123 protein-coding genes, 3 pseudogenes and 5 riboswitches (1 of these 131 running past the window's edge) are annotated in these 112,883 nt (G+C 40.9%); of the genes and pseudogenes, 45 read left to right on the forward strand and 81 right to left on the reverse strand.

The genetic code is table 11. The annotated features are described in order from the left end of the window. Positions 1-212: hypothetical protein (locus tag B1A98_RS20685; RefSeq protein ID WP_206602710.1), on the forward strand; the 212-nt coding region annotated here is incomplete at its 5' end. A 257-nt stretch (positions 213-469) separates the two neighbouring features. On the opposite strand, the gene B1A98_RS02955 is transcribed toward B1A98_RS20685, so the two are convergent. The 7 genes from B1A98_RS02955 to B1A98_RS02985 all read right to left on the reverse strand — a co-directional run bounded on the left by B1A98_RS02955 (position 470) and on the right by B1A98_RS02985 (position 4,428). Beyond that, positions 470-814, reverse strand: coding sequence for a hypothetical protein (locus B1A98_RS02955; RefSeq protein WP_063385834.1), 345 nt, complete (start codon positions 812-814; stop codon positions 470-472). A gap of 259 nt (positions 815-1,073) precedes the next feature. Then, entirely contained in the window at positions 1,074-1,577 is a 504-nt protein-coding gene (locus tag B1A98_RS02960) for a HEAT repeat domain-containing protein (RefSeq protein ID WP_063385833.1), read from the reverse strand. A gap of 233 nt (positions 1,578-1,810) precedes the next feature. Next, positions 1,811-2,197, reverse strand: coding sequence for an SET domain-containing protein (locus B1A98_RS02965; RefSeq protein ID WP_063385832.1), 387 nt, complete (start codon positions 2,195-2,197; stop codon positions 1,811-1,813). 140 nt (positions 2,198-2,337) lie between these two features. Then, positions 2,338-2,547: a hypothetical protein gene (locus B1A98_RS02970; RefSeq protein WP_063385831.1), complete on the reverse strand. Its 210-nt coding sequence runs from the start codon at positions 2,545-2,547 to the stop codon at positions 2,338-2,340. Between the two features lie 335 nt (positions 2,548-2,882). Then, the gene (locus B1A98_RS02975; protein ID WP_063385830.1) at positions 2,883-3,104 is read right to left on the reverse strand and encodes a hypothetical protein; all 222 of its coding nucleotides are present in this window, start codon (positions 3,102-3,104) and stop codon (positions 2,883-2,885) included. Positions 3,105-3,275: 171 nt separating this feature from the next. Further along, positions 3,276-3,782 (reverse strand): hypothetical protein, encoded by a 507-nt coding sequence (locus tag B1A98_RS02980; protein ID WP_063385829.1) that lies wholly within the window; start codon positions 3,780-3,782, stop codon positions 3,276-3,278. Positions 3,783-4,023: 241 nt separating this feature from the next. Then, complete coding sequence (locus tag B1A98_RS02985) at positions 4,024-4,428, reverse strand: hypothetical protein (protein WP_063385828.1); 405 nt, start codon at positions 4,426-4,428, stop codon at positions 4,024-4,026. Between the two features lie 204 nt (positions 4,429-4,632). Here B1A98_RS02985 and B1A98_RS02990 point away from each other — a divergent pair, with 204 nt between their 5' ends. Continuing rightward, a complete protein-coding gene (locus B1A98_RS02990; RefSeq protein ID WP_063385827.1) occupies positions 4,633-5,205 on the forward strand; it encodes a hypothetical protein in 573 nt (190 codons plus the stop codon). Positions 5,206-5,288: 83 nt separating this feature from the next. Here B1A98_RS02990 and B1A98_RS02995 read toward each other — a convergent pair whose 3' ends face one another. The 4 genes from B1A98_RS02995 to B1A98_RS03005 all read right to left on the reverse strand — a co-directional run bounded on the left by B1A98_RS02995 (position 5,289) and on the right by B1A98_RS03005 (position 7,905). Continuing rightward, positions 5,289-5,552 carry a hypothetical protein gene (locus B1A98_RS02995; RefSeq protein ID WP_063385826.1) on the reverse strand — a complete coding sequence of 88 codons (264 nt, stop codon included), beginning with the start codon at positions 5,550-5,552 and terminating at the stop codon, positions 5,289-5,291. Positions 5,553-5,665: 113 nt separating this feature from the next. Beyond that, positions 5,666-6,934, reverse strand: coding sequence for a hypothetical protein (locus B1A98_RS03000; protein ID WP_063385825.1), 1,269 nt, complete (start codon positions 6,932-6,934; stop codon positions 5,666-5,668). Between the two features lie 428 nt (positions 6,935-7,362). Next, the gene (locus B1A98_RS20170) at positions 7,363-7,533 is read right to left on the reverse strand and encodes a YfhD family protein (protein ID WP_240492509.1); all 171 of its coding nucleotides are present in this window, start codon (positions 7,531-7,533) and stop codon (positions 7,363-7,365) included. A gap of 126 nt (positions 7,534-7,659) precedes the next feature. After that, positions 7,660-7,905, reverse strand: coding sequence for a hypothetical protein (locus B1A98_RS03005; protein WP_063385824.1), 246 nt, complete (start codon positions 7,903-7,905; stop codon positions 7,660-7,662). Positions 7,906-8,288: 383 nt separating this feature from the next. Between B1A98_RS03005 and B1A98_RS03010 the strand changes: the two genes are divergently transcribed. Both B1A98_RS03010 and B1A98_RS03015 read left to right on the forward strand, forming a co-directional pair. Further along, a complete protein-coding gene (locus tag B1A98_RS03010) occupies positions 8,289-8,693 on the forward strand; it encodes a hypothetical protein (RefSeq protein WP_063385823.1) in 405 nt (134 codons plus the stop codon). A gap of 250 nt (positions 8,694-8,943) precedes the next feature. Then, on the forward strand, positions 8,944-9,336 hold the full coding sequence (locus tag B1A98_RS03015; protein ID WP_063385822.1) for a hypothetical protein: 393 nt from the start codon (positions 8,944-8,946) through the stop codon (positions 9,334-9,336). 608 nt (positions 9,337-9,944) lie between these two features. Here B1A98_RS03015 and B1A98_RS03025 read toward each other — a convergent pair. Next, complete coding sequence (locus B1A98_RS03025; RefSeq protein WP_063385821.1) at positions 9,945-10,424, reverse strand: hypothetical protein; 480 nt, start codon at positions 10,422-10,424, stop codon at positions 9,945-9,947. Positions 10,425-10,700: 276 nt separating this feature from the next. On the opposite strand from B1A98_RS03025, the gene B1A98_RS03030 reads away from it, so the two are divergent. Beyond that, positions 10,701-12,122 carry a S8 family serine peptidase gene (locus B1A98_RS03030; protein ID WP_063385820.1) on the forward strand — a complete coding sequence of 474 codons (1,422 nt, stop codon included), beginning with the start codon at positions 10,701-10,703 and terminating at the stop codon, positions 12,120-12,122. A 105-nt stretch (positions 12,123-12,227) separates the two neighbouring features. Beyond that, positions 12,228-12,689, forward strand: coding sequence for a YrvL family regulatory protein (locus B1A98_RS03035; RefSeq protein ID WP_082821817.1), 462 nt, complete (start codon positions 12,228-12,230; stop codon positions 12,687-12,689). 251 nt (positions 12,690-12,940) lie between these two features. On the opposite strand, the gene B1A98_RS03040 is transcribed toward B1A98_RS03035, so the two are convergent. After that, a complete protein-coding gene (locus B1A98_RS03040; protein WP_041096588.1) occupies positions 12,941-13,249 on the reverse strand; it encodes a hypothetical protein in 309 nt (102 codons plus the stop codon). 690 nt (positions 13,250-13,939) lie between these two features. On the opposite strand from B1A98_RS03040, the gene B1A98_RS03045 reads away from it, so the two are divergent. Beyond that, positions 13,940-14,473, forward strand: a complete 534-nt coding sequence (locus B1A98_RS03045) for an SMI1/KNR4 family protein (RefSeq protein ID WP_063385870.1) — start codon at positions 13,940-13,942, stop codon at positions 14,471-14,473. 138 nt (positions 14,474-14,611) lie between these two features. On the opposite strand, the gene B1A98_RS03050 is transcribed toward B1A98_RS03045, so the two are convergent. Beyond that, positions 14,612-15,802: an RtcB family protein gene (locus tag B1A98_RS03050; RefSeq protein WP_063385869.1), complete on the reverse strand. Its 1,191-nt coding sequence runs from the start codon at positions 15,800-15,802 to the stop codon at positions 14,612-14,614. 114 nt (positions 15,803-15,916) lie between these two features. On the opposite strand from B1A98_RS03050, the gene B1A98_RS20175 reads away from it, so the two are divergent. Together B1A98_RS20175 and B1A98_RS03055 are read left to right on the forward strand one after the other, a co-directional pair. Further along, entirely contained in the window at positions 15,917-16,099 is a 183-nt protein-coding gene (locus tag B1A98_RS20175; protein WP_063385819.1) for a hypothetical protein, read from the forward strand. Between the two features lie 123 nt (positions 16,100-16,222). Further along, the gene (locus B1A98_RS03055) at positions 16,223-16,780 is read left to right on the forward strand and encodes a DUF4256 domain-containing protein (protein ID WP_063385818.1); all 558 of its coding nucleotides are present in this window, start codon (positions 16,223-16,225) and stop codon (positions 16,778-16,780) included. A 231-nt stretch (positions 16,781-17,011) separates the two neighbouring features. Here B1A98_RS03055 and B1A98_RS03060 read toward each other — a convergent pair whose 3' ends face one another. Together B1A98_RS03060 and B1A98_RS03065 are read right to left on the reverse strand one after the other, a co-directional pair. Continuing rightward, a complete protein-coding gene (locus tag B1A98_RS03060; RefSeq protein ID WP_063385817.1) occupies positions 17,012-18,010 on the reverse strand; it encodes a TauD/TfdA family dioxygenase in 999 nt (332 codons plus the stop codon). Between the two features lie 515 nt (positions 18,011-18,525). After that, complete coding sequence (locus B1A98_RS03065) at positions 18,526-19,185, reverse strand: GntR family transcriptional regulator (protein WP_063385816.1); 660 nt, start codon at positions 19,183-19,185, stop codon at positions 18,526-18,528. Positions 19,186-19,860: 675 nt separating this feature from the next. On the opposite strand from B1A98_RS03065, the gene B1A98_RS03070 reads away from it, so the two are divergent. Beyond that, positions 19,861-21,345, forward strand: coding sequence for a flavin monoamine oxidase family protein (locus B1A98_RS03070; protein WP_063385815.1), 1,485 nt, complete (start codon positions 19,861-19,863; stop codon positions 21,343-21,345). A gap of 153 nt (positions 21,346-21,498) precedes the next feature. Here B1A98_RS03070 and B1A98_RS03075 read toward each other — a convergent pair whose 3' ends face one another. The 7 genes and pseudogenes from B1A98_RS03075 to B1A98_RS03105 all read right to left on the reverse strand — a co-directional run bounded on the left by B1A98_RS03075 (position 21,499) and on the right by B1A98_RS03105 (position 30,569). Then, on the reverse strand, positions 21,499-22,614 hold the full coding sequence (locus B1A98_RS03075) for a mandelate racemase/muconate lactonizing enzyme family protein (protein WP_063385814.1): 1,116 nt from the start codon (positions 22,612-22,614) through the stop codon (positions 21,499-21,501). Beyond that, a pseudogene (locus B1A98_RS03080) lies at positions 22,595-23,777 on the reverse strand (M20 metallopeptidase family protein). Before B1A98_RS03080 ends, B1A98_RS03075 begins: the two are co-directional and overlap by 20 nt. Positions 23,778-23,798: 21 nt before the next feature. Further along, complete coding sequence (locus B1A98_RS03085) at positions 23,799-25,208, reverse strand: YfcC family protein (RefSeq protein ID WP_063385813.1); 1,410 nt, start codon at positions 25,206-25,208, stop codon at positions 23,799-23,801. Positions 25,209-25,338: 130 nt separating this feature from the next. Beyond that, a complete protein-coding gene (locus tag B1A98_RS03090) occupies positions 25,339-26,643 on the reverse strand; it encodes a hypothetical protein (protein ID WP_063385812.1) in 1,305 nt (434 codons plus the stop codon). Between the two features lie 267 nt (positions 26,644-26,910). Continuing rightward, on the reverse strand, positions 26,911-27,414 hold the full coding sequence (locus tag B1A98_RS03095) for a PadR family transcriptional regulator (RefSeq protein ID WP_063385811.1): 504 nt from the start codon (positions 27,412-27,414) through the stop codon (positions 26,911-26,913). Between the two features lie 4 nt (positions 27,415-27,418). Next, complete coding sequence (locus B1A98_RS03100; RefSeq protein ID WP_063385810.1) at positions 27,419-29,881, reverse strand: ABC transporter permease; 2,463 nt, start codon at positions 29,879-29,881, stop codon at positions 27,419-27,421. Further along, positions 29,850-30,569 (reverse strand): ABC transporter ATP-binding protein, encoded by a 720-nt coding sequence (locus tag B1A98_RS03105; protein ID WP_063385809.1) that lies wholly within the window; start codon positions 30,567-30,569, stop codon positions 29,850-29,852. The genes B1A98_RS03100 and B1A98_RS03105 overlap by 32 nt, the downstream gene beginning before the upstream one ends. A gap of 622 nt (positions 30,570-31,191) precedes the next feature. Here B1A98_RS03105 and B1A98_RS03110 point away from each other — a divergent pair. Next, the gene (locus tag B1A98_RS03110) at positions 31,192-32,043 is read left to right on the forward strand and encodes an alpha/beta hydrolase family protein (protein ID WP_063385808.1); all 852 of its coding nucleotides are present in this window, start codon (positions 31,192-31,194) and stop codon (positions 32,041-32,043) included. A gap of 177 nt (positions 32,044-32,220) precedes the next feature. Here B1A98_RS03110 and B1A98_RS03115 read toward each other — a convergent pair whose 3' ends face one another. Both B1A98_RS03115 and B1A98_RS03120 read right to left on the reverse strand, forming a co-directional pair. Beyond that, positions 32,221-33,024, reverse strand: a complete 804-nt coding sequence (locus B1A98_RS03115) for a dihydrodipicolinate synthase family protein (protein WP_063385807.1) — start codon at positions 33,022-33,024, stop codon at positions 32,221-32,223. A 124-nt stretch (positions 33,025-33,148) separates the two neighbouring features. Then, positions 33,149-33,679: a cupin domain-containing protein gene (locus B1A98_RS03120; protein WP_063385806.1), complete on the reverse strand. Its 531-nt coding sequence runs from the start codon at positions 33,677-33,679 to the stop codon at positions 33,149-33,151. 259 nt (positions 33,680-33,938) lie between these two features. On the opposite strand from B1A98_RS03120, the gene B1A98_RS03125 reads away from it, so the two are divergent. Next, the gene (locus B1A98_RS03125) at positions 33,939-34,853 is read left to right on the forward strand and encodes a LysR family transcriptional regulator (protein WP_063385805.1); all 915 of its coding nucleotides are present in this window, start codon (positions 33,939-33,941) and stop codon (positions 34,851-34,853) included. A 122-nt stretch (positions 34,854-34,975) separates the two neighbouring features. Here the strand turns inward: B1A98_RS03125 and B1A98_RS03130 are convergent, their stop codons facing one another. From B1A98_RS03130 to B1A98_RS03150, 5 genes are all read right to left on the reverse strand, one after another. Further along, complete coding sequence (locus B1A98_RS03130) at positions 34,976-35,608, reverse strand: type 1 glutamine amidotransferase family protein (protein WP_063385804.1); 633 nt, start codon at positions 35,606-35,608, stop codon at positions 34,976-34,978. A 75-nt stretch (positions 35,609-35,683) separates the two neighbouring features. Beyond that, positions 35,684-36,646 carry a helix-turn-helix transcriptional regulator gene (locus B1A98_RS03135; RefSeq protein ID WP_063385868.1) on the reverse strand — a complete coding sequence of 321 codons (963 nt, stop codon included), beginning with the start codon at positions 36,644-36,646 and terminating at the stop codon, positions 35,684-35,686. Positions 36,647-36,925: 279 nt separating this feature from the next. After that, positions 36,926-37,531: an ABC-2 transporter permease gene (locus B1A98_RS03140; RefSeq protein ID WP_063385803.1), complete on the reverse strand. Its 606-nt coding sequence runs from the start codon at positions 37,529-37,531 to the stop codon at positions 36,926-36,928. Continuing rightward, positions 37,524-38,390, reverse strand: a complete 867-nt coding sequence (locus B1A98_RS03145; RefSeq protein ID WP_063385802.1) for an ABC transporter ATP-binding protein — start codon at positions 38,388-38,390, stop codon at positions 37,524-37,526. Before B1A98_RS03145 ends, B1A98_RS03140 begins: the two co-directional genes overlap by 8 nt. Positions 38,391-38,394: 4 nt before the next feature. Further along, entirely contained in the window at positions 38,395-38,766 is a 372-nt protein-coding gene (locus B1A98_RS03150) for a GntR family transcriptional regulator (protein WP_041096633.1), read from the reverse strand. Positions 38,767-39,211: 445 nt separating this feature from the next. Between B1A98_RS03150 and B1A98_RS03155 the strand changes: the two genes are divergently transcribed. Then, the gene (locus B1A98_RS03155; RefSeq protein ID WP_063385801.1) at positions 39,212-39,898 is read left to right on the forward strand and encodes a hypothetical protein; all 687 of its coding nucleotides are present in this window, start codon (positions 39,212-39,214) and stop codon (positions 39,896-39,898) included. Positions 39,899-40,218: 320 nt separating this feature from the next. Further along, on the forward strand, positions 40,219-40,671 hold the full coding sequence (locus B1A98_RS03160) for a hypothetical protein (protein ID WP_063385800.1): 453 nt from the start codon (positions 40,219-40,221) through the stop codon (positions 40,669-40,671). Between the two features lie 192 nt (positions 40,672-40,863). Here B1A98_RS03160 and B1A98_RS03165 read toward each other — a convergent pair whose 3' ends face one another. Continuing rightward, complete coding sequence (locus B1A98_RS03165; protein WP_063385799.1) at positions 40,864-41,292, reverse strand: cytidine deaminase; 429 nt, start codon at positions 41,290-41,292, stop codon at positions 40,864-40,866. A gap of 417 nt (positions 41,293-41,709) precedes the next feature. Next, the gene (locus tag B1A98_RS03170) at positions 41,710-42,207 is read right to left on the reverse strand and encodes a hypothetical protein (protein WP_063385798.1); all 498 of its coding nucleotides are present in this window, start codon (positions 42,205-42,207) and stop codon (positions 41,710-41,712) included. A gap of 278 nt (positions 42,208-42,485) precedes the next feature. Here B1A98_RS03170 and B1A98_RS03175 point away from each other — a divergent pair, with 278 nt between their 5' ends. Beyond that, positions 42,486-42,884: a DUF1259 domain-containing protein gene (locus B1A98_RS03175; protein WP_063385797.1), complete on the forward strand. Its 399-nt coding sequence runs from the start codon at positions 42,486-42,488 to the stop codon at positions 42,882-42,884. A gap of 142 nt (positions 42,885-43,026) precedes the next feature. Beyond that, positions 43,027-43,725, forward strand: a pseudogene (locus B1A98_RS03180) (DUF421 domain-containing protein). 99 nt (positions 43,726-43,824) lie between these two features. On the opposite strand, the gene B1A98_RS03185 reads toward B1A98_RS03180, so the two are convergent. Continuing rightward, the gene (locus B1A98_RS03185; protein ID WP_063385796.1) at positions 43,825-44,325 is read right to left on the reverse strand and encodes a DinB family protein; all 501 of its coding nucleotides are present in this window, start codon (positions 44,323-44,325) and stop codon (positions 43,825-43,827) included. 216 nt (positions 44,326-44,541) lie between these two features. Next, the gene (locus tag B1A98_RS03190) at positions 44,542-44,925 is read right to left on the reverse strand and encodes a VOC family protein (RefSeq protein WP_063385795.1); all 384 of its coding nucleotides are present in this window, start codon (positions 44,923-44,925) and stop codon (positions 44,542-44,544) included. 530 nt (positions 44,926-45,455) lie between these two features. Here B1A98_RS03190 and B1A98_RS03195 point away from each other — a divergent pair. Both B1A98_RS03195 and B1A98_RS03200 read left to right on the forward strand, forming a co-directional pair. Beyond that, positions 45,456-46,802 (forward strand): TrkH family potassium uptake protein, encoded by a 1,347-nt coding sequence (locus tag B1A98_RS03195; RefSeq protein ID WP_063385794.1) that lies wholly within the window; start codon positions 45,456-45,458, stop codon positions 46,800-46,802. Between the two features lie 447 nt (positions 46,803-47,249). After that, entirely contained in the window at positions 47,250-47,690 is a 441-nt protein-coding gene (locus tag B1A98_RS03200; protein ID WP_158286010.1) for a restriction endonuclease, read from the forward strand. A 56-nt stretch (positions 47,691-47,746) separates the two neighbouring features. Here the strand turns inward: B1A98_RS03200 and B1A98_RS03205 are convergent, their stop codons facing one another. From B1A98_RS03205 to B1A98_RS03250, 10 genes are all read right to left on the reverse strand, one after another. Further along, positions 47,747-48,088: a hypothetical protein gene (locus tag B1A98_RS03205; protein ID WP_063385792.1), complete on the reverse strand. Its 342-nt coding sequence runs from the start codon at positions 48,086-48,088 to the stop codon at positions 47,747-47,749. A 312-nt stretch (positions 48,089-48,400) separates the two neighbouring features. Then, a complete protein-coding gene (locus B1A98_RS03210) occupies positions 48,401-49,021 on the reverse strand; it encodes a peroxiredoxin family protein (protein WP_063385791.1) in 621 nt (206 codons plus the stop codon). A 616-nt stretch (positions 49,022-49,637) separates the two neighbouring features. Further along, positions 49,638-49,937: a spore coat protein gene (locus tag B1A98_RS03215; protein WP_063385790.1), complete on the reverse strand. Its 300-nt coding sequence runs from the start codon at positions 49,935-49,937 to the stop codon at positions 49,638-49,640. Positions 49,938-49,939: 2 nt separating this feature from the next. After that, the gene (locus tag B1A98_RS03220; RefSeq protein WP_063385789.1) at positions 49,940-50,149 is read right to left on the reverse strand and encodes a hypothetical protein; all 210 of its coding nucleotides are present in this window, start codon (positions 50,147-50,149) and stop codon (positions 49,940-49,942) included. A 17-nt stretch (positions 50,150-50,166) separates the two neighbouring features. Beyond that, the gene (locus B1A98_RS03225; protein WP_063385788.1) at positions 50,167-51,303 is read right to left on the reverse strand and encodes a zinc-dependent alcohol dehydrogenase; all 1,137 of its coding nucleotides are present in this window, start codon (positions 51,301-51,303) and stop codon (positions 50,167-50,169) included. An 18-nt stretch (positions 51,304-51,321) separates the two neighbouring features. Continuing rightward, positions 51,322-51,690, reverse strand: coding sequence for a spore coat protein (locus tag B1A98_RS03230; protein WP_063385787.1), 369 nt, complete (start codon positions 51,688-51,690; stop codon positions 51,322-51,324). Continuing rightward, entirely contained in the window at positions 51,687-51,953 is a 267-nt protein-coding gene (locus B1A98_RS03235) for a hypothetical protein (protein ID WP_063385786.1), read from the reverse strand. The genes B1A98_RS03230 and B1A98_RS03235 overlap by 4 nt, the downstream gene beginning before the upstream one ends. Positions 51,954-52,287: 334 nt before the next feature. After that, positions 52,288-53,079: a DUF817 domain-containing protein gene (locus B1A98_RS03240; RefSeq protein ID WP_063385785.1), complete on the reverse strand. Its 792-nt coding sequence runs from the start codon at positions 53,077-53,079 to the stop codon at positions 52,288-52,290. Positions 53,080-53,156: 77 nt separating this feature from the next. Next, complete coding sequence (locus B1A98_RS03245) at positions 53,157-53,372, reverse strand: helix-turn-helix domain-containing protein (protein ID WP_063385784.1); 216 nt, start codon at positions 53,370-53,372, stop codon at positions 53,157-53,159. A 10-nt stretch (positions 53,373-53,382) separates the two neighbouring features. Beyond that, positions 53,383-53,865, reverse strand: coding sequence for a DUF2975 domain-containing protein (locus B1A98_RS03250; protein ID WP_063385783.1), 483 nt, complete (start codon positions 53,863-53,865; stop codon positions 53,383-53,385). A 215-nt stretch (positions 53,866-54,080) separates the two neighbouring features. Beyond that, a riboswitch (Lysine riboswitch) is annotated at positions 54,081-54,260 on the forward strand. A 128-nt stretch (positions 54,261-54,388) separates the two neighbouring features. Here B1A98_RS03250 and dapA point away from each other — a divergent pair. Continuing rightward, on the forward strand, positions 54,389-55,282 hold the full coding sequence (gene dapA, locus B1A98_RS03255; RefSeq protein ID WP_063385782.1) for a 4-hydroxy-tetrahydrodipicolinate synthase: 894 nt from the start codon (positions 54,389-54,391) through the stop codon (positions 55,280-55,282). A 324-nt stretch (positions 55,283-55,606) separates the two neighbouring features. Here dapA and B1A98_RS03260 read toward each other — a convergent pair whose 3' ends face one another. Both B1A98_RS03260 and B1A98_RS03265 read right to left on the reverse strand, forming a co-directional pair. Further along, the gene (locus tag B1A98_RS03260; RefSeq protein ID WP_041098113.1) at positions 55,607-56,125 is read right to left on the reverse strand and encodes a hypothetical protein; all 519 of its coding nucleotides are present in this window, start codon (positions 56,123-56,125) and stop codon (positions 55,607-55,609) included. Between the two features lie 427 nt (positions 56,126-56,552). Then, the gene (locus B1A98_RS03265) at positions 56,553-57,911 is read right to left on the reverse strand and encodes an amino acid permease (protein ID WP_063385781.1); all 1,359 of its coding nucleotides are present in this window, start codon (positions 57,909-57,911) and stop codon (positions 56,553-56,555) included. Positions 57,912-58,075: 164 nt separating this feature from the next. Continuing rightward, positions 58,076-58,156: riboswitch (glycine riboswitch) on the reverse strand. Between the two features lie 387 nt (positions 58,157-58,543). Between B1A98_RS03265 and B1A98_RS03270 the strand changes: the two genes are divergently transcribed. After that, entirely contained in the window at positions 58,544-58,807 is a 264-nt protein-coding gene (locus B1A98_RS03270; protein ID WP_063385780.1) for an excalibur calcium-binding domain-containing protein, read from the forward strand. 149 nt (positions 58,808-58,956) lie between these two features. Here the strand turns inward: B1A98_RS03270 and B1A98_RS03275 are convergent, their stop codons facing one another. Next, the gene (locus B1A98_RS03275) at positions 58,957-59,874 is read right to left on the reverse strand and encodes a DMT family transporter (protein ID WP_063385779.1); all 918 of its coding nucleotides are present in this window, start codon (positions 59,872-59,874) and stop codon (positions 58,957-58,959) included. 211 nt (positions 59,875-60,085) lie between these two features. Between B1A98_RS03275 and B1A98_RS03280 the strand changes: the two genes are divergently transcribed. Beyond that, a complete protein-coding gene (locus tag B1A98_RS03280; RefSeq protein WP_063385778.1) occupies positions 60,086-60,592 on the forward strand; it encodes an Lrp/AsnC family transcriptional regulator in 507 nt (168 codons plus the stop codon). An 81-nt stretch (positions 60,593-60,673) separates the two neighbouring features. Then, a complete protein-coding gene (locus B1A98_RS20325; protein WP_063385777.1) occupies positions 60,674-60,979 on the forward strand; it encodes a hypothetical protein in 306 nt (101 codons plus the stop codon). Positions 60,980-61,118: 139 nt separating this feature from the next. Here B1A98_RS20325 and B1A98_RS03285 read toward each other — a convergent pair whose 3' ends face one another. Further along, on the reverse strand, positions 61,119-62,786 hold the full coding sequence (locus B1A98_RS03285) for an MFS transporter (RefSeq protein WP_063385776.1): 1,668 nt from the start codon (positions 62,784-62,786) through the stop codon (positions 61,119-61,121). Positions 62,787-63,035: 249 nt separating this feature from the next. Here B1A98_RS03285 and B1A98_RS03290 point away from each other — a divergent pair, with 249 nt between their 5' ends. From B1A98_RS03290 to B1A98_RS20700, 3 genes are all read left to right on the forward strand, one after another. After that, positions 63,036-64,304 carry a D-alanyl-D-alanine carboxypeptidase family protein gene (locus B1A98_RS03290; protein WP_063385775.1) on the forward strand — a complete coding sequence of 423 codons (1,269 nt, stop codon included), beginning with the start codon at positions 63,036-63,038 and terminating at the stop codon, positions 64,302-64,304. Between the two features lie 251 nt (positions 64,305-64,555). After that, positions 64,556-64,780: a hypothetical protein gene (locus tag B1A98_RS03295; protein WP_041096675.1), complete on the forward strand. Its 225-nt coding sequence runs from the start codon at positions 64,556-64,558 to the stop codon at positions 64,778-64,780. A 34-nt stretch (positions 64,781-64,814) separates the two neighbouring features. Further along, on the forward strand, positions 64,815-65,102 hold the full coding sequence (locus B1A98_RS20700; RefSeq protein ID WP_063385774.1) for a DUF4083 family protein: 288 nt from the start codon (positions 64,815-64,817) through the stop codon (positions 65,100-65,102). A gap of 198 nt (positions 65,103-65,300) precedes the next feature. On the opposite strand, the gene B1A98_RS20330 is transcribed toward B1A98_RS20700, so the two are convergent. Further along, the gene (locus B1A98_RS20330; RefSeq protein ID WP_169713103.1) at positions 65,301-65,438 is read right to left on the reverse strand and encodes a hypothetical protein; all 138 of its coding nucleotides are present in this window, start codon (positions 65,436-65,438) and stop codon (positions 65,301-65,303) included. Positions 65,439-65,718: 280 nt separating this feature from the next. On the opposite strand from B1A98_RS20330, the gene B1A98_RS03305 reads away from it, so the two are divergent. After that, complete coding sequence (locus B1A98_RS03305; protein ID WP_063385773.1) at positions 65,719-65,934, forward strand: DUF6366 family protein; 216 nt, start codon at positions 65,719-65,721, stop codon at positions 65,932-65,934. 125 nt (positions 65,935-66,059) lie between these two features. Here the strand turns inward: B1A98_RS03305 and B1A98_RS03310 are convergent, their stop codons facing one another. Both B1A98_RS03310 and B1A98_RS03315 read right to left on the reverse strand, forming a co-directional pair. Next, positions 66,060-66,932, reverse strand: coding sequence for a YitT family protein (locus tag B1A98_RS03310; protein ID WP_063385772.1), 873 nt, complete (start codon positions 66,930-66,932; stop codon positions 66,060-66,062). A 111-nt stretch (positions 66,933-67,043) separates the two neighbouring features. Continuing rightward, positions 67,044-67,640, reverse strand: a complete 597-nt coding sequence (locus B1A98_RS03315) for a TetR/AcrR family transcriptional regulator (protein ID WP_063385771.1) — start codon at positions 67,638-67,640, stop codon at positions 67,044-67,046. Positions 67,641-67,966: 326 nt separating this feature from the next. Here B1A98_RS03315 and B1A98_RS20335 point away from each other — a divergent pair, with 326 nt between their 5' ends. Further along, positions 67,967-68,137, forward strand: coding sequence for a DUF8096 family protein (locus B1A98_RS20335; protein WP_087903722.1), 171 nt, complete (start codon positions 67,967-67,969; stop codon positions 68,135-68,137). Positions 68,138-68,535: 398 nt separating this feature from the next. On the opposite strand, the gene B1A98_RS03325 is transcribed toward B1A98_RS20335, so the two are convergent. The 6 genes from B1A98_RS03325 to B1A98_RS03350 all read right to left on the reverse strand — a co-directional run bounded on the left by B1A98_RS03325 (position 68,536) and on the right by B1A98_RS03350 (position 72,458). After that, positions 68,536-69,159 carry a hypothetical protein gene (locus B1A98_RS03325; protein WP_063385769.1) on the reverse strand — a complete coding sequence of 208 codons (624 nt, stop codon included), beginning with the start codon at positions 69,157-69,159 and terminating at the stop codon, positions 68,536-68,538. 89 nt (positions 69,160-69,248) lie between these two features. Next, complete coding sequence (locus B1A98_RS03330) at positions 69,249-69,626, reverse strand: immunity 22 family protein (RefSeq protein WP_063385768.1); 378 nt, start codon at positions 69,624-69,626, stop codon at positions 69,249-69,251. 355 nt (positions 69,627-69,981) lie between these two features. Continuing rightward, a complete protein-coding gene (locus tag B1A98_RS20950) occupies positions 69,982-70,416 on the reverse strand; it encodes a hypothetical protein (protein ID WP_063385767.1) in 435 nt (144 codons plus the stop codon). Positions 70,417-70,559: 143 nt separating this feature from the next. Continuing rightward, complete coding sequence (locus B1A98_RS03340) at positions 70,560-70,778, reverse strand: hypothetical protein (protein WP_063385766.1); 219 nt, start codon at positions 70,776-70,778, stop codon at positions 70,560-70,562. 261 nt (positions 70,779-71,039) lie between these two features. After that, entirely contained in the window at positions 71,040-71,351 is a 312-nt protein-coding gene (locus tag B1A98_RS03345) for a hypothetical protein (protein WP_063385765.1), read from the reverse strand. Positions 71,352-71,395: 44 nt separating this feature from the next. Then, a riboswitch (cyclic di-GMP riboswitch) is annotated at positions 71,396-71,481 on the reverse strand. 167 nt (positions 71,482-71,648) lie between these two features. Beyond that, on the reverse strand, positions 71,649-72,458 hold the full coding sequence (locus B1A98_RS03350) for a methyl-accepting chemotaxis protein (protein WP_063385764.1): 810 nt from the start codon (positions 72,456-72,458) through the stop codon (positions 71,649-71,651). 20 nt (positions 72,459-72,478) lie between these two features. After that, positions 72,479-72,565: riboswitch (cyclic di-GMP riboswitch) on the reverse strand. A 286-nt stretch (positions 72,566-72,851) separates the two neighbouring features. Here B1A98_RS03350 and B1A98_RS03355 point away from each other — a divergent pair. After that, positions 72,852-73,382 carry a GNAT family N-acetyltransferase gene (locus B1A98_RS03355; RefSeq protein WP_041096703.1) on the forward strand — a complete coding sequence of 177 codons (531 nt, stop codon included), beginning with the start codon at positions 72,852-72,854 and terminating at the stop codon, positions 73,380-73,382. Between the two features lie 156 nt (positions 73,383-73,538). Here the strand turns inward: B1A98_RS03355 and B1A98_RS03360 are convergent, their stop codons facing one another. After that, positions 73,539-73,979: an Lrp/AsnC family transcriptional regulator gene (locus B1A98_RS03360; RefSeq protein WP_063385763.1), complete on the reverse strand. Its 441-nt coding sequence runs from the start codon at positions 73,977-73,979 to the stop codon at positions 73,539-73,541. A gap of 133 nt (positions 73,980-74,112) precedes the next feature. Here B1A98_RS03360 and B1A98_RS03365 point away from each other — a divergent pair, with 133 nt between their 5' ends. Further along, on the forward strand, positions 74,113-74,517 hold the full coding sequence (locus B1A98_RS03365; protein WP_063385762.1) for a carboxymuconolactone decarboxylase family protein: 405 nt from the start codon (positions 74,113-74,115) through the stop codon (positions 74,515-74,517). Positions 74,518-74,778: 261 nt separating this feature from the next. On the opposite strand, the gene B1A98_RS03370 is transcribed toward B1A98_RS03365, so the two are convergent. Next, positions 74,779-75,147 carry a hypothetical protein gene (locus tag B1A98_RS03370; protein ID WP_063385761.1) on the reverse strand — a complete coding sequence of 123 codons (369 nt, stop codon included), beginning with the start codon at positions 75,145-75,147 and terminating at the stop codon, positions 74,779-74,781. 232 nt (positions 75,148-75,379) lie between these two features. Here B1A98_RS03370 and B1A98_RS03380 point away from each other — a divergent pair, with 232 nt between their 5' ends. Continuing rightward, on the forward strand, positions 75,380-75,562 hold the full coding sequence (locus tag B1A98_RS03380; protein WP_063385759.1) for an aspartyl-phosphate phosphatase Spo0E family protein: 183 nt from the start codon (positions 75,380-75,382) through the stop codon (positions 75,560-75,562). A gap of 61 nt (positions 75,563-75,623) precedes the next feature. Next, the gene (locus tag B1A98_RS03385; RefSeq protein ID WP_082821814.1) at positions 75,624-75,842 is read left to right on the forward strand and encodes a hypothetical protein; all 219 of its coding nucleotides are present in this window, start codon (positions 75,624-75,626) and stop codon (positions 75,840-75,842) included. 316 nt (positions 75,843-76,158) lie between these two features. On the opposite strand, the gene B1A98_RS03390 is transcribed toward B1A98_RS03385, so the two are convergent. Together B1A98_RS03390 and B1A98_RS03395 are read right to left on the reverse strand one after the other, a co-directional pair. Then, a complete protein-coding gene (locus B1A98_RS03390) occupies positions 76,159-76,917 on the reverse strand; it encodes a class I SAM-dependent methyltransferase (protein ID WP_063385757.1) in 759 nt (252 codons plus the stop codon). Positions 76,918-76,986: 69 nt separating this feature from the next. Beyond that, the gene (locus B1A98_RS03395; protein ID WP_063385756.1) at positions 76,987-77,259 is read right to left on the reverse strand and encodes an NAD-dependent epimerase/dehydratase family protein; all 273 of its coding nucleotides are present in this window, start codon (positions 77,257-77,259) and stop codon (positions 76,987-76,989) included. Between the two features lie 134 nt (positions 77,260-77,393). Between B1A98_RS03395 and B1A98_RS03400 the strand changes: the two genes are divergently transcribed. Continuing rightward, positions 77,394-77,975, forward strand: a complete 582-nt coding sequence (locus tag B1A98_RS03400) for a cytochrome c biogenesis CcdA family protein (RefSeq protein ID WP_063385755.1) — start codon at positions 77,394-77,396, stop codon at positions 77,973-77,975. A gap of 121 nt (positions 77,976-78,096) precedes the next feature. On the opposite strand, the gene B1A98_RS03405 is transcribed toward B1A98_RS03400, so the two are convergent. From B1A98_RS03405 to yeiL, 5 genes are all read right to left on the reverse strand, one after another. Next, positions 78,097-80,688, reverse strand: a complete 2,592-nt coding sequence (locus B1A98_RS03405) for a polynucleotide kinase-phosphatase (RefSeq protein WP_063385754.1) — start codon at positions 80,686-80,688, stop codon at positions 78,097-78,099. Between the two features lie 2 nt (positions 80,689-80,690). Beyond that, entirely contained in the window at positions 80,691-82,067 is a 1,377-nt protein-coding gene (locus B1A98_RS03410; protein WP_063385753.1) for a 3' terminal RNA ribose 2'-O-methyltransferase Hen1, read from the reverse strand. 270 nt (positions 82,068-82,337) lie between these two features. After that, the gene (locus tag B1A98_RS03415) at positions 82,338-82,631 is read right to left on the reverse strand and encodes a hypothetical protein (RefSeq protein WP_041098123.1); all 294 of its coding nucleotides are present in this window, start codon (positions 82,629-82,631) and stop codon (positions 82,338-82,340) included. A gap of 110 nt (positions 82,632-82,741) precedes the next feature. Continuing rightward, the gene (locus B1A98_RS03420; protein WP_063385752.1) at positions 82,742-83,065 is read right to left on the reverse strand and encodes a hypothetical protein; all 324 of its coding nucleotides are present in this window, start codon (positions 83,063-83,065) and stop codon (positions 82,742-82,744) included. Between the two features lie 255 nt (positions 83,066-83,320). Further along, complete coding sequence (yeiL, locus tag B1A98_RS03425; protein WP_063385751.1) at positions 83,321-83,992, reverse strand: transcriptional regulator YeiL; 672 nt, start codon at positions 83,990-83,992, stop codon at positions 83,321-83,323. A gap of 80 nt (positions 83,993-84,072) precedes the next feature. Between yeiL and B1A98_RS03430 the strand changes: the two genes are divergently transcribed. Next, complete coding sequence (locus B1A98_RS03430; RefSeq protein ID WP_063385750.1) at positions 84,073-85,254, forward strand: MFS transporter; 1,182 nt, start codon at positions 84,073-84,075, stop codon at positions 85,252-85,254. 137 nt (positions 85,255-85,391) lie between these two features. On the opposite strand, the gene B1A98_RS03435 is transcribed toward B1A98_RS03430, so the two are convergent. The 4 genes from B1A98_RS03435 to B1A98_RS03450 form a co-directional block, all read right to left on the reverse strand. Continuing rightward, complete coding sequence (locus B1A98_RS03435) at positions 85,392-90,179, reverse strand: endonuclease (RefSeq protein WP_063385749.1); 4,788 nt, start codon at positions 90,177-90,179, stop codon at positions 85,392-85,394. Positions 90,180-90,253: 74 nt separating this feature from the next. Beyond that, positions 90,254-92,980: a 5'-nucleotidase C-terminal domain-containing protein gene (locus tag B1A98_RS03440; protein WP_082821812.1), complete on the reverse strand. Its 2,727-nt coding sequence runs from the start codon at positions 92,978-92,980 to the stop codon at positions 90,254-90,256. A 547-nt stretch (positions 92,981-93,527) separates the two neighbouring features. After that, a complete protein-coding gene (locus tag B1A98_RS03445) occupies positions 93,528-95,240 on the reverse strand; it encodes a methyl-accepting chemotaxis protein (protein ID WP_063385748.1) in 1,713 nt (570 codons plus the stop codon). Positions 95,241-95,468: 228 nt separating this feature from the next. Then, entirely contained in the window at positions 95,469-95,714 is a 246-nt protein-coding gene (locus tag B1A98_RS03450; RefSeq protein WP_125474391.1) for a hypothetical protein, read from the reverse strand. A gap of 307 nt (positions 95,715-96,021) precedes the next feature. Here B1A98_RS03450 and B1A98_RS03455 point away from each other — a divergent pair, with 307 nt between their 5' ends. Then, positions 96,022-96,345 carry a CotD family spore coat protein gene (locus B1A98_RS03455; RefSeq protein WP_082028118.1) on the forward strand — a complete coding sequence of 108 codons (324 nt, stop codon included), beginning with the start codon at positions 96,022-96,024 and terminating at the stop codon, positions 96,343-96,345. A 175-nt stretch (positions 96,346-96,520) separates the two neighbouring features. Here the strand turns inward: B1A98_RS03455 and B1A98_RS03460 are convergent, their stop codons facing one another. From B1A98_RS03460 to B1A98_RS03475, 4 genes are all read right to left on the reverse strand, one after another. Continuing rightward, positions 96,521-97,330 carry a GH25 family lysozyme gene (locus B1A98_RS03460; protein ID WP_063385746.1) on the reverse strand — a complete coding sequence of 270 codons (810 nt, stop codon included), beginning with the start codon at positions 97,328-97,330 and terminating at the stop codon, positions 96,521-96,523. 227 nt (positions 97,331-97,557) lie between these two features. Beyond that, the gene (locus tag B1A98_RS03465; protein WP_170808531.1) at positions 97,558-98,064 is read right to left on the reverse strand and encodes a hypothetical protein; all 507 of its coding nucleotides are present in this window, start codon (positions 98,062-98,064) and stop codon (positions 97,558-97,560) included. Positions 98,065-98,119: 55 nt separating this feature from the next. Then, positions 98,120-98,659 (reverse strand): DUF1572 family protein, encoded by a 540-nt coding sequence (locus B1A98_RS03470; protein ID WP_063385744.1) that lies wholly within the window; start codon positions 98,657-98,659, stop codon positions 98,120-98,122. Positions 98,660-98,711: 52 nt separating this feature from the next. Further along, entirely contained in the window at positions 98,712-99,038 is a 327-nt protein-coding gene (locus tag B1A98_RS03475) for a hypothetical protein (protein ID WP_125474390.1), read from the reverse strand. A gap of 254 nt (positions 99,039-99,292) precedes the next feature. Between B1A98_RS03475 and B1A98_RS03480 the strand changes: the two genes are divergently transcribed. After that, positions 99,293-99,583 (forward strand): hypothetical protein, encoded by a 291-nt coding sequence (locus B1A98_RS03480; RefSeq protein WP_041096735.1) that lies wholly within the window; start codon positions 99,293-99,295, stop codon positions 99,581-99,583. 446 nt (positions 99,584-100,029) lie between these two features. Here the strand turns inward: B1A98_RS03480 and mscL are convergent, their stop codons facing one another. Then, the gene (gene mscL, locus B1A98_RS03485; RefSeq protein WP_041098132.1) at positions 100,030-100,419 is read right to left on the reverse strand and encodes a large conductance mechanosensitive channel protein MscL; all 390 of its coding nucleotides are present in this window, start codon (positions 100,417-100,419) and stop codon (positions 100,030-100,032) included. Positions 100,420-100,730: 311 nt separating this feature from the next. Between mscL and B1A98_RS03490 the strand changes: the two genes are divergently transcribed. Continuing rightward, entirely contained in the window at positions 100,731-101,342 is a 612-nt protein-coding gene (locus tag B1A98_RS03490) for an MOSC domain-containing protein (protein WP_063385865.1), read from the forward strand. Positions 101,343-101,424: 82 nt separating this feature from the next. Here B1A98_RS03490 and B1A98_RS03495 read toward each other — a convergent pair whose 3' ends face one another. Next, on the reverse strand, positions 101,425-101,817 hold the full coding sequence (locus B1A98_RS03495; RefSeq protein WP_041096739.1) for a DUF2500 domain-containing protein: 393 nt from the start codon (positions 101,815-101,817) through the stop codon (positions 101,425-101,427). A gap of 146 nt (positions 101,818-101,963) precedes the next feature. Here B1A98_RS03495 and B1A98_RS03500 point away from each other — a divergent pair, with 146 nt between their 5' ends. Then, a complete protein-coding gene (locus tag B1A98_RS03500) occupies positions 101,964-102,155 on the forward strand; it encodes a hypothetical protein (RefSeq protein ID WP_063385742.1) in 192 nt (63 codons plus the stop codon). A 151-nt stretch (positions 102,156-102,306) separates the two neighbouring features. Here the strand turns inward: B1A98_RS03500 and B1A98_RS03505 are convergent, their stop codons facing one another. After that, the gene (locus B1A98_RS03505; protein WP_041096743.1) at positions 102,307-102,594 is read right to left on the reverse strand and encodes a DUF1292 domain-containing protein; all 288 of its coding nucleotides are present in this window, start codon (positions 102,592-102,594) and stop codon (positions 102,307-102,309) included. Between the two features lie 392 nt (positions 102,595-102,986). Here B1A98_RS03505 and B1A98_RS03510 point away from each other — a divergent pair, with 392 nt between their 5' ends. Continuing rightward, positions 102,987-104,567: a Vga family ABC-F type ribosomal protection protein gene (locus B1A98_RS03510; protein ID WP_063385741.1), complete on the forward strand. Its 1,581-nt coding sequence runs from the start codon at positions 102,987-102,989 to the stop codon at positions 104,565-104,567. Between the two features lie 107 nt (positions 104,568-104,674). On the opposite strand, the gene B1A98_RS03515 is transcribed toward B1A98_RS03510, so the two are convergent. After that, a complete protein-coding gene (locus B1A98_RS03515; RefSeq protein WP_063385740.1) occupies positions 104,675-105,064 on the reverse strand; it encodes a hypothetical protein in 390 nt (129 codons plus the stop codon). Between the two features lie 570 nt (positions 105,065-105,634). Between B1A98_RS03515 and B1A98_RS20955 the strand changes: the two are divergent. After that, a pseudogene (locus B1A98_RS20955) lies at positions 105,635-105,685 on the forward strand (excalibur calcium-binding domain-containing protein); the annotation flags it as partial. Positions 105,686-106,071: 386 nt separating this feature from the next. On the opposite strand, the gene B1A98_RS03525 reads toward B1A98_RS20955, so the two are convergent. Then, on the reverse strand, positions 106,072-106,377 hold the full coding sequence (locus B1A98_RS03525) for a hypothetical protein (protein WP_125474389.1): 306 nt from the start codon (positions 106,375-106,377) through the stop codon (positions 106,072-106,074). A 55-nt stretch (positions 106,378-106,432) separates the two neighbouring features. Next, a riboswitch (cyclic di-GMP riboswitch) is annotated at positions 106,433-106,524 on the reverse strand. Positions 106,525-106,953: 429 nt separating this feature from the next. On the opposite strand from B1A98_RS03525, the gene B1A98_RS03530 reads away from it, so the two are divergent. The 4 genes from B1A98_RS03530 (at position 106,954) to B1A98_RS03545 (ending at position 110,816) form a co-directional block, all read left to right on the forward strand. Continuing rightward, positions 106,954-107,988 (forward strand): ABC transporter permease, encoded by a 1,035-nt coding sequence (locus B1A98_RS03530; protein WP_063385738.1) that lies wholly within the window; start codon positions 106,954-106,956, stop codon positions 107,986-107,988. 1 nt (position 107,989) lies between these two features. Further along, a complete protein-coding gene (locus B1A98_RS03535) occupies positions 107,990-108,664 on the forward strand; it encodes an ABC transporter ATP-binding protein (RefSeq protein ID WP_063385737.1) in 675 nt (224 codons plus the stop codon). Between the two features lie 95 nt (positions 108,665-108,759). Next, positions 108,760-109,440: a response regulator transcription factor gene (locus tag B1A98_RS03540; RefSeq protein ID WP_063385736.1), complete on the forward strand. Its 681-nt coding sequence runs from the start codon at positions 108,760-108,762 to the stop codon at positions 109,438-109,440. After that, positions 109,437-110,816, forward strand: coding sequence for a sensor histidine kinase (locus B1A98_RS03545; protein WP_063385735.1), 1,380 nt, complete (start codon positions 109,437-109,439; stop codon positions 110,814-110,816). Before B1A98_RS03540 ends, B1A98_RS03545 begins: the two co-directional genes overlap by 4 nt. A 60-nt stretch (positions 110,817-110,876) precedes the next feature. Here the strand turns inward: B1A98_RS03545 and B1A98_RS03550 are convergent, their stop codons facing one another. After that, on the reverse strand, positions 110,877-111,329 hold the full coding sequence (locus B1A98_RS03550; RefSeq protein WP_063385734.1) for a GNAT family N-acetyltransferase: 453 nt from the start codon (positions 111,327-111,329) through the stop codon (positions 110,877-110,879). A 213-nt stretch (positions 111,330-111,542) separates the two neighbouring features. Here B1A98_RS03550 and B1A98_RS03555 point away from each other — a divergent pair, with 213 nt between their 5' ends. After that, positions 111,543-112,202: a Crp/Fnr family transcriptional regulator gene (locus B1A98_RS03555; protein ID WP_063385733.1), complete on the forward strand. Its 660-nt coding sequence runs from the start codon at positions 111,543-111,545 to the stop codon at positions 112,200-112,202. Between the two features lie 82 nt (positions 112,203-112,284). After that, the gene (locus B1A98_RS03560; protein ID WP_063385732.1) at positions 112,285-112,776 is read left to right on the forward strand and encodes an OsmC family protein; all 492 of its coding nucleotides are present in this window, start codon (positions 112,285-112,287) and stop codon (positions 112,774-112,776) included. Positions 112,777-112,873: 97 nt separating this feature from the next. Here B1A98_RS03560 and B1A98_RS03565 read toward each other — a convergent pair whose 3' ends face one another. Further along, positions 112,874-112,883: the 3' portion of an SAM-dependent methyltransferase gene (locus tag B1A98_RS03565; RefSeq protein WP_063385731.1), read on the reverse strand. It continues 593 nt past the right edge of the window; only the last 10 of its 603 coding nucleotides appear in the window; the start codon falls outside the window, past its right edge — the gene reads right to left on this strand; the stop codon is at positions 112,874-112,876.

Raw genomic sequence — 112,883 nt, forward strand, 5'->3', positions numbered from 1 at the left:
CGAATTTTAGAAACAAAAGAATGGCTAGAAAACAGCCAATCTTAGTGGCTCAATTTTTAATTAATAAATGGCTCACTTTTCAGTTGCGAAATACATTCTTTCGACTAACTTATTTAAGTAATCCTCTTGTCGAAACTTATGACAGTATTGAATCTGTACTTTCAGCTATTGAGAAAGTGATGGAGAATAATTTACAAGAAACCTCTAATTAATTAGGGGTTTTTCCTTTGCCGTCTCTTTTTATTGGTATCCGCTTCTGCCCAATCATTCCGCTTTGCTTCTACCGCTGTCCAACTGTTTCTTTCCTTTCATTAGAGTTCATAGGTATCGCTCCTGAAAATTTTTAAAAAGCATACAAAAACCCCCTCCCAAGTACGGGATGGGGTTGATCGCGATACCACCCTAATTTTATTGATCCAATCAGCATTGCCATCACTAGGTGCAGCTATGCCCCTCACCTTTGGAAGGCTCATATAATCATGACGAATAATACAATAATTGCCACTAGAAGCAAACACCCTTGAACTGCAAACTTTATTAACTCTTTTTTAGTATAAAACAAACCTTCCCACCATTCGATTTCTTGGATAATCAGGTCATCATTACATCGTATCCACATAGTTCTAGGCTGATTGTCTGTCTTATTATTTAAGATAACAGGTTGTCTAGCATGAATTCTGATTAATCGATCATCTGGCCTTGCAAACTTTATGTTTATGAACCCATAAGATTCTAAAAATTGGGTGAAATCCTCTTCTGTGAATTTCTTTCCTTTCTTTCTCATAAGAAGACTTTCATTAAATTCTTCTGTCATTTACTAATCTCTCCATTAGCCAATAAATTTTCCTAATCATTTCTTAGTGTGGGGTACATTGGGATTACCTATTACGTGTCAATTGTATATTATTTCCTCGCCCGGCGTAAAGAAGCAAATTTCACTAAAGTGTTAACGGTTAGCTGATCAGTAATCGTCTGTCACCATCCAACTCATGTTATACGAACTGCCAGCCTTGCTGGTGTTCCGCATACCCCTCATTTTAATAGGCTCTATTGTAGTAAAGCACCCACTGGATTTATTTATACTTCTTGAAAGAAAACAACGTGTCCAACGTCTCTGAGAGTATCTCCTGCTGCCGTTCTATTTCATTTAATTCTTCTTTTATTTTTAGAATACAGTTAAATAAGGTGTCAGCTGGTATTCTGCCGTTAATTGCTTCTATTAACTGATATGCTTGGGCTTGCACTTCAAAGTTTCCATTTATCAAATGGTCAACTAGTGTTTCTACATGTGCCGAACAATCAAACGGTTCCAGTGCATATAACAGGGTCCCTCTATGCCCTAAAGTTTTTGCGTCATTGATTACTTCTATCAGCGGTTGTACTGCCTCTTCGCTTCCTATATCACTTAATGTCAAAGCAATAGAATTTCTCAATAAAACATTTTCCGTACTCTTTAAATATTCAACAAGTAAAGGAACAGCCTCTATGTTTTTGCTTTTGCCAATTTCCTCTAGAATGATTTCAGCTTCATCAAGCTTCTCATTTTCTAATACCGCTCTTAACGAATTGATATCCATCTGCTTTATCCTAACTCCTCGTCACTGACCGTCATTAACTTAATTATAGCATGGTTCTTCTTTAACCATTCTGTCTCTGTAAGTGAACAGTACAGGTATCGAGGCGTTGTTGATGTGATAGTCAGGAGGTTAAGGCGAATGAGGAGCAGGTGGATAAATAGAAACCCCCACTGAATCTTTGCGCCTTCAGTGGGGGTTCGCTTTAATTGCCTGGTTCTATAGAGAATGTTTTGCTATTCTTTTTGTTCCTGATTAAACCATAGTTCATCTTTGTTATCAACATCGCCGTTATAATTAATTAAAATCTCATCTCCTGCTTTTATATCGGTGAAAGCATAAAAGTCAAATGTATGATTTTTAAAGTTAATCTCATAAGTTGCATTAGGTTCATAAGAATGGTTAAACAACATTCCATAACCAAGAAGGATCGCAGAGTGATTTATCCCATACTCAAAAGCATAATCAGCAAGTAAAGTTTGCTCAATGTATTGATGCTGATCGTTTGGATAAGAAATGACAGGTGCTTCATGTAAAAGCTCCCCTTTTTTGATATCACGTGTAGCAAATACTCCTCTATTAAATTCTCCCTCACTTATTGTAGATAGTTTTACCTCAATCATCTCGTTCGCCTACTCACTTTTTAAATATTATTTTTAACTGTAAAATTAATTTGGAAAAGTCTTTCCACTCTATCAGAAACATCATTTATGATTCATCTAACTGTTGCATACCCTATGTAGTTGATTCCCCGCAACGTGCGTTAGCGTGACACTTTGGGCGGTTGGCATACGGCACATTTACGTTGGTGATTATTTTTAAATTTCGTAAGTGTTTTTTCAAAATGGGTGCCGCATGCACATTCAAATAGTAACTTTTGAGAAAAACCATGGTATTCCGTTGTTAGCAGCTTACTGTCTGAATTGTTCTCAACAAATTCTTTAATTTTATCAATTGTCCATCGTTTATTCATTCTCTTACACCTCCACATTAGATCGCTAGGCGGAGGCTTTTTCAGCATCCGTTCAATTATGAGCAAAAGTCGTAATTATCCTAAGTGTCTCATTATAACATGGGCGGGCACACAATTAAATAGCTAGCACAAGATGACTCTATATAATACGAGGGGATTCCCGCTTTTTTACATGGTTTATGATAAAGACGCTCTCCTTACTCAACCAACCTATCTCTTCACTTAAAGAAAAGACCTTGAAACACAGGGTTTTCAATCAAATTGACCTTAATGACAAGTTATCAATAAGTATTAGTTACCACTTCTTTGTATAAAAAAATCTGCAACCGCAAGCCTTAAACTCTTCTCATCGTCATTTTCATAATTACCCAAGCAATTCCCATGACCATGGACAGCAAGGTAAAAAACACTCCCAAATTAATGCCTAATTGAATGAAAAAATCTGCCTGATACTTATGGCCTGTGTATTCTGCCGTTCCAGCGATTACACTGCAGATTAAAATCTCTACTATTAGACAGATAAGCGAAATCCAAAATGCTCTTGCAACAAATTTCATGTGCTCCTCCTATTAACAGCTATTGCTAATCGTTTATCTTATCATTATCTATTTGGCAAATGGTTACAACGGATTGGTTACTCATTGGATACTAATAACTATAATACGTACAATGTACTGTTTTTGAATTCAAAAACACACCTTATATGTTAAATGTTCAGTGTCAGTTTATTAATTTGCCTTTATTGGAATAACTTCAAGTAAGGAAAATGGGGCTTCATGAATAGAGAAAAATAAACGGGACGTATCAAATATGCGTAAGTCTCTTTCTAGTCCATCTTCTTTTAGTTGTATTTTTTCAATTGATATATCTGAGGCTTTACCTGCTAGTATAGGAACATTTAATCCAGTTTCAGTTTCAAACTCAAAACCTACGGTTGAATAAGGGCTATCCCCTTCAAATCCGCTGTAGGCTCTATTTCTATACCAGCTAAAACCTTCTTCACTTTCGGTTATGCTAGCAACACCTAATGCTCGCTCAAACTCATAAAAGACAATAGTCTCTCCTTTAAAATCCTCAATGGATAAAATCGCTGTTTCGTTCGTCCCCTCTTGCTTTAACCCATAGTGAATGGCTTTTTCCTTTGTATCGTACCACTGGGTAGCATCCTCCTCTTGACTGCAGCCTGTTAAAGCAATCAAGCATGAAACAACGATGAAACAAACTATTTTTCTCAACCGCGCACCTCCGTTAAGCATCCTAACAAAAAGCACTTCATATTTATACTTCTTTGATTGTTGGGCGGCATTCTTCTGTACAATCAAAACCTTGAAAAGCTAGGGTTGCTGCTATTTCTTATCTGTTTGATATTTGTTTTTACTACTAGTCTGTGGCGATCAATATCTGTTTTTGTCAAATCGATGAAAGCTCCTTTTCAGCCCTCTATCGGCGGCAAGAAGAAAAACTGAATACACCTCATCATCTTCTTTTTTCGTATACCTCATCTATAAATTCTTTGATATCCATCAGGTCATGAACCCACTCTAATCTAATGAAAACTTCATGGGGCTTTTCCCTGATCTGCATCTCACTTCTTTCATAAACTTTCCCGAGCCGCTTGTCTACTTTCCCTTGCATTTCGAGACCTTGTCCATCAGCTTTTTCGCCAATATGCAAGACTAAAGTCGGACCCCCAATATTCATCAACGTAGCAAATTTATCAGTCGGGATGCCATCACTTCTCTTTTTCTTATAACCATATACGAAGCCCTTATCGGCCAATGTTCTTTCAGCCAATTTCTCGCTTACAAAATAAGCATCTAATGCTAACCCTTTTAACTCTTTTTTCTTAAAATTTCTTTTGATGTTTTCAAGCAACGGCATTGTCAGTTCTCCTAACATATACATATTAAATGATAAGAATGATTGTATTTAATAAGCTCTATAGACGTATTATGCTGAAATGATTTCAAGCACCTTGTTGCTGCCTGTCGACTACTGGATATAGAATCTCCAATCGTTTGATAGAATAAATAGAAGAGGAGAGGAACTTTTTCACATTTCCACACTTAGAAAGGGTGAAGGCAAATGGAGAATTTATTAAAAAGTTGTCTAGGCTGTTTGGGTCTCTTCATTTTATTATCACTCGTCATTGGTGGGTGTACTTCCTATTTCAGCATAAAAGAATATGATAAAACAAACGTATCCGTTAGTGAGAAGGCTGGAGAAGAAACGTCCAATCATGAGGCTGACGAGGCAGTAAGCAAAGAAAAAGGAAATTGGCAATCAAAAATCCAAGAGGTAGCCGCTTCCAGTAAAACAAAAACAGAAAAATTGAATGAAGTCAGCTTTTATGCTCAAGGTTATAAGGCTAGTGGCAGCGAGCGCACAGAGTTTGAGAATCACATCGTGAATGAATATAAAACCGGTAAGTATCTGGCAGATATAGAAAATGATGAGTATATGTTGACGAATCTTTTTAAGGCTAGGGTTGTCGATACTCACTACAATCACCAAGGACAAAAAAATACGCCGATTGCTCTCTTCGCTTTGGATTTTTGGCAAAACACAAAGTATACGTATCAACGCATTCTTGATGCAGATAGTCATGAAGTTCAAGCGAATGAAGAACAGATGGATAGGGCTTTGGCGAAGAGGTAATCACTAACTAAAGAACTTCCGCTGAAGAAATTGGTTTCAGCGGGAGTTTCGCTGTTTGATCATTTTAATCTAAAAAAACAAGACTATTTTTTTAACGCCTCCACAAATTGTTTAGCATCTATCATTGACATTCCTTTTTCTTTTCTTAGATACTTGATGGTTTGGATGTCACCTAGGGTTCTTAATTTCTCACTGACCAAGACCACCAGCTCCTCATTGTTTTCAATAGGAGTTAACTGCCTGTTCTCTTCCCTCAACACATTGATTTTCTTAGATTGTCCAAAAATTATAATTAAAAAGACCACATTTAAAATCAGGGATGCCAGTAAACCCAAATGAATATCCACTAGTAAACCTCCATTCTTGATGCATGATCATGATTTTTGGATGGTGATAGAGGTGCCCTTATTCATTAGCCTCATGATATAACTTAGAAGTATAAATAAACCATCGTTTGATATTACAGGTCACTTAATTCAAGAACTTCCCCACTATCAGCTTTGACTGCATAGTGACAATCTAACTTTCCACATAAAACATAGCCGCCTTGCTCAAAATCATATACATAGCATGGTGTCAGTTCAATTAAGTCTTTTAGTTTCTCAAATGCTTCCTCTTTGGCGACCTTTATTTGATCCGACTCTTTAAAATCTTGATAGATTTCTAAAAACGGCCTATTATCCATGTAATTCAACACTTCATAAGTCTCAGAATCAATGAACAGCCTTATTTTCCGCTTAAATACACGTTCTTCTTGTTCCTTTATCTGGAATGTTGCTTGGATGTATCCCTTCTCCCGATGCAGCGACTTTAATAACCATTTTCCTGAGTCATTAGGATATTCTTGACTGAAAAACTGTTGTATGGCACTGGTGCATTGGTTTATGTCTTCTCCTATGATAGGCTGCAAATCTGGATGTGCTTCACAACGAAAGGCTTGCTCAGGTGTGATATGTTCAACAAAAGTTAATTCTTTTCTATGAAAAGGCTGTTGAATTTGAAGGCCCCATTCAATCACTTGATCTATTTGCAAGCGAGATTTCTCATATACAAACTGCTCAAAAGGCAGCGTGGAAAAACAATCGTTTTTTATATAAATCTCCTCGATTGCAAAAGCATGAACGAGTCTCTCTTCTTCCATAACGGGAAATTCAATCAGCTTCAATTGTTCCTTTGCCAACCCCTCTATTGGTTCAAATGACAGTTCATATGTTTCTTCCATAATGAATGCGGGAGAAGGAAATTGTCCGATAACAGAAAATAAAATCAGCTTTCCATCCTGATCAAGCTTCAATTCAATAGAACCAGAAGGAGCTACAGCCATGCCATCGATACACGCCTTGAAATAGATCTCTCTTTCTTCTTCCTTCCAGAACTCAAACTCCTTTTCATAAGTCAATCCCGTTTCCTGTTCGATCCACTTGATGATTTTCTCCTTGTTACTTAAGTCAAACATCATTTCACCAGCATAAGATCTTCCTCCAACAAAAATCACACTGCTGGCCCTTCTTGAATGGATGTCTATCTCGATAGAAGCTGTTCCTTCTGGATTAAGATCTTGATCCTCCCAGTTTTTCATGGAATTTGGAAACCATTCCATACTCAGCGTGTACACCGTATCATTAAAAACCGTAGTATGGCGATGAAGGTTCCATGTATGTAGATAGTATTCTATTAATCCATACTTTTCTCTTGTAAAATCAATTAAATCTTTAATCCTCTTATCCATCTCAATCTCCTTAGCTTTCTGCTATTGCCCCCGCTTAGACTTAACTTCTCGCGGTACCATCCAGGTTCATCATAATAAGCATCGTTTTTCTTCATTTAGATAGGTGCCCAAGTAATCACTCAAAAATTGCAGTCCCCAGAACCCCCTCATTCTGCGCCACCTGTTTCCTTTAAAGGCAAGATGATAAGCTAGTCTTCTCTATCTTTGTTTTAAACATATAAAGCGGTTCCTTATACCCAATTATATACATTTTAACCACAAAAAAACAACAGGATAAACCGTTCCTATCGTAAGGATCTTTGCTATCAACATCATTTTCTAAATAAAATGGTCCATATTTTTAAACAGCCTGTTTCTTATTTTTATGAAATGAAAAACACCGCATACTAGTCGGTGTTTTTCATAATCAAAGGAATCGCTCTTTGATTTTAACGTTCCTGATTCTTTTGCTCCCGTTCAGCTTTAGCATCATCCCATTCATTTAACTCACGGGAAAATTCTTCATCCACTTTGCCTGGAGGTATTTTTAAGTTTTTTGGTGTCTGCGATAAAGAACTTGAGTTGTTGCCGCTTGTTTGATGATCGTCTCTTCCCATCATAAAGCCTCCTTTTAAATATTTTCGTTCTTTAAAAGTATGGCTGAGTCACTTCATTTTAATGTAAGAATTCTTTAAATGAAAAACTCTTTACTTGCGGCTGCCCTTCCTCCTCCCGGCCTGTAACCGCTATTCCTCTTGAATAAATTTTACTGCATCATACCCGCAATGACTGCAGTACATTAAATGTGGACAGATCTGCTTTTTCGCTGTATCGGAATAACCATCGCCCATTTTTACCGTTTCTTCATCATTGTAGTGACCATATGGGTCCAAAAAATCAGACACCTTTCCCTTGTCTTCTAATGAGGAATTGCATTCTGGACAGGATAATTCAATTTCCTTAAATGCATTACATACAGGACACAGTTTCATTCGAATCACCTCTTTGTTCTTTCTCATTCAGTATCTATTCTTTTAACCAATAATATGTAAGGCATAAAAGGATAGCTGATATCAGACACAAACCAGACCAATTATCTCATTTAATGCGGGGCTGAAAACTTCAGCTCACCGTTCATCATTCCACGCTGTATATTAGAGTAGCTTCGTACAAGAACCAATGGTCTTTCTCATGCTTTTCAAATTGATAAGATTTCTCCAATGTAGTGAGAACCATCTATTTTATGGCTTTTTTTAAGCCTTCTCTCTCATCATCAACCGTATTGGAATTTAATTCAAAATACAACCGTAAGCTAACTTCCTTTAAATAAATTATATTAAAGTTGTAATAATAACCCAAAAGGAAGGAGCCTGCCATGAGAAAGCTATGGATTGCCCTGCTTATGGTATCCATTCTTATCGGTCTTTATTTTGTTATAAACAATGGAAGGTCTACTTCCCTTCAAGAGTTGTTTAAAGATGAGGGGATAACTAGTGCTAATATTACTTCAATTGAGGTGGATAAACCTTGGACTTCTGAAGAGACGACGGTTACAGATCCTAATAAAATCAATCAAATAACAAACAACTTACTTAATACTCCATTAAAGAAAAACAGATACAATAAGGTAAAAGATTTTTCTCAATCCTATTGGATAACCATCTTTGCTACTGGTGAAAGGCGACTCGGAATCACTTATTACGATTCTGGTTTTGTATCCGTTTTTACCTTTAAAAACAGCAAGCATTATGATTATAAAATCGCTGATCATTCTGATTAATTAGCCGAAGTAGCCACACATCCGGTTTTAAGAAAATATAACATAACAAAAAAGCACATGAGCGAAATAGCTTAGCCATCCCGATACATGCACTCCCTCTCTATACTTAAAATTTTTTAGCCGCTTGAATGAAAAAGAGCGTTCAGCAGCTTTAACATATGGAAGAAGAGAATCATACACCTTGAGTTTCAAGTCATATTAAATTTGCTGCAATTTTAGTATGATTAGAAGTAAAAAGGAGCAATCAAAAATGAGAATAAATATGTACGGTGTATCGGCTCTGCTAGGCGGTATTTTAAGTGCTGTGTTTCTTAAAAAGGCAGAAAGAAATGTCTATAAATTTGCATTACAACATCCAAGCCTATCCCCAGCAGAAGCTTCAAGCCTGCACATTAACATCGGATTATCCTACGCTAAGCAACAAAAATATAAGCAAGCGACTGAATACTTTGACCGGGTTTTTCATGAACAGATACAACAGGGTTTCGTCTACGATTCTAGTTTCACCAAAGTTATTCAAGCTTATTTAAAGAGTAACCAAAAGGAAAGAGCAAAGCAGGTTTTATCAATAATGTTGTGCAATAGAGGGAAAGATACACGATATAAAAAGCTGGAAAAGAAATTCTCTTTCTTGCTGAATTAAAATTCAAGCCACATATAGATGTTAGACTATAGGCAAATTTAAAGTTAAAAATGCACTTCACCCAATTGTTAGACACTTTTAACAATTGGGATGCTTTTCTTATCGAGAAATGTACAATATAAGAAAAAATAAAAGTTATAGCACATTGTTTTAGCTTTTAACCACAAGCTCTTTTTCTGTTTTCGATCGTTCCAGAAAATAAAATGCCACTTGTACCACAATAGCGATCCCTAAAAGGACAGCGATAATCATACACAAATGCTTTAAATCCGAACTAAGGTTACCGCCGCCATAGATTAAACTGAAATACTATTCACACTATAAGTTGCTGGCAACAAATCTCCAAGTTTCTGATAAAAGTTTGGCAATAATTCTCGGGGAACAATGGCTCCTGAACTAACTAATTGTGTAGCTGTTAAAGCAACGTTAAAAATCATTCCCCGATTACCAAATAACATAACAAAAACTTGTGATATCGCTAAAAAGCGAAAGAGCTTGGTCATTATAGCTCGGAAAATAAGGAAAGCCTGGGCTTTGATAAATGCCCAGGCCATTTTATATTCATAAAACGATAGATGTTATCAATCTATTATGCTGTGACTCTGTTTTTATAAAATGTATTTGACAATAAAATCGGCGATCATATCCGCATATTTGTCTGGAACCCCTGCTTTAGTTAAGGCGTTCGCTATCCCCCACCATGAATAGGTTTCAAGAGTATCCATTGCGTTATTGATCTTAGGACCATATTTTTTTACAGCATCACGAACTGCTTTAATAGGAATAGTATCTGCATGATCAACCATAAATTTAACCGCCTTTTTGACAGCTGCGAGTTTCCACTCAGGAGTCACTTCTCCTGTTTCTTTTACTTGGGTTTTTACATAAATGCTATATCGAGTGAGCTCTTTCTGCGAAACTTTTTCTGCTTTTATCGCTTTGTCTAACTCATTATTTGACGTTGTTAATGTATGTTGTGTTTGATCTGGCTGATAGGTTTCAGCTTGTGAAGCAGCAGCAGGTGAAACAAAAACACCAAACAAAAGTGACGAGCTTAATGCCAATGTCAGAGCTTTTTTAGCTTTCATCAATGATCCCTCTTTCTTCTAATTTTTTGACCATTCGTGAATCTTGTTCACGGTTTATACGGTATCATATCATTTGGATAAATTGGGTAATTAAACAAAAAATTTACATAAGATCAAAAAATTTTAACAAAACATCAAACACCTCACTTTTCAATTTGGTTTTTATTCTGCCGGAGAAATCTTTATCCAATTTTTACAATTTGTCTCATTTCTTTATATATTTGCATGCTATAATCATTGCTGTTTGGAAAATTAATCTTGTATGGGAGGAAGAAAATGCATTTACGTAAAAAATATCTGATCATCTTTCTGAGTATTGGTTTTACATTGGCCCTATTTCCAATTTACAGTTCTGCTGACTCAAACAATACGGATACAGCAGAAAGAAATAATGTTCAAGAAAACCATACATATTTATTAAAAAATCCGGAACAAACTACAGAAGTTTTAGAGATAATTAAAAAACACTATCCATCCCTCACCGCAACAGCCATTGAAGAGATTGGATTAGTGTCTGTCGAGAACCCTAAACATATTGATGTAAGCAAAGTCCAACATAAAATCACATCCTATGTAGAGAGCCAAGGAGAGCTGCCTACTTTAATTCCACCTTACGAAGGGACTGTTTCATCCAATAAAATTCTAAATGCAGCACACAAATCCACACTCAACGACTCTCAAAATTCTAACAAGGTTCATGCTGAAAACAAATATCCGCCCCTAAGTTCCAGAAACTTCATATCTTTTAATTGGTATTTAAAGGACGTAACAAGTAATTACAGGAGTTTATCCATTGATAAAGGGGAACACTCGACCATTGCTTTAATAGATAGTGGAATAGATATAAAACACCCTTTAATAAAAGAAAATATTGATCTGACATTAGCTAAAAATTATAGTACAGGTCATATGGACGTGACTGATGAGTTAGGCCATGGCACAAGTATTGCCGGGATTTTATCAAGTATTGCGCCGCAGACAAAAATCATTCCTTATAAAGTGGTTGGAAGTACAGAAGGAAAATCCTTATGGGTGATTAATGCTATTATCGATGCAGCTAATGATGGCAATGATGTAATTAACTTAAGTGTCGGTACTTATTTGATTAAATCAGAAAAAGAAGATAAGTTACTCATCAAAGCCTATAAAAAAGCTGTAAAATACGCAAAAAGAAAAGGCTCTGTTGTGATAGCCTCTGCCGGGAATGATGGATTTGATCTGGATGAATTAAAAGAATTTAAATTTAAGCATTTACCTGGCGGATTACATGATGCCGTAACAGTTTCCAGTAATACAAAGGATAATAATCTAGCCTATTATTCAAACTTTGGTAAGGAAGTGGATTTCTCCGCGCCTGGCGGCTCCCTTCTTGACCATGATGGATCTGAGCGTGCAAATGAAATGATCATCACAACTTTTCCCATTCATCAAATGAATACACCTTTAGATCAATCCCTTGGAATTCCTCAAGGCTACACATTAACTGAAGGCACAAGTTATGCAGTACCACAAGTCAGCGCTGCGGCAGCCCTTATGATTTCAGAGCATACAGAGCGAACAGGCAAGAATCCTTCTGTGAGCAAAGTGCTTAAATATCTAGAAAAAGGAAGTTCTGATATTGGCAAGCCTGGCAGAGACAACTATTTTGGAGCGGGAAAAGTGAATGCCTATCGTTCCTTGATAATGATGAATAAATAAAATTAAGCAGAGAAGTTGTTTAGGTTCTGTATATATAAATTATTGTTAAATAAAAAATCCGTAAGGCCCATTCCCTGTTCTTATTTAACCATATGGAAAAAGCGTTTGAAGGAGGCAATTTGTATCAATAAATTTAAAACTGCAGGTATTTCTATTTCTATCGTTCTGGTCATATTACTCTTTATTGCTTTTTTTGAATATATCTTTTTAAGAATAATAGGCTTCCAATATCATTCATTATGGGATGTAGTATTGTTCTTTGCTTTATATTTATTCCTTGAAATCCCCCTGGCCTTTATTACAGATGCTATTCCAAAAGCTTTAAAGTCTGTTGGCATACTCCAAACGAGTAAAGGGTGGGCATTATTTATTTTGAATACCACTCTGACCTTCTTACTCATTGAGGTAATCGATCATTTCATGATAAATATTGAAATCGAGTGGCAAGGAACGCTCATATTTGCATTGGTTACTGGGTTTATTGGTTGGAGATTGAAAAAAGACGAGGATGAGCCGCCAGACATTGACAGTGAGGAGTTTAAAAAAATAAATAATAGATTCAAATAAATGATCTAGTTAACATGATGACTCTATTAGACAGCTCCTGCTTCAATCCCCCTTTATTGAATAAGGGGGATTTCCATAAATGTCACAGTTGTTTTAAAAACACCGCAGCCTTATTTTAAACCTGCAGCTCACGTTGATTTCAATCAACATTTCACCGATCTTTACATGTTTGAATAGCAAATTTTACTTTCAGTTTATTTTTTGATGAACAATTAAACATTTAACAAACGGGACGACAGTTGCACAACTCTCTAAAAAAGAACTTCATTGTCTGACTTCTGTATGTACCTTGCTAAATAATTTAATACAGCCGCAACTCTCTCTATGTCTATAGACGTTAAAGGGGAAGCGCCCTCCATTACCTTTTGTAGACTTGTCCAATCATCATATAAAGACCCCACTACTAATTCTGGAACTTCTTTATCCAAATTTTCAATATCATCATCTGAAACTGCCCAATAGTAATCTGAATCTAAAGGCACCTGTTCTAAACCGCTTTTTTGAATGCTCTCCATTAGCAATTGGCAAAGCTTTATTAGGTGTTCGGCATTTATATCCATATATACTAGTCACCTTTCCTATATACTTGAGCTGACCACAGTTGTTTTAGCTATTTGTAAAAGCAAAATCAGAGTTGAACTAAAACTCCAACCGCCGTAATGCCTCATTGGCTAATTTCTTTGTCATAGCCTCTACTCGTTAGCGTACTGGCTGCTGTTTCCGAGCGGAAATGTAAGCTGTTCAAGGAAAAAATCTATAACTTAACTGACCTCTTACAGAAGAGAAATAAAAATAAGAAACTTAAAGACAATATCATTAGACGATTCAGGTAATAATATTCCGGCGACACTGAGTAGAAAAAGTTATTTGTGTTTGAACCGATAGAAAACAGTTTAAACATCCTGCCATCAGATAGAACATCAATGATAAAGTACACTAAGGTTACAAATAATCCAGTGTAGCTGCTTTTCGCATATACGGTTACACACAGCAATAAAGAGGATAAGAAAAGAATATTTGGAGTAAACCTCACACTCAACCATAGACTATCTAAATCAAGGAAAGACACGTTTCTAAAATAGATTATACCAATAAATGATGAATTTTCCGTTGTCTATCTTGATATGTGGACTTCCCTGCCGCAATATAATGGGTTGTTATGGTAAAATACATTCACAGAAGAAAGGAAAGCCTGATTCCTGTTGTTATTGGCAGTATTATATTTGAGGGGTGAGGAGAAGATGGAAAGTATGATAAACCAAGCAGAATGGTTATGGGAGCGTATGATTGAAAGAGGAGAAAATTTTGAGAGTGGCTTTAAGGAATCATTAAATCTTCAGCCAGGCGCAAGTGATGAAGATTTTCAACTTATTGAGAAGACATTGGGGATGACACTTCCTGAAGAAGTAAAGAGTCTTTACAGGGTGTATAACGGACAAGTTTGGGAGCTTGGAACGAATCCGTTTGTAAGAAATCTGACTTTGTCACCCACTTCTGAAGTTATTGATAATTGGTGTTTTCTACAAGAAGAATTCGATCCAGATGATGGGTTAGAGTTAGAAATTGAAAAAGAGCTTAAGCCATTTCTTTGGAATTCCAAGTGGATTCCTATTGCGGCCAATGGCGGCGGTGATTACCTTTGCATTGATACAGATCCATCTGACGCTGGCACAGCAGGACAAGTATTATACTTTTGGCATGACTGGGGAAATCGTTCTGTGGAAGCAAGAAATATTTTTGAATTCATCGAGATTTGCTTAAAAGAAGATTGCGAACAATATTAATCACAGCATGGGATATACATTTTATTTAACAGCTGCGAACAAATGCTGAAGCGAACAGATGCATTAGTGCAAGAAGGCCGAGGTGCCCTCATGTTTTCTTTTAGACTATTTATCTGTTACGGCTTCAGCTAAATTATATTAATGGGCTTTAAAGTTGTACAAAGGCTTAATTACCCGTTCAATCGTTAAAGACTCTTTAACGTTATTGATAATTTCATCTATAGACTTATAAACCATTGGTGATTCATCAAGTGTGCTTTCTCCAACGGATGTGGTCCATATGCCATTCATAGAATCCTCGAAGTCGTGCAGGGATAACGTTTGCTTAGCTTTAGATCGCGACATGATGCGCCCCGCTCCATGCGGTCCTGAGAAATTCCAATCGGGATTTCCTTTTCCCATGGCAATGATCGAACCCTCTCTCATATTAATCGGAACAATGACGCGCTCATCTTGTTGAGCAGAAATAGCGCCTTTACGCAAAATCATATTCTCCATATCGATATAGTTATGAATAGTAGTAAAATGATCAACAATAGCCCACTCCATACGTGTCACAATTTCATCTACCATTGCTTTACGGTTTAACCTAGCATACTCCTGAGCTATTTTCATATCATTCATGTAATCATCAAAGCCTTGGCCTTTCAGATAGGCTAGGTCCTTTGAAACTTTCGGCTTGCTGATTGCTTGTAGAGCTTCAGGAATTTCTGCTTGCCGGCCCTCTTTTTTCAGCCGCTCAATAATTGCTTTCCTTTGCGCAGTAATGTCCGTCAACTCATCATAAGCGCGCTTCTGATAATACTCAGCTACCTGCTTACCAAGATTTCTTGATCCAGAATGAATCACCAATACTACTTGGTCATCCATCTCATTTAGCTCGATAAAGTGATTGCCGCCTCCGAGTGTACCAATAGAATCCTTTGCCCGGTTCAAATTAAATGGAGCTCGGACGTCTCTGAAATTGACACGCTTAGAAAGCGGATGGCGCTGGCTGCTGGAACGGACATTAAAGCCGCTCGGTACAAATTTGCGTATAGTATCATCAAGCTGATCGAAATTGACTTCCGTTTTATGTTTATCAATTACAGCCACTTCCATCCCGCATCCGATATCGACTCCCACTAAGTTGGGAACAATTTTATCTTGAATCGTCATGGTTGTGCCAATTGTGCAGCCGGCTCCGGCATGAGTATCCGGCATAATTCGAATCTTCGAATGTTGAACAAACTCTTGGTCACATAGGTCAATAATTTGAGACATAGCCGTTTGTTCTACACTGTCAGTAAATACTTTTGCTGTATTGTATTTCCCTTTCAATTGCAACATATGGTCATCTTCTCCCCCTTTTGATTTAACAAACATTTTACTAAAATTTGTATTTTCATTCTTCCCTATTATACATGATGTTTCAAATAATGTTCTCACTTCATCAGCCGCAAAATGATAAGAAGCCATTCGCAAGAGGAAACCATCATCAAAAAGTGGAGCTGGATTATATTGATTGCCGCTATTTTAATGGGAGCATTCTTTCTTTTCTTCCAGCACTTACAGGAAGAAAAGAAAGCCGCCGAAGAACAGGCCGTGAAAAACGCTGTGGAAGATTATTTATTTAAAGAAAGATGAGGTGAAGGCTTCTTATTCCACCATCCAGCAGAGTGTAAAGAAGCAGATTTATTTAAGGTAAAAAAACAAACAGTTATATATACTTAAATCAAGATAGACACAAACAATAAGGGGGATACAACTATGGCAATGGAGCTGCCGCTAGAAAAACGCGAAGAATTATTTAGAGTGTTGAAAGATCGTTTTGAGAACAACATGAGCCGCCATAAAGGGCTTGAATGGAGCAAAGTCCAAGTAAAGCTGGAAGCTAATCCTGAAAAAATGTGGTCGCTCCATGAAATGGAAAGAACCGGCGGAGAACCGGATGTTATTGGCCATGATAAACAGCAGGACGAATATCTTTTTTATGATTGCTCAGCGGAAAGTCCAAAAGGGCGCAGAAGTGTTTGTTATGATCGTGAAGGTCTGGAGTCAAGAAAAAAACATAAGCCAGAAAACAATGCTATTGATATGGCGGATGCCATGGGCATTGAACTTTTGACAGAAGAGCAATATCGAGCGCTGCAGAAAATTGAAGATTTCGATATGAAAACCTCAAGCTGGATTCAAACACCCTCTGATATTAGAAAACTCGGCGGTGCCCTTTTTTACGATCGGCGTTTCGGCAAGGTCTTCGTCTACCACAATGGAGCGGAAGCCTACTATGCTGCCAGGGGCTTTCGCGGCTCACTCAGAATTTAAACCTTGCTTAGACGGCGACATCAGTATTAAAAAGCAGATCACGCGAGAAAAGGCTTTTAATTTTATTCGGGAATACAAGAAATTCCTTGTTCCCTTCCCCCATTCAAAAAAATAAAGCCGATGAATTCCTTCATGCAGGAAAATCGGCTTTTTATGTCCATGTTTGTACAGTTCATATGTTCCGCAATGTATTGGCGGTCTCCCTCATTAGGCTTTCTTCATTTCATCTCTTTAAGCATTTACGCTATCAGCTATTTTTTCACGTTTTGGAATCCCGTTCCGTCCTGGGAAATCTGGCGCCAGCTTTCGAGAATTAGGCATCTTGAGCCATAACCTCAATAAATGGCGTCTGCGTTCCACCTCATCATAGTCTTCAAATAGTGTACGGGAATGCCAAACCATATAATTATTAGCAAATTGAATATCTCCCGGTTCAAGCATCATATCCAGACGGATATTCTCATCATGAAGGATGGAATCGACTACATCAAATGCTTCTGTCTCCACTTTAGACAGAGGGGTTCCTGCTTTCTCTGTTGCCGATTCGATATAACCTCTCATATAACGGGAACTTAATTTACCATCATGATAGCTGAAAATCGGAGTAAAGTCCGGCCCGCCATCGCCAAGGTGATCCATGAGGTATGGACGATAAAGAATTCCAAGGTACTCTGGGTATTTTTCCAACACTTCATTATAAAGAGTCATGGCACTTGCCAGGCTGCTTAAACCGCCTGATTTTGCTTTGCGAAGAGAAAACAATCCGACTACATCGGATAAATCTGTGTGATAAGGAAGGTGTTCGTTTGTTTCATATACCCGGACACTTTTTGTCTTATTCTCCCCGATGTTCTTCACATGCCCTAAAAGATCCCCTTTTGCATTTTGCGTAACCGGCGTGCCCATGTGAAGTCCAAGACCATAGTAAATGATGCTCGCCTGTTCATCTGTATATTGTTCAACCGGCAGTCCGCGAAGGAGCAGAAATCCTCGGCCATTCTCCAATTCTTCCACAAAGTAAGCGATCTCATTAGCGAGGTCAGGAATCGGAAAATCTTCTTTAATAAAATCCGGTGCCTTTAATCCCTTTTCCTGTACATGCCGCAAAGCATTTTCAAGAGAAGCAATAGCGTCTTTTGACCAATAATAAATCCAGGAATCGTCTTGCAGCAGTTCTTTTCCCTTCCAGACAGCTGGCCCTTGAACTTTTTCCTTTAAAATGATTCCCATCACTCTTCCTCCTTTTAAATTATGAATGAATGTATTCCTCCCAAAATCAGGCTGTGCTTTTTCGATACGATCCAGAGGCATTAACAGCGATATCAGCCGACCTGGCTCTCCCCAATCGGATTGCTTGTGAACCGGAAAAACTCATGCTTCATCAGGGCGGCATGCGGATGGCTGCCTTGAGCATCACCGGAACTTGGCAACACTTTTTCATGGGGATATACCGCCCGACTGTTTCCTGTGATGAACGAGCTTAAACAGCTTAAAGTTCATTTAGAAAAGCAAGCTAAGCTTCCGCATAGAAACGTTTAACCTCAGCCAAGAACCATTATCCCCCCCTTTGCTTATATCACATAAAATTGTTGAAAAATTCAATAATTTTGTATATTAAGAAAAATAACATGATTTGGTTTATATTGTCAACGGTTAACAGTCAACAACTTTGAAAACTTAATAAACCTTAAGGAAGGCTGGTTCTCCTTAAGGTTTATTCTCGCGCTATTTATTCAACCATCTGTTTATTCATTCTTATTCAAAGACAGAACTTTTAACATATTTTCTAGTCCTTTGTCGATATGATCATTCATTTCTCTCACTGCTCTTTCTTCGTCTCCTTCCAGGATCGCCTGGCAGATCCGTTCATGCTCATCTGAAATTGGATGAATACATTCATTAGGGATAATATGATTACGGATATAGATCACTTTGGATTTAATCACCTCCATCAGCTGAATCAGCTGTTTATTTCTTGATCCTTCAATGATTAAATCGTGAAATTGTTGATCAAACAATACTAATTTTTTAAAGTTATTTTGTTTGTAGGCCTCTCTTGTTTGATCAATGCAATGTGACAGCCTTTCTTTTTCATGCGAAGAGAGAGAGTTGGTCGCTAACCGGACAGCTATGGCCTCTAAGCCTTGACGGCATTGTAAAATGTCAACAATATCTTGATGAGTGGGCTGAAAAACTTGGACAAGCCCATCATGCTGTGTGAGAAGGCCGTCTTGAATCAGCATCCGAATCGCCTCTCTAATCGGTCCCCTGCTTACCCCAAATTTGCTTGCTAATTTAGATTCAACCACCCTTTCTCCAGATTGGAAGACCCCTTCCAAGATAGAAGATTTAATGATGGCATACGCTTGAAGGTGGAGGGGTTCGGATTTTATGACATTATCCATTCGTTCATCTCCAATCAATTTTCATAGTGAAAAAATCTAAAAATTTCGAATTTACAGCCTCTTATTCTTTTTTATTATTTTATATAATTTCATGGCATTGAGCAATGATGAGAACTTCAAGGCTGAAAAGTTGGGAGATTCTAGCGGAATCTCTACATGAAGAAGAAAGCGCAGCTCCTCCATGCCTATTGACTAAAGCTACAACGATTCCCGTATGCACGAAGGGGCAGCCTTTTCAATGAGATGAATAACCCGCATAAACAACTTCTTTCTTTTCACTGTCTTTCCATCCATACAAAATCTCTTTTGCCGTATCTTTTTTTAAAGACCACATGGGCCTCATAAGGGGAAAGACCACCTTTAAAGTAATCATATTTGACAAAAATACTGTCAACATCCAAGGAAAATATTGAAAATAGCTATCAGCTTGAATGCTTGTCCATGGTTACTCCAGGAATACCCATATCACGGAAACCCCCTTCTCTCCAGAAGGGCTTCATGTTATGTCTGGAGCACAAGTTGATGCAATTTTCACCCCCTGCTTCACATTCTAGCTATTGGTTGAGCGTGAATAAAACTGGGGCAATTTCTTTTCTTATCATAATTCCAGTTTTTATTTGAATAGATTGATAGGAAGGCATACTTTATTAATTCTCTGCCTTGAGGAGGAATAGCATGTTCAGTTACGTATTTCCTCATTTGTCCTCGGAACAAATGATTTCAATTATAAGAAATGGGCTTGAAAAAACCAATATTCCCAAGAAAATTATGATTGTTGGTGCAGGTATGGCTGGATTGGTTGCGGCGTCCTTGCTTAAGCAGGCTGGACACAATGTCACTATTCTTGAAGCTGCAGACAGGGTTGGCGGAAGGATCTATACGCTGAAGGGCCGTTTTAAAAACCAACAATACCTGGAGGCGGGAGCCATGCGCATCCCGCACACTCATTTGCTGACGATGGAATATATTAAAAAATTCCGGCTTCCAATCAATGAATTTATTCAATCCACCCCTAATGACATCCTCTATGTGAAAGGGAAAAAAATCCGTTTAATGAAATATGAACAGAATCCAGATATTCTGCAATACCCTGTTTATCCTCATGAAAAAGGGAAAACTGCTGCAGAACTGCTTCAGTTAGCAGCAAAGCCGATAACTGATTTTATTGAGCAAAATCCAAGAAAGAATTGGCCGCGGGTCATAAGAGCTTTAGATAAATATTCAATGGATCATTATTTGAGATATAACCCATACGGAGTCACCTTATCCGCAGGTGCCATTGAAATGATCAAGGTCGTCCTTACGCTTGAGGGACTTTCGGAGCTTTCTTTCTTAGATGTATTACGTGAACTTTTCATCCTTTTTATCCCTGCGATTAAGTTTTATGAAATCACCGGGGGGAACGATCAGCTGCCCAAAGCTTTCACTGCTCAGCTGAAAGATGAGCTCCGCTATGGACACAGCTTAAAGAGAATCGTACAGGAGAACAGCCAAGTGACACTCCATACTGCCCATAAAGTCTTAGGATCATTTCAAATGACTGGTGACCTGGCGATTGTTACTCTTCCTTTTTCCACTCTGCAATTCGTCGAAGTAGAGCCTTATCATTCATTTTCGCAAAACAAATGGAAAGCCATTCGGGAACTTCACTATGTTGGAGCTACCAAAACAGGTATCGAGTTCAAAAATAGGTTCTGGGAAAAACAAGGACTCCATGGCGGCCAAACGATTACGGATCTCCCCATTAAATATGTCCATTACCCAAGCCGCGGCATTGGCACACAAGGTTCGGGGGTGATTTTGGGCAGTTATACATGGGGTGATGATACTGTCCCCTGGGATAGCCTGGAGGAGGGTGTGCGCATGGAGTATGTTTTAAAAAACTTAGCTGCCATACATGGTGAACAGGTGTATCGTGATTTCGAAGGAGGGGCGAGCCACAGCTGGAATCGAGATCCGTATGCTGCCGGAGCTTTCACTATGTTTAAGCCGGAACAGATAAAAGAATTATCCCCCCATATATCCACCCCAGAAGGAAGAATTCATTTTGCTGGTGAACATGCCTCAACTGCCCACGCCTGGATTCAAGGAGCCATCGAATCTGGAATCCGGGCGGCATATGAAGTCAATGATTTGCCCAGAACATTCTTTGGCTCCTGAATCGGTTGACTATCTGGCAGCTATATTCCTTTAGGGCACTAATCGAAAGTGAAAAACAAGCAGATGTTAGATTCTCAAGGCGGGAACACGGGAAAATATTTAGTGTCCCAAAGCTATAAAAAGCCTCTTGATACTCGATCAAGAGGCTAAATGTTAGTGCTTTTCAACCTTCACACAGCGGCTCGTTAATTCATTTAAGATCGTTTCATTTATTTCAATGCCTAATCCGGGCTTATCAGAAAGATGAACATACGGGATCTTATAATCCATCTCAGCAACATTTTTGCTAAACATGAGCGGGCCAACAAGTTCATTGCTTTGAATTCTTTTCTTTGCAATAGATAAGTGAAGCCCTGCAGCTGATGCGATAGCTGATTCTACCATGGACCCTACTTGGCAAGTCAAACCTGCCATCTGTGCTTGATGCACTAAATGTGCTGCTGGGTAAAGCCCGCCGCATTTCATCAATTTAATGTTGATCTTATCTGCTGCTCTTTTTACGATAATTTCGTGCATCTCTTTATCACCATGAAGGCCTTCGTCAACCATAACCGGGATCATGGTTTTTTGCTTAATCTCCTTGAGCCCGTCGATATCCGAAGCGGCAACTGGCTGCTCAATCCAATCAATTTTGCAATCAACAACATCCCCGAGGACACGCAGGGCATCCGCGCTATTTTCCCAGCCTTGGTTTGCATCTACTTTAATGGGAACTTCCGGACCAACCGCATTCCGCACTTGGCGAATTCGCTCACTATCGAGATTTATATCCGTTCCTACTTTCAGCTTCAGCGTCTTGTAGCCATCCTTCATTGCTTGTATCGCTTCTTCAGCCATTTCATCCGGTGATAATATACTAATTACTTTAGGAATCTCTAAGCTTTCATGATAGCGCCCGCCTAATAAATTATAAACAGGCTGGCCAGAAGCTTTCCCCATTAAATCATAGCAGGCAATGTCAATGGCTGCCTTGGCCGTAGTCGCCCCAAATATCGTTCGCTTCATTTTCTCATGGATCTTTTCAATTTGAAACGGATCCATGCCTATGACCGCAGGGCCAAGTGTTTGACTCAATACAGCATACGTGCCTTCCCATGTTTCCCCTGTGACATGTTCATCTGGCGTACCTTCACCATATCCTATTAAACCGTTGTCAGTCTCTATTTTCACAATAATTGACGGCATATCATGGTATGTATGATAACTAACGATGAAAGGGCTGACCAAAGGAAGCCGTACAGCAAACACTTCAATTGAATGGATTTTCATTTTTGTCCGCCTCCTCTTTCAAGTAATCCAGCACGCTGTTGGTAAATAATTCAACACCAGCTGGAAGCATAGCTTCATCTATATCAAATTTCGGGTGATGATGTCCATACGGATGCGAGGGCTTTCCGACCCCTATAAATGTATAGGTTGCTGGGATGCTAGTTGAATAATGGGCAAAATCTTCACTTCCCATAATTGGGTTTATTTGAACGACACGCTCTTCGCCAAAAATATCAATGGCTTTTTTTTGAACAAACGCTGTGAGCTGTTTATCATTCAGTAAAGGCGGGTCCCCTTGTTCATACGATAATTCAAACGAAGCGCCAAATGAATCACAAACTCCTTTGATAATCGCTTCCACTCGTTTTCTTATTAGCTTCGAAACTTCATTGTCAAAATAACGCACAGCTCCAGATGCATAAGCGGTATGAGGGATGACATTATAATTCGAGCCTGAATGCAGTTCACCAATACTTACAACTGCCTGGTCTTTTGAATCAAGGCTTCTGCTGACAATTGTTTGCATTTGTGTAATGATATTCGAAATGACCACTGTGGGATCAACGGTTTGGTGAGGCATCGATCCATGCCCTCCCTTCCCGTATATCGTGAAGCAAAAGCGATCTACTCCTGCCATGGCGGGACCTTGATGAATACCGATGAATCCTAATTCCAGCGGCTGCCAAAGATGATAGCCGAACATCGCGTCCACACCGTTCAGCAAATTTTTGTCGACTAATTCAATGGCCCCTCCTGGCAGTGCTTCCTCTGCATGTTGAAAGATGAATAGAACCGTTCCATGGATCTTGTCTTTTTTTATGAGATAAATCCTTTGCAATGCCAAGCAAAATAGCCATATGCCCATCATGACCGCAGGCATGCATGACATTGGGTTTGGTCGAGGCAAACGGCAAACCCGTTTCTTCCTTAATCGGTAATGCGTCCATATCAGCCCGGATTCCAATGACTTTTCCATCATGATCACCTTTCATGATGCCAATTACATCTTTACCCGTAAGTGAGTACGTTTCTATCCCCATTTCGGTTAACCGCTCTTTAATATACCTCCTCGTCATTTTTTCTTGATGAGAGAGTTCAGGATTCTGATGTAAATAGCGGCGTTGTTCAACGATCCAATTCGTTAATTCAGCTTCAATTTTCATCTTGTTTCACCTCCGCGTTCATTACGAAAAACCAATCATATGTGCCACAGTGACAAAAATGGCGCCTAATACATAGTGAATAATAATTAAAGGGAAAATCCATTTCACCCATTTCGACCATGGAATTCTTGCTAAAGCAAGCCCTGCCATGAAATAACCTGATGTCGGCGTAAAGATATTTGAGATTCCATCCCCGAATTGGAAAGCCAATACAGCGGTCTGTCTCGTTACGCCAACCAAATCTGAAAGCGGTACCATAATCGGCATCGTTAACGCTGCCTGGCCGCTGCCTGATGGAACGATAAAGTTTAGTGCACATTGAACAATATACATTCCGAATGCGGCGAGCCCTGACGGCAATTCTCCGATGGATGAAGAAAATCCATAAAGAATCGTGTCCATAACTTTTCCATCCTGCAAAATGACAAGAATCGCATTAGCAACCCCCACAACTAGTGCACCCATGACTATAACACGGCAGCCTTCAATAAAAGCCTCTGCAATAGCATCAATTTTCATCTTTGCAATTATTCCCATTAAAATCCCCATGAACAAGAACAAACCCGAAATTTCAGTCAAATACCAGCCATATTTCATCACGCCAACAGCAAGCCCTGCCAGTGTTCCAAGTAACACTAGAAAAATAAGCTTGTGGCGGGTGGTCAGTTCTTCAACCGTCTCCGGTGCATCAAACTCTTTAATCCCCGAACCATACAATACGCTCTGTTTAGGATCTTTTTTTACTTTATTGGCATAACGCATAACATACCAAATACTTACACTTAAAAATATAACCCATAGGACAATCCTGAATCCTAAACCGGAAAATATGGGTATCTGTGCGATTCCCTGTGCCACACCGACTGTAAACGGATTCATAAATGCTGCGGTGAAACCAGCCGATGTGCCTAAAAGGACAATAGCCGCTCCAACAATCGAATCGTATCCAATTAAAACCATCAGTGGAACTAAAATCGTGATATAGGGAATCGTTTCTTCAGCTAGACCTAACATGGCACCTGACAAGGCAAAGAATGTCATCAACAGAGGAATAAGCAAGTACTCCCTGCCCTTCATAGCTTTTGATATACTTCCAACAGCCGCCGGAATCGCCCCTGATGCGTGTAAAATACCAAATGATCCGCCAACAATAAAAATATAGAAAATAATACTTGCGGAGTTTAACATCCCCTGGTGAATGGATTGAAAAACATCTAAAAATGAAGCTGGAGACTGTTCTACATGATGGTAGGTTCCATCTATCACTATTGTGCGGCCATTCTTATCCTCTGTTTGTTCGTATTGTCCGGCAGGTATGACATATGTAGCAATCGCCGAAATAACAATGATCGAAAAAAGTATGACGTAAACATGCGGAACGTAAAGCTTCCATTTTCTCCTTCTTGAACCATCCTTGTTTGTTTCACCCATCGTTTTCACTCCTATCCCTAAGTGGTCGGTATATGGTCGGTAACTAACATATAATCTACACGATAAAAAAAGAATAGTCAATGAAAATTCTGACTATTCTTAAAATAAATGCATTTATTTTAGCATTTTCTTATTTATATTTTAAATCTAATCGATAAATTGCTCTCGGCCGTCCGTTTTGGAATGGCTGCTCCTCTCCAATAATATGAAGAAACCCGCACTCCATGTATTTCTTCAGCATTCTTTCAGAGCTTCTCTTTGTAATCCCAAAGTACTCAGATATATCACTAGATGTAAAACTATTCACTGGTCGTGATTCTATAAACTGCTTCATTTTCATCACGTTTGTCACACTAATTTTTAATTGCTTAGCCAACTCGAAGATTCTTTCATCCTCGGTTTTAAGAATCGACGGATGATCCGCTGATTTTTGCGGGTTGCTGACCACTTTATCCTCATTCACGATATGAATCGAATGATCGCATCCTTTCTTGCTGGAGAAGGATATAGCAATTTGCGCATGGTTTTTTGCTTCCACAATTGTCATCCCTAAACCAACGCCCATATGAATATAAACGGATTGTTCATTTGCAGCCTTGTATACATTATCCAATAAATAGAGATTATCAATTAAATAGTCAATCCCCCCTTTTGTGCCATAAAAAACAATGGAGCCATCAGTTGTTGGCTGAACGGTACAATTGATTTTTTTGATAAGCAAATTCACTTCTTTGACTATGGATTGGTCGAAACTCTTGATCTCCTGATCCTTAGCTGACAGCATAATATGTCCCATAGCAATTTGCGAATATTTAGCCAGCTGCAGCTCTCCTAAACTTTTCGCCTTTTTTAAGGCATCAACGATCGTTTTTTCCGCATCAATCATACGCATGCATGGAACGTTTAATTGGACTAATTGATCGTAAACAGCGTGAATACTCGTAATAGAAAGGTCCACCTTCCCTGACTGCCATAATTCATAGTGGAATTTAAGTATCGGCTCTACTTCAAACTTCCTTTCACTGTCCGACTTCACCCATGAATAATCCAAGACATGAACAGGCTTAGGGCTCATCTGCAGTTGATTCACAATAATATCCAGATTTCTGCGATCCGGCAAATCAAAGGAGATTCTGTCTAGTTCCGCCACTTTATGATGAGTGACAGACAATATAGTCAACGACACATCCAGCTCATTATCAGCTATGTAAATGGCTGGCTTGCTGAAACTGCCCAAGATTTTTTTTGTATAGAAATAGGGCAAGATACCGGAAAATAAATAAACGTCACAGTGTACAGCTTGAGTAATGAGTGTTTCCATATCTTCTGTTGTTTGATAAATAAAAGGCTGTAATTCTATTTCTTCGATAATAGAATCATATTTTTTTACTAGATTCACTGCTTCCTCCGGTCCGAACAATGCTACTTTTATCAAGCTACATCCCCCTCATATAAACATCTAAAGTCAGCTAAAAACCATATTAGTTTAGGTGCCATTCCCTTCGTTATTTTAATAGTACAATAAATATCGGTTCGAACAAAAAATTTTGAGACCCTTCCAAATCATCTTGTGATAGTTGCTGAAAATTAAAATGATAAAAACGCCACCAGCAGGTGACGCTCGGAATAAGTTTTTTATATTGGTCAAACAACAGCTTTTATGTTTAGCTTCCATGGATAGGCAACAGCTGTAGCATCGATATCAACGGCTTCGATTCTCTACTTGATTTATCCAGTTCAGGTCTGCCTCTAAGTGCAGCAGCGTTCCAGTAATTAATAAATATTTATTTTCCTCGCCTTGCAGCAAGAATTCGGTTTTTAATTTCGTTAATTCCATCACCTCTTTAATAATCATTTCTTTTTGCTGTTCGAGCATTTGCTTTTCCTGAGCAAAATGAATTTTTCGAGCGCAGTTCCATTTAAAGAAAAAATCCTCTTTGGCCGTATAATAAGGCACAGGCTCCAGCAGCCACTTTTCCAGCTCATCTTTCCCCCTTGATTCTAACTGAAACAACTTTCTTTCCTGATCATCCCATCCCGGAGATGAGACAAGCTGGTCACGCATCAAGCGATCAAGAGTAGTATAAACCTGGCCAGGATTAATTTTTCCTTTAATTCCAAGCAGAGAATCTACCTCTAATTTCAATTCGTACCCATGATGCCTTTGCCGGAATAATGATGTTAAAATCCCATACTTTACTGACAAATTATCAACCTTCTTTAAGTGATGATTGGATATCCATTTTACTTGCGCTTTTGCTGGAAATCCAGGCTGCACAGAGGCTTAGAGAAACTCCGGCAATCATTGCTAGTATAATATTGTCCAATGGTAATTGGAAAGACACAAACCCCTCTATCAGCTGGGATTTACTTGTTATATATACTAAAATCACACCTGTTGCAACACCCCCAACCACTCCTGATAAGCCGATGAGCATACCTTCAGCAAGTATCATGCTGCTAACCTGCCGTTTAGTAAAGCCAAGGGCCCGCATCGTTCCTATCTCGGATACACGTTCTAAACTATTCATCAGCAGCGTATTAGCCGTACCTATACTGGCCAGGCTGATGATCAAAAACAACATGACTAAAATAAGATCATTCATACCGGAAATGGCTGAGGTCGTAGAGGCAATTTCATCCTCGACGGTTTGGACCTTTGAAAGATGATCACCAAAATCAGACCATAAGCGCTCACGAATAGAATCGCCCGCTTCACTGTTTATCGTGAGCAGCAAATCAAAGCTAGTGGTCCATCCAAAATCGTTATGAAGATATTCCTCATCCATAAATGCGACATAACCAGAGTAATGCGAGGTTTTCACAACTCCAGCCACTTTAAAATGCTGTTCGCCATTTGGTGTATTCATCAGGATGCTTTGTCCAACTTCTCCGCCCCACTCGTCAAAAGCGCGATTTCCAAGCAGGACAGAAGGCTCCTGTTTTAGCTTTTTATACAAATTCTTCTCGCGGGGATCAGCAAATAATGAGGGGCCCTTTTCACTTACAGAAAGAACAGAAAATTGTCTGCTTCTTCCGTCTTTTGTTTCCCAAGTAATCGGCGTGGCTTCAGTTAATGTTTCAACATCGGCCACGTCATCATAAGAAAGCAGCTTTGCCCTATCTTCGGAGGACCACGGTGCCTCAGATGTCACTCTCATATCTCCCCCATATGTATCCCTTATTTCTTTTTCGTATCCTTTTGGGGCTGACTCTACCGCTGCACCAAGCAATAATATAATCGATATGCCGATAGCAAGGATAGCAGCTGTATTTGCATTGCGATTTATTTGCTGCGAGAGATTTTTTACAGCCATGATGCCAGCATAATTAAAAAGATGTTTCAAAACGGGCGTTACTAGTTTGCTTAAACCTGACAAGAGCAAAGGGAATAAAAGAATCACACCTATTAATATAGCTATATATGAAACGGGGTGATCGATAAACATAAAGCCAAGAAGCGCTGCACCGGCGGCCGTTCTAAGAAAATGCCGTCTTGAGGATGCGGACGTTTGATTGGCTGTTTTTAATGCCAGTAAAATCGAGGTCTTGCCTGCATTGTAAATAGGAAAAAGCGAAAATATGACAGGGACCAGCAACCCGATAACAATGGCCAGCAGCATGGGCAGCTTCCAATTTAATGTGTAGACCATATCAAACTCAAAGACACTAAGAAGAGCTTGCATAAACAGATCCCCCAGCCATATGCCAAGCGGAACACCAACAGCTGTACTGAGCCCTGCTAACAGAAGCATTTCGATAAGAATAAGTTTAGAGACAGAGCCTTGTGTGTAGCCTAAACTTTTCATTATAGCAAATTCTTTTTTTCTTTCTATAACGCTTGTGTAAATCACATTAAACACAATAAACCCGCTAATAAATATGGATAGTCCCGCAATTAAATAGAAGAAGGTGTAAAGTCCGCTTATATCATTGCTCTGGAGATCATCCGCCACAACTGGCTCTATATAAACGTCAGAGCCGAGGGATGCTTGCTGAAAAGAGTGAAAGAGATCCGTGCCGTCCCCATCGACTTGAAAGCGCATATAGGAAATCTCGTCATTCTTTCCTGTCCACTCTCTTAACATTTCAAGCGGAGCCATCACGCGAAAGCTGGTTGATTCTGCACTTTCCCAATCACTGGGACTCGCAAGCAGTTGTGTGTACTCAACAATAGCAGAAACTTTCGCCTCTCCCATATCGGTAAACCGAACGGTATCCCCAACTCCTTTTCCCAACAGCTTTGCAGCAGCTTCCGGCAATATGATTCCTTTATTATCTAAGCTGCCTTCAATGACTGGGAGCTTCAGTAAAGGGCTATTTTGATCATTTACTCCTGTAATTCGAACCGACCTCTCATTCAAAGAGTGATCATCGTCAAGTTCCAAGAAGGCTTGCTTATCAAGGGCAAGCAGTGTATGAGTGACCGCAGAATCCTTTTGAATGGACGAGATCAGCTTCTCAGGATAGGTATGTTCATCACTCAGCACCCAATAGTCTGCATTAGCCACATACATTTGCTCATAATAGTCAAATACGTCCTTTGTTGTTTTATCGGCTGCCAGCATAGACGTTAAAAAAGACGTCCCCAGTATCATAGCCAGCAATGTAAAGAAAAATCTTTTTTTGTTTTGGGTTATATTACGCCATGAAATTCGCCAAATATTTAGCATAGTCCTCCTCCTTCCTGGATATCACTTGATCTATTCCTCCATCTTTAAAAAGGATAAGGCGATCTGCAAAACCGGCTGCAAAAATATCATGTGTAACCATTACAATCGTTTGCTTTTTCTTACGGTGAAACGTTGACAATAAAACAAGAATTTCTTCTGCCTTAGCCCTGTCTAAGTTTCCTGTCGGTTCATCCGCTAATAGCACAGCTGGATGGTTAACAAGTGCTCTAGCTATAGCCACACGCTGCTGCTGACCGCCGCTTAACAGATTGGCACGCTTGCGATTTAAGCCCTCTAATCCTACAGAAGCAATTAATTCACGAATCCATTTATTTTTTTCATTCGTTAATTTTCCGTCTGCGTGAAGCGGGAATGCGATATTTTCCTCCACAGTTAAAGTCGGCAGCAATTGATAATTTTGAAAGATAAAGCCTAACTTTTGTCTTCGAAATATTGTTCTTTCTCTTTCTTTCATTTTATTTAAAAAGTGCTGATCAACTTGTATATCTCCCTTGGTAGGCACATCCAATCCCCCCAGCAATTGAAGCAAGGTGCTTTTTCCAGAGCCGCTTGGACCCATTATAGCCACGAACTCCCCTTCTTCAATATGCAGATCAATACCTTTCAACACTTGCGTTCTTTCTTGCCCCTGTACAAACTCCTTTGTTAGATTGGTCACTTTAATCATAGCTTCTCCTCCCATCATTTTCCTTTATGATTATATACTAAGTATATATCTAATAGAAGAATAAAATAAATTATTTTTTATTTTTCCTTAAAAAAGCCCTTAAAGTATATATACTAAATAAATATATTCTGAAAGTGCTAAAGAAGATAATTAGGCTGTATCAAGCGGTTGTTTTCTATCAAGTTTAACTAAAGGCAGCTCACCATACGGCCTCGTACTGCAGTGATAAAAATAAGTGCCATTGGCATCTTCTCTCTTTTATCTATTTGTCTGGAGGCAAATTCTCTTGCTGCGTAATGGGTGATTATTTATATGAATTTTGCACATAATGAAATATAATATTTATACTTAACCAAAGGATGACGATTGTCTCTTATCCTTCTTTTAGAAAATCCAACGTCTTACGTGTAACAATGTATAATTCTACTGACAAACACGAAAGTTTGTTCTGCAACCAAATGAATGTTAATAAAGAGGCGAGCCCGTTTGAGACCCTGGCTTTCCAAGGAACTATCTGTACAAGTCCATTTATGAGCAGAATTTTCCTAAAATACAGAGGTAAATTGTGGTAATATAAATACAAACACTGGCGGTTTTGAATAACCTTAAAGGGGTGGGGTTCGTGCTTAATTATGATCGTTCTTTGTCTTTAGGTTTCGAAGAATACTCGAGTATTGAAAAGGATGGTTATGCGGTTAAGGATGTGTCTTATATAAGTCCATATGGCGGGAAAGTGCCTGCCTATCTAGTCGTTCCAGATACTGACGGTCCTTTGCCAGCAGTTGTTTTTATGCATCCAGGGCAAGGCAGCCGCTCAACTTTTTTGCTTGAGGCTGAATCTTTAGCTTCCAAAGGAATAGTCTCTCTTTTAATTGCTGCCCCTGCCATGCGAAGTCAGCCTCCTAAGGACTTATCGGAGGAGGAGCAATTTAATCTGATGATCAAGACAATCACTGCGGTTAGTCAATATGCCCAGACAGTAGTTGACATTCAAAGGGGTATTGATCTTCTTTGCAGCTTCGAAAACATTGATTCAAACCGTCTTGCCTATATTGGCCATAGTTTGGGTGCGACTTGGGGAGGAGTTCTTGCCGGGGTTGAAAAACGGATTCAATCCTATGTTTTAATGGCTGGCTTCTCCAGTGTATCTGAGTGGCATAAAACAAGTGAGCACCCATTAGCGGCATTGATTCGCACCGCACTCCCCAAACAACCGTTTCAGAAGTTTATTTCTGAATTGGAGCCGCTGGATGCGGTTCATTACATAAATAAAGCTGCTCCTGCGTCACTGTTCTTTCAATTTGCTTATGATGACGAATTTGTGCCAAAGCATCAAGCAGATACATTCTATTCTGCTGCAAGCTTGCCAAAGAAGATTTCCTGGTATAAAACGGATCATCTTTTCACGAATTGCCGTCTTGCCTATCAAGAACGTACCCAGTGGATGATTAAGCAGTTAGGACGGAATGATTGATCAGCGTTTAAGCTTATGAGTCCGTTTCAACAACCTAAATAATTCCAGAATCAGCCACTTGAATGGAGCATCACATATAGAAATAGATTAAAAATGATGTAGGCCGCATTCCTCTAGTAAGAATGCGGCCTACATCTAGTTATTTCAGCGGTTATTTTAAAGTGTTTTTTTCAACATTTAAATAGCTTTAATAGGAGAACGGCAGCTTCCCACTTTTATGCCTAAAGAATTATAATGTTTTTTTATGTTTATAATTGTCTGATGATGCGTTACTTTATTAATCAGCTGATTGATGCTTTTAAGATCAACCGGCTTATTCATTAAGAGATCATTGAAGGCTTGCTTTATTTCTTTAGGGTAGACATTCCCTACCATACTGGAAAGTCCGTTGCACCCCTCCCTTACCTTTTCTGTGAAGTTGACATCCCCTCCAGCAAACATAATAAAATCCTTAGGTAAACTTGTGTGCTTATGGCGTTTCACATCGCTCTCTTCTTTCAGCCCTACAAGGTTAGCGTGCTTTTGATTCATAAGTGTCTCAAGTGATTCGGCACTCAGCTCAAACCCTGTTCGGAACGGGTTATTATAAAGCACAACACGCTTCGTTGTGTGACCCAACAGCTCATTTATATAGAAAATCGCTTGTTCTTGTGTCGGTTGGATATAGGGAGGAAACTGAATGAGAATGGCATCGAAAACAGAGTCATTCAGCTTCTCGATCAGCTTTATGGCATCCTTGGTTCTTGTAGCTGATACACCAAACATAAGTTCAACATGTGTAAACTTCTGCTGGTTAAAATAATCAATGATTTGCATTCGCTCTTCGATGCTCATCGAGTTTTGTTCACCTGTAGTAGCCGATACAAGCAATGACTCTACTCCGTTATCAGTTAAGTACTCAACGATAGGATTAAAGCTTTCAAAGTATATGCTCTCATCCTCGTGAAAAGGCGTGGGAATAGCCACATTAAAATTTTTCATCTATTTAATCCTCCAGTATTCATTACAAAAATTAAGACTTATAGGTTCGATCACATTTCAATGACTGCATTGTTTTGAGTTTGCATAAAATGTGTGTCTGGCAGCTGCCTGCCAGTACTTTTTATTACTTCTTTACCGGCGCATCCGGTTTTACTATGTGACGGGGTGCAGTCCCCACTGGCTCTTCCAAAAACCAGGTGCCCATTGAAGTAAGAACCGGAACATCCTGGAAAGTAAAAAGAATAGCATCCTCTGTTTCGGAGGTGTTGCAATGCTCATGGGAAGACCAAGGCGGAGCCAGGAATAGATCTCCTTTTTCCCATTCAATCTTCTCGCCATCTACGATACTAAAACCTTCCCCCTGAAATACTAAATTTAAAGCTACATTCGTATGGCGGTGCGGCTTGTTATGCTCACCAGGTTTGAAAACCTGAACTACTACGTTCATCGTTGATGACGTTCCATACGAATCTCCCGTATCCTTATGAATGAGCGATAATGTTCCGCGTCCAGCTTCAAGAAAATCCTCTGATACAGACTGATTAAGCAAAGGATAAATATCTTTCCATTTCCAGGAACATGCCCGAATGGCCGGCTTCCTGCTCTTTTTCAAAAACTCCCTGTAGCTGATAATACCCGTTCTTTCATTGCTCATTTGGTGAACCCCCTTAAATTTTTAATCCATAAAAGCATCAATCAAAAGCTTCGTTATCCTAATTGATGTTCCATACTTAACCTAACTACCTTAATAAGTTGGACTTTTATGTTATGAATAGTTTAAGATAGGATAATTGATAGTTCAATTCAATTATTCATATAATAATGATAGGTTAAAACTATGATCTTAGCTTGTATAGCTGCAGATTGTTTGATTGGAATTTTACGGATGATTTTTTAAATAAGGAGACTTTAGAATGGAATTAAGACAACTTGAATACTTTTATGCCGTTTGCCAAGAACTTCACTTTACAAAAGCTGCAGAAAAGGTTGGGATTACTCAGCCTTCTCTAAGCCAGCAAATTAAGTTATTAGAACACGAGATAGGTACACCTTTATTTGATCGCATAGGCAAAAAGATAGATCTTACCGAGTCGGGAAAATTACTTTTAAAATATACCCGCAATATTTTTTCGGAAATAGAACAAGCAAAAACTTCAATCAATGAATTGAATGGACTTCAAAGGGGAACCCTTTCTATCGGAACCGTATTAACAGTTGAAAACTATCTTATTCCGCCTGTCCTGCTTGATTTTCATCGCCTGTATCCCGCCATTAAGGTATCCGTATTTGGGCTGCGTACTGGGGACATCAAAAAACATTTATTGGAGAATCAGCTGGATTTTGGGATCGTTTTCTTGCCTATGAAAGGGGAAGAATTAGAAACAATTTCTTTATATACAGAGGAAATGGCCTTTGCAGTACCCGTTGGCCATCCATTAGAAAAAGAGAGGATATTAGGCTTAGAAGCGCTGCAGACAACACCTTCGATCTTGCTTCCGGAAAATTATTTTATCAGGCAGCTTATTAATAAGGCATGTAAGGAGGCAGGCTTTGTTCCCGAACCAGTCTTTGAAATTACAACCATGGAGTCGTTAATTAATATGGTTATAGAAGGTGCGGGAATAACCATATTGCCTAAACCCTACTTAGAATACCTTAGCCATGGCGGTTTAAAAATTATTCCAATTTCACATTCCAATCTTTCTCGGGAAATTGGAATCGTCTACAGAAAAGACAAATATCTGTCTGCTGCCGCACATATTTTCATTAAGAACCTAAAAGATATGTCGCTTCATTTAAATAACAGGGCAACTGAAAGCACTGACTAGAAAGCTGCACTGGCAAATCCCCGCTGAATTCAGGTTTCTTCAGCGGGGATTTGCCTTAATCAGAGGATATTCATAGATAGTGGTCACCCAGCAAGACTGTCTGAAGTACTTTCTCCGATTATCTAACGTTTGATCGAATTCATTAACTGGAAGAAGTATTCAGGTCGATGAGTCTTATTTAGGCTATACCATGAATGCAACGTGTCCGGTGCGAATACATCCAATTTTTTCAGTACTTCCATGGCAAATTCCAGAGGAGCTACCCCTGATGCAGTCACCAAATTCTTATCGGATACGGCAGGTCCCATCTCATAAAATCTTTCTCCTTTATAATCAGGACAAACCATTTTAATATACTCCAGGCTATTGCTTGTATGCTTTCTAGAATCAAGATAGCCCATCGTTGCAAGGCCCTCAGTTGCCCCGCAAATGGCCGCAACAACCGTGCCAAGCTTTAAAGCTGCACCAATTGTTTTCAGAATAGGTTGATGAATCTCTTCCCTCCACGTGTTCCCGCCGGGTAAAATGATCAGATCTTTACTCTCAAACGTACACTCATCAAGGGAAATATCCGGTTTTATATTCACCCCTCCCATTGTCATGATGCTTTCTTTAGTCGTTCCTACCGTAACTACCTTTAAAGGCGCTCTACCTTGTTTGAAATATCTGCCCGAGTTTAATTCAGCAATTAAATATCCGTATTCCCAATCGGACATGGTATGAAATACATACAGATAAGCTTTTTTTGTTTTCATCCAATAACGCTCCCCTCACCATTCATATAGCCTAGTATAAGATAACTTCCCTGACAGCTAACGTCAGGGAAGTTATTATACTTGATGAAAGTTGATTAATTCCGACAGAATTTCAATAAGCTTTTTCTTAAGGCTGGCTGGCTCAATAACCTGAAGCGATTTGCCATAGGGTAAAAGCAAATAAGGTACGTATGTATGTATCATATCTTTTTCAAGAAAAAACACTGCTTGCTTTGACGTCCGTTCTTGTAAATAATGACCTAAAAACCAATGCTGGCAAATATCATCCAATGCCCTTATATCCCCAGTAATAACCACTGAAACCATCTCTTCCTTATTTTCTGTCGTTGGCAGGAGATTCTTCATAAAAAAGTCATGGGCAGAAAAGTTTTCTGTCCGGTTAAACTTATTTTCCGTCACCATCAAGCTTTCCATCCGATCTACCCTGAAACTGCGGAAATCCCTCCTAAGATGACAAAAGCCAATCACATACCATTTATTATTCCAATAAATAATTTTGTACGGATCAATCAGCCTGTACTTGAATAGCTCTGTCCCGCTTTGATGGTAGTGAATGTTCACAGAGCAGCCTTCAGCTACGGCCTGCTCCAGCTCCTTCAAGAAAGGCGTTAGTGAAAGGGAACTGATTCGACTGATTACTTCAAGACTAGTTACATGTCGGTTGACCTTTACTTCCTGCTCTTGATTCGAATAGTTGCTTAGCTTTGACATCGCCCGATGCAGCGCTTCGCCTCCATAATATCCGGCTTCTTCTGCAAAAACGGCAGCGTGAAACAGAGAGGTTTGCTCCTCAGAATCAAAAAAGAGCGGCGCCTGGATAAAATTGTTTAATAAAGTGTAGCCGCCGTTATGTCCTGTGTCTGAAATGATAGGCACGCCGCTTGTTGAAAGTGTATCAATATAACGATATACGCTCCTTATATTCACCTCTAACTTTTCGGAAATTTGCTTTGCAGTTATTTTTTTGCCTGAACTAAGCATCCATAGGATGGCTAGCATATTGTCCATTTTAGGCATACAATTCCACCTCTGTCTCTTTAATGTAAGTTGGTCCAAGCATTCCACCATCCGGCTGCTTTCTCCTGTGCCTCTCTCCGAAAAGACTTTGAACAACCGCTTCGGGAGCTGGCTGCGGGTAAGCCTGTTCAATGAATCTCCTATGGAAGATGCAGCTCCAAAATAAAAATAAACCCGTTTTGAAAAAAGATGATCAAAACGGATTCCTTCTTTGCGCAGTATCAGGAAATGTTTTTGAAGAAATTTCATTAGGCTCTGTCCAAGGAGTGTTAAACCCGCTTAGAACGCCTTTCGTTGGTAAATTATAGTGGTGACCCCCCAAGAAATCACATAGACGGTCAGAATAGCAAGTGCCGCACCCGTATATAAAGCCGGGACGGATACATTGGCAATAAAACCGGTGATGGCTGTTAAGTGCTCAGCTATAAATGATATCATAGGCCGCGCTATCAATGTTAAAATCACAAAGCTAATAAGAATAACGGTTGTAATATAGCCTGGTTTAAATATCTGAAATAATGGGAAGGTAAGCCCGGCAAACAATAAGAATAAGCCACTGCCAATCGCCACATCAGCTATAGTAAAAGATTGATTGAAAGCAAATAATGCCAGACTGGTCACCCCAATAGATAAAATCATATATACGATAGCGCCAAGATAGCGTGATGCGATAATTTCGGCACGTGTATAAGGCAAGGAGTTTAATAATATATTCGTCTCTGCCTTTTCATCGTACGCATATGTGTTAAATGGAATGAAAATACTGGCAACCAGAAAAGTCAAAACCGGGGGAACGCCCATTATAATAAAGAACAAGATAAAAGGAATAAAGGTGATGAGCTGCCTTTTCTGCAGTATGACATCACGTCTGATTAAATTAAACATGAGATACGCCCCCTTTCGAGTAGTACATGATATCTTCGAGAGAAGCGCGTTCCATGACCACTGTGTCTCCGAAAATATCTTTCACTGCTTGAATATTATCTGTTAATGCCTCAAATCCTGTTGATGCACGCTGAACATGAACAAAAGCCTGTTCAGTGTCTCTATCCAGAAGATCCACTCCTCCTTTAACGAGCGCATAGTTTTCAGCTACATCATGAACAGACTGATTAAATACCAAGTTCCCGCCCTGCATAAAAGCTATATAATCTGCGATGCGGTCTAAGTCTGTTGTAATATGTGTAGAGAAGAAAACCGTGCGGTCACCATCAACCATTAATTCCTGCAGGAGCCCCAACAATTCTCTCCTAAAAATGGGGTCTAGTCCTGCCGTTGGCTCATCCATGATGATCAGCTCTGCATGATGTGATAGTGCTACCGCTAATGAGGCCTTCATCTGCATCCCCTTTGAGAAGGTTTTTATTGCTTTATTAAGCGGCAGCTGGAATTTTTCTACATATTGATAAAACAGTGCATCATCCCAGCGTTGATAAGCTGGTGCTACAATACGTTTGATATCCTTTAAGTTCAGCCCTTCAAAAAACACATTGCCATCATACACAAATCCAATACGTTGCTTGATCGCCTTCTCATGTGTCCTGTAGTCCAACCCGAAAACCTTTATTTCCCCGGCATCTGGCCTTAATAGATTCATCATCATTTTTATCGTTGTCGACTTGCCAGCGCCGTTTTCTCCAATGAATCCCGTTATAAATCCTTGTTTCACTCGCAAATCAATAGGTTTAACGGAGAAATCCTTGAATTTTTTTGTCACATTTTTTAATTCAACTACATTTTCCACTTTCTCACTCCTCATATAAAATCTTCATTAGCTGCTGCAATTCATCGAGTGATAGCCCCATTTCTCTGCTATTCGCTATGACGGCGCTCAGCTGTTCCTCGATGACCCTCAGTTTCTTCTCTCTCATGACCTCTACATTTTGCTCTGCGACAAAAGAGCCTTTTCCGACAATAGAATAAATAAAGCCTGCCTTCTCCAGCTCCTCATAGGCGCGTTTCGTCGTAATGACACTAACTTGCAAGTCCTTCGCCAGTTTGCGCATAGAAGGGATGGCTGCCCCCTCCCGCAATTCGCCTGCTAAAATAAACGATTTAATTTGATTGGTAATTTGTTCATAAATCGGCTCCTTTGAACTGTTGGAAATAATTATTTTCATGCCAATCCCTCTTCTTTATTTTTTAGAAATACAGTAGTAATTGCTCTTCTTTTCCCTTCAAAACCGACATGTATATATTGTATATATATATAACATGTACAATATATACAAAAATCAAGCGTTGTGCAACCATTTTTTCCGAAAAGAAAGGATACTTGATCTATCACTTTTAAAAATAATAGCCTACATTCACATCCCTTTACGGAGGAATACCCCTATTTTAAAACGGTGAAGTGCGCCTGCCTTGTACCACTGTATCCACGTCTTCAGCTGTTTTCTATCTCAGCGCCCACCTGTTTAATACATTACTGCCCGAAAAAGCCCCTCTCCTTTGCATGAAATCTATATTTACTTCCGTAAAAAATTAGTTAAAAATCCCATTTTTATTTTTATTTTCCAAATCGTATGATACACTGTATTTGCAGAATGAAAGGAGAGACGAGAAATGAAAAAGTGTTTGAAAGTGATTCTATCTATGGTTTTATTATTAATTGGCTTCACCGCTTTAAAGCCGTCCGCAGAAGCAGCGAAAAATCCGATTACACCGCAGCAAAGCCGAGTTACACACACACTGAAAGATGCGAATGGTGTGTTATATAAAGTGTATTTCGCGGGCGTAAGAGAGAAAAAGGCAACTGCCTCTAAAGACCGGAGTGATTGGGCGAAAGCGAACGGGATTGATGCTGATGAAGGCGATTTGCTTTACACAGGCAACTATACGCTTTACACACATAACCCGAAAACAAGCCATATTAAAAAGTCGAAATTTTACTTTAAGGATTACCTGCTGAACGCTACTCGCAAAACGGTTTATACGGTTCCTGCCAGATATAAAGGCCAGCCGGATATGCTGATGGTTGCTTCTGCTTCGGGTGTCGGCTATGAATCGGCTCATTGGTTTTATATGAAGGACGGCGTGCTGACGAAACTTATCGAAGGTGATACGCTTCCTTACTCCAAACGTCCGCAAATACTTGCAAAAGACAAGTATTTGACTGCTTTGGATGACCAAGATGGATGGGCATTTACCGCTATCACAATCAACCCGGCTAAAGCGACTCAAACTCGTTCTTTCCCGAAGTATAACAACCCTGGAGCAGTTATCCGCAGCTGGAAGAAACACTGGCAATAAAAATAGACCCCACTCCATGCAGTGGGGTCTCAGACTGTAGACATGTTCCATGAAAATGGAAGTTTGTCCGCAGTCTTTTTATTTTGTTTGTGAATAGGGACTGTTGCTTTCCATTCCAATCAACAGAAAGCGCAAAAAGAAGGCAGCCGTAGAATGATGCCTGTTTAAAAATAAATCGATCAAACGCTTGAAGTGAGCAGGGGGCTTTCGAAACACCATCAGCAGCGAGATAGACCATCACTTTATCCAGTCAATTTTTCTGTATTCCCACACTAAAGCTCCCTGCATAAACTATTATCAAAAGAAAGGGGGTATCCGCTTTGCCATCTCCTCAGAACATCGAGTTCAGTTTGCCCTCCCCGTCGCGATGGGGCATCGACTCCACTGTAGCTGGCAGACCGCTCGTTTCAGGTACATTCGTTATCAACTCTGTCAGGGGCAACAATGTAACTGGCACAATCAACTTCCGCGGCACTGATATTCCGATTAGTGGATATTGGAATGAAAGCACCAAACAAATAAGATTTGATTCACCTTATGCCATGTATTCTGGTCATTTGTCTATATTCGATGACCCCTCTATTAGAGCCCGGCATTTTATTTTAAGTGGATCTCTCATCATGAAGCCTCCCTCTTTGCAAGCAGGAGAGCGCGGAACTTGGATTGCTACGACCACCACCGCTTTAACTGGACCTCCTATGAGTACTTCTGCGTTGCCGCCTGTTGGAGTCTTTGTGACATCAGATTATCTTTACGGGAGAGCCGGACGTTGAAAAAACAGTTGTCCTTTTTAGCTGAACGCCAAGATACACATGGCTGACAAGCGACTAGATCTGAACGAACTAAAACAGCGAGTGCCTCAATTGGTACTCGCGCTGTTCGTGTTGCTGCATTATTCTCGATAAAGTGTTACTAATTGAAGGCGCTGAAAGACAGGGGCTGTTTATGTTGGGAAACCAGTCTCTTTATCGTTTGCGCCATTCTTCCGCCATTTCATCATGATAGGCGTCTGTCCAGTGATACGGTTGAAGCTCTTGCAGTGTTTTAAAAATCACTGCTTGTTTAGGATTGGTGATCGCACATTGCACGTGCGGTCCCCAATAAAATAAACGTTCTTGACATATACCGCATGGGGATAAAACCTTTAATTCGGCATGTTCATTTTCTCTTGCAAGACAAATAGAATGCGTTACCTTCTTTTTAAATTTATGCGCTTCTAAAATTGCGCCTGTTTCCATACACAGCTCCGTAGAAGCATTAATCACCTCTGGCGCAACGCTCGTATAAACCGTTCCATCTTCCACGCGAACGGCTGCGGCTCCTCCCCAGCCGTGAGGATATCTTTGCTCAATTAAATCTTTTACCAGGTTATATAATTGTTGTTCCATGCTCAAATTCCATCTCTCTTCCATTTCGTTATGGCAGCTATTAATGCTGAAGTACTTTTTACTACTCTCTCCTCCTGAACCCGAATAGATGCTGCTGGGAGCCTTCCCTGAGAAATCCCACGCAATTTTTAAGCAACTATTGCCCGGGCTATAAAATTTGTTCTCTTAGCTTTCTCGATGATTTTCTCCCTGCTTTTGCTCACAACAATCGTTTTACACAACATAAAAAGCCTGTCCGAATGATTGTCGGAATGCACATAAGCATTTTAAAGGGAGGTCCTCCAGGTTTTCTGATCTTTCCACTTAAAATAGGAAGCTCTTCTTCTGCCTTTCAGGTAGACGCTTCCCCTGGTATTCCTATTAACCGATTATAGGGGCCAACTAAACAAACAGATCTTTTTGCAGGCTTTCTAGTTTCCGTTTTTAGTCCAACCATTTGTCTCCGTCAGTTATCCATTGATTATTCTGCAAATCAAAGCAATGATCATAATCATGGAAGCTGAAATAGGACTGTAATTTAACCCTTTCTCCGCCTGCTCGCTTCCAGCAATCTTTGAACCAATCTACCATTATTTGTGTTTCGATTTTGGAGATCTCTTCCTCATGCTGTTCATAAAACGCCCAAAATTCACCTTCTTGGTCATCAAGCAGATTAAAATATTCAACATCCTCTATTAGGTCATAACTGCCCGCAAAAATATTGCTTTCACTTCCCTGATAAAAAACCTCATTTGCGTTCCTATCCATAGAGTACATCACGATTGAAATTTCATGCGGCTGAATAAATGCCGTATAATCCAATAAATCAATCTGATCGTAATAATTAAAATCAAGCGTTTTTCTTATTTGTTGAATTAATTCTTCTGAGCTTCTTTGTAAGCTTTCCTTCACTGTATGGCTATATTTTTCAATCGTAAACAATGAAATCACCTCGTATTTCTTGTATAAATTGCAGATATGTATGTGAACGCTCTGCCTCCTAGTTCATGCATCCGCAACAAGGGGGGCTTCACCTAAAGATCTACTTCGATGCTGAAATCGCCAGCTGATGAGTAGCCAAATCTCATCTTCTTCCATTAAGTGCCCCTCGTTCTCCTCCAGTCACTCCAGTCCTCCCCCATCAACAACCTTTTCTTATACAAGCTGCCAAATAAGCACATCAACATACATTGTATAAAAAATAGTAAGGATGTTGCCTAATGGTTAACTTCAACATGCTATGCCAGCAATACGCTCAAGTATTTAATAAAAAGCCGACGATCACACATAGCGTTTGTTCTGTAGAGATGGACCGCGATCTCCATGTAACCATTCAAGGGCGGCCAAGCCGCGGCGAACTTCATGCTGAAATAATGTTTGAGTCATTAGATCAGAAAGGCAATGCGCTTAATCTCGGAGAAATGGTACTTCTTGAGGAAGAAGTTCCCCGATTCACAAATGCTCTTGTTAAAAGCGGGATCATAGGAAGTGCTCTGCATAATCATTGGCTGTACACGAAGCCGAATATCCTCTATGTCCACTTTCAGTCCGTGGAACCTCCCTTATCTTTTGCCCGGAAAGTAGCTGAGGCGTTTAAGCTGCTAAAAACAAATGGATAACAGCCCTGGAGATTCCTGCAAGAGAGAACAAGCCCCCTTCGGCAGGTGCCGATAGCCTGCTGTGAAAATCGCTGCATGAGAAACTAGAAAGTTGGAACAATAACGTACTATAATCCACTTTCTTAAGGAGGGAGTCCAACCAGTGGCAATTGACGAACTGCTACTTAGACTGGCTATTGCATTTATTGCCTTACTGGCCTTAACAAGGCTTATGGGAAGAAAAGAGATTTCACAAATGACCTTCTTCAACTTTGTGTCTGCTATTTCCATCGGGACCATTGGCGCCTCTCTTGCGGTGGATCCTTCGTTCAGCATTCGCAATGGCTTAATCGCACTTGCCGGTTGGACGGTTTTCACTATTTTGCTTGGGTTTTTAGATATAAAATCCAAAACAGCCCGTTATGCTATTGTCGGGAATCCAATTATAATGATTAGGAAAGGTCAAATAATGGAGCATGCTCTCCGCAAGGCCCGGCTGGATTTAGACTCACTAAATAGTTTGCTGTGAAAGAAAAATGTATTTTCAATTTCTGACGTTGACTATGCAATTCTTGAGACGGATGGCAGCCTCTCCGTTATGAAAAAAGAAGCAAAACAGCCGGCAGCAAAGAGTGGTGTGAACCTGAAACAAGCTCGCACAGATATCTTCTCCATTCCGGCAGCTGTTATTTCAGATGGAGAAATAAACGATGACCATTTACAAAGCTTAAATCTAAACCGCCAATGGTTAAGCAGGCAGCTAAAGTCCGCCGGTATTCACTCTATTGAAGACGTCTTTTATGCTGAAGTGCAAAAAGATGGCACATTGTATATCGATACTAACAATGATCGGCTTCATTGAATGTTGATCGCGCGTTTCCTGTTGTCTTCCTAGGGCCCGATCAGAAGGTCAGCTTTGTTGGCGGCCTGCCTGTTTCATGAATGCGGAAGGCTGCCGTTCTCATACTGTATAGAGATAAAAGACATAATCGGTCGGAACACCGCTATGGCCGAGCTGGTGCAGCATAGCCGTCAGGTTGCCGCGATGATAGGTTCCGTGATTGACCACATGCTGTATTAAGTCTGACAACGGGGTGCCAATAGAGCCGTGTACAGGATGTGAGAGGGGAATAATCTTCTCAACATCCGCTATATTCAAGAAATCCCGATACTTATTTTCAGTTTCAATGAATCGCTTCTCCATGCCTTCCAAGCTCTCCCTGCTTGATTCATCAAGCAGCTGCATCAACAGCTCTCTCGCCTCGTTAAACGGCCGTTCCCTCATAACACTGAGCCACATCGTGTCCATTGCATAAATGTGCGCCAGAACATGACAAACAGATGGAAACACGCTTACTATGTCCTTCTGCCATCTATCTTCAGGCAACTTTCGCAAATGCTCAAAAACAGCCTTATTAGCCCAAGCATGATACTCATACAACTGAATGATTTGATTCGCCATAGGAATTCCCCCATTCTGGTCTTATCCTGTTTTTCTTTATCAGCACGGTTTCCCGTCCTCCTTGCTGTCAGTGTAACGGACTCTAGCCGGGCAGGATTGCGCCCCCTTCCAAAAGAAAAAGAGCAAAACAAATTGCTCTTAAAGCAAGAAAAAAACTTCTCTTTATTTTTGCCGGCAACTATATCTCGTCAAACCGCTCTGCCTGAGAAGCCTGGCCTATTTGTTCTTTTCCATAACTGCAAAGTAATTTTCTTCGCTATCTGCAAAGTTAAATACTCTTCCCGCAGGCATATTTACAATTTCTCCGACTATGATGTCTTTATTTGATAAGTCGTGATGTAATTGATCAAGATTTTCCGTGAAGAACATTAACGAAGGTGTGCCAAGATTTAATCCAGGCGACATGTTAGCAACGAATTCCTTGTTATGCAGAATAATACTCGTTTCTGACTCCTTTGTTGGAGCAACTTCAATCCACCTCATTCCTTGACCGTTATCTTCTTCAGAAATAACAGTGAATCCTGCTTTTTCCGTCCAAAATTTCACCGCGTCATCTTGATCATTTACATAAAGCATAATTTGGCCGACTTTGTGAATCATTTCGTTTCCCCCTTACATGTTTTCATGCTCTTATTTATTTCTACAGTTCACACGAATAACCTTTTTATCGGCCATGTTCTTTTGGAATAATGAATAAAAAGCAAAAGGGTCTATCTCAAAAGATCATGAAAAACGACTTTTTGAGACAGACCTTTTTTCTTCTCAACAACCGGCTGACCAGAATGAAGGCGGACGCTTTCCGCAGCAGTCACTGCCGGCATTTCTATATGAGCCAATTCTTCAGTTCTCGATCCATCAGTAAATCTTTATCTTTCCCGGCCCCTTATCTTTTTAAGCATTCGACACCCTGCACTCCCCGCTCGGCCGCACGCTGCTTTGACATAAAAAGTTACTTGATGATCAGGAGAATTCGTTTATTATAGAAAAGAAGCGTGGACACTATACTATCAAGCATGCTGGATTCATTGTGAAGTTTGTTGATTACGCCCTTAGGGAATGGGAGATAAATTTAGCTAAACACTGCACTTATCCTGTGAGAAATCAGTGAACAAAGGAGTCCTATTTTCATCATGAGAATTATAAGAAAAAAGGCTTTAAAGCCGTCTCAAATCATTGTAGCTTTTTATCTGATTGCTACAATTGTTTCTACTGCCTTGCTTAGCTTGCCTATCGCATTAAATCCAGGAGTACACTTATCTTTTCTGGACGCCCTGTTTACAGCCGTGAGCGCTATTAGTGTAACGGGCCTGTCTGTTGTCCCCATCGTCGACACATTCAGTACCGCGGGCATTTTTATTCTAATGTTCATTCTTCAATTTGGCGGCATTGGCATTATGACACTCGGTACTTTTATTTGGATGCTTGCCCGCAAGCGGATTGGCTTGAAAGGGCGGCAATTAATTATGACCGATCAGAATCAATCCCAGTTGTCTGGACTGGTCAATTTAATGAGGCAAATTTTAGCCATCATTGTCTTAATAGAATTGATTGGCACAATGATATTAGGCACCTATTTTCTGAACTATTTCCCAACATGGCAGGAAGCATACTACCAAGGACTATTTGCAGCAATTAGTGCTACAACCAATGCCGGATTTGACATTACAGGCAGCTCCCTGGTCCCCTTTGCCCAGGATTACTTTGTCCAATTTGTTCACATTATCTTATTAATACTGGGAGCTATCGGCTTCCCGGTACTGATTGAGCTAAAAAATTTCATGGTCAGCAAGAAAAATCAATCAGGGCCTTTCTTTTCCCTGTATACCAAATTAACCACCATTACTTTCTTTTCTCTGCTTGTGTTTGGAACCATCATGATTTTGCTGCTGGAAGCCAATCACTTTTTTCAAGGCAAAAGCTGGCACGAATCCTTTTTTTACGCTTTATTCCAATCCGCTACGACAAGGAATGGCGGGCTGGCAACCATGGACGTCAGTGAATTTTCCGACCCCACCTTACTGGTGATAGCCTTTTTAATGTTTATTGGCGCTTCTCCCAGTTCTGTCGGAGGAGGCGTAAGGACAACCACTTTTTCGGTAAACCTATTGTTTCTTTATTCTTTCGCGAAAGGGTACAAGAACACAAAAGTATTTAAGCGTGAATTGCATATAGAAGATGTGAGAAAATCGTTTGTCGTTACCTTTACAGCCTTTTTTATCTGTTTTATCGCTACCATTGCCCTTTCTGCAACCGAACCGTTTTCTCTGATGGAAATTTCATTTGAAGTAAGCTCCGCCTTCGGGACAACGGGATTGTCAATGGGGATCACACCGGAGTTAAGTTCTGCAGGGAAATGTGTCATTATCTTGTTGATGTTTATTGGCAGGATCGGAATTTTGTCCTTTATCTTTTTATTGAGCAAGGGAACACCGCAGGAAAACTATCATTATCCAAAAGAGCGGGTGATCATCGGATAGCTCCCAATTCATCCAAATATGGAAAATTATTTAAAAATAACCTTCACCAAGGCTGTTGCCATCTGTCCTCAGCATTTCGATTTTGGCATATGCCGTTATATTGTTTATGCAGAAGCTATCAGTAAAAGCTCTCCACCCGCATCCTATTGAAAATAAAAAAGCATGAGCAGATAAAAATGAAGTTGTGATTGATGTCTATGGCGGAAATGCCGCTGCTGTATTGTTCCGAATACCTTCCATCTTCTTTGGGCATATATAAGAAAAAAGAAAACAGGTGATTCTATGGCCCGGCGGAAAAGGCATCGGAATAAACATATCGCCACTCCTGCACTATTGATTATCTTAGTGGCCCTTCTCCCTCAAGCAAAAAACAGCGCGGACATCCTGATTCCACTTTGTATAATCGGCTTCTTTTATGGCGCTTATCTTCTATTTGGGAAGCCTTTTATGGTGATTTTAAGAAACCGCCGCTACCTCTCTTCTCACATTGAAGATGTTGATTGTTTAAACGGACATGAATTTGAACACTTCTTGGTTCCATTATTTGAGAAGCAAGGCTACCGCACGGAAGTAACGAAAAGCGCCGGCGATTTTGGTGCGGATTTAATTTTGAGTAAGAAAGGACAGCGAAGTATTGTTCAAGCCAAATGTTATGGAGATGGCAAAAAAATAGGGGTTAGGGCTGTACAAGAAGTAGTAGGTGCCTTAGCAATATATAAAGCTTCAAAAGGCATGGTTGTGACCAATCGCTATTTCACTAAGCAGGCAGAGCATTTAGCGATGGCCAATAACGTAGCCTTGATTGATCGGGACGAATTGGTTTCATTAATGTATAAATATGGAGAACGGCCCATTCGGGCAAAAGTGATCCTAAACGAAGAATCTTGACATACAAATAAGCCCCTGTCCAAACAGATCGGGGCTTATTTATACGTTTTATTCCTTTAGTCTAATGTATAAATTTTATACTTCGATGTATACATTTCGCTTTCGACAATCAACTCTTTCTCACCTTTAGTAAAGAACAGACCTGCCCCAGCCTGCTCTTTAAAGACCCATTTCTTTGAGCTCATCAAATCAAGAAATGGCTGGTTTCCTTGAGAGTCGGCTTTTGTTACATATCTTTTGTTTTCACCGTCTATTTTGACAACACTCTGATCCGTCGTATGTAATTTTGCTATACCAACTGCGAGTGGAATAGGGTTGCCTTCTTGAAAAATGACCGGAGCATTTATAATAATGAAAAGAACGGACAATGACAGGAACATTAAAAAGATTTTTTTCATCCACAGGACTCCCCCTTTCTTGATCATTCACAAAAATAAACTGTTAATAACATCCATTACTTCTCTCCCTCTTTATTGAAGGATACTCACTGCTACTTTTTAATTCCGCTCCTTTGCTCATAGTCCATCCCTTACTGACTCCATTATGCTCTTCGCTTGCTTCAAACTTTTTATAGGCTAAACCGCTCCAAGGGTAGTGCTATAAGTCACTTGAAAGTTTCCATTAAGATATTCCAAAATAGCCTTACAGCAGTTTGAATCAATAAAAACACCAATAACAGTTAGTGCTTTCTGATGAAAACGACAGATAACTTAGAGTTGTTCATGGATCAGATCTTCAATTATCTTATCATCCAAAGGCAAACTAACTATATCAGCTATCATTCCATCTTCATTGATTATATACGTTGTTGGAAAAGCTCTAATGTTGTATAAATTCATTATTTCACCATTTTCATCTAATAGGACAGGAAAAGTTAATTTTTGTTCCTCAATGAATTTTTCAACTCTTTCAATATCCCCTTGCTCATGCTTAGTCATATTGACTGTTATAACTTCTACATTCGATTTATCTGCCCTTTCTTCATAATACTTTTGTATGTACGGCATCTCTTCCTTACAAGGCGGACACCATGATGCCCAGAAATTAAGCAGTATTTTCTTTCCTTTATAATCAGATAGACTTATTGTTTCGCCAGACAAATTCTTTAATTTAAAACTGGGTACCATAGTACCCTTTTTTAGCTTAGAGTTGAAATCAGCTGCCACTAGTTCATCAGATGAATCTTCTATTGTACCGTTAGAGTATTCTTCGAATTTAACGGTACCATCTGTTCTTTTATCTTTAGAAATAAAATTCGTTTTAATGGTGATAGCGAACATGATAATAATAATAAAGACTGAAATAACCATGCCAAAAACTCTACGTTTCACTCACACATCCTCCAACTAAGTATTTTCCCAAAAAACACAGGTCTGCCTAAGGAATTATGCAGTTAATAGCCTTGTTTGAATGTTCATTCCTATCAATTACAACTTCCTCTTCGATACCATTCACACCCCCCGCTCGTCTTTTAGGGTCATCCTTAAAATTGATCATGCTATCGAAGTGAAACAGCCTGCCGCGTTCCCTGCTGTATGTTTGATAAGGTGTAAGCTGGCTTTCCTCTCTGCGGCCCCCCTTGCTGCAGGGAGGGCTGTCTACTTATTGTAAAGAATGGTATGCGGAGATATTGTCGGTAACTGTCGAATAGTAAATATATAATTGGCAATCAATTTACTGAATGGCATAAACATGCTTTTTCAGCTTATTCTATTTCCGGGTGTCTGTATGTTTGGTCAACGGTGAGTTATATAGAGCCCTAGAGAACCCAGGTTTTACCGGGGGAGAAGCGGAGAAAGAAGAACAGGCCAGCGAAAGACCTGACTGCCGCACAGCAAGCAGCTGCAGTCAAACTTAGAGGAGGATTCGGGGTGTGAAGATGCGCCATCCGGAAAAGAGGCAAGGAACAGTTTATATATTGAATAACAAACTGTTCCTGTAACTGTGCTAGAGAGTTGGCAAGTCGAGTGCTGTACGAATATTACCTAAGTTCAAATTGATTTGTTCAGTTGTATCCCAAGCATGATACCATCCTCTTTCGGCCATATATGCGGAAATTTGTTCGTGCATATCTAATGCCTCCGCTAAATGCCGGGTTAGCATCTCTTTAATTTCAGGCGTGCCCGCTTCGGTCACGGCCATTGCATAATTTCTGACCCCGCTTTTAGCGGAAATTAACAAATCCATCGCAACAACTTGGTCAGATAGCGCATCCATGCCAGTTAGTTTTTCAATTATTGAATTCATTTTCACTCATCTCCTAACTGCTGGTTTGCCTTGGATAAAATGGAGGTATATTCTTGTAATTGCCTAGTAGACAAATCAACATCTTGCTGCATAATTTCTTTTAGCCGCTGGTCCGTCACTAACGCTTTCATGGTTTTGGACTTGGTTAAACAAACTGTTTTAAAAGCAGCCATTTCCTGCACTTCAAGAACTTCATGTAAGGCATAGTTCATTTTTCCAGCCTCCTTTCTCAAGGTTTCAGCACAACTTTTATACAGTTATCTGTCTTGGCATCAAAGATCTCATAGCCGCGCTTCGCTTCACTGAGCGGCAGCACATGGCTTACAACATCTCCCGGGTCAATTTTTCCCGTTGAAACTAATTCGAACATATAGGGCATGTAATGGATAACGGGTGCTTGTCCAGAGCGGATATTAATGTTGCGGTTCATAATATCCCCCATCGGGAAGCCGTTATATCTTCCGCCGTAAAAACCGGTAACTTGGATTGTTCCGCCCTTTCGAACTGCCTGTGAAGCCATGATAAACGCACTAAATGCCCCGCCTTGAAGTTTCATTCCACTAGCAAGGAATTCCAGGTCAGTCATTTTCCCATCCATACCGACAGCATCAATCACAACATCGGCTCCGCCTTTAGTGATTTCTTTCAAATAATTCCCTGTATTTTCATGATCCTCAAAATTAACAATCTCTACCTTATTTGTGCGCTTGGCATGCTGCAAACGATAATGGACGTAATCAACGGCAATTACACGTTTTGCCCCTTTTAACCAACAAAACTTTTGGGCAAATAAACCGACTGGGCCGCAGCCAAAAACAATAACGGTATCTCCCTCCTTGACGCCCGCGTTATCAACGCTCCAAAAACCAGTAGTCATAGCATCAGCAATGACACTTAACTTTTCATCGGGTTCTTCGCAGGTGTCCGGAATTTTGAAATGAGTAAAATTCGCAAACGGGACCCGCAAATATTCCGCTTGTCCGCCTGGATAACCGCCAGTTGTACCGGAATAACCAAAATAAGCTCCCATATCCGCCTGATCATTTGAATGATCACATTGACTTTCCAAATGATTCTTACAGTAAAAACATTCTCCACAAGCAATGTTAAAAGGAATAATCACCCGGTCTCCCTTTTTCAGCTTATGCACCTCCGCCCCAACCTCTTCAACGATTCCCATCGGCTCATGGCCAATCACATAATTCTCTTGCAGATTAGGAACCATGCCATGAAGCAAATGCAAATCAGAACCGCAGATAGCTGTACTGGTTACTTTAATAATCATGTCATCGGGCTTTTGGATCTTCGGGTCTTCCACTTCTTTCACTTCCACCTGTTTAATGCCTTGGTACGTCACTGCCTTCATGCTATACAGCCTCCAGTATTAGTGTTCATCAGGTGTCCGGTCAAACATCCCTTTTCTGTTGGTTTCAGCCGGGAATAGATTCATTTTTCCAACCATTATCGTATTATTGGCTGAGAGCTGGTCGAGTTGGTACTGTTCAGTTAGTTCGCAAGGGTGAAACCATTTTTTATCTATCATGAGTTCTGTAATTTGCTGGTGCAAAGAAACGCCTTCCATTAACTGCTTGCGCAAGAGGGCCCTTACATCAGGAGACGCCGTTTCAGTCAATGCGGCTGCTATGTTTCGAACACCTTCTTTGGCACGAAGCAAAAAATCCACTGCAAATGTCATGTCTGCCATCTCAGGTACATGCAAGGAGTTGACCGGATCTAAGTAGTCATGGTTCAATGAATGGTTCCTTCCTTTCCATCAATTATTGGTGTTGGGCGGTTTTGGGGGACAGGAGCTTGGAAATATGCCCGTTCATAGATAGACTGCAATTCGGCAAGTGCTTGTATAGAGTGTTCAACATCTTGCTGCATAAGCCTCTTGAGATCCTGGTCAAAAACCAGCCCTTGCATTAATTTTGACTTTGCCAGACAAAGGGTTTTGAAATTAATCACTTCATGCAAATCTAAAGACTCATGGACAGCTAACTTCTGTTTATTCATTTTGGCGACCCTCCTGTTTTGACGTTATACATTGGTATTATTCCAATCGCATGATAAATCATTCTTTAAACGGCATGCAATCTGAGAGGGAATCTAACTCAGAAAGGAAATGCTAATAAATAGATCAAGCTTTAGCAAAAATAGGTTGAATTCGCTGTCTGTTCTGTTATCTATTCCTGCTTAAAGAACAGAAAACTCCCGCTGAACACATAAAGCATTCAGCAGGAGTTCTGTTTTGATTGGCGTTGTGCCTTATAGAATCCGTTAGCCGTCTATGTTATTTCGGGATTGTCTCTTTATATTCACATACTTCAGATCAAAAAGCCGTTAACAGTTACAGAGTTTGACCCGTATCCATCCCAGCCGAGCTCTTTCTCTTCACCTGCTTTAAAGCGGCTACGATCAGAAAGCTGACAATTACTAATAAGAGCCAGGAACTCACCTTTCCTAAATGAACGAGACTCCATGCATCGGTTTGGTTTGGATACTTCCAAGCTCCAAAGAAGGTGGCGATATTTTCGGCTATCCATATAAAAAAACCAATGAGCGCAAATGAAAGGACGAGCGGCATGCGATAACGAGTGCCATTCACCTCATATAGGACCCAGGATTGCCAAAATACGATAACTACCAGTCCGGATAACCACCAACGAACGTCCATCCAGTAATGATGCACGAAAAAATTTAAATATATTGCAGCGGCAAGAGGAACAACTTTCCAAAGCGGCGGCCATTTAACAAGTTCAATCCCCAGTCTCCTCCAAGCCTGACAAAGATAGCTCGCTACGCTTGCGTACATGAACCCGCTGTATAAAGGCACTCCAAAAATTTTGAAATATCCTTCCTCTGGATAAGACCAGGAACCCATATGTACCTTGAAAATTTCAAGAGCAAGTCCAATCAGGTGGAACAATGTGATGACCTTTAATTCATCCCGCGTTTCAAGCCCAGCACGCACCATTCCCCACTGCATCAGCAAACAGATAATGAGGAGCCAGTCATACCGCGGCAGGAAGGGAAGCGGCACGATTTGTGTAAAAGCCAAAGAGGCAAAAATAACAACCGGAAACAAGCATGACAAAGCCTGCTCCCAACCAAAATAAACGAGCTGCTTTACTGCTCTCATAAATTGAGCCTCCAAAGTTTCTTATAAATTTAACTCATCAAATGCCAGAAAAAGAAATCTTTCTTTCCATATGAAAACTATTCCTCTTCCTCGCTTCGATATTCCAGAATGTCCCCCGGCTGGCATTCTAACGCTTTGCAAATTGCCTCTAAAGTTGAAAATCTAATGGCTTTTGCTTTTCCATTTTTCAATATAGAAAGATTCGCCATTGTGATTCCCACTCTTTCCGAAAGTTCCGTTACACTCATTTTCCTTTTAGCTAGCATCACATCAATGTTAATTACGATTGCCATGTTTTCCACCTCAGACCGTTAAATCATTTTCTGATTTTATATGAATAGCTTCTTGTAACAGTCTTTGGAGAACAGCCGCAAAGACGGCGATGACCGTTGAGGCAAAAATAATGACCAGTCCAAGAATAAGGAGACCCGGCGCATCATCTGCCTCCGCCACGAGATATAAGAGCGGCATACCTGATACATATAAAACACTGATGACAATTGCACAATATTTTATATTCTTTAACGACCTTACAGACAATTCTGAGAAAGCTTCGTTTCTGTCAATAAAGCTCAAAAGCCTGAATGCCTGATACAGTGCAGCAAAAAACGCTGCGGCTGTTACATACATGCCTGTTAAAGCGGGATACTGCAAATAAGCCAGCTTCGGAATATGTTCCACTGCTTCATTGACGATCCAAGGCAGCCAAAATATGCACAAGGCAAAAACTGGTGTTCCAATCAGAAAAACAGCCAGCTTCAAAAAAAGTGTTGAACCACTTTTCATAAGAAGCACCTCACTTATTTAGTGTAAACTTGATTTTAGCTTATTATTTATCGTTTAACAATAAATAATTATCGAATTTTACCATAATTTTATTGTTATATCCCTTCACTTCATTCAAACACTTAGACATATGGTCAACTCTTCATTGCAATTCAGCCAAAAAACTGATATTATGAAGTCTAATTAAATATTTACTTATTTCAATCTTTTTTTGAAGTAAGGATAGAGGCGCAAAGACCATGAGTACGCAATGTGAGGAGAATGAGATCCGATGAGGATTGTGAAAAGGGGAATTTGCCGAAGCCAAAAGAATCTCATTTTTCTTGAAGCTGGTTCTGTTATTGAATAAATACAGAACTGTCATATAGGAAACTATATGGAGGGCTATCTTACGCACAGAAATAATTTTTCTACATAATTGTTTCTACTGCAGCAACGAAGCCTCGTTGCTGCTTTTTTGCGTGAATACTGAAGCGCCCTTCTCCCTCTATTGCATAAAAAAAATAAAGGACGTGGAGAAGCAATGAACTTTGGACAAATTTTAACTGCAATGGTGACCCCATTTACTCAAAATGGGGAGGTTGATTTTCATGCCGCCAAAAATTTAATCAATCATTTAATTGATAATGGAACAGACGGTTTAGTGGTAGCCGGAACAACCGGTGAATCCCCTACGCTAACGACAGAAGAAAAAGCTGAGTTATTCCAATTTGTGGTTGAGGTTGTAAACGGGAGAGTGCCTGTCATTGCAGGTACCGGCTCCAATAATACAAGAGCCTCTATTCACTTAACGAACCTTGCAGAAAGAGCAGGAGTCGATGGAATTATGCTTGTTGTTCCCTACTATAACAAGCCATCTCAAGAAGGACTATATCAACATTTTAAGGCGGTGGCAGAATCCACGCCATTACCGGTTATGCTGTACAACATACCAGGACGAAGCGTTGCCAATATGTCTGTTGAGACGGTCGTTCGCCTGTCAAGCATTCCAAATATCGTCTCCATTAAAGATGCCAGCGGCAATTTAGAGGCCATGACCGAAATTATCAGCCAAACACCTGAAGATTTTTCTTTGTACAGCGGCGATGATGGCTTGACCTTGCCAGTATTATCAATTGGCGGCACTGGGGTCGTCTCAGTTGCTTCGCATATTATTGGGAATGAAATGCAGATGATGATTGAAAACTTTAAGAATGGGAAGCTCCAAGAAGCTGCTCTGGCCCACCGCAGCCTCCTTCCTATCATCAAAGCGGTATTTTCTGCACCAAGTCCATCACCTGTAAAAGCAGCATTGAATTTAAACGGAGTCCCTGTCGGCGGTGTTCGCTTGCCGATGGTTCCTCTAAATGACCAAGAACAACAAGCCCTGCAGCAAACACTGCAATTGCTGAATACAGAAGAAAAGGTTTTTTCTTAAAAAGCTTTTCTGATGATTTGTTCATGAGCCGAGCCTTGGACTGACTTGGTCAAAGGAAACCTGTTTATGGAAAAAGGAGCTGACCCCTATGCCTTCCGCATAAAAGTCAGCTCCTTTCTTATTTCACACCAACACCGGCCTTTGTCCGCCGCCTCTTGAGCATAGTAGCTCCTCGTACAGTAACAAGCATAAAAAGAACACAAACGAGGGATATCTCATTTGTGTTTTCTTTCTATTTACTGCTCCAAGCATCGTTTGAGTTCATATCCACCAAACGGCTGCCCTCGAAAATATCTGTCAAAACGATCCCTTCTGTTTTCTCCTCTACCTCTGCAAATCCGGATAGAGCTTGATCATTGCATCTGAAATCATATCCGCCATTTCCCTGGCTTGCTTTTCGATTTCATCATATACAGCAATATCCTTCTGGTAGTCTTTATTGATCATATACAAAGCTTCTTGCTTCGTTAAGTTTAAATGTTGATAGAACATTTCCCTCACTTTTTCTTTTGGCAGAAATTTGTTCACACTATTAAGGAAAAGGGCAATCTGATCTGCATTGGCATACCATTTTCGTTCGGCTGCCTCAGCCGCCTGTGTGTTGCCGGCTAAAGCTGCCTTGACCAGATCTGCTGCCACCAGAAGATGTTCCTTAATCAAGGCTGCATATGTCTTAGCGGCAGGCTCTCCATAAATCGGCCGGAACATTTCACCCATGTCACCAGCATTTTTCAAAAGACGAGCGATCACAAAGTTAACATCCGGAAGATTAAACGTCAGGCTGATGATGGCCATTCTCGTCCAGGCAACATGCTCCTCCCAAAGGCTACGCTCATTTCTCATCAATTCAACTTCTCTTTGCGTCACACATTCCTTTCGCCGGCTATTTTGATTAAGGACTAATGGCGAGCTGCCCATTTGCCGGCCCGAATAAGCATGTTCTGGCGCGATATAAAAGTAATTGGGAACCGTGTAAGCTGGTATCATATAAGCAGATTCTCTATTTACAAAATAGTGCATGCCCTTCTCCCTCCCTGTATTTACGAAAAAGCCCGGCTTTGTCAATACTAGTGTATTCATTTTTAAAAGCCGCGTGCTTGCCTCTATTCGAGGGAGTGTAAACCATTTATTTCTTAACAAGCCTTATTTACCTGCTTGAAATCCAACATACAGCTTTCTTGAAGTTGCCCTTGTGTCTGAATAACATAGCCGGCATACATCTTTTTTTAGCATAGCGGAGTTCCGGCGCGCATCCATCGCTGCTCCATCTTTATACTTCTTCTTTTTTCTCCTTTTTTCTTCTGTTTCCGTACAAAATAAACAAGAGAATAAACCATAAAGGAGTGAGCAATAAGGATGGACGCGTCTCTTCAGAAACCAGCATAATCACAAGAACCGCAGCAAAGAGCGTCAGAACAGCATAATTAACAAACGGTGTGAATGGCGCTTTGAATGTTGACTTTGCCTGTAATTGCGGACGGGTTTTCTTATATTTTAAATGGCAAATAAGAATAATGCTCCACACCCAAATAAAGCAAAGAGCGCTAATAGTCGTCACGATCCCAAAGGCTTGTTCCGGTATAAGTTTACTCAAGAGAGCCCCCGCTGATATGACGAGCGTCGATACGAACAACGCGTTGCGCGGTACGTGATTTTTGTTCAGCTTTGCAAAACCGGCTGGCCCCTGATCGCTGTTGCTTAAATTATATAAAATCCGGCTAGTTGAAAACATGCCGCTGTTACAAGCGGAAGCGGCTGAAGTTAATACGACAAAATTAATAATTCCTGCAGCAATCGGAATTCCGATTAAACTAAATGTTTTTACAAACGGACTTTCTGCTGCATTTAGTTCTGTCCATGGGTTGATGCACAAAAGAACAATTAAGGCACCAACGTAGAAAAATAAAATTCTTAAAGGAATTTTATTAATGGCTGAAGGGATGTTTTTTTGCGGGTTCGATGTTTCTGCTGCCGACACACCTACCAGCTCCACACCGACGTAGGCAAATACGACCATTTGAAAGGAAAGCAAGAAGCCTGAAATCCCATTTGGAAACAACCCTCCATGCTCCCAAAGATTCTGAATCGTAACCGCTCCTGAATCTGTCTTAAATCCCGCCATCAGCAAAATGACTCCAATGGCAATTAACGCGAGAATAGTAATAACCTTTATTAAAGCAAACCAAAACTCCAATTCTCCGAAAAGCTTGACCGTCAACAGATTAAGCCCTAATAAAATGAGCAAGCAAATCACGGCAGGAATCCATTGCGGAATATGGAACCAATATTGTACATATACACCAACGGCAATCACGTCAGCCATAGCGGTCATAATCCAACAAAACCAGTAGGTCCACCCTGTTACAAATGATGCCCATGGTCCAAGGTAATCCTCGGCAATGTCTGTTAAGGATTGATAGCCTGCATTCGATAGCAGGAGTTCCCCTAGTGCCCTCATAACAAAGAAAAGAGCCATACCCATAATTAAATAAGCAAAGATGATAGAGGGACCAGCCATTTGTATCGCTTTGCCGGATCCTAAAAATAATCCTGTACCGATCGTGCCGCCAATGGCAATGAGTTGAACATGCCGATTGGATAGATCCCTCTTTAATTCTTGTTGTGCCACCTGTAACTCCTCCTTGAAGTCTGCGAACCAATGAATGTGAAATAATGAGCAATAAATCAAGACCCATAAAAAAAAGAGATTGGAGGACATCCAATCTCATGGTCATAAGTATAACAAATAATATTTGCCCTACTAACTATTGTCAGCACAACAAATAAATATTCCAATACTCTTCTGTCCTTTTGCCTGAGATTGTGAACCCTTCGGCGCCGCGGAATTTCCGCGGTCTCTCCAGAAGCTGCTCCTGCTATAGTGTGATCCATAGCAATTATAGCTCGCTGTATATTAAATTTTTTGATACCCATAATTATTTTTGAATAATTTTTAATTTTAATAGTACTAGCAGTTAAAGGTTTTGTCAATAACTAAAAAACCGTCTATTGATTGAATCTCCTGCAAATAAAATAGGAACTGCCCAAATAATCGTATAGGCCTTTTTAAATCGTTCATTTTAGGTCTATTGTCATTAAGTGTCGAATAATAAATATAGAATTTTGAGTTTATATATTAGATAATATAGGAAAATACCTATACTTTTTACATATACCAATATGATTTCACCGGTATTTTTACCCAAATCTTTTTTCATTGTTTATAAGGCTAAAAAAATCACTTAAAGGAGCTGATTGATCGTGAAACGTATTACTGCAATTGTGCTATCCTCATCTTTACTGTTAGGAGTTTCAGCTGTCTCCCCTTCGTCCGCTGATGCAGCTGCAAAGGCTTATAAAAACTGTACGGAGTTAAACAAGACCTATAAAGGCGGCGTAGCAAAAGACGCTAAGGTACAAAATAAAGGCGGCAAAACTAAATTTGCTCCAACTGTCTCAGCAGAGCTTTACAAAGCCAATTCGAAGCTTGATAGAGACAAAGACGGCATTGCTTGCGAGAAGTAAGCAGGCTTCCAATTTATCCATTTAAAAAGGGACAATTTTTGTCCCTTTTTAAATGGTCGTTTCTCTAGTTTAAATATTTGCATCTAGAGTAGAAATGCAAATTATGATGCATCCCGCTAGCAGTTTCGTTAAAAATATATTCCCAAAAGCTATTTTGCCTCCACTGCGGCTATACTGACAAAAGGTGTTTTCGATTGAAAATGATGGAAAGCAATGCATCCTGCAACGACTAGACAGCCGCCTATACTTTGTATGACGGAAAGTTGTTCTCCCAAAAATAAAAAGGATAAAATCACTGTAAATATCGGATTAAAATTTAAGAAAACACCCGCTGCTGTAGCACCTAATTTCTGGGTGCAACTATTCCAGAGCACCATACAAATTACGGTAGATACAACACCTGTATATAGAATAGACACAATAAAAGACTGATCTATGCTGGATATAGCAAAATCAAACACATTAAACGGCAGCAGGATCAGCAGCCCGAAAACCCCCGAATACAGAGTAGCCATCAGCGATGAGGTCTCCTTCATTGCCCACCTGCTGAGAATAGAATACAAGCCCCATACACTGATCGCCCCTATCATCCACAAATCCCCCGCATTAAACTGCAGCGAAAAGATTAGGCTGATATTTCCGTTAGAAAGGACAAGAAGGACACCAAAAAGCGAAAGAATCATTGAGGAAACTTGAAGTGCATTCATTCTTTCTTTCAGAAAAATAAAGGAACAAACAGCAATCGCAATCGGAATTAATGTAGAAATTAAAGCAACGTTATTGGAAGCAGTTCGCTCTAGTGCTAAAAATTGAAAAATATTAAATAGGACCACTCCTGTGATTCCCATTAAAACCAAGGGCAAAATAGCCTTGCGCGGAGGGAGGATTCTTCTTTCTGTTCGCCACACCATCGGTAAAAGCAAAACAATAGCAATCAACCATCTTAAGCTCGTCAAGGTTAACGGTGAAGCATGAGAAACTAGTGATTTGCTTACTACAAAATTCCCGCCCCATAGAAAGCTTGTTAAAAGCATTAAAAAAACATAAAAACCTTTTCTATCTTTCATGTCTCATAGAACTCCTTTGTTAAACACTTTTATGCTAAATACAAGTAATGTTATAATAATGTTAACACCTTGAACTCATTTGCAAAATAAAAAAACTATTGATACAAATAATTTAAAACAATGTAAGGTCATGAACGATATTTACAAAATAATGTTCATTCCGAGGGAAAAATAAGGGCATTTTTTTGAATAAACAAAAGGGGCCGATAACATGCCATTTTACGAGCAAAAAGCTTTAGATGATATTGACCTTCAACTATTAGATATCCTTCAAAGAAACGCCAGTTTAAGCAATGCTGAAATAGCCAGGCGCATTCGTCTTTCACCGCCAGCCACACATATGCGAATCAAGCGGCTGGAGAATGAAGGGTTTATCGATGCACAGGTTGCAATATTAAATCAAGAAAAGCTGAATTTTGATCTGCTTTGCTACATCTTAATCAGTACGAATCTGCATCAGGAAAAGCAATTAGAGGACTTAGAACATGCCTTAAAATCCATGCCGGAAATACTGGAATGCCATTGCTTAACAGGGGAACATGACTATCTTTTAAAAGCGGCTATCAGAGATAGAAAGGAATTAGACGTTTTCATCAGAAGGTTAAATAAGCTGGGGATATCTAGAATCCAAACAAATTTATCATTAAGGGAAATCAAGTATTCTACTGTTTTGCCCATCCTGCCAGCTCAGGGAACAACTAAAAAAGAAGGTGAATAGTTCATCTTCCAGCCTGTAGACAAACTCAATGAAAATTGAATTGTATCTACAGGCTTTTTAATTTTCTTGTAGATGGGGCTGTTGCTCTCCATTCCAGGACGCTTCGCTTTCCGCGGGGCGGGCGGTGAGCCTCCTCAGCGCCAAAGCGCCTGCGGGGTCTCCCCTGTCCCGCTAATCCCGCTGGAGTCTGCGCGCCTTCCATTTCAATCAAGAAAGGCTATAGAAGCAGGACAGCCGTACAAAACGATTGAGGTGAGGAAGAAGCGTTCGAAACACCATCCCATCCAACAGGACCAAATAGATCAGATCGCTCTCGACCAGCTTGTACCAGAAAATCATCTGGTTCGTCAAATAGAGGCAGTGATCGACAAACAGGAAGGTGAATAGTTCACCTTCCCGTGCCGTGATCCTTATAAATTAAGTCAGTCCGCAGCAAGAAGCCGGAGCTGACCCGCAAGCTGATGAAACATGACTTTTCGAGTCGGCCCGGCTTTTTCACACTGTTAGTTATTGTTTCAATGGTTTATTATAACCCTTTAACCTTCAGCTCTTTAACAGGCAAGAATTGTTCTCCAGTCTCTAAATAGGTCACGCTTACCTGATCGCCTTCCTGCAAGTAGATCGCAACAGGAGCGTTTTCAGAAGAAACAACATAGCTCTGGCGGTTCTCTAATAAGAAGGAAACAAGCGTAAAGTCGCCGGATTTCTCTTTGTACACCCTTAATACCTTTCCGCTGACTTTCTTCTCTTCGGCTTTCGAGCTGCCGTCAACTGTGCCCCCGCCTCTTTGCAGCGCTGTTTTATATTGCCTTAACGCCTCATTTGGCGTTGTTCCTGATACCGAAATTTCCGGATTAGCAGCAGACACAATAAAGTAATTTTGCAAAAAGCCGTTGCTATCCAGTACGGGTGTTAGCCAGCTGGCTTCCCCATAAAAATTATACAGAATCGGCATTTGCCCTTTCCATTTCTTCTCAATAAATTTCTTTTCGATAATTTGCAGCGCTCCTTGTGAGTCCATATACGACTCTTCCAGGTTCCCTGTGTAATAAGTGGCTTTTCCCGTTCTGGCATTGGTCAGCGAGTACCCCAGCATGGAATCCACCCCTTCTTTTGGGCTTGTAAAATCAGTGAAGTAATACATTTCACCCTTCTCATTAAAAACCGGACTGACGTTGGCCTCTGTTCCTTCATCAGAAGGAAGCTTTACGTCTGACTTGCCGAATTTGCTGTTCCAAAATCCATGAATATAATTTCCGTAATAACTGTTTTGAAGACTCACTGTTTCAGGTGAAATCGCTCCATCAATAAAATCTGGAATCTCAGAGAGCGCATACGCTTTCGTTGCCCCCGTTTTCGGATTAACTGACACTATTCCTTGCGCTTTAAATCCGTTGCGCGCTGAAACAAATTCGCCATATGTCCGGATATAGTGCGGCTTTCCTTGATCATCAACCTCTAATTGCGGCTCCCCGTAGAAAATGCGCTTCGGATACTTCATACGGATGTGGCGCTCAATATTTTTATTAAAGTAAGCAGACGGTGTATAGGCCATATCCGCCTTCACAAACTTGGGGTTTGCCGAGGAATCAGTGGCGCTGATAGTAAAATAACCGGGTACTTTATCTCCATTTAGCCACTTGAAAAAACCCGAAAACTCCACTGGCGCAATATACACATATTCCCCATTGACCTTTTGCACTTGCAGACTTCCAAGCTCGTAATAGCTCGTATTCGGCACCTGTCCAAAGGCTTTCTTCATTTTATTGCGCGCGAATTTTGGCGGAACACTGGCTGGTGTTTCCTTCTCATCGAACGATTTAATCTCTACCTTCTCTGCCATTTTAGCTGTTTCAAACTTTTCATCTGCATTGAATACAAAGGCCGTTAGGAAATAGCCTCCTACTGCTAAACTTACAACAAAGAGACCAGCCTTCACTAGTCGCTCTGTCCCCACCGAAAACACTGCGCCGGCTGCCGACACAATGATCAATAACGGCCAGACCGATGCGACATTATAGTCTAGGTTCGTCAGGTAGTAAAAACCAAACACAGCAGAAACAAGCACAACAGCGGCTCCTATCAGAAACCCCCTAACCGGCTGCTTGCCTTCGGTTTTATTCGGAAAAACAGGTACAAGAATCAGGGCAGATATCAAACCAATAATAAGTGAAAATAAAAAAATGCTCCCCATGATGAGCTCCTTTCAAAAGTTGTCTATTAAACATACGCATGGGAAGGGGAAAATGTTTCAAATATTTGAACGGGCCGTAAATCAGCAATTGTCATTATAGGCAAACAGGCAACATCTATTTTTAAAATCCTCTGCCTCTTGCCCGCGGTTATTCAGCAAAACAGCTGATTGCTCATCCGGTCCTTTTCAAGATCATTCTCTGTGTTATAATGACTTTTGCTAGATATGCAGCTAAGGAGAGTGAACGAAATGAAGCAACACTATAGAAAATGGTTCTCCATTTTCCTATGCATGATTTTAATGATAGTCATGCTGCCAAAATCGTCCTTTGCGAACACTCCTTTCGATGTCCGCGCGAAGGCCGCTATTCTAATTGATGTCAAAACAGGGAAAATTCTATACCACAAAAACGCTGATCAATCCCTCCCTATTGCCAGTATGTCAAAAATGATGACTCAGTACATTGTTCTTGAACAAATAAAAACAGGGAAACTTTCTTGGAATGACGTATATAAAGCCAAAACAATTGACCAGGCTTTATCAACGAAAGCTGGACTAAGCAATATTCCTCTTTATGAAGGAGAGGAATATACATTGAAGGAGCTATACGATTCCATGATGATAGTTTCTGCCAATGCCTCCAGCCGGGCACTCGGGGAAATGGCTGGCAAGACGGATCAGCAGTTCGTTCAAATGATGAATGACACAGCTAAGCAACTGAAGCTAAGCCACTCTCATTTTGTCAACACATCTGGCTTAAACAATCAAGACATTCATCCCTATGAAGTACAAGGGACAAAGCCTAATGACGAAAATCACATGTCCGCCAAGGATCTTGCTCTGCTCGCTTATCATCTGACAAAGGAGTTCCCTAAAGAACTAGCTGTTGAAACAATAAAGAAGAAGGCCTTTTATGTAACTGACAGCCAGGCGATTGAGATGATCAATACGAATGAAATGCTGCCCGGCGGGAAATATTCTTATGAAGGCATTCTCGGGATGAAAACGGGCAGAAATGAAGCAGCAGGCTTTGGTTTCACTGCCCATGCGAAGCGCGGTGACAGAGAACTGATCTCCGTCGTGATCGGCGCCGAAAATAAAGAAGGGAAACCTTCTTCCAAAGCACGGTTCATGGAAACAAAAAAATTGCTTGATTATGGCTTTAAGCAGTGGGAATGCAAACCTGTACAACCGGCTGATTACTTATTAGCAAAAGAACAAAAGCCCGCTGTTAAAGACGGCAAAAAAGAAAAGGTCTCCCTTGATGCAGCTGGCCCATCATGTGTCATGACACCGAAAGCAGCTGATCAAGCCATTAAAGGAAAATTACACCTTAACGAAGAAAGGCTTGTTGCTCCCATTAAAAAAGGCCAAAAATTAGGCACCATGGAGCTCACTGGCCCAAACGAACAATACTTAACCCCCGATTTGAAAAAGCAAGCGACCATTGACCTCATCGCCGGTGAATCTGTTGAAAAAGAAAATTGGGCCATCTTGTTGTGGAAATCGATCTTTTAAACGAACGAAAAAGAATCAATCATAAACTCCCCCGACTAAGGACAAGTTAAAAAGTCCTTATTCAGGGGAGTTTCTATGTCTGTTCACTATCAAACAGTCTATATTCACCCATCCTTTTTCTTTACCCGGCACAGGCTTGTACTTCCTTCATCCAATTTCCGCAAAGCATCGTGGCTCTTCAGAAAAAACAGCCAGCTTGATAGGCACTTAACGTAATGGTCTACATAAACTGCCGTAAAGGAGTGATCAACATGCCATGGCAAAATAAAGTGAGGCGGTTGATTGGTCAGCCCGTAGGAATCTCATTCGCTAACGGTCAAGGAACTTCAGGCATTCTATGCCGTGTAGCCGGCGGAAAAGTGTTTGTCATTGAATATTTGTATAAAACTCAATTCGCGCTAAAACAGTATGATTACCGCCTGATTCAAGATATTAATGAGTTTCCTCCCTGCCAGAACCGCGAACCGCTCTACTAACATAATGTCCCTCTATCATTAAAGAGGGACATACTTGTTTACACTATTCGTTATGTTCAGAGCTCCTTTTGCATCCATGCGGCTTGCCCCATCTTATGTAAAACATGGTATAGTTATACAAACAATGATTGGAGGATTATTGATGGGTGCTTTTATCACACAGCTTGTCTTAATAGGGATAGTATTTATTTCCGGAGCCCTTTCGTTTATCTTATTTATACGGCATATACTAAATCGTTCTGCTGAAAAAACAGACCAATTAGATGAAATAAATAAAAAGCTGGATAAAATCATACTGTTATTAAAGCATAAAAATCAGTAGTCCGGCAGGTGATAGGACAAACAAGATAATCTTCAGGAAGGTGTTGAAATTGACGATACAAACATGCGGAAATTGTCATCTTACGAAAACGAACTCTAACAAATGAAAATAAAGGAGTGGACATATGAATATTAGCAGCAGCCCAGCTGGCCATATAAGTGCCTCTTTTTTCACTCCGCTCTGCTCCTGATTTTAAAATTAAGATTTCCTATTTATTTCATCCAATAGCTTAATCATCGTGTCATTTTGATCTTTAATGGCCTTTAGATGCTTTTCAATTAGGCTGCTGGCGAAAAATACAATTAGTATAAGCGCTATCCCAACGATAGTTCCCATCGTTTCCCTCCTTATTTTTTAAGAGTATTACATAAAAATGTTACAAAAAATTAACAAAAAAGTAAATTAGAAGGTAAATAATTAGAGTGAAAAACCGTTGCTCAGTCTGAAATATGTTAATCAAACCTATCCTGTAACCATGCGTATTTAAAGCTCTCTTTTCGCATGTTCGCTATTTAATCGTTCAAGGACATCACGCAATGTGACAACCTTGTTGTCATCTCTTTAAAGCTAATTTTGTTTAAAAAAGAGGAAAATCATAGAAGGTGGAGGCGGGAAAATGAGGGAAGACAGAGAAATGCCTGAAAGAAAAAGAGAACGACTGAGACAAGAGGAATTAAAAAGAAACCCTATTGGAAATATGAACGATGCATTTAACAGGGCTGAAACCGGATTTCTTGCCGATTGGTTAGGCAGCTTAGGCTGGAAAGGGACTGGCATACTTCTCTTGGCGATTATAATAGGTGCAATCATCGCAGCACTATTCTTAAAATAAGGGTCTTTTTCTATGACAATGCTGGCCAGCGCCCTTACAATCTCATAAGCTCAGGGCTGAAATCATCGCAGCAGCTTGGCAGCTGCCGCCACGTTTCATCTTGTCCTCTGTTTGCTGATTTTCATTTAATGGATGTTGCGCTTTCTGAAATTGCCGCCCTTTACCTCTGCTGTGTCATATACGGTCACAAAAGCAGTTTCGTCAATTTCGTTAATGATTTCCTTCATTTTACTTTCTTCTAATCGATTAATCACGCAGGTGATTTCTATAAATTTCTCATGGGAATAACCGCCGTAAACTTCATTATATGTTGCTCCCCGGCCTAAACGATCGCGAATCGTCTCCACCATTATTTCCGGCTGAGTCGTAATAATCTTAAAGGTTTTAGAACCGCTTAAGCCCTCTTCCACGATGTGAATCACCTTAGAAGCAATAAAATAAGCAATGGCTGAGAGGATGGCTCCTTGCAGGCCAAACACAAATGATACGAAAATAAATACAAACAGGTTTAAAAAAAGAATGAGATCACTTGTCCCAAACGGCAATTTTCGAGAGAGCAGCACCGCTAGCATATCGATTCCATCTAATGCGCCCCCATTCCGCAAGGCCAGCCCCATTCCAAAACCGAGAATAATCCCGCCGACAACAGTAACCAACAACGTATCTCCTTCAATAATAGCCGGGATGTGATGCATAAGGCTGGTGCTGGCAGCCAGTGAAGCAATGCCGATAGTCGAATAAATCGCAAAGCTTTTCCCAATTTGCTGATACCCTAACCAAATAAAGGGGATATTCATAATGGCAATGAGGACGCCCAACGGCAATCCGAATAGCTGCGAGCCGACGATGCTTAGACCCGTCACGCCTCCGTCAGATACGTTGTTTGGAATTAATACCGTTTCTAGCCCATAGGCGGCGATCACTCCCCCAAGAATGACTATGAATGCCCGAGCAATAATTTTTAATTGATTCGGGCTGTTTTTTTTGATTGCACTCATCAAACCCCTCGCTTCTAATATTTTTTATTTACAAATGTACATAACACTCTTTTTTTACTGATTTCTTCCCTCTCACCAGGCTCCTCCGGGATGACTCCTGTTCACTCACGTTCAAGTGTCGCCCTTTCTGATGGATCTTAAAAAAATAGTTAGTGCCTTATTAAGAAGAGGTTCAAGCTCACTTAATTCCTGAATGCTGGTGAGCTGGCATAATCCTCTTAGCCAAGCTTCAAGTAAGATAGCCGATTCATCCATGTTCTCAATAGCAAATTCTCCATTATCCATTCCTTCCTGCAAAATGGCCCGGTACGCATTCTTTGGAACAATCGATAAATTATATAATTCTTTTACCAAGTCTGAACTAGCATCCGGGTTGGACGCCAGCTCCCGCCCCGACTTTAAGAGAGGTGTCTGGTAATTATAAAGAACATGCCTCGCCATTCCATATAGTTTCTCTGTTGCGGAAGAGTAAGCAGTCGCTTTTCTTATCCATTTCTCCTGCCACTCCTCTATAGTTTTTCTGGCTAACAAGACAAACAGCTTTTCCTTATTTTGAAAATGATAATAAATATGCCCTTTACTGTAGCCTGAAGCTTTGGAGAGGTCTGCAACGGACGTTTGATTATATCCATTTTGTGAAAATAACAATAATGCGCTTTCCATAATCTCTTTTTTCACCTTTTCACTATCGTAACGCCTTTTAGTCAACACTCTGCCCCTTTCTTCCAGTGAAACAGACGTTTTAACTCAATTGAAAACTGCGGCACTTTTGAACGATCGTTCTAATTTAATTATAATTTATTGAAGTAATTTGTAAATGAATTTAGATTCGTCATCCTCCTTAAAGGAACTTTCCCTTTTTTAACGGCAGCTTGAGTTGCAAACGCTGCAGCGAAGACGCAAGTCACAGAGTCTCCGATTGCCTTCTTCCCTCCTTTGCCGGTCTCGTGCCCTTAGCATTAGAAAACAAGCATTTCTCCTTCGTTTTTTCCATGGTAAAATAATCACAGGACTTCAAGAGAAAGGTGAACATCATGGAAGAAAAGAAAGAGTATGACTTAACAATGATTTATGACTACAGAGAGCATCCAGATGTCATTGCCGGCCGTTGTGATAACTGCGGAAATGCGCAGTTTAAAAGTTCCATGAAAGACGGTATTTTCCTCCGCGAATGCCGGAAGTGCGGCATGAAGAAAATTATTTAAACTGAGCTGGCAGATTGCTCGCTGCCAGCTTTTTAGTTGCCAGCCATCCGCCCTTGCAAAAGAAAAAGCACCCCAAAGGATGCTTTTTCTTTTGTATGTACTTGTTAGCTAGTCAGCCATGCGGCAATCAATCCGGCCGATGAACAACCGCCGTATAAGCCGTTCTCATGGATTTTATCGAACGTATCAACTTTGAAGCTTGATCTTTGAGCAAAAAGAAGTTTGACTCTTGAACTTTCAGCTTTGAGCTTTAAGCTTTGAGCTTTTACCGTCGCGGGAGATTTCCCACCCAAAATGATCACTATATTTGATTACAGTAAGAGTTAGCGGCTGTAAGGTCAAAGCCGCCAGCACCTGTTCAGTTTTATTGATTTTCGACTAACTAACCTTCTATTTATTTACTCAGGAACTTCAATCTCTGTCAATGTATTTGAAGTAGACAATACAAAATCAACCTCTGCCAGAAATTCGTCAATCTGTTTTTCAAGCTTTTCATATTTATCACGGAGCTTTAGCGGATCGATCACTTTCGCCTCGTGTTTTTCACGGTAGCTTTTCGTTAATTCGTTGCTTTCTTCCACCTTCAGCTTCGCTTCACGGCCATATAGCACTTCCAGCTGATGGTCAAGCTGCTGCTTCACATCGTCATTAATTTGTTCGACCTCTCTGGTTGCAGCAGCAAACTCCTGCTTCATCTTTTCCAGCAGCCGCTGCTCATATTGGATGGATGTTTTCCGCTCTATCGCTTCAGCTACGGTGTATTTTTCACCGGCCACCTCTACATGCGTCATGGCATTAGACAACACGATCGCAGATTTAATAGCGTTGCGCCGCTTAATCAAGTCCAATGTTGATTGATAAGTTGACTTGGCCTTTTCCTCAAATTCTTTTGTTGCAGCAAAGCCGCTGACTGGCTTATCTCCGACAGCATAGCTAATAAATGGCGTTGACTTCATCGTCGATTGGATGCGTTTATCTAAAAGCTTTAATTCTGCCAGCCCTCTTGTGATAGACATTTTCATAGGTTCACTGCCCCCTCTATGTATTCTTTTTTAAATATAACATAATTAAGGAGTGAAGCGTCTTTTGCATGCGCATGATTAAGAAAAAACTATTTATATCTGATACTCCCTATATACTGCACGCGGTTCAAAGCGTTTGGCTGCTTCTCTCTGTATTGAAAATCGTACAGTAAGATAAAGCTATTGACGCCATCGTTCAAAGTTTCCCCTTGCAGCTCAGTAAAACCAGGAATCACGGCATCATCGTATGAACACCCCTCTAGCAGCGCCGCAAGATGATTGATTGTCTCTTCAAAAAACTCAGCTTCCATAAAATCCTCATCATAATAAGCAAGTTGAACATCTTCTTCAAATTCCGACGGAACAGCGTCTCCATCTTCATTATAAGAGATGAGAAGATACTGCTGAAGGTCAGCATTTGTTTTAAACGTCCCTGTCCAGAGTGATACATACCCGTCTCGTTCCATCTAATCCCCCTCCTACAGCTATTTTTGTCTTGCTTAACCCCCTGATCAACCACTTATGTTTCTCTTCTCCATCGAATACCTGCTGAACTATTTTATTTAAAAATGGGTTCCGGGAAATTGAGGGATGACTGTTTTTATCCAAACGCATTCAGTGAACAAGGCAGAAGAGTGAAAAGCACCCGCTTGGAATAAGGCCAAAATTTCAGGAGGCCTTTCAGCATTATTTGTGGAGCTTATGTTTGCCGCGAAACCCTTCTTTTAGTTGAATTATATCAAAATAACTAGTAAGATAGACTTACAAATATAGTTATTCGAAGAGGGATTCCCATGATTTCTGATACTGAATTGTCAATTTTTATAAAAGAGTTAGGCGAATTGATAGATGATTATTATCGATGCCCAGAAGAATCTTTAAAGGAAGAAATTTATCAAGACATCTTGCTCCTGGGAACTGCCATCTCTGCCGAGGATGAAAACTGTTCGTAATCCGCTTCGCCTCAACGCTCGCTTTCAGTTTTTCAATTCCATTAACCAGCCGTCTCGATATTCCCCCCTCATGAAGTTCATGTTTAGGAAACACTCGAATTGTTTTAAAACTGCACGTTTCATAGCACCTTAAAGCTATTGTAGTCCCCGGTGGCGGATAAAACCGAATATATCCGATTTCCTTACCTTTCAATTCTGCCATGCGCTTCACCTCCTCAAAGGCGTAAAAAACTTCATTGTCAAAAGAATGGTTCCGCCCTTTATAAAACTCCAGAACGCGTGGATTTGAAAGCCATTTCGCCAAAAGATGTTTATCCTCCTCTGCTAATGGCCTCACGTTTAATATACCCTTGAAAAACACCTCCAAGCTGTATTGTATGCTCCAATACAGCTTGGAGGTGTTCGATTTATCCCGTTATCAAAGACTATTCTAAAAAAGCAGCGGCTTTATCCTTTAATCAACGGAATCGCTTTCAAGTATTCTTTCATTTCTGCTGCCAAGCATTCTATTTTTGAGCCGTTACTCAATGTAAACGTCAGCTGACCGTCTTTTCCGGGGTCTATTCCCGTCACCCTAATTCCCTTCTTTTTGCATGTAAGCTCTACCTCGTGTTCAAACAAAAAATGATCCAATTGCTCATACGTTTTTATTTGCTTTAAATCCATATTTTCATCCCTCCGCAGGACTATTTCTTCATCAACTTTAGAAATTCCTGCTAATTTTTCTTTTTCATTGCCATCCTTACTAGTAAAATATACTTATAAAAAAGAGAGTCCAATCTAATAGGCAATAAAACAAGTCCCTCTCACATGAGAGGGACTTCCTGTCTGCTTATAAAGCTCGCTTGACCACATGCACCTGAGCGTTCAGTTTTCATTAATTGAAACCTTTTATATAACGGATCGATCAAAGTTCCAGCTTATCAATCAACAGGGTTCATCCTTGAGCAGCCCCTTCAGCTTTTGCTCGGCCGCTTCAAAATCTGTAGATAAGCCGACTAAGAAACGAATGATCTCATTCTGCTCGGACATTTGTCTTAATGAAAAAAAGACGGCTGGTTTATTGACTTTAAGAACAGTCATTAACTCAGTAGTCGGAAGAATAGAACAAGATCTTGTCCTGACAAATGACCGTAAGAAAACAATGAAATCAAACGCTGAGTCAGGGGTATCCGGACTAGTTTCCATTAAGGCATAAAATTTTTTAATGCTGCTTTTTAATTCTTCGTCTTGCATCATGAGTCCCTACCTTTAACGTATAGTTACCAAATAGGGAATTCCTATCTGGCAGCCCGGCTATCTTAGTGTTGTCCACCTTAGACCCGCAGCTTTGCGTCCTTATCTTTCAATAAGTTTGCCTTTTTCCCTATAATTATCGGTTTTAAGAAAATATTCTTAATACAAAAGACTCATTTTTGGCCGAATCATTAAAAAATTCTTCGTTATACGTTTCGCGGGCACGGCTTCAAGTTGTTATCTTCATTCCAAACAGGCTAAGAGCTCCCCTTTTTCTCCATCTGTTTTGATTTCAGAAGTTTATTTAGCAACATCCTCAAATTCTCTAATCCTCTTATTGAATTCAGATTGGGTTCTCATAATGGTTTGTTGCAAATCATCCGTTATTTTGCTAACCTTTTCTACTTCTTTTGTTATGTTCTCTATATTTAAATCCACATTTTTAATTGCCTGATCCACATTGCCGGCTAGTTTCCGCACTTCATCAGCCACTACCTTAAAGCCTCTCCCATGTTCTCCCACGCGGGCAGCTTCAATAGCGGCATTTAGTGCCAGCATATTCGTTTGCGAAGAAACATTGCGTATAATTTTAGAGATTTCACTTATTAATTTTGTTTGCTCTTTTAACGACTCAACTGCTTGTATTTTTTCATTAGAATTCGCTACCACTATATTGACCAATTCTGCCGGCATCTCTTTTAATTGGGCAATAATCTTTTTCGTGCTCTTTTCACGGTCTGTAATATCGGTAGCCATTTTAAGCACTGCCTCTACTTTGCCTTGTTCATTCAGGATGGGAATATAAGTGGCTTCGAGCCAAATGATATTTTTTCCCTTCCCAATCCTTTCAATTTTTTCTTGGAACTTCACTCCTCTTCTCAGGTTATTCCATAGTTCTTCATATTTTCCGCTGTTCCTGAACTCAACTGTACAAAATTGCTTGTGCTGCATGTTTTTCATCTCATCCACTGTATAGCCTAAAGTTTTAGCAAAATTTTCGTTTACCCAGATAACCTCTCTGTTTAAATTAAACTCTATCATTGCTAAATTTGATTCTAATGCTGCCAAAACCATGGCTTGATCCAATAATTGCGTGCTTGTGTTAATCATTTGTTCCTCCCTCTCATGTTAGAGGCAGCCCAGCCGTCCTAATCCATTTGATTTTAGACCCGTCGGCTTTGCGTCCTAACCTTTCGATTAGTTTGCTTTTCACATTCTTAAAATTGGCACAGCGATAATCAAGTCAGTTAACTTTCTCTTAATAAGTACGACAGCCTTCTGTCAGCTAAAATGATAGAAGGCTAGTTACTGTCATTATACTTGAAATGAAGAAAGGCGACATAAACTTCCATTGAAACCTTTTCGAACTTTCTGGATGCATGTATATGACTAACCATTCAAAAGCTGTATAATAATGGTGAATCCGAAAACAGAAGGGACTGAACTATGCGCAGATATCAATATTTTTAACTCATCCAAAAAACTCAACTGGAGGTAAAAGTATTGATTAAAAATTTGTATACCCAAAGGCTGCACTTAAGAAAAATGACTGTCGCGGATTCATCCAGCTTGTTTGACATATGGTCTGATCCTGATGTGACGAGGTTTATGAATATCGATCGCTTCACAAATGAAGACCAAGCAAAAGAAATCATCACTTACCTGGATGCATTGTCTAAAGATAACCAAGCGATTCGTTTCTCAATCATTGAATTGACATCTAATCGCATTATCGGTTCATGCGGATATAATTCCCTCGATTTTCAGAACGCCAAGGCCGAGATCGGCTACGATATAGCGAAAGCGCACTGGGGGAATGGATATGCGCCCGAAGCTATCTTATCCCTGGTAGAGTATGCATTCAACTCTTTGAACCTTCATAGAATTGAAGCAAAAGTAGAGCCGGAAAACCTAAACTCTATTAAAGTGCTGGAAAAGCTCAACTTTACCTTCGAGGGGACTTTAAGACAATGCGAAAAAGTAAAAGAAACGTTTATTGATCTCAGCGTGTATTCCCGGCTTAAAACAGACTAAATGTTGATTTATTTTGCCGCATTTCTATGACATTAAAAGGTTAGGCTGAAACGATCGTCTGCGACAGCCGGCGGGTATCTGTCTTTTAAAGACATAGACATCCGCCGGCTTTATGCTTTTTGTCCCTTTCTTCCCTCTCACAGAACGGGGCATCCATCAATCCGCTTCAAAACTTGCATGAGTTTGGACTTTTGAAAAAATAAAATGCGTGACCGTTTGCGCAAGCGGGCTGACACTATCTATGAACTCTTCCGCTTCAGCAAAAGTTTTAAAATGCATTTTCAGCATATAACAAGCATCCCCCGCCACCCGGTAACAAAACTCTACATTTGGAACCTTCGCTATCAAACGTTTAAAAGAGTCATAGTCGCCGTTTTTCACTGTGGCCTCGATGATGCATTGTATAGGCAAGCCTAGTTTCGCATAATCCACCTCTACTGTATATTTTTTAATTAGCCCAAACGACTCCATTTGCCTTACTCTTTCCGTTACGGATGGAGAAGATAAATTTACTCTCCTCCCCAGCTCGCTCATTGATAAGCGGCTATTATGATAAAGTTCATTTATTATTTTTTTATCGATCTCATCAATTTTCATTTTTAAAGAAAATTCTCCTTTATTCATTAAAACTCAAAAGTATGATCCGTTTATTCATTTGTAATTTAATGGGAATAGACCTTCTTATGTTTTATAATTAATTTATATCGAATATAGCAAGGAGGTTCATTCAATGGCAACTATTATTGAATCAGAGTTTGGAAAAACACCTTTCCAGCGACTTTTAGGCCATAACCAACAAGTAATGGAAGCATGGGTTCATTTAGGAGATATATTAGAAAAAGACGGGTGGCTGCCCTCTGCGTTAAAAGAACAAGTGAGGCGGACTTTGGCACAAGGCAATGGCTGTGAATATTGTAAAGCAAAAGGAAAGCCTGAACCCGGTAAGTTTACTGAAAAAATTTCGATGGCAGCAGGATTTGCAGAAGTATTTCTGAAGCAAAAGGGCAATATACCGGATTCAGCCTTCACTCTATTGAGAGAGTGCTTCACTGAGGAGGAAATCAGCGAACTATGCGCGTTTATTGCATTTGCCACTGCCTCGCACTATTTTGGTGCCATGATGAAATTAAAATGATGAATCAATAAGGAGCACCGGAATCATCCTTAGACTGCCGGGTACGAAAAGCGCAGTTACGCAGGGAGTGCTATTAACTAACAGACTCTCCTTATTATAAACAAGGACAAGGGCCATCTTTACCCTATTGATTGGAGGATGGCTCTTTTACATAAAAGATTATCCTTTTACTCAGCTGGTTTTACCTGCTCCCTAATAAAAAAGACAGGCCGCCGCCCGTCTGATTGGATAGTAGAAAATAGCTTTATTCTTTTTATGCGCTTATTGGCTAAAAGCATGCATGCGTCCCTTGATCTCTGCAGCTGCCTCGGTTGGATGTTCCATTTGAAAAACAACATATTGATACCTTTCATGCCCTTCCAGCTCCATAATTAGTAAAGATCTGTTTTGTTCGAACGAAAGAAAATACCATTCATTTGCATATTTGAAGCTGCCTTCATAAATATTTAAGAAAGAAATGGACGTGCCTGGCATCCTGAGCATCCATCGGGGCGCTTGAAAATCATCAACTACTATACTTTTAATTCTATTGTATGGTATATGAATCTTCCGCTTGAAAGCAAAAAAGCTTGTTATACCCGTTAAAGTCAGCGTAAGCCTTTCTTCACCAAAATGAATGTTCCTCCCCATCCCCACACCTCCAAATGAGTCTGTATCTTGCCCCTCTTTTGCGCACATTCATTTGTTCTTTCCTAAGCGGCCCTTTAAGAAAGCCTACTAGCGTCCGCTTCATTTTTAGCTTAATAACAATAATAATTTTTGTAAAATCCAGCAAAAACATTCCTTTTAATGTCATAAAGTTGTATAATATCCTCTGGTTTAACTTTCCAAGAAATAAATCTGGTCGTTTGGAGTGTTGGAGATGATCATACAAAAAGAAGCAAATGAATTAATTAACCAAATCAATCATATTAGGGATTTAATGATCTTAACAGGACTGCGTAATGGTCTTAACGATGACCAAACCTTAAAATATAGCAAAGAACTGGATAAGCTCATTCATAAGTATCAGCTCATGACTTCATTCTCTTCCTATACGTCATAGCCAGGAGCTTGCTGTCTATAATTATTTACAAGAAATGTCACTGCCAAAAAGGAGTGAAAGAGTGGAACTGTTTGTTGTTGCAATATTGGTTTCTCTCATCTTCGGATCATTTTCTTATATGCTGCTGCAGCATGCAGACAGCGTGTTAAAGATAAGCTCTTTTTCAAAGGAAAGGCCTGAAAACCCATTTATAAAAAGGTTGATCAAATTTATGGGCTGGTGGTTTTTATTTCTCGTGGCAGCTGTATGGATTCTGGCTATTGTCTCTTTGGTTGATTAAGTCCAAAAGCGTATTTTAGAAAGCTTGGCCTTTTATCTGTTTAGCAGCAATCAATTTTTCGAGATTTGCAGGTTGTTTTGATTGGCAAAAAAATTTATTTACCCGATCATTCACAAAATAAAAGTCTTTCCTTATGATGAGATTCTCCTGGCCAGGGGAATCTCATTTTCGTTTTACCAGGGAGAGAATTATATGCATCGAAGCCAAGTAAGTTTAATTGCAATGTTGGATTTATGCGCGCAGATCATCGGTTTATGCACGAATTCACCCGATTTATGCGCGCACACGGCACTAATATGCCCATCATTGAACAAAACTATTTTTTCACAGCCTCGAACGTCACCAGTTGAGTCTCTTTGGTTGGCTCCTTCTTGTAATTGTATTCTGCAGAGCAAGTGATTTCCGAAAAACCGATACTTTTTAATATAAGCTTAAATTCCTCGATCCCATACCAGCGAAGGACAAACTTTTGTAGTTCTGTATCCACTAACTTGCCTTTTTGCCACTTTTCATATTTTAAATATGAAAGAGTGTATTGATCCACCCAATTGATTTCCACTGATTTATTTTCTAATAAAAGGCCTTCCTCCTGAGAAAGAGGAAAAGTGGAAGTAGTGATTTCGCCTGTACGCCAATGACCGGGTATTCCAAGGTCAATGATCACGCGTCCATTAGGAGCCAAATGGTCATAAAAGCACTTCAACGCAGCTTTCGCGTCTGCCAATTTCTCAATTAAACAAAAGGAACCTGTCGGTATGACAATCGCTTCGTAGGTTGAAGGCAATGAAAAATCAGCTAGATTTCCTTCATAAAGACTGGGGTTCAAGTCCCTTTCTTTGCAGTGTTCACGGCAGGAATCCAACATTTCCGGCGAATAGTCAATCCCATCTACAATATACCCCTTCTCTAATAAAGGAATTAAAAAACGACCTGAGCCTACTGCTGCTTCAAGCACCTTCCCCTTTGTTCCTTCTAGTCTATCAAGATAGTACTCAATATCCCCATTGATCGAATGACCAACAGGCTTTGTTAAATTATAAAGTTCCGTGCTTAGACGGCCATAATAACTAAACAATTTATTCCCCCCATTTTCTGTGTATCAGAGCCTATTTGTTATTAACTGCAATAGCTTCGACTAACGGCTTCAGCCAATCATGCCGTTAAATACCTCACAAAAAGAATAAGCATCATTTGAAGAGTAACAAATATTATCATATACGAGATCGAAATGACGCCCTTCAACCTTCTGTGATAATTCCTCCTTCTTCAAACGGTCCGCTGTCATATGTTCCACTTTATCGCCGAATGGATTACTCCCGCGGGTCATAACCGTGACATGATGTCCCTCTTGGATTAATCGCTCCACTAATTTGCGCCCCAAAAAACGTGTGCCGCCTATTACCAAAATTTTTTTCATCCATAGGTCTCCTTAGCATATGTTTTCGTTCATGCCTTTTAGCTTCGGTGGATGCGATCGCTCCATAAATCCAATTATATACCAATTATAGTATATTTTGCATAAAAATGAACACTTACAACAGACATTTGTGCATGCGGGTTTTGAGTTTAGCCGCTTGTCAATTGTCTATTTACTTTTCAATCGGCTTCACGCTTATATACTTTACTATCGGCTTTTCTGCAAGTTTGGTAGGCAGCCTGTTCATCCGGTATAATGACCTGATCCGAATGTTTGGCGGGATATTCTTAGTGACGATGGGATTATTTTTATTAGACATTTTTCAGCCCGCCTTTTTAATGAAAGAACGGCGCTTTAGCCACACAAAAAAAAGAATCGGCTTTCTCAATTCCGTCATTGTTGGCATTGTCTTCGGCGCAGGCTGGAGCCCCTGCATCGGCCCCATCTTTGGAGCTATCATTTATGCCAGCTTGATGAATCCTGCTCAAACCTTCTTTAATATTGCCGCTTACTCTTTAGGGTTCTGCCTCCCCTTTGTTTTAATGGCGTTCTTTATCAGCAAAACCAAACTGCTGGTCAAGTATTCTTCTATATTTATGAAAGTCGGAGGAGTATTGATGATAGCGATCGGCCTGATTGTATTTTTTGATAAAATGACGTACATAAATATATGGGGCTCCAAATTGCAGACTCTCATCGGGAGCTTATTTCGTTAATTTTGCTTTTAACAGCCGATCCAGCTTAACAAACCCAGCTGATCTTCTCAGAGGAAGGCCAGCTGGGTTTGTGCCTTGTTTATAAAATTATCCGGAACCGTTTAGCTTCATGCCCAATCCATTATAATCGTGGATCTACGGGATCGGCTTCCATGGCCAATGTAGCGAGTACGCATTCATGAACTCTTTCAATCGATTCTCCATTGACAAATCTTTTAATTCCTTCAACCCCAAGTGCGAACTCTTTTAATGCTAACTTTTGTTTTTTGCCTGTATTTCTATTCTTTAGTCTGGCAAGATTCTCAGGGCGCAAATAGTCCATTCCGTAAATAATGTTGAGATACTTTCGGCCTCTGACCTTTATCGCAGGCTGGACAAGCTTTCCCTTATTTCTTGAAATAAAGGATTCAGGTTTAATAACAATTCCTTCATGCCCTTCGCTCGTCATCTCTTCCCACCATTTAATGGCTTCTTCTTCACTTTCTTCGTTGTGAATGATTTTATATTCTGTTTCCACAAATAGGCTGGAGTGCTTGGAAAGCTCTCGGTTCATCTTCATATGCCAAGTATGGGGCCGGTCAAAGAACACTTCATTGCTGTGGGCTAATATGTGAAAGGGGGCAATTTGAATTTGGTCCACCTCCCCGATATCCCAGCAGTATTTCTGAAAGACTTCTTTAAAGGTCATGGCATTTTCTACTTTGTGCTCGTACTCTTCCAGCCACCCTTTTAAAAGGTTATTTTCCTTGAAAGCTGCCTCGATTTTTTCCTTTAGTTTGGTCCGATCCAAAGTCGCATTTTCTGCGACATGTGCATATTGATTGCTGATCAGTTCTTTTGCTTTCAGATTCCATGGCATAATCTCCGCATCTAGCAGCAAATATTCGGTATCATATGTTTCAAAATAACCATAGTCCTTCAAGTCTTTGTGAATCTTCAGCACCAATTTTTCCTCTGTAGAAGCATCAAAGAAACGTCTGCCGCGCCTCGTATAGATCACTCCCAAACTATCTATTCCTACATGCTTCTTAGCTGCTGCCTTGTCCTTGAATAGAAACAAAATCGCTCTGCTGCCCATATGTTTTTTCTCAGCAATCATTGTTTCAATCCCTTGATTCCGATAGTAATCGATAGCCTCTTTCGGATGCTCAAGGTAGTTGTCTAAAGAGGAGGCATTAGGAGTCGGGCTCATCGTCGGCGGGATATAGATCAATTGTTCGATGGGAATAGTAAAATGCGAAACCGCATCAACAGCCGATTTTGCAATGTCCTGATGGATTTGGACTGCTCCCAGCTCTTCAGTTAAAACGGAATAGCCGTTCATCAATCGGCCGATATTAGGTGGAGCCAGCCGCTTCTTTTCCCACTCTTTTAGCGGATTATCTGCAGACTCTGCATAATCCTTCAGGGCTTTAACCGACACAAATTCTTTTTCCGGAAACCGAAAGGCCGTCAACTTCCCGCCAAACACCACACCTTGGTCAATATTAATGGTGTTATTTATTAAGAGCGGCTGAGGCTTCGGATCATGTCCCCAGACAATTAACGTATTTGTTTGATGATGGATGAACCAATCTTTTCTTATCGGCTTCCCTTGCTGGTCGAACCCATCTGTATCGCCATAACGGCAAAAATCGCTAATGTCGCGGGATTGTTTCCCGATAAATTCATCTTTTATTCCAGCGTGAGCACAGACTAAAGCGCGCACACCGCTTTTTGTAAAGACATAGTGTGAAGGGGCTTGCAGGAGAAATTCTTTTAAAGCGTGTTTGATCTCTTCCGTTCGTTTGCTGCCAAACGCTTCTTCATATTGCTGGAAATCCTCCGCAACCTTTTCATCCCCATGGCTCAAAGTCACCTTTCTTCCTTCTAGCCACCTGGCTATTTTCCAGCCATGATTGCTGTCAATCATGTAAGCAAGGCCTTTTTGTACATGGCGCAAAAAGAATAACATCGTGTTAAGCGATTGCGGCCCGCGACTCATCACGTCTCCAACGGAAATGAATTTTCTTCCATTTGGATGAATGTAGAGCCCTTCATCATTTTTTTCATATCCCAGCTTCTCCAATATCAGAATCATTTCATCATAGCAGCCGTGAATATCTCCTATTATATCGATTCCCTGTTTTACATCTATTTCAATCGGATTAGTGCGTCTGATGAACTCTATATGCTTCGTTTCATCCAGTAAGTAAGTGGATGTGTAGCCTTCTTTTTTAATAAAACGCTTTTCTCTTTTAAATGTTTGATACTGTTGCTTGAGCCGCCGCTTTCCTCTTGGATGATCTCTTTGGCCATCTCTCTCGATAAGTGTATCTAAAGGGATGTCCAGCACGATAGCTATAATCGGAACGTGGTTTTTTCTAGCCAATGCTATGTATCTTTTTCTGTCGTCAGGATGAAGGTGTGTGGCATCCACGAACGTTAATTTATTTAACCTGCACCTTGCGTCAATCACTGAGTCCATCATTGAAAAGGCTTCTTTTGAAATAGTTTGGTATTCGTCCAACAGACAGTCTGCCTCATCTTTGGGTCTTTCCCGCCAGTCTATAAATTCCCTGTCGCTGACTAACACCCGAAACTCATCGGAGCTCACGACCTCTGATGGCAGTATTTGTTTCTTTTCAATCATGCTTTTTAATAAAGTGGATTTGCCGCTGTTAGATGGACCAACCAGTAAAACAATTCCTGCATATGGTACTATTATTTTCATCGTTAAACCTCTTTTCTCACAAACATGCACATTTGAGTTGGACAGCCATATTGTTCGTGCTCTTCTCCAATGCCATCAAATATAAGCTCATATGGATACTGGGCACTTCTGTTTGAACACCAATGATGGAATTCCTCTCTTGTCCACTCAAATCGATGATCACTGTGGCGGAAATATTCCTCCATGTCGTACACATTGTTGTATTCTTTATTAGGCGTGGTAATGATCAACACATTAGGCTGATATTCATTCAAAATGGTGTCCATGACCTTTGGCAATCGAAACTCATCAATGTGTTCAATCACCTCACATAAAATTATGATGTCCTTTCCTTTTAATCTTTCATCATAGTAAAAGAGTGATCCCCATAACGGGGTGGGCTTGACATAGCCGGCTTTCGATTCTGCTCTATCAAACAGTTCCAGCGCCCGTATGTTGGCAGACTCTGAAGGTTCAACTGCCAGAATTTCTTTTACTCCATTGACAAACCCTAACCGAACCGACAGCTTCCCTTCTCCTGATCCAAAGTCGACAACGCTCTCCCTTGGCTCAATTTTGCTGACGGTCTCAATGATTTTTTCGTATCGCAGCTCGTTTAACCGAACTTTTTTAACAGCTGGCTCTTTGCTGCCTTCCTCTTGGCTGTCACTGCGATCCTGAGTATTTTTGCTGTTCTCCACCATGCGGTAGATTTCTTTAAACCGAAGAGACTGCCGCCAGATGAAATCCTTTTGAGGATGGTCTTCTAACCATCCTTGCCCATATCTCTCCAATTTCTCAATTTCTTTTTCATCGATATAGTAATGTTTATAATTGTCCAAAACAGGAATTAAAACGAAAAGTTGTCTAAGCCCGTTTTGTAAAGTGCATACGCCATTTAGGGAAAGGTATCTTGCTGTGCTTTTTGGCTTCATATCAAAAGAATAGCCTGTTTCTCCGCGGGAAATTTCCACTCTGTACCCTAATGGCTCAAAAAGATTGATGATCTGCTGGTTGGAGAGAGCTGAGGCAACCGGACCAAAATCAAACTGAAAAGAGAACGGATGATCCACCCACGCTGAAAACTCTTCTTTTGGCTGCCCGTTCAATGCCGTTCCTAAGGCAGATCTTATAAATGAGCAAAATATACTGCTGACGGCAAATTCCCTGTCATTTATATAATGGGTAATATCATAGGCATTAGAAGTATGTTTCAACAGTTCTATCGGGTCCGGTGAAACAAAAATCGTTACTTCCACTTCTGTCTCGCTGAACTTGCTGTAAAACAGTCTTACCGAATGACCTTTGTGATTTCTTTCATACAGGTTAGCAGGATTTTTGGCTAACAGATGCGAAAGAACTTTTACATTATCGCCAGTAGCTTTCATCGTTAACTGCATCAAAACACTTCTTTCTTCAATTGAATTAGAAAATAAATTCCTCAAAATATTAAAATAACTATACCATATAATATGCCAAATAACTCCCAAAGTGGGAAGCAGTGATCTCTGCCTACGCAAAAAAACCAGGATGTCCTGGTTTTTGCGTATTTTTACTTGTTAATAAACAAACTCTCGCCGCTTTCCATTCATCCGGAACTGTGGCTTTCTCTGTACTCGATATTCGATTGATCCATAGCATCGCTGATATTTAAAAGAGATAATAAATGATTAATGATTTTCCGAATTATGAGGATTATATAATTTAACCCTGGATAAATTGTTGCTCTCGCTTCTCATCTTTTTCTTATCTCTAGCTACTAAATCTTCGAGCTTATTTAACGCTTCTTCGAATTCACTGTTCGTTAACTGCTTAGTCGCTAATAAAGAGCAAAGCATCGCATAAGCGATTGACTTAGTATCCACTTCTACATGTACATGAATATCTACATCCGAATTTCCGCTATTTCCAATCTTCGCTGCATTATTTTCCGAATGAGCCATCTCTTGATTTCTGGGCGGCAAGGAATTCCCTCTCTCCCAAAAGGGGAGCCTTTGCGGAGATCCCATTCCGTTTTCCTCATTTCTATTAATTTTGAGGTGAAAGGACAAAGTTGTCCCCTCACCCATCACGATTAAATATCAAATCTCTGTGCTTGATCCTGGTCTTGATCCTGGTCTGAATTTGCTCTTGAACGTACTCTTGCAACAGAGTCTGAATCTACATGAACGTCAATACGAACATTAGCATTTCCGCTGTGAATGACTTTAGCGATGTTCGTGTTTTTATCGATGTTTTTCAATCTATTCTCATTGTCAATTTCATTATCATTTCGGACGTCCACATCAACACGGTCATCAATATCTACTCTGAATTCATTATCGACATCGATATTTGTTCTTGAACCGGCATTTTGTCCGTGCTTATGGCCTTTACTTGGAAACCATACTTCACTCATTTTCATTCCCCCTTTCTAAGCTCTTACTGTATTTTATTCCTGATCATCTCTTTTGCATGGACAAACCTCTTAGGACAAACACATATATTTCAAGTATTTAAGAATGATTCACCTTTCTTCTATGTGTCTATTGTCATTAATGCCGCAGTGTTAAATCTTGCTGCATCCTATCTAGCAAACCTTCACCTGCTGGCTTATGTGTACAGATTGACCTCTCGCCTCTTCCTCTCTTGTTCCATGCTTCCTGCCATTTCTCTATCGATTCTTTAACACCTCTGCCAGTTCATATAACGGCTCGGGCTGCACGATTCGATAGTGGCGGCCCTCCTTTTTCAAAAATCCGCTGGAACAAAATTGCGCAAGCACATGCAATAAATGCCGGTAGGAAACCCCTAAAAAATCACAAACGGTTACATGCTTTTCCTTGTAAATCTCCTGATCAGCTGTTTGCAAAATAAAATCCGCCAGCCGATTTTCCAGCGGGAAAGCAAGGCTTTGCGAATACTTCGCAGCCATTTGGGTAGCTTTCCCGCTTAAAAATTTCGTTAACTCACGCAAGAACGTCACATCCTCCAGCAGTTGTGCCCGGCAGCGGTGAAAAGGGAGTGCAAAGCAAACCGTTTTCGTGGAGCTTTGAATTCCTTTTGTGTAGTACACTTCATTTAATAATTCCATTTCTCCAATATAGTCATTCTCGTTAATAAAATTAATTAAGGAAACCTTCCCGTTTTGATGCGTGACGTAAATTTTGGCTTTTCCTTCAAGGACATAAAATAAAAAGTCAGGACGCGTCCCCTCTTGAATGATCCATTCATCACGCTCGTATTCATGTACCTCTATCAGTTCTTCCACTGGAAAAGAAAATAAATGAGCGATGGAGTACGCCTCCAAGCAACGCCTTCTTGCTTCATCTTTGTAAATTTTCATCATCCACCTCAAAAGTATGAGATATCTCATATTATTGCACCTCCCTCCATGATATCATGCAAACAATGGAGGGATATAGAATGAATACACAGCGCTGGATGAGCAGCCAATTTTTTAGTTTTTATATGACATGGGGCATTTTTCTTCCCTATTGGACAGGGTGGATGATTCATACAAAAGGAATTACGGTTTCACAGGCCAGTTTCATTATGAGCTTAGGCTTGGTAATTAGAGGTCTTTCTACATTGCTCGTTTTTCCTTATTTGTCAGGAAAATTTAGCAGCAAAACGTTATTAAATGGAATGGCCATCGGAACGCTTATTGCGCTTCTCTGTTATATTCCAGCAAGCTCCTTTACTAGCCTGCTAGTTGTGACATTGCTTTTGCATTTCTTCTACCCGACGCTGATGCCTGCTTTAGACAGCGCAGCCGGCGCGCTCGTGCAGCATAATCAATTACAGCATTATGGAAAAAGCCGCTCTTGGGGATCGATCGGATTTGTCGTAGCCGGTATGATTTTGAGCGTCTTCACAGGAGCCCTTGGGGATGAAGCCATTCTATGGGCGCTGTTGCTCAGCACATTGGGGTTTGTTTGTTTAGGCTTTATGCATGCACCCGTTGTTTTATCTAAAAAACCGGAAACAGACCCGGCACAAAAAGGCGGCATGATGAAGCTATTTCACATCAAACATTTCGGTCTGGTGCTCATTATCGTGATTTTGCTGCAAGCAGCCCATGCCTCTTATTACAACTATGGCTATATCTTTTTGCAGGAAATCCATGCACCGAAATATTTAATCGGACTCATTATTAACATCGCGGTTATCGCAGAAATCATTTTTTTCGCAGTTGCGGATCAAGCTTTCCGCAAATTTTCGGTTGCTTCCTTGCTGACACTGGCAGCTCTTGGATCGTCCGTCCGCTGGCTATTAGTATTTGCCTTTCCAAATGTCGCGGTTTTTTGCATCGCTCAAACATTGCATGCCTGCTCATTTGCTATGGGACATTATGCCTTTATGAAATACTTAATCCAGCATATTCCGCATGCACAAATCCCGAAAGCCCAAGGCATGTACTCTGCACTGGCACTTAGCTGGAGCACAGCCATATTTACGATATTCGGCGGCTACCTATATGAAGTTGAACCGAGGTACGCCTTTCTTGGGATGATCCTCTGCACCATTCCGGCTATGCTGCTTGCACTCGTCTATCGGCGAGTGGAATATAAACATAGAAAAGACGTTGCCGCTTCTTCTGTATAGCTTGTTGATATACAGCACTCTGCAAAGCATTTTTAAAAAACAGGCTTGTCCGCGTTGGACAAGCCTGTTAAATGCAAATACTGATACAACTCGCTCCCTTGTTGATGCTGCTGTACGGCGAATACCAGATATCTATGTCACCAAATGTCTTTCACCCACTCTGGGTGGTCAATAAACGGGTTCCGGTTTCCTTGCCATTTTTGAATGACGTTGTTTCTGTTTCTCTCAAAATCGTCCACTGGATCTTGCTCATGCCATTTCACTAAAACCGATTGCTTGCCGTGATACGGGTTTTTTCCGTTATTCAGCTTTTCATTTAACTCAAGATCTACCCGATCTCCCGGCTCGTAACGAACGGCCATGTACAATAACATTCTGGCTACATCGCCTTTGACTCGGTCAGGCGGCTCCCATGAATCAGCCGAGCGATAGCAGCCATTACAATTACTCACGGCATTCCCGCCGTTATCAAAGTCTAAGTTCCCCCGGGTGCTGTTTATTGTTACGTCTGTTGGACGCAAATGATGAATATCCGTTCCCGGTCCTTTGCTTGTCCCGAAATCGCCGTGAGATTTGGCCCACACATGCTCACGGTTCCAATTCCCCGCATTGCCGCCGTTCAAGCTTTTTAAACGAGATTGTCCGGAATAAAGCAAGATCACATTATTTGGATTAGCAGGGTCCTCATCCGTCTCTTTCAACGCCTCCCATACTTCCTCATACGAGAGCTGCCGGTGGTCATCGATAATTTCATGAAGAGACGCTTTTAAGAGGGCCCCTGTTTTTCCATAGGCATCTTGATAATAGTTCTCTGTCGACTGCTCATCCGCTTTGACCGTTAGGCTAAAACGCGCTGTTGTACTTTGGTTTCCATCTGTCGCTGTAACCGCTACGAGATGGCTTCCCTCTTCAAGCTCCAGTGCAAGTGTTGATGTTTTTGGATCAATCCTTCCTTTTGTAGCGGCAAAGGTTAATGGATCTCCCTCCGGATCAGTAAAGTAATCCGGTAAATGCAAGGAAACGATCTCCCCTGACACGGCTGTCTGATTAGAAAATTCTTTCTTCAATACAGGCGCTTGGTTGGTTCCTGAGGAAGGAAAGTCAATAGGCTCTCCTTTTGAATTTGTTATTTTAATGGAATCAGGTGTTGCTCCATTCTCATATTTAATGCCAATAAGGTGTTCGGCACCTCTAATTTCTTTCAGGTTCTGTCCGTCAACGATTACTTTTCCTGCTTTAACACCCTTGAAGTCAACGATGGCCCCTTTCTCTTTTGGACGGATCGTTACTTTCGTTTGGCTAAAGCCATCGCCTGTCAGTTCGGCATAACTGCTTGTTAGCCAGATCCCTTCTGCAATAACGGATGAATGGTCCAGATGAATAGCGACACTCGGCGACTTAATGGTCAGCTTATCCGTCTTAAAACCGGCCAAGTTAAATGCTTTTTCGGGCTTGACCGGTTCCGGAACTTCTTCTCCATCACTTTTAAAGTCAATTTGGGCCAGCACAGGATCATGATCACTGGCACGGCCGGCCATATCAGTAAAATCTGCATTGACATGAAGAATGTCCACCCGGGTTTGATTGGCTAAATGATTTGATACTAGAATATGGTCTAACACTTGAGAGTTTCCTTGGTATACGTATGTGTAACGGTCAGACTCTTCTACTTGATTAATCATATTTGTCATATATTCACCTTCGTGAATTTTTAACGATTCGGAAAACTGAAAGTCGTTAAAATCACCAAGAGAGACAATGTTTGCAGCAGGACTTTCTGTCTTGACCTCCTTGATAAAGGAGGAGACGACGGCCGCAATTTCTTTTCGCTGCGCTTCACTTCCATAAACAGGCGGTTGTTGTGAACCGAATAACGGCGTGTCTCCGTTTTTAGAGTTCCAGTGATTCGCAATCACAATGATGCTTTCACCTTGGAAATCAAACTGCGCAGCCAATGGCTTTCTGCTGTTCTTAAAGGCAGGATGAGCCGGATCAATGCGGCCAGGATTCATCGTTAATTTCCCATCTTTGTAAGCAACTGCTGTTGTTGCGTTCCCTGCAGGCATTCCCTCGGTTAACGACACGCGTTTAGGATTGTATAGGAAGCCGACGCGGATATTTGCATTAGGCTGGCCGCCGTCTTGATTAGACTCCGGATCAATATTGACATACTTATAGGCCGGCCCGCCCGCTTTTTCAATCTCATTGATCAATCGCTGGTAAGTTTGATCCGCTTTCGAATCACCGGCATCTGGACCGTTATTATCTTGAACTTCTATCACACCGATAATATCCGGGTTTTGCATATCAGAAACAAATGCTCTAGCCAGCTTTTTAGCTTTGTCGTCTGATGTAGTTGTCAGATTGTTTGAAAAATTTTCCAAGTTGTAAGAAGCAATCGTTAACTTGTCTTCCTTCTTTACAATAGTTGTTTGTTCCGGCTTTGCCTGGCCTTTTTTGTGCACTGCTTTCATCTCATTCAGTCCAACGTAAATTTTATAGTTTTGGAATGAATAACCGACTACACCGGTAATTGGCCCATCGAATGTATCGCCGGTCGCAACTTCAAAGTCGCGCGCTTCTTTGTTCGGCTCCAGCCGAAATTGAATGCGGTCGGCATTTTGATGATCTTTTTCCAGTAACAAGCCTCCATGTAAAGAGTTGGTTTTCTTACTTTCAAGAACAGTGACAAGATCTCCATGTTCTTGCGGAGCCACCGCTTTTACACGGCCCACTTGTACACGCATGCCTTCGAGGCTTTCCCAAAAGTCAATTGCATCTACATCCGGATTAAAAACAGAAAGCTGGTCGCTGTCAATTTTTTCGGTTGGTACATTCGTTTCGTCGATCACGGCCGGCTTTGGCAATGCTGCCCCTTTTTCTTTAACTGTTACATGACCCCCTTGGTCATTACGAACATTGATTTGAGTTGTTTTCATATCTGTTTGCTGGCGGTCATCGAACCCGTCAATAGCATATTCACTGACTTTTCCGGTGACAGACACTAAATCTCCTACCGCAATTGGCCAAGGGTTCTTGCCGCTGTACAGAATTATTGCTTCCGACGTTTTGGGATCATTGTCTGCCAGTTCGTCCGGCGTTTGAATATGATAATAATTTGCAGTGCCTAATTTGAAAGAGTAAGTAACAACCCCTTCAATATTCTCCACTGTTTGTCCATCAAATGGCGATGTGTGACTGGCTCCTTGAATATCATGAATTTGCAAGCTGTCTGTGATGCGGTAATGAAACTGTTTTGTGTCGCTCATTTTGCCATCGGCTGTTTTTACTGCGGCTTTTACTGTTGTTGTTTTGTTCATTGCTATCGGCGCCTCATACTTTTGCCCTTTTTCTGCTGGGTCCGAACCATCTAGCGTATATAATATCTCCGCATTCGCTGTGCGTGTCGATAAAGTCACAGTTGTGCCGCCTACAAATGTGCCGCTATCCGGATTGGCAAATACAGGATGCACCACTGAACTATCCGCAGCGATGTCTTGCTGCGAACGTGGAATGAGTTGGTAGTCGCCATTATATTGCTGCACAATTCCTGTAATAAAATCGTACTTACCGCCTGCTGTTACGTCCAATTCACCTGTCTCATCACGAACAATAAATTCAGCGGAACCGTCTTTCGCCTGATAATTTGTCCAAGTACCGCCATCGTTCCCACCTGTAATTTCAACATGTTTCACAGTAACCAGCTTCGATTCATTATCTTCGTTTATTTCCGTGCCGGACACTTCCGCAGGAGCCGGAACACCGACAGCTGCTTTTTTCTCATTTATCTTTGCATGATCTAATTGCAGAAGTCCTTTAAATTCGGCAATTGTTCCTGTTAGTGTTACCTCGTCGCCTACAGCTGCATCTAAGTTGGTCGGGCGAACCGCTATTCCGCCTGTCTTATCTTGAACAGCCATAATGTTTTTCAATTTAGCTGTAATGATTCCCTTAACCGTCACCGTCTCATTAAGCGCCTTTGTACGGGCCTCCGCGATCGGCACAGTTTGTTGGGCAGGATCTGACGCTGCCACTTGGCCTGTCGGCGCACTCGTCACAGCAGATCCATTATCTCCGCTAATAATTACTCGGATGAATTTCCCTGCTTGTGCGGCTGTTAATTCGAACGTTGCTTTTGTCGCCCCTTCAATATCTGTGTAAACGCCATCTGCTGCGTCCGCCAGTTGCCACTGATAGGTCACATTCGTTGCTCCTTCATTAGCTGACGCTGTTAACATTTCCCCCACTTTAGCTGCTCCCGAAATAGCAGCAGATGTTACTTCTGCCTGTTCTGTTGGATCGGTGGGCGTTGATGTGTTATCCATCTTGTGAAAGCCCAGATTAGAAATATCATCTATAGGAAACGCTATCCATTCTTTTGAAGGGTCAAATGCATCATGAGCCGCTGTATCGCCTGCTGTGATGGATGGATGACGAACTAGCGTAGTATCAACAGTTGTTGGATGAGTCCCCCAGGCATTGCCAGGATCAACCCCCACTTGCCCGAAGGAATCGATCACTGTATCTGATTTTTTCAGAACGATGGCATCATCGCCGTTGAAGTTAGCAATGCCATGAGCCAGCTGCCCTTTATCTTTGATTGCTTGACTTGCGTTCCCATTATAAACAACATACGTATTTCCGGATGCCAGCGTGCCTTTTAGGGATAAGCTTTGTGTTGCATTGGCTGCTCCGTTTGAATATAATTCCAGCTTATATCGGCTTAAATCAATCGGGGCGCCTGTGCCATTATATAGCTCCAGCGCTTTGTTATTGCTGCTTCCCTCAATATACTCTGAAATAATCAAATCAGCCGCTGCAGCGGATGCTTTGGTTGCCATCGGAAAAGCGGGGACCAGCAGGCTTCCGGCTAATGCGACAGAGAGAACGCTGCTTAATGTTTTTTTCCATTTTTTCTTGCTCATTTGATTAGTCTCCTTTATTGGCGAGGATCATTTCGTTGAGTTCTTCTTCCTCTTTCTACAATCAAAAACAACTATTAAACAATCGTCTCTCCCGCTACCTCCACACTTGATAAATCTATCGCAAACGAATGATCTAGTCCTGACAGATCTAAGCTGCCTCTCACTTTAATGTTCTCCAGTTTAAAACCTGCGCCGGCTGTTCCTTTAAGAATTAAGTTTCCTTTAACCTCTGCATCGTTTAAAACAGCCGCTCCCGTTACATCAACTGTCACATTTGTTTCATGAATTTTGGGAGATCCAAATGTTCCGGAGAAATCAGCTCCTGCCATTTCTCCGCCGCCGGCAGCTACATCCGTAATGCGCCCTTCCACCTCAGGGTTCACTGTTCCCAAGCTCTCCAAATAGTCTCTTAGATTTTCCCAGTCGGATAATCCTAAGTCTGTTACACGGCCTTCTTCATAAGCGTTTTTGAACACGCCATAGCCGTCTCCCCCTTTAGCGGTGAAGGCATTGGTTGCCACCTTGTATGTTTCATTCGCTTTAACCTCTTCATAAGTGCCGTCTGCTTTCTTATAAGAGATGGATACGACGCGCTGGTTTACTGGCTTGGAAGAATCAAATTTGATTTTCGCTCCGGATACGTGCAAGAAGCCGCCATTTTCTAACGGATAAGATGTGAAACTCGTTTCAAATGCTGCTTTCAATTCCTCACCGGTGACGCTCACTGTGGCTAATGTATTGCCAAAGGGAAGGACGTTAATGACTTCACCGAGAGTAATTGGCCCCGCCTCAATCGATGTTCGAATACCGCCGCCGTTTTGAAGCGCCATAATCACTTTCGGATCGTATTGTTTGGCTTTAGCCAGCATGCCGTCTGTAATTAAATTGCCAAGCTCTGTTTCATTTTTGCGAACGCTTGGTTTGGTGCTATCTCCCCCAGTACGCGGATTTTCTAACGGTTTAGCTGCTGCAGCCCCCGTCGGCTGATTTTTCGTTTCGTCTACTTTGGCTTTGAAGGGTTCCAATGCTTCGAGCATTTCTGGATCTTCCTTTTTATCTTTAATTTCAATTAACTCACCGGCTTGACCAATGACGTTCCCATTTTTGTCGAATGTGACGTCTAATGTACCTAAATAGTTATTGTATTGATCTGCCTGAACAATAATAGTCGGACTTTTCGTTTTGCCGGTTTCATCCTTGTCAATGCTAATAGCTTCATTTAACTTCGTATGACTATGACCGCCGACGATCACATCAATCCCGTCTACTGCAGAAGCTAAAGTTAGATCATTATCTATTGCCTGGTTGTCATCGTACCCGATGTGAGAAATGGCAACGATTTTATCCACCCCTTGTCCTTCAAATGCTTTTACTGCTTTTTCCGCTTCCGTGATATAGTCTTTAAATTCCACTTTGCCCGGGCTTGAAATATCTTTCGTTTCTGCGGTAGTTAATCCAAAAAAGCCTACTTTTTCGCCATCTACTTCTTTAATAATCCCGTTATAAATCTTTCCATCTTCCGGTTGGCTGGAGATTCTGTCACTAAATAAGCCTTTAAATTTGTCGTCTTTCGCAAAATCAACATTTGAGCTGACAAACGAAAACTTTGCTCCTCTAATGAAGTCAGCCAGCGCCTGATGGCCTGCTTGACTTGATCCCAGATCAAATTCATGGTTGCCGAATGTCATCACATCATAGCCCATAAGGTTCATGAGCTTTAAATCTGCTTGTCCTTTAAATTCATTGAAATACAGCGTTCCTGTGAAAACATCTCCTGCATCTACTAATAGCGCTTTTGGCTTTTTAGCACGCACTTCTTTGATTGCCGTCATTTTTTTTGCAGCATTATCCAGATTTCCGTGCGTATCGTTTGTATGCATGAATGATAAAGTGAACTTTTCATTTGGCTGTGGCGGATTAACCGCTCCTCCATCATCTTTCACTGTAAAGCCTGTTTCTTTTGATACGCCGTTCAATGTAACTTTCACTGTATATGTTCCCGCAGAAAGACCCATGAATTCAGCGGTTGTCCGGTTGCCGGCAACCTTCACTTTCTTTGTCTCGGTTATTTTTCCGCCGCGCATAACTTCAACGGTTGCTTCTCCATTTTCCGGCGCGTTTTTAAAAGTAACCATTACCTTAGCTGTTCCGTTTGATGAAGCCGTTACTTCCAATTTCTCCACAATCACTTCTTGACGTACGTCCAGCTGAGAGAGCTTATATAAGAACAATGCATATTCTCCGCGTTTAATGTGGGCCGCTGTTCCGTAAGCTGTTGCTGTCTTTCCTGATGTAATGCCGTGTTTCACAAGCGCTTTTACCGCCTCCTCATATGGAGGTGACACATCGGTAAAAGGGAGTTTTGTATCGATCCCTTTTAGCTTATACGCTTCAGCCAGCATAAGGGCCGCTTCCCCGCGTGTAATGCTTTGCTCTGAACCGAATGTTGTTGCTGTTTTCCCACTGATAATGCCCGCTTTCTTTAAAGCATCCACATAAGGTTTCGCACGATGAGGCACATCTGTAAAGCCTGAAGCCTCTACATTTTTTATGTCTAATTTTAATGCCTTAGCAAGCATCACCGCCGCGTCGACCCTCTTAATTGAAAGATTGGTTCCAAAAGCTGTACTTGTCACTCCAGAAGTAATTTTATTTTTAATAAGATAGTTTACTGCCTCTTTATATGTACTGGACACATCTGTAAATGAAGCAGCAAATGCAGGGGGGAGGGCTGCCGCCACTAAAGCGGCTGTTACTCCTGAAGCGATAAATTTGCGATGAGAGCTGGATGGATAAGTCATTTGTCTATTTCCTCCAATGCGTATATTATTCGAGCCAATCGTGTCCTTTGAACCTTGAGAATGATAGTCATCTAGCAAGTTATCAATTAAAACTTTATCATACAAATTGTGCGAATTTTGTAAAAATAAAGTAAAAGATAATTAATAAATAGAAAGCTAAATAAAGAGAAACTCTTACACTTCAAGATTCTTTAACGGCAAGGTCTTTTTAAAAAAACTTTACAATCGCTTCACACCCCTTGAAAATCTCCAAGTGAACGGGAAGAAGTGAACTTTCTATCTCTCTTATCAACTAAAAAACTTTCTTTACGGCCATAAAATAAAAAAACGCCAAATTCTCCTTTAAGGAAAATTTAGCGTTTCTCAAACATACGACACTATTCATCTCGCGCTCTACTCTGTAGCCCAAGCCAATCACAAAGGATCAATCGTTAATGGGAATAGTCTTCCATGCCTTTTCTTTCAATCAGCGTTCAACTATGAAAGAAAAGAGCATTCCATCCGCTTCTCCTCAGGAGCATTCTTAGCTAATCCTTTGATTTATGAATTATAATTTAAACTTCTTCACATGATTTTGCAGTTCTTCCGCCATATAGGACAGTGATGCAGCGGAATGGGAGATCTCTTCCATAGAGGCCAGCTGCTCTTCTGTAGCTGCAGAGACCTCTTGTGTGCCGGCCGCATTCATTTCAGTCACTTCTGTGATCGAATCAACCGAGCGAACAATGGTCTGGACGCCGGCAGCCACTTGTTCAATAGTCGCTGTCACTCTTTCTGTTTGAGCAGCCACGTCACCGACGGACTGATAAATATGTTCAAAAGAGCCGCCGGCTGTTTCAACAGCTGTGATGCCCTCGCGAACCTCTTTCTTCGCTTTTTCCATTTCGGAAACCGCCTTGCTTGTTTCACTCTGGATCCATGTAACCAACGCCGCGATCTCTTGTGCAGAGTTAGAGGACTGTTCAGCCAGCTTTCTTACTTCATCTGCCACAACAGCAAAGCCGCTTCCATGCTCCCCCGCGCGTGCTGCTTCAATCGCTGCGTTCAAGGCCAATAAATTGGTTTGTCCAGAAATGCCTGTAATCACATCTGTAATATGCCCGATCTGCTTGGAACGCTCCCCAAGTTCTACAATAACCGTCCCTAACGTATTGACTGTTTCATTGATCAGATTCATTTGATTGACCGCTGTCTGCACAGAACCTTTTCCCTCTCCTGCTTTATCTAATGAAAGTTCGGCTGCCGCGGACACATTTTGCGAAGAAGCGGATACTTCCTCCACTCCGGCGGACATTTCGCTGACAATGCGGGAAGTTTCTTGCATGCTTCTAACCTGTTTTTCTGTGCCGTCAGCTACTTGCAGCATGGTTGAGGAAATCTGATTTGTTGCTTGGCTTGTCTGTTCCGCACTCACAGACAATTCTTCGGATGCCGCTGCGACTTGTTCCGCATTTTGGCTGACGCTGCTGATCAAATCTTTTAAATTTCCAATCATTGTGTTTACTTCCCGCCCTAGCTTCCCAACCTCGTCTTTCGCCTCAATGTCGATTCGTTTGCTTAAGTCTCCTTTAGCGACAGCTTCTACTACGCTGACCATATTGTGTAACGGACGGCCAATTATACGAGCAATAAAGTAACCTAAACCAATGCTAAGAAGAATAGATAAACAAATAATGAACATAGTCAGGTTGCGGGAAGAAGACACCACTTGATTGCCTTCTATCTCCTTTTGTTTGGCAAGTTCGATGTTCATATCAATAAGTTCTTGTAAAGTGCCCTCGACACGATCTCCTGCTTGCTTAAATTGTGAATGAAGTTTCATGTAATTTTTCACATCATTCTTTCGAGCCAGTTCTATGGCTTGATCTAACAGGAGGTAATACTCCTCTAAAGCTGACGGGAGCTTCTTGTACAGAACGCTTTCTTCATCGGTTAACTTAGTCTGTTCATAATCAGCGAGCATTGCTTCGAACTCTTTTTTGAGCTCACTCAGCTTCTCTTCATATTCCGCATTTTGTTCAGGCGCGGTCGTTACAAAAGTCATATCCCGAATATTGACTCTCATTCGCTGATACAGGATTGTCGCTTCAGAAAGGTGAGTAATCGATTTCACGTTGCTGTTATACATATCTTCCATTTCAGTGCTAAGTTTATTTATGCCTGTTATCCCCATCATTCCTACAAAAGCAACAATAGCTGCCAGCAGAATAAAAGAAGAAACCAGTTTTGTTGCAATTTTCAAGTTATAAAACCACTTCATCGTAAGCCCCCTAAATACTTATATAGTCCTAGTATTTATCGGTGCTGTTGTTTCCTTTATTAATAGCAAAATTCAGCGGGGCGCAATAAAATTTTTTCGCTTTTTGCATAAGACATTTTTCATCTTTTTCTAGCTGTCATTCAAACATGAGCTATTCATGCCTGCACATAAAAAATCCTTGCCGCCTAAAGGACAAGGATAGGTGCTCTATAAGAAGGGGGTCCCGGCTTACAAGGAACCGTTATTGATGTTTTCCGGCGGGACTACTTCTAAATAATGATCAAGTTCCTCAGGCGATAACTCTAACTGCGAGCCGTCGCTCAATATGAGCGCAAGGGCCTCCCCTTCTTCTGTCGGCTCCACTAAAGTGACAGACAGCCCGCTTTCTCTGCAGCGGATATCTACCTTATTTTCAAAAATAAAATCATCCAAGTCTTCGAAGCTTTTAATTCCTTTCAGCAGCAATTCAACCATCCCCTTTTTTGGTTATCTTTTTTATTTCCATATGTATATGTGAAATCCTTTTTACAATTGATAAAATAAGAAAAAACCGGTACATTGAACTGCTTTCAACGATCGTTTCATTAGCCCGCTTTTAGATGAACGGCCAGCCAATCGTCCTATGTCACGCTTTTCGCTCCTTAAGGGAAATTTTGATTCTGCACATGTCATCAATTAAAAATTTTTATTTATAATAAATAGGCATCTAACTAGTCCATTTTCCTTATCTTTTCATAAGCTATTATTGTTTAATACCTTACGAAAAAAAGGAGGTTATGATATGTTTAACAAGCCTTGGGCTGGCCCTGGAGGCTGCCCGCCTCACATTTGTCCGCCTCAAGTATTGCCTGCTCAATACGATCCGCCATTGGTTTCACCGACGCAGCAATTTGTCAAACCTAATATCATAAACACTGTCGTGCCACATATTCATCCTTCCCATACTACTACCGTCAACAAGCATATGATTAATCATCAGCACTATTTTCCACACACAGAATCCGTTGTAAATGAGTGCTGTGAGCAGCATATGATGTGCGGCATGCCGCCTAATCCTTGCTGTCCTCCAATGCCAATGCCGAGACCAAGACCATACGGATTTTAAGAGACATTCGCCTCCAATTGATGAACCATGATCTTTCAAAAGCCAGGGATCTCCCTGGCTTCAGACTGGAAACAAACTCAATGAAAATTGACGTTTGTCTCCAGTCTTTTTGTTTTTCTTGTGGATGGAGACTATCGCTTTCCACTTCAGGAACGTGGGTAGAGCGGGACTTTTCTTATTCTTCTCGCCTGATCATCGGATTAAAGCCAAACGTCAGGCTGATTTTCCGCTGAGCTTCCTTGGCGGATTCCAGAGTTTCAAATAAACCGGTCCACACTCTTTTCTCCTTAAAGAATGGTTGATAGCCCAGCTCTTTGCCGATTCGCTTTGCCTGCTTTTCAGCTTCAGCCTCAGAATGAAAGGTGCCCGTATAAATCCGATACTGTCCTTTTACAGCGGCAGCTAATTTCGGCTCTTCTTGCTGCAAAAACCAGGATAACTGTTTCCTTCCGGTCAGTTGGTTTAAATCAACCGGCCCTCTCACGCCAGCTAAAGCACCGGTTGCCGTATATTGATGAAGATCACAGGAGTAGTCCGGCTTCCTGCCGCCATAACGGGGGATCCAAATGAAGTCCGCGCAGATCTTATCTGCCTCAAACAGCTTGTATGTATGATGGCCGACGTATAAGCCCACTTTTTTAGCGCCTAACCTCCGCAGCTCATCAAGAAATGATTGGGTCCCTGCCTTCATGTCATCCATCGTTTTCACCTCTACATCCGCCACCCAGAACAACGCAGCTTTGTCACCGCGCTTCCAAAATTCTTGCGCCTCCTTTTTGGCATCCTCGGCAGAAGCAAAGCGGCAAAACGCATAATTGCCAAACGGGACACCATAGCTCTTGGCACCGGCTGTATAACTTTCGTATTGCCGATCCCGCATACTGATGCCATCCTGAACCCTCAGAATAGCAAAAGACAGCTCAGCTGCTGCTTTACTCCAGTCAATGCTCCCTTGATGATGAGATAAATCCGCAATTTTGCCCATTTTCTGTCCCTCCTCCACCATTCATTGCTGTTTGGGTCTATCCTTGCGCCGACTCTTTTCTCCCACGTGATTTTCCACATTTTTCTCCTTTTCTTGCTGCGACTGATCGTTCATAATTAGAGTATATCCCTTACCCCCCTATAAAATAAAAGAGGACACTCAGCCGGGAAATTCTATATCCGCTTGCGTGTCCTCTCTTTTTTCTTATTTATATCGATAAGTCCGCTCTAGTACGTGCACCAAAACACGCGATCAGTGACCGGCTGGAAGTCTGTTGCTTTAGTCAATTGCAGCAAAATATCAGTTTCCTTTGTTCCTGTATATTCATCTGTATCTACATTATAATATTGGATAAATTCCACTTGATAGGACCCGTTTTCAATTTCTATCCTATAATCAGAGCAATTAGTATCAGGAACTGCACTGTCTTCAAACTGGGCTGCCATCGTCAAGCAGTCATAATCCACTAAGTACAGCTCGTTTTTCGTTACTTCAATATACCCTTGCGCTTTCCTGAAGCACGACTGAGCGGCTGCTTCCGCTCCAATCTGCACCTTCACCTTCCAAGAATGCTCAATTCCTTCATTTGTCATTTGACACACTAGAATATGCCCTCGCTTCATTTCATTCCCGAAATGCTGCAAGAGACCATCAAGCTCCCAGTCTTCATCAACAAATGATTGATACGTATCACTATTGGCTACCCCAATAAAATTGGTATCTCCGAATTTCATACAAAACTCCATTTTTTGTCTCCTTTATCTATCAATCCAGTTTAAAAGATATACTTTATTGAGCTGGATTCTTTTTTAGCATTTGCTGCAAAAATTCTTCAGATTTTCCTTTTGGAATACTAAGACTTTCCCAATTATCCCCTTTTAATTGCTTGCCGATATAAAGGATTTGCCCGATATGAGCGGAATAATGGACGATTTGCCTTTCTATTGCCTCCAATACAGTGTGGCGCTCCCCGCGGATAAGAACCGTTTTTAACAAATCCTGCTCTTCTAAACCGTCAAGCGCATGAAAAAGAATCTCCCAGCCTTTTTCCCAAGCATCCATTAATTCTTGCCGTGTCGATCCCTTATCTTCAAATTCCTGTTCTCGGTTTCGATCCGGCTTTTCTCCATCGGAAACTAAAAAATCAGACCATCGTGATTTCATATTCCCGCTTACATGTTTGATAATGACAGCTACACTATTGGATTGTTCATTAAATATCCAGTGTATTTGCTCTTCTGATAATTGACGAACAGCCTTCTCCCCCAGATTTTTCATCTCTTGAAACTTTTCGCGGACGACCTTCAAATATTCTTTTCCGATATTCATCTCTATCCCCCTCATCGTTAGACAAACAAAAATTTTACTAAATCACAATTTATCAATCTTTTTCAAAAATGGCGCTCTCCCGCAAGTTAGCCCTATAAATCCTCCTGGCTTTGGCCTCAAACAGGTCCTCTATTAAAAATGTACCACGGAAAACGAGAATTCCCTCTTCCTTCCCCTTTCTCGAAGAGCTATTTTTGAGCGGCTTGCCGCAGAAAAGATAAAGCCTTTTATACTCTTCTTCCGCTGTCTGTTGATTCCCTTTAAAATCAAGAAAATTTTGTGACACATCGTAAAAGCCGGCTGCCACTTGCTCTTTCGGATCATCTGTTTCTTCCAGCCTGTTTATCTTAAGCAAACTATGGCACGAAAGAGTCTTCACTTCGTCTTCCTGTAAATATTCAATCATTGTTTTAAGTGGCTAATCAACAGGCTTCTCATGCCCGTTTTATACCAAATGAATGAAGGCGTGCAAACTGGCCATTATATTAATTACTTGATCGCTCGCTCTTAGATTACTGCCCAACCTTTCCTCAGAGAAGCCATCCTGTCATTTTCTCTTTTATCCTCTTGTTTATCCGCCCGCATTTAAGGCAATAACTAGCTAAGCGCCATCTATTGCAAAGGAGGGTCTTTTTGAAAATTTTCATCTTGATTGTTAGTATAGCTTTTCCAATCGCTATGGCTTTCCTGCAACATCACAGGGAAATCTTTCGAACAATTTTTAACATACTTGCTATTGTTGCCTCGCTCGTATTCGGCAATATCGCTGCTGCTTCTATTTATCAAATCCTAGTTGACAACACTGTATTCATGACCGCCATTCATGGCATTTTTCTTAATCCATATTTCTTAGCATCTGGCGCTTATTTTGGGGTGTTCATCGTTTACAGACTGATCCTCCTTGCTGCGGATGAAAAGGCATAAATTCCTTTATCGACAAGATAGGGAAGAAATGTCCGTTTAATTAAAATAACGGGATCAATGCTGGGCCGGCTTGCTTCCGCCTATAACTCTTGCACCAAATCATTCTCCGGCACAAACTGGGCTAGTCTAGTGAATAGAAGTGTGTTTCGAAAGCCTCTTCCTTGTCTCAAGCGTTTTGTGCAACTTCCCCCTTCTTATGTACTCTATTAATTGAAATGGAAGGCGCAGACTCGAGCGGGATCTGCGGGACAGGGGAGACCCCGCTGGCGATTTGGCGCCGAGGAGACTCACCGCCCGCCCCGCGGAAAGTGAAGCGCCTGGAGTGACAATCAACAGCCCTTATCCACCCGAAAACAAAAAGACTGCAGACAAACATCAATTTTCATTGAGTTTGTCTACAGTCTGAAAGCACCACGACCCATCGTGGTGCTTTTCTTAAATATGGCCTACATTCTGCTTCTTTCTCCCTGAAGTAGATCGCGGATCTCCGCCAGCAATTCTTCTTTTTTATCCAGCACTTCCACTTCTTCCTCTTTCGCCAGTTCTTCTTTACGCTTAAATTTCGCGAAAAAGCGAATCACCATAAAGATAGAGAACGAGATAATGAGAAAATCCAATACCGTTTGCAAAAAAGCCCCATAAGCCAAAGTTGCATTGCCAATTTTAATCGATAATTTGGATAAGTCCACTCCGCCTACTAAAATCCCCACAAGCGGCATAATAATATCATCCACAAGAGAAGATACGATTTTGCCGAAAGCAGCACCAATGATTACCCCAATAGCAAGATCAAATATATTCCCTTTTAAAGCAAATTCTTTGAATTCCTTTAACACCAAACGTCACCTCCCTTTTCTGTCTCTTACTTGAATAAGCTTACTATACTACGCTCACTCATTCAGCAAAACAAAAGATTTCCTTTTGTGCACAATAAAGTAAAAAAGAACTACAAAAACAGGCATGTACATACTATACCTTTGCCTCAGCACGAAACGCAAATCATGTATGATGAACGACTAGCCTATCTTACTATTCGCACAAATGATAAAATAAAAGGATCAATAATCAAAGAAAGCAGGTATAGATAAAAGTGAGAAGCAATAAAGCGATTGAACTAAAAAACTTTTCGATTGGCTTGCCTCAAAAAATGACATATGGAGATGGCCAGGAAATGGAAACAGGAATTTGTAAACAGCCGGTCGCAGAAGCTTTCTTAACAAAAGAAGGATTTAAAGGCGATGGCGTGGCTGACTTGCGCTATCATGGGGGACCAGACCGCGCTGTATGTGTATATCCGCATGAGCATTACTTATTTTGGGAAGAGGAATTTTCCCGCCCTTTGCCAGCCTCGGCTTTCGGAGAAAATCTAACGGTGACGAATATGCTGGAAAAGGACGTGTGTATCGGTGATATTTTCCAGCTAGGGGAGGCAATTATACAAGTCACACAAGGAAGAATCCCCTGCAGCACAATTAACAAGCGGACGAATAACCCGGTGCTTCTCAAAAGAATCGTGCAAACAGGATTTACCGGTTATTTATGCCGGGTATTGGAAGAAGGCACAGTCCGCAGCGATTCCCATATTAGGCTATTGGAATCCCATCCCAAGCAAGTATCTATTCTCGAAGGAAACGACCTTTACTTTCACAGACCAAAAGAAATTGAAGGGATCCAGAGATTATTAGCTGTTGAGGAATTAGCTGATGAATGGAAAAAACTCATGAAGGAACGGTTACAAAAGTTAACTTCTCTTCATTAGGCTCTTTTAAGCAGGAGATGCCTGAAAGAAAAGTAAGGGTTGCTTTTCTTTCAGGCACTTTGCTGGTGATTCAGCAAGCTAATTACGGCAGCACTCGCTTTCTGACAAAATCAATATATCTTGTACCTTGAAAGGTCAATATACCGGTATCTCCCTCTGCCAAAACTCCATATTCTTTGCCGGAGATCCGAAATTCTGACCTATCCCCGCTTTCAAATTCAAATGTAACAAAATAAGTGGTCGTTGAACTAGCCGTGTGGTCGTCATGCGAATGACTATGCCTTGTTACGTGTACCCGCTTTGTTTTCACCATGGCCGGCACAGACAAGCGCGGCGATTCTTCGTTCTTTTTCCATTCGCTCAGTCCGTTGAACATCCTTCCGATGATCCCTAAAAAAACAATTACAAAACCAACGATGACCAGCACCGGCACAGCAGTGAATAACCATCCTCCGCCCTCGCTCACCTCATACATTCCCTCCACCTCCTTGCCCTTCACAAGACATACGAACCAAACCATAGAAAGTTTCAAATAATGGAAAATCACCATCTCCTTCCTCTGTCTTTCATTCCATATTATGGTATAATAAACACCAAACAAGGAAAGGAGCGGGCGTACAGATGAACTTTGCTACGTTTATTGCCATTGTGTTAGTCGCCATCATTGTAGACTTTTTTTGGCTTGATATCGAAAACAAACGGTGGAATTGGCTGAAAAACCGTTCAGTATCGCAGCAAGTGTTGTTCTTTGCTTTCTTTCTCGGTGCTTCTATGATTCTTTACTATGTATTCGGATATAAGTTTTTGAACTAATTGCCGTGTGCGGGAGCCTGCTGCACATGACGGGCACGAAAGACAGGCTCCTATTTCAACTTTTCCATTCTATACAATATTCTTCCCAACTAAAAACAGCACACTCTTATGTAAGAGGTGCTGAAACTTGCCTTTATTCGGGTAGAACGGTTCAATCTCTGCTTCTGTCCGCTTCTTCTTCCTGCATGATTTCATCGAAAGCAGAGGAAACTTGATCGAATTCTTCGTCACTTGCAATAGCTGTAAAATCGCCATCCTCATCGACCTTTAAAAAGAAAATGTCAATGTCCTCTTCACTCTCCTCCTGCAGGTCCTCGACAAATCCGACGGCAGCATATACACTTCCCTCCATCTCAATGACTGCAAGCACTTCCACACCTTGCTCTTCATTATTTTCATCACTAATCGTAAAAACTTCACCAACTTTAATGTTTTCCATGTAGTCTTTCTCTCCTTTTTCAACAGGTAGTCTTGCCCATGCAGTGCCCTTAGTCATCTATTTCCAAATAGATTCCGGTTCATGCAGGGATTTTGACAACTCTAAGCATATCATTTAAAGTAGTATGAATAAAAGAACGGAAGGGTGAACCAATTACATGAAGTACTAATCCTATTTATGAAAACAAGCAATGGAAGGCACTTTTTACAGAACAATGCTTCTGTCTTCTTTAAGATGCCTTCAAGCGGAGTTTTCAGAATAGGAGAGGTCCTTCTGTAGTTGAGCCTAAAAGGAGCTGCCTCTTTTTAGCGTCCATCTATATTTGTGCCCCCTATTCTGACTCCAGATAGGGGGCTTTTTGTCCCTGAATAACAAAAATAGGGGATGAGTATATGTTATTATTGGAAGCTCTGCAAATTAAGCATTATGTAAAAGACCGCTTATTATTAGACATCGATCAACTGTATATCCATAAAAATGACCGGATTGGATTGGTAGGCCGCAACGGAAGCGGAAAAACTACTTTGTTGAGCATATTAGCTGGAGGCTTACCTCGAGAAAGCGGAACGATTATTCATCATGCTCAATGTGAGCTTTTGCCCCAGTTAAAAACAACGGATGCTGCTAGAAGCGGCGGAGAAATAACCCAGGCATATATCCAGCAGGCTTTAATGAAAGCGCCGGACATTTTGTTAGCGGACGAACCAACAACTCATCTTGACACAGAACATATCGAATGGCTGGAGAAAAAACTGCTTCAATGGAAGGGCTCCTTCGTCATCATTTCTCATGACCGGACATTTTTGAACACGGTTTGTACAAAGATTTGGGAAATAAATGACGGCGAGATCAAGGAATACAAAGGAAGCTACAGAGATTATGAAGTACAAAAAGAGACGGAGCTCCGGCAGAAGAAGCTAGCTTATGAGAAATATGAATGCAAGAAAAAACAACTTGAAGAAGCTTTACGATTAAAAGAGAAAAAAGCGGAGAAGGCCACCAAAGCTCCTAAAGGATTAAGTTCTTCTGAAGCAAATATTACCGGAGCACGTCCCTACTTTGCAAAAAAGCAAAAAAAGCTGCAAAAAACAGCGAAAGCAATTGAAAAGAGAATAGACCACCTGGAAAAACCAGAAAAGGTGAAGGAACACCCCGCGCTTAAAATGATCTTGCCGAATGAAGAGGTTTTGCAAGATCGAATCATTCTCCGGCTGCAGCAGGTTTCCGGCACAATTGGCCAGCGTCTGCTTTGGGATAGCCCTGATTTTCATATCCGCGCTGGTGACAAGCTGGCAGTAATCGGGCCAAACGGCAGCGGGAAAACGTCTTTGTTAAAGAAAATAGTCCATCAAGACAGCGGAGTGACAATTTCTCCCGCTGTGAAAATTGGTTACTTTAGCCAGCATTTAACGATTTTGGATGTTAAGAAATCCATTTTGGAAAATGTCCGCTCCACCTCCAAACAAGAGGAAGCACTCATTCGGACAGTACTTGCCAGACTTCACTTTTACCAAGACGACGTTTACAAACCAGCGGGCGTCTTGAGTGGAGGAGAGCGCGTAAAAGCTGCACTGGCTAAATTATTTTTAAGTGATATTAATACGTTCATTTTAGATGAACCGACAAGCTTTCTTGATATCGACGCGACCTATGCCTTAGAAGCTCTCTTAAAAGAATATTCGGGCACGGTCATCTTTGCTTCTCATGACCGCCGCTTGATTGATAATGTTGCTACAAAAATGGCTGTCATCCGCAATCAGAAAATTGAGCTATTTGAAGGAACCTATGAACAGTACAAACAGCGCAAACAGCTAAAGAAGAATCCCGATAAGAATGCAGATAAGCTGCTTGTGCTGGATATGAAGATATCAGAAGTGCTTAGCCGGCTGAGCATTGAACCTTCCGAACAATTAGAAAAAGAATTCCAGCTGCTTTTGCAAGAAAAACAGGCCTTGAACCGGTTCGATCATTAAACATAAGGCTTACCAGACCATTTTACTTTATCATCCGGAAAGCTGCCTATTCAGCAACAGCCCCTGCTAAAAGCAGGGGCTGTCATATAAAAGCCGTTCCTTGTCTCTTACGGAATAATGCGGCTCCGGGCGGTTACTGCCTCTTCCTCAAGCACGCGCACTCCGCCAGCCACTTCGTAGGCTGCTCCAATGGCTGTAAGCAAATCTCCTGTAATAGCCAGCTTTTGCTCCTGCTGCAGTCTGTTCACATCTGTCTCGTTAATTTGACTCGACACGGAAACCGCTTCTAGAATTTGACCAATTGTCCTGATCCAAACAGCTGCCAACACTTGCTGCTCTCCGATTGAATCTGTTTGATCCTCAGCATATAACAGCCCTGACAAACCTTTAATTTCGATCAGCTGCCCTATCACCTGAACCCACAGACCTAATGCCACCTCTTTCTCCAATGCCAAAATCTTTTCGCTTTTTTGCTTCTCAGTTGTTTTATTCTTCATTGCTGCCCTCCGAATTTTGCCCTTCTCTATTTTATGAGCAACAAATAGGATGGTGCCGTTCTTCTGCAGACAACCCCCCGCATTTTATTTTCACAGTTGTCAACCTTCTTACTCATTATAAATACATAATGATTATTTCTTCCGTTGGTACTTTATTTCTATTTTCAATAGAATCATACTTCCCTTTATGCCCCTATTGCATGAACAGCTGAAACATCCGCATAAAACAATAACAGAGCTTTTCCTACGCTAGGATTCGTTTCTTGTATAGAAATATCGAGAACATATTCCTTTATTTTCAAAAAAAATACTTTTTATTTTAAAATAAAGATGGTACTATTTGATTGCTAAGTAAATCTCTTACAGTACTTTATGAATATACCAACTTAGGGAGAATAGATCCTTATGTTTACAAAGAAATCCGCATGGTTCAAGCCTGTTGCTGCAGCTGTTCTATCATTATCTTTGGTCAGCAGTTCCTGTAAAGCCAGCTCCGAAGAAGGAATCCTTTAAAAATTGTACAGAGCTTAGAAAAAATATCCAAAGGGTGCAGCAAAAGGACACCCAGCCTATGATCCAAAGCACGATCGTGATAAAGACGGCTGGGCTTGTGAGCGATAACACATCACACAGCAAAAAAAATTAAAAAGCCCCGCTCGCAAAGGCAGGACTTTTTAATTTCAGTGTTAGATAAATAGATTGATTAATAAAGCTGCTTACATGGCTGTTTCATCTGTTAGTCACACTAATTTATGTAAACGTCGCTTGCTTTATTATTTCCATAACAACGAACAGTCCCTCGACTACCACATTAAAATCGAGACTCCTTATTCGCAGGATCTTCGTTAACACTATTTTGACTGACTTATTCTTGCATCATCATTTTCTTTTTGCAGCATTTTAGTTTATACTTTTTGCTCTCTCTTTTTATAACACTTGCCACCGTTCCATCGCTTTCCTTACTCTGCTCTCGCCTGCAACAAGTCACTTTACCAGCCTGACTGCTATCAGATATTCAGTAATTCCTCTAACCTTTCTTCCGGTGTTTCAATGTCCTCCGGCAAATCAGTTAAAATTCCTAGCATCAAGTTTTTTTCGGCCATGTCCTGTAACGTGTAGAATACGTTCGGTTTATGCTTTTTCAAAAGAGCCATGACCTCCTGCGCTGGCAAAGGTGTTCTAGATTGAATTTTTAAAAGAGATCGTAAATAAACCAGGAAATCATGAGCAGCATCTCTGTTGTCTGGACATTTCTTTAATAAATCATAAAATCGGCGAATGCTTCTTCTTAATTCTTTATTTCCTTCCATCAATTTTGGTCCCTGCCTCCAATTAATATAGTTGTCCAAATGAGGAAGTAGATTCCTATTTGGCAGCCCGGCTATCATTGTTCACTGACCGTAAACTTTAGACCCGCAGCTTTGCGCCCTTATCTTTCAATAAGTTTGCCTTTTTCAAGTAGAAACAATTTAATCATACAACAAATAAGATGATCATAACACAATGAAAAATTATATTAAAAAAATATTACTTATCATTGTTAAAAAACATGTCGGCGATTTTTTATGCTTGTGCAGAAACAGCAGTTTATAAGATGACGAGGTTGAGGTTGGCTTAAATAAGAGTGCCGCCTGTTTAGAATATCATTTTTTGTCGCTTAATCACATCCTTGTTTTTTACAATTTCTTCATTTATTTATTTTTTCATGAAAAGCGCATTCGTCTGCCCTTCTCAATAAGCGCCCAAAAGATCCCTTCACAGCATATTCCATGTATGCTGATATTTGCCATCCCACTCTCGATAAATGTAATTTTCCGTTCATCTTTCGTTCATATAATGCGGGTACACTTACTATATCGCGTCAGAACGAACAGATAGGAGGAATAACAATGAACATGGCCTGGAAAGAAATTAAAAAGAATAAAGGTCGGTTTATGATTTTAGGATCGATTGTTTTTTTAGTTAGTTTTCTGACTTTCATTATTTCTGGATTGGCAAACGGCTTATCTCAGGACAACGCTGCCTTAATTAAGGACTTGCCGGACGGCTCCTTTTATATGGATGCTAATGCGGATGAAACATATAATCTATCGAAAATAGACCCTGACACTCAAAGCAACCTGTTAAATAAAAAAGCGGAAGCCGCAGCGCTATCCATTCAAATGGGCTTTCTGAATGACAAAAACGACAAGCAGCAAAGCGTCGCCTTTGTCACTTCAACGGATTCGCCGCTTTTTCCAAAAGTCAAAGAAGGCGAAGTTGTGCTTGATGCTTCCATGAAGGATACCGGCATAAAAGTCGGGGATGTTCTAACCAATAATCAATTTAGCGGCAAGTTTACCGTAAAAGGGTTTGTTGATGGCAAGAAATACAGCCACGCGCCAGTTGCTTTTATTAATAGTGAAAACTATAAGGAAATGTACCGGACAGAGGAAATGCAATTAGTTTTTGTTCCTGGAGAAGATAAGGCGCAGTCCGTAGCCGGACTGCAAGCCTATTCAAAAAAACAGTTCCTGCATACTATTCCAAGCTATAACGCGGAACAAATGTCTTTGAATATGATTGTTTGGTTCCTGGTTGTCATCAGCGGCATGCTGTTCGCCATTTTCTTCTATATGATGAACGTTCAAAAAATTGGGCTGTATGGCATTTTAAAAGCCATCGGTGTAAAAACCGGAACGCTGTTCAAAATGATGTGGACCCAAATGCTTCTTATTACAGCAGGTGCCCTCAGCTTGTCTGTGGCCCTGAGCCAAGGCTTTAAACTGCTGTCACCTGATGGCATGCCATTCAGCTTGACGCTTGATACAACGATCCAATTATCAATCGTCTTTCTCGTTATCGGATTTATCGGTGCTACACTTTCAGGAATTCAAATCAAAAAAGTGCAGCCGCTGCAGGCCATTCAACAAGGAGAGGTGTAATATGGCTATTTTCACCATTGATGAAGTAAAAAAAACATTTTCAAACGGCGAAATAGAAGAAGAAGTATTGAAAGGCATTAACCTGTCTTTAAAAGAAGGCGAAATCACCGCTCTAGTCGGGGCTTCCGGCTCTGGAAAGAGCACTTTTCTCACCATTGCAGCGGGACTTCAGCCTGCTTCAGACGGACAGGTCGTGTTCGAAGGGAAAAATATTAGCGCAATGACTCAAGAACAGATTCGGAAAATACGCGCCAGCAAATTTGGGTTTATCTTTCAATTTGCCCACTTGGTTCCTTTCCTTACCGTTGAAGAACAGCTGGAGCTGATGCTTGATGTTTCAGAATCAACGTTAAAAAAGGACGAGAGAAAAAAAGAAATTGATCGTGTTTTAAAGCTAGTGGAGATGGAGCACCGGAGACACGCTTATCCGGCTTCTCTATCCGGCGGAGAGAAGCAGCGGGTGGCTATCGCCCGAGCGATCATTCACAAACCAAAAGTTCTGTTTGCAGATGAACCAACGGCCAGTTTGGATTCAAAAAGATCGAAGGATGTAATGGCACTCATTCAGCGTTTGACCCAAACGCTGAACATTACCACTTTAATGGTGACCCACGACGAAGACATGCTTTCCTACGCCGACCGCATTATTAAAATGAGTGATGGAATGGTTTCTTAAAGCCGTTTCTTTTGAGCAAATAATCTATTGATAGCCCTCGCCTCATGTGCGGGCTATTTTTCATCTTTTACCGCTCATATGGAGGAGAAAATATAATGACAACTATTCTGATTGTTGATGATGATGTTCATGTATTAAAATTGATCGACATTCACTTGCGCAAAGAAGGATATCAAGTGGTCCAAGCCGCAGACGGCATGGAGGCACTGAATATTCTTTCCAGCCGTACGTGCGACTTGGCCGTTGTGGATGTAATGATGCCCTATATAGACGGCTATAGGCTGACTAGAGAAATTAGAAGCCGGTATGACCTTCCCGTTATCCTCTTAACAGCGAAAAATCAAATTGAAGATAAAGAACAGGGGTTTTCTTCGGGCACAGATGACTATCTGGTCAAACCGTTTGACCCGAAGGAATTGCTTTTCCGCATCAAAGCCTTGTTAAGAAGATACGATGCCCAGCCGGATGAGCTGCTCATTCAGCTTGGGAACACGCGCATCAACAAGAAAAGCTACGAAGTCCATACGGAAGGACGGACATTGCTCCTGCCGCTAAAAGAATTTGAACTGTTATTCTTTTTGGCTTCCAATCCGATGCAAGCTTTTTCCCGTGAACAGCTGATCGAGCAAGTGTGGGGCTTGGACTATGATGGAGATGAACGAACGGTTGATGTTCATGTTAAGAGGCTGAGAGAACGCTTTTCCAAGCTGACGGCTGACTTTCACATAAAAACCGTTCGCGGGATCGGCTACTTACTGGAGGCCAAGCGGGTATGAAGTCGCTTTATTCAAAATTTGTTGTCGTCACAACCGGAATTATGCTGCTAAGCGGACTTCTTGCTTTCTTTATTTCCAATGTTTACTATCAGCAAAAGTTAAAATCATACAATGATCAAAAAAACACAGCTATTGCCCTTAATGTTGCTGCTTTTACTGACGAGCACCCTGATATGAATCTGGAGGAGTATTTGCAAAGCCTCTCTGCTGTCGGCTATCAAATTTATTTGGTCGACAGCAGCGGACGTGAAACTTTCTTTGGTGCCGCTTTCAGAGACAAGCAACTAGCTGAGGCGACAAAAAGGCAGGTGCTGCAAGGAACGGTCTACCACGGGATTCTTCATTTTCCGCACAAAACATTCGTTACCGGCTTTTTCGCCAATGAATTAAAGAATACAATCGGCGTCCCGCTGACACATAACGGAAAACAATATGCCCTCTTCCTTCGCCCGGATATTAAGCTGCTCTTTAACGAAATGCATCTGTTATTCGGCTGGCTGCTTGTGTTAGCAATTGTGTTGAGTATTGTCATGGTAGTTTTCGCTACCAACTATTTAGTCAAGCCCATCTCCCGCTTAACAGCGGCCACAAAGCGGCTGGCTGAGGGAGATTTTCGCGTTAAGCTTGATACAAACCGGAATGATGAGCTAGGGGAGCTGTCAAACAGCTTTTCACGAATGGCGCGGCAATTAGAACAAACAGAAGAGATGAGAAAGGAATTTATTTCGAATATTTCACACGATATACAGTCGCCCTTGTCTAATATCAAAGGCTATACGAACCTGATGAACAATGAATCGATTAGTCCTAAAGAAAGGGATTCCTATGCTTCTATTATTAACAGTGAAATTAAAAGGCTTTCTACTCTGACGAAACAGCTGCTGCTTCTGGCCTCCCTGGATCGAAATGAAGATATGGTCAAAAAACGCCCATTCAACGTTGGCCAGCAAATAAAAGAGTTAATTCAAAGCTACCAATGGGCTATCAGTGAAAAAGGCATTCTTCTCAGCTATTCTTTGCCTGATATTGAAATCATCGGCGATCCTTCTTTGCTCAATACCGTCTGGGATAATCTGTTAACTAATGCCATTAAATACAATAAACCAAGCGGCAGTATTGATATTGCCATCGAAGTGAAAAAAGACGCTCTCTTCATTACCTTTAAAGACACCGGCGTCGGCCTGAGCCGGACTGAATTGGAAAGAATCTTTGAACGCTTTTACCGGGCAGACATGATGCGTTCAAGAGCGATTGAAGGCACTGGCCTCGGTCTGTCCATCGCCGCGACTATTATGAAACTGCACGAAGGCCATATTTATGTACGAAGCAAGGAAAAGGAAGGCTCCGCCTTTGTCGCGGAGCTGCCCCTTGGCTAATACAGTGTTTTTGGTGCCATGCCTTTCTTCTGCGTGGCACCTCATTTTTTGGATAATCTGCTATAAATCTTGAGACAGCCGAATCATATCTCTGCATTGAATCCCATTCTCAAAAATTTCCTCTGAATAATGCCTGATAAAGAAATCAGCATCGACACCAACCACCCGGAAACCGCACTTTTGATACAGAGCCAGCTGACCGATGCTGGAGTTGCCCGTGCCAATTTCAATCGTTTGGTACCCCTCCTTTCCAGCCTCTCGGATCGCATGCATCACCAGCTGCTTGCCAAAGCCCTTGCCTTGCTGTCCTTCTGACACCGCTACATTTACCAGCTCTACAGTATGAGGCCTTGTGGGCAGCAGCACATACACGCCAATAACCTCGCCGCCTTGTTCAGCAACAAAGCTCTCCCCCCTCTCCACATACTTCTCTACCGCCTCCAATGAAGGGTCCGCTGACAGCAGCAGTTCAAACGGCGGGTGTTCATCTTTGTTTAGTTTTCTAATTATCATTATTTTTCACCTTGCCGATTTATATTTTCTTTTAATTTACCATTTCTTGCTTATAAGCTACATACTTTCCTGCTTTCTTCCGGTTAAACGAATCTCCCCCTCTTACCGCAGTTGCCCTATCCAGCCAAGAATAATGCCTTTTGCTGTACTTTTTCAGAGAAAAAGCCAAGAATAGAGAAATCATGGATACACGATTCAAAGGAGCAGGAATAGATGCAAAGTGAACATTTTTTATATCCAACAAATATTATTAATATGTTTCCGGCGTCGCAAATTGAACATTGGACAGCTAACAAGAACGTGGAAACATTTAAAAAAGGTGAGCTTATTTGTACACCGGGACAACTGTCTGATTCTGTCTACTTGATCATTGAAGGCCACGCCCGTATATTTCATATTCATTTGGAAGGCAAAGAATGCGTGCTTGGCATTTTGTCAAAAGGTGATTTTATTGATTTGCTGCATGTTTTTTCTCAAAAAGAAAGTCAGCTGTTTGCCAAAGCATTAACCGAGGTAAAGCTTATTTCTCTCACAAAAGCAGAAGTCAGAAATGAAATTCAGCAGAATAAAGAATTATCAACGACGCTCCTTTACTATTTCGCCAACAGACTTCAAGACACGATAGAAGTGCTTGAACAAGTAGCGTATGGAAAAGTTGAGGAGCGCTTGCTCTTTTTATTGGATAAGTTAGCAAACAAATCCGAAAAAAAAGAGGACTGGTATCCTTTACCTGAATTTCTTACCCACCAAAACTTAGCAGGAATGATTGCTTCAACGCGAGAAACCGTTACGCTTGTAATCAATAAATTCATCCAAACTGAAAAAGTAAAACAAGAGGGCCAGCGCCTGTGGATTAAAAAAGCTAAAAATTAAAGCAGGTGTAAGGAGCCTTACATACAGCAGCTGCCCGCCTCCTGTATGATCAATGTGACATAATCATTGAGGAGGATGCATAATGAATCAAATTTCACTCGCAGCAGCACAGCAAACAGCAAGCGCCATCAAGGAAAATCCAGCGTTGAAAATCAGGAGCTGGCAAGCACAAATCCAGTGGCAAACCGGTGTGCAAAATAAAGTGACTATCCGGGATTTTGACCCAATTCTTACAGACGAGCCAGAAACACTGGGCGGCACAGATCAAGCGCCTAATCCGGTAGAATATCTTATCGGGGCAGCCGGAAGCTGTTTTGCTATTACCTTTGAAGTAATGGCCAGTGAAAAAGGCATTCCATTGAAAAGCGTAGATGTTGAAATTAAAGCAGATTTAAATGCGGCTGTTTTTCTTGGCATGGAAGAAGGAGACGGAGGAATTCTAAACCCGGTTATCACATTAAAAGCAGACGCGGAAGCTCCAAAAGAAGAATTGAAGGAAATTGCACAGGCTGCTTTAGCAAAATCTCCTGTCCTATCCAGCCTGAAAAAAGACATTCAGCTGATTATCCAATAATCAAGTTCTTTCACACGCCGTCCGATCCCCTTCGGCCGGCGTGAAGTGCTTTCTCTATGCCCGGTTCAGCTGCCAGGCAGCATAGGATGATCTCTCTTCACTTTTCA

This window comes from Pseudobacillus badius (genome assembly GCF_002189605.1).
GTDB classification, from domain to species: domain Bacteria; phylum Bacillota; class Bacilli; order Bacillales; family Domibacillaceae; genus Pseudobacillus; species Pseudobacillus badius.

Excerpts from the sequence above, each read along its gene's own strand:
- B1A98_RS02955 (WP_063385834.1), bottom strand. The coding sequence starts at position 814 with ATGACAGAAGAATTTAATGAAAGTCTTCTTATGAGAAAGAAAGGAAAG.
- B1A98_RS02960 (WP_063385833.1), bottom strand. The coding sequence starts at position 1,577 with ATGGATATCAATTCGTTAAGAGCGGTATTAGAAAATGAGAAGCTTGAT.
- B1A98_RS02965 (WP_063385832.1), bottom strand. The coding sequence starts at position 2,197 with ATGATTGAGGTAAAACTATCTACAATAAGTGAGGGAGAATTTAATAGA.
- B1A98_RS02970 (WP_063385831.1), bottom strand. The coding sequence starts at position 2,547 with ATGAATAAACGATGGACAATTGATAAAATTAAAGAATTTGTTGAGAAC.
- B1A98_RS02975 (WP_063385830.1), bottom strand. The coding sequence starts at position 3,104 with ATGAAATTTGTTGCAAGAGCATTTTGGATTTCGCTTATCTGTCTAATA.
- B1A98_RS02985 (WP_063385828.1), bottom strand. The coding sequence starts at position 4,428 with ATGCCGTTGCTTGAAAACATCAAAAGAAATTTTAAGAAAAAAGAGTTA.
- B1A98_RS02990 (WP_063385827.1), top strand. The coding sequence starts at position 4,633 with ATGGAGAATTTATTAAAAAGTTGTCTAGGCTGTTTGGGTCTCTTCATT.
- B1A98_RS03000 (WP_063385825.1), bottom strand. The coding sequence starts at position 6,934 with ATGGATAAGAGGATTAAAGATTTAATTGATTTTACAAGAGAAAAGTAT.
- B1A98_RS20170 (WP_240492509.1), bottom strand. The coding sequence starts at position 7,533 with ATGATGGGAAGAGACGATCATCAAACAAGCGGCAACAACTCAAGTTCT.
- B1A98_RS03005 (WP_063385824.1), bottom strand. The coding sequence starts at position 7,905 with ATGAAACTGTGTCCTGTATGTAATGCATTTAAGGAAATTGAATTATCC.
- B1A98_RS03010 (WP_063385823.1), top strand. The coding sequence starts at position 8,289 with ATGAGAAAGCTATGGATTGCCCTGCTTATGGTATCCATTCTTATCGGT.
- B1A98_RS03015 (WP_063385822.1), top strand. The coding sequence starts at position 8,944 with ATGAGAATAAATATGTACGGTGTATCGGCTCTGCTAGGCGGTATTTTA.
- B1A98_RS03025 (WP_063385821.1), bottom strand. The coding sequence starts at position 10,424 with ATGAAAGCTAAAAAAGCTCTGACATTGGCATTAAGCTCGTCACTTTTG.
- B1A98_RS03030 (WP_063385820.1), top strand. The coding sequence starts at position 10,701 with ATGCATTTACGTAAAAAATATCTGATCATCTTTCTGAGTATTGGTTTT.
- B1A98_RS03040 (WP_041096588.1), bottom strand. The coding sequence starts at position 13,249 with ATGGATATAAATGCCGAACACCTAATAAAGCTTTGCCAATTGCTAATG.
- B1A98_RS03045 (WP_063385870.1), top strand. The coding sequence starts at position 13,940 with ATGATAAACCAAGCAGAATGGTTATGGGAGCGTATGATTGAAAGAGGA.
- B1A98_RS03050 (WP_063385869.1), bottom strand. The coding sequence starts at position 15,802 with ATGTTGCAATTGAAAGGGAAATACAATACAGCAAAAGTATTTACTGAC.
- B1A98_RS20175 (WP_063385819.1), top strand. The coding sequence starts at position 15,917 with ATGATAAGAAGCCATTCGCAAGAGGAAACCATCATCAAAAAGTGGAGC.
- B1A98_RS03055 (WP_063385818.1), top strand. The coding sequence starts at position 16,223 with ATGGCAATGGAGCTGCCGCTAGAAAAACGCGAAGAATTATTTAGAGTG.
- B1A98_RS03060 (WP_063385817.1), bottom strand. The coding sequence starts at position 18,010 with ATGGGAATCATTTTAAAGGAAAAAGTTCAAGGGCCAGCTGTCTGGAAG.
- B1A98_RS03065 (WP_063385816.1), bottom strand. The coding sequence starts at position 19,185 with ATGGATAATGTCATAAAATCCGAACCCCTCCACCTTCAAGCGTATGCC.
- B1A98_RS03070 (WP_063385815.1), top strand. The coding sequence starts at position 19,861 with ATGTTCAGTTACGTATTTCCTCATTTGTCCTCGGAACAAATGATTTCA.
- B1A98_RS03075 (WP_063385814.1), bottom strand. The coding sequence starts at position 22,614 with ATGAAAATCCATTCAATTGAAGTGTTTGCTGTACGGCTTCCTTTGGTC.
- B1A98_RS03085 (WP_063385813.1), bottom strand. The coding sequence starts at position 25,208 with ATGGGTGAAACAAACAAGGATGGTTCAAGAAGGAGAAAATGGAAGCTT.
- B1A98_RS03100 (WP_063385810.1), bottom strand. The coding sequence starts at position 29,881 with ATGCTAAATATTTGGCGAATTTCATGGCGTAATATAACCCAAAACAAA.
- B1A98_RS03105 (WP_063385809.1), bottom strand. The coding sequence starts at position 30,569 with ATGATTAAAGTGACCAATCTAACAAAGGAGTTTGTACAGGGGCAAGAA.
- B1A98_RS03115 (WP_063385807.1), bottom strand. The coding sequence starts at position 33,024 with ATGAAAAATTTTAATGTGGCTATTCCCACGCCTTTTCACGAGGATGAG.
- B1A98_RS03120 (WP_063385806.1), bottom strand. The coding sequence starts at position 33,679 with ATGAGCAATGAAAGAACGGGTATTATCAGCTACAGGGAGTTTTTGAAA.
- B1A98_RS03125 (WP_063385805.1), top strand. The coding sequence starts at position 33,939 with ATGGAATTAAGACAACTTGAATACTTTTATGCCGTTTGCCAAGAACTT.
- B1A98_RS03130 (WP_063385804.1), bottom strand. The coding sequence starts at position 35,608 with ATGAAAACAAAAAAAGCTTATCTGTATGTATTTCATACCATGTCCGAT.
- B1A98_RS03135 (WP_063385868.1), bottom strand. The coding sequence starts at position 36,646 with ATGCCTAAAATGGACAATATGCTAGCCATCCTATGGATGCTTAGTTCA.
- B1A98_RS03140 (WP_063385803.1), bottom strand. The coding sequence starts at position 37,531 with ATGTTTAATTTAATCAGACGTGATGTCATACTGCAGAAAAGGCAGCTC.
- B1A98_RS03150 (WP_041096633.1), bottom strand. The coding sequence starts at position 38,766 with ATGAAAATAATTATTTCCAACAGTTCAAAGGAGCCGATTTATGAACAA.
- B1A98_RS03155 (WP_063385801.1), top strand. The coding sequence starts at position 39,212 with ATGAAAAAGTGTTTGAAAGTGATTCTATCTATGGTTTTATTATTAATT.
- B1A98_RS03175 (WP_063385797.1), top strand. The coding sequence starts at position 42,486 with ATGGTTAACTTCAACATGCTATGCCAGCAATACGCTCAAGTATTTAAT.
- B1A98_RS03185 (WP_063385796.1), bottom strand. The coding sequence starts at position 44,325 with ATGGCGAATCAAATCATTCAGTTGTATGAGTATCATGCTTGGGCTAAT.
- B1A98_RS03190 (WP_063385795.1), bottom strand. The coding sequence starts at position 44,925 with ATGATTCACAAAGTCGGCCAAATTATGCTTTATGTAAATGATCAAGAT.
- B1A98_RS03195 (WP_063385794.1), top strand. The coding sequence starts at position 45,456 with ATGAGAATTATAAGAAAAAAGGCTTTAAAGCCGTCTCAAATCATTGTA.
- B1A98_RS03200 (WP_158286010.1), top strand. The coding sequence starts at position 47,250 with ATGGTGATTTTAAGAAACCGCCGCTACCTCTCTTCTCACATTGAAGAT.
- B1A98_RS03205 (WP_063385792.1), bottom strand. The coding sequence starts at position 48,088 with ATGAAAAAAATCTTTTTAATGTTCCTGTCATTGTCCGTTCTTTTCATT.
- B1A98_RS03215 (WP_063385790.1), bottom strand. The coding sequence starts at position 49,937 with ATGAATTCAATAATTGAAAAACTAACTGGCATGGATGCGCTATCTGAC.
- B1A98_RS03220 (WP_063385789.1), bottom strand. The coding sequence starts at position 50,149 with ATGAACTATGCCTTACATGAAGTTCTTGAAGTGCAGGAAATGGCTGCT.
- B1A98_RS03225 (WP_063385788.1), bottom strand. The coding sequence starts at position 51,303 with ATGAAGGCAGTGACGTACCAAGGCATTAAACAGGTGGAAGTGAAAGAA.
- B1A98_RS03235 (WP_063385786.1), bottom strand. The coding sequence starts at position 51,953 with ATGAATAAACAGAAGTTAGCTGTCCATGAGTCTTTAGATTTGCATGAA.
- B1A98_RS03240 (WP_063385785.1), bottom strand. The coding sequence starts at position 53,079 with ATGAGAGCAGTAAAGCAGCTCGTTTATTTTGGTTGGGAGCAGGCTTTG.
- B1A98_RS03245 (WP_063385784.1), bottom strand. The coding sequence starts at position 53,372 with ATGGCAATCGTAATTAACATTGATGTGATGCTAGCTAAAAGGAAAATG.
- B1A98_RS03250 (WP_063385783.1), bottom strand. The coding sequence starts at position 53,865 with ATGAAAAGTGGTTCAACACTTTTTTTGAAGCTGGCTGTTTTTCTGATT.
- dapA (WP_063385782.1), top strand. The coding sequence starts at position 54,389 with ATGAACTTTGGACAAATTTTAACTGCAATGGTGACCCCATTTACTCAA.
- B1A98_RS03260 (WP_041098113.1), bottom strand. The coding sequence starts at position 56,125 with ATGAGAAATGAGCGTAGCCTTTGGGAGGAGCATGTTGCCTGGACGAGA.
- B1A98_RS03275 (WP_063385779.1), bottom strand. The coding sequence starts at position 59,874 with ATGAAAGATAGAAAAGGTTTTTATGTTTTTTTAATGCTTTTAACAAGC.
- B1A98_RS03280 (WP_063385778.1), top strand. The coding sequence starts at position 60,086 with ATGCCATTTTACGAGCAAAAAGCTTTAGATGATATTGACCTTCAACTA.
- B1A98_RS03285 (WP_063385776.1), bottom strand. The coding sequence starts at position 62,786 with ATGGGGAGCATTTTTTTATTTTCACTTATTATTGGTTTGATATCTGCC.
- B1A98_RS03290 (WP_063385775.1), top strand. The coding sequence starts at position 63,036 with ATGAAGCAACACTATAGAAAATGGTTCTCCATTTTCCTATGCATGATT.
- B1A98_RS03295 (WP_041096675.1), top strand. The coding sequence starts at position 64,556 with ATGCCATGGCAAAATAAAGTGAGGCGGTTGATTGGTCAGCCCGTAGGA.
- B1A98_RS20330 (WP_169713103.1), bottom strand. The coding sequence starts at position 65,438 with ATGGGAACTATCGTTGGGATAGCGCTTATACTAATTGTATTTTTCGCC.
- B1A98_RS03305 (WP_063385773.1), top strand. The coding sequence starts at position 65,719 with ATGAGGGAAGACAGAGAAATGCCTGAAAGAAAAAGAGAACGACTGAGA.
- B1A98_RS03310 (WP_063385772.1), bottom strand. The coding sequence starts at position 66,932 with ATGAGTGCAATCAAAAAAAACAGCCCGAATCAATTAAAAATTATTGCT.
- B1A98_RS20335 (WP_087903722.1), top strand. The coding sequence starts at position 67,967 with ATGGAAGAAAAGAAAGAGTATGACTTAACAATGATTTATGACTACAGA.
- B1A98_RS03325 (WP_063385769.1), bottom strand. The coding sequence starts at position 69,159 with ATGAAAATGTCTATCACAAGAGGGCTGGCAGAATTAAAGCTTTTAGAT.
- B1A98_RS03330 (WP_063385768.1), bottom strand. The coding sequence starts at position 69,626 with ATGGAACGAGACGGGTATGTATCACTCTGGACAGGGACGTTTAAAACA.
- B1A98_RS03340 (WP_063385766.1), bottom strand. The coding sequence starts at position 70,778 with ATGGATTTAAAGCAAATAAAAACGTATGAGCAATTGGATCATTTTTTG.
- B1A98_RS03345 (WP_063385765.1), bottom strand. The coding sequence starts at position 71,351 with ATGATGCAAGACGAAGAATTAAAAAGCAGCATTAAAAAATTTTATGCC.
- B1A98_RS03350 (WP_063385764.1), bottom strand. The coding sequence starts at position 72,458 with ATGATTAACACAAGCACGCAATTATTGGATCAAGCCATGGTTTTGGCA.
- B1A98_RS03360 (WP_063385763.1), bottom strand. The coding sequence starts at position 73,979 with ATGAAAATTGATGAGATCGATAAAAAAATAATAAATGAACTTTATCAT.
- B1A98_RS03365 (WP_063385762.1), top strand. The coding sequence starts at position 74,113 with ATGGCAACTATTATTGAATCAGAGTTTGGAAAAACACCTTTCCAGCGA.
- B1A98_RS03370 (WP_063385761.1), bottom strand. The coding sequence starts at position 75,147 with ATGGGGAGGAACATTCATTTTGGTGAAGAAAGGCTTACGCTGACTTTA.
- B1A98_RS03380 (WP_063385759.1), top strand. The coding sequence starts at position 75,380 with ATGATCATACAAAAAGAAGCAAATGAATTAATTAACCAAATCAATCAT.
- B1A98_RS03395 (WP_063385756.1), bottom strand. The coding sequence starts at position 77,259 with ATGAAAAAAATTTTGGTAATAGGCGGCACACGTTTTTTGGGGCGCAAA.
- B1A98_RS03400 (WP_063385755.1), top strand. The coding sequence starts at position 77,394 with ATGCGGGTTTTGAGTTTAGCCGCTTGTCAATTGTCTATTTACTTTTCA.
- B1A98_RS03405 (WP_063385754.1), bottom strand. The coding sequence starts at position 80,688 with ATGAAAATAATAGTACCATATGCAGGAATTGTTTTACTGGTTGGTCCA.
- B1A98_RS03410 (WP_063385753.1), bottom strand. The coding sequence starts at position 82,067 with ATGCAGTTAACGATGAAAGCTACTGGCGATAATGTAAAAGTTCTTTCG.
- B1A98_RS03420 (WP_063385752.1), bottom strand. The coding sequence starts at position 83,065 with ATGAGTGAAGTATGGTTTCCAAGTAAAGGCCATAAGCACGGACAAAAT.
- yeiL (WP_063385751.1), bottom strand. The coding sequence starts at position 83,992 with ATGAAAATTTACAAAGATGAAGCAAGAAGGCGTTGCTTGGAGGCGTAC.
- B1A98_RS03430 (WP_063385750.1), top strand. The coding sequence starts at position 84,073 with ATGAATACACAGCGCTGGATGAGCAGCCAATTTTTTAGTTTTTATATG.
- B1A98_RS03435 (WP_063385749.1), bottom strand. The coding sequence starts at position 90,179 with ATGAGCAAGAAAAAATGGAAAAAAACATTAAGCAGCGTTCTCTCTGTC.
- B1A98_RS03440 (WP_082821812.1), bottom strand. The coding sequence starts at position 92,980 with ATGACTTATCCATCCAGCTCTCATCGCAAATTTATCGCTTCAGGAGTA.
- B1A98_RS03445 (WP_063385748.1), bottom strand. The coding sequence starts at position 95,240 with ATGAAGTGGTTTTATAACTTGAAAATTGCAACAAAACTGGTTTCTTCT.
- B1A98_RS03450 (WP_125474391.1), bottom strand. The coding sequence starts at position 95,714 with ATGGTTGAATTGCTGCTGAAAGGAATTAAAAGCTTCGAAGACTTGGAT.
- B1A98_RS03455 (WP_082028118.1), top strand. The coding sequence starts at position 96,022 with ATGTTTAACAAGCCTTGGGCTGGCCCTGGAGGCTGCCCGCCTCACATT.
- B1A98_RS03460 (WP_063385746.1), bottom strand. The coding sequence starts at position 97,330 with ATGGGCAAAATTGCGGATTTATCTCATCATCAAGGGAGCATTGACTGG.
- B1A98_RS03465 (WP_170808531.1), bottom strand. The coding sequence starts at position 98,064 with ATGAAATTCGGAGATACCAATTTTATTGGGGTAGCCAATAGTGATACG.
- B1A98_RS03470 (WP_063385744.1), bottom strand. The coding sequence starts at position 98,659 with ATGAATATCGGAAAAGAATATTTGAAGGTCGTCCGCGAAAAGTTTCAA.
- B1A98_RS03490 (WP_063385865.1), top strand. The coding sequence starts at position 100,731 with ATGACATATGGAGATGGCCAGGAAATGGAAACAGGAATTTGTAAACAG.
- B1A98_RS03495 (WP_041096739.1), bottom strand. The coding sequence starts at position 101,817 with ATGTATGAGGTGAGCGAGGGCGGAGGATGGTTATTCACTGCTGTGCCG.
- B1A98_RS03500 (WP_063385742.1), top strand. The coding sequence starts at position 101,964 with ATGAACTTTGCTACGTTTATTGCCATTGTGTTAGTCGCCATCATTGTA.
- B1A98_RS03505 (WP_041096743.1), bottom strand. The coding sequence starts at position 102,594 with ATGGAAAACATTAAAGTTGGTGAAGTTTTTACGATTAGTGATGAAAAT.
- B1A98_RS03510 (WP_063385741.1), top strand. The coding sequence starts at position 102,987 with ATGTTATTATTGGAAGCTCTGCAAATTAAGCATTATGTAAAAGACCGC.
- B1A98_RS03515 (WP_063385740.1), bottom strand. The coding sequence starts at position 105,064 with ATGAAGAATAAAACAACTGAGAAGCAAAAAAGCGAAAAGATTTTGGCA.
- B1A98_RS03530 (WP_063385738.1), top strand. The coding sequence starts at position 106,954 with ATGAACATGGCCTGGAAAGAAATTAAAAAGAATAAAGGTCGGTTTATG.
- B1A98_RS03535 (WP_063385737.1), top strand. The coding sequence starts at position 107,990 with ATGGCTATTTTCACCATTGATGAAGTAAAAAAAACATTTTCAAACGGC.
- B1A98_RS03540 (WP_063385736.1), top strand. The coding sequence starts at position 108,760 with ATGACAACTATTCTGATTGTTGATGATGATGTTCATGTATTAAAATTG.
- B1A98_RS03545 (WP_063385735.1), top strand. The coding sequence starts at position 109,437 with ATGAAGTCGCTTTATTCAAAATTTGTTGTCGTCACAACCGGAATTATG.
- B1A98_RS03550 (WP_063385734.1), bottom strand. The coding sequence starts at position 111,329 with ATGATAATTAGAAAACTAAACAAAGATGAACACCCGCCGTTTGAACTG.
- B1A98_RS03555 (WP_063385733.1), top strand. The coding sequence starts at position 111,543 with ATGCAAAGTGAACATTTTTTATATCCAACAAATATTATTAATATGTTT.
- B1A98_RS03560 (WP_063385732.1), top strand. The coding sequence starts at position 112,285 with ATGAATCAAATTTCACTCGCAGCAGCACAGCAAACAGCAAGCGCCATC.